At 66.5% G+C, this 111,719-nt stretch carries 109 protein-coding genes, 2 tRNA genes and 1 riboswitch (1 of these 112 running past the window's edge); of the genes, 56 read left to right on the plus strand and 55 right to left on the minus strand.

Annotated features, from left to right (window positions below):
• The first annotated feature begins 639 nt into the window (after positions 1-639).
• Entirely contained in the window at positions 640-1,269 is a 630-nt protein-coding gene (locus C4S70_RS04825) for a LysE family translocator (protein WP_104006996.1), read from the plus strand.
• A gap of 83 nt (positions 1,270-1,352) precedes the next feature.
• Positions 1,353-1,892, plus strand: a complete 540-nt coding sequence (locus C4S70_RS04830) for an adenine phosphoribosyltransferase (protein WP_104006997.1) — start codon at positions 1,353-1,355, stop codon at positions 1,890-1,892.
• A gap of 100 nt (positions 1,893-1,992) precedes the next feature.
• On the opposite strand, the gene C4S70_RS04835 is transcribed toward C4S70_RS04830, so the two are convergent.
• The 5 genes from C4S70_RS04835 to C4S70_RS04855 form a co-directional block, all read right to left on the minus strand.
• Positions 1,993-3,417, minus strand: coding sequence for an FAD-binding oxidoreductase (locus C4S70_RS04835; RefSeq protein ID WP_104006998.1), 1,425 nt, complete (start codon positions 3,415-3,417; stop codon positions 1,993-1,995).
• 62 nt (positions 3,418-3,479) lie between these two features.
• Positions 3,480-5,459 (minus strand): oxidoreductase, encoded by a 1,980-nt coding sequence (locus C4S70_RS04840; RefSeq protein WP_104006999.1) that lies wholly within the window; start codon positions 5,457-5,459, stop codon positions 3,480-3,482.
• A complete protein-coding gene (locus C4S70_RS04845) occupies positions 5,456-6,187 on the minus strand; it encodes an NAD(P)-binding domain-containing protein (protein ID WP_104007000.1) in 732 nt (243 codons plus the stop codon). Before C4S70_RS04845 ends, C4S70_RS04840 begins: the two co-directional genes overlap by 4 nt.
• Before the next feature lie 28 nt (positions 6,188-6,215).
• On the minus strand, positions 6,216-8,261 hold the full coding sequence (locus C4S70_RS04850; protein WP_104007001.1) for an oxidoreductase: 2,046 nt from the start codon (positions 8,259-8,261) through the stop codon (positions 6,216-6,218).
• Positions 8,262-8,474: 213 nt separating this feature from the next.
• A complete protein-coding gene (locus tag C4S70_RS04855) occupies positions 8,475-10,043 on the minus strand; it encodes a trimethylamine methyltransferase family protein (RefSeq protein ID WP_104007002.1) in 1,569 nt (522 codons plus the stop codon).
• A gap of 107 nt (positions 10,044-10,150) precedes the next feature.
• Between C4S70_RS04855 and C4S70_RS04860 the strand changes: the two genes are divergently transcribed.
• Positions 10,151-10,780, plus strand: a complete 630-nt coding sequence (locus C4S70_RS04860; protein WP_104007003.1) for a TetR/AcrR family transcriptional regulator — start codon at positions 10,151-10,153, stop codon at positions 10,778-10,780.
• Between the two features lie 4 nt (positions 10,781-10,784).
• Here the strand turns inward: C4S70_RS04860 and queF are convergent, their stop codons facing one another.
• The 10 genes from queF to miaB all read right to left on the minus strand — a co-directional run bounded on the left by queF (position 10,785) and on the right by miaB (position 19,613).
• Complete coding sequence (queF, locus tag C4S70_RS04865; RefSeq protein ID WP_104007004.1) at positions 10,785-11,249, minus strand: preQ(1) synthase; 465 nt, start codon at positions 11,247-11,249, stop codon at positions 10,785-10,787.
• A 10-nt stretch (positions 11,250-11,259) separates the two neighbouring features.
• On the minus strand, positions 11,260-12,426 hold the full coding sequence (gene metK, locus C4S70_RS04870) for a methionine adenosyltransferase (protein ID WP_104007005.1): 1,167 nt from the start codon (positions 12,424-12,426) through the stop codon (positions 11,260-11,262).
• Positions 12,427-12,432: 6 nt separating this feature from the next.
• A riboswitch (SAM-SAH riboswitch) is annotated at positions 12,433-12,484 on the minus strand.
• A gap of 39 nt (positions 12,485-12,523) precedes the next feature.
• Positions 12,524-14,038, minus strand: a complete 1,515-nt coding sequence (lnt, locus tag C4S70_RS04875; protein ID WP_104007006.1) for an apolipoprotein N-acyltransferase — start codon at positions 14,036-14,038, stop codon at positions 12,524-12,526.
• On the minus strand, positions 14,035-14,937 hold the full coding sequence (locus tag C4S70_RS04880; protein ID WP_104007007.1) for a hemolysin family protein: 903 nt from the start codon (positions 14,935-14,937) through the stop codon (positions 14,035-14,037). Before C4S70_RS04880 ends, lnt begins: the two co-directional genes overlap by 4 nt.
• Before the next feature lie 22 nt (positions 14,938-14,959).
• A complete protein-coding gene (ybeY, locus tag C4S70_RS04885; RefSeq protein WP_104007008.1) occupies positions 14,960-15,472 on the minus strand; it encodes an rRNA maturation RNase YbeY in 513 nt (170 codons plus the stop codon).
• An 84-nt stretch (positions 15,473-15,556) separates the two neighbouring features.
• A complete protein-coding gene (locus C4S70_RS04890; protein WP_146064174.1) occupies positions 15,557-15,769 on the minus strand; it encodes a hypothetical protein in 213 nt (70 codons plus the stop codon).
• 230 nt (positions 15,770-15,999) lie between these two features.
• The gene (locus C4S70_RS04895) at positions 16,000-17,016 is read right to left on the minus strand and encodes a PhoH family protein (RefSeq protein ID WP_104007010.1); all 1,017 of its coding nucleotides are present in this window, start codon (positions 17,014-17,016) and stop codon (positions 16,000-16,002) included.
• Positions 17,017-17,164: 148 nt separating this feature from the next.
• Positions 17,165-17,464, minus strand: a complete 300-nt coding sequence (locus C4S70_RS04900; protein WP_104007011.1) for a hypothetical protein — start codon at positions 17,462-17,464, stop codon at positions 17,165-17,167.
• Positions 17,465-17,477: 13 nt separating this feature from the next.
• Complete coding sequence (locus tag C4S70_RS04905; RefSeq protein WP_407656708.1) at positions 17,478-18,029, minus strand: OmpA family protein; 552 nt, start codon at positions 18,027-18,029, stop codon at positions 17,478-17,480.
• 258 nt (positions 18,030-18,287) lie between these two features.
• Entirely contained in the window at positions 18,288-19,613 is a 1,326-nt protein-coding gene (gene miaB / locus C4S70_RS04910) for a tRNA (N6-isopentenyl adenosine(37)-C2)-methylthiotransferase MiaB (protein ID WP_104007012.1), read from the minus strand.
• Between the two features lie 122 nt (positions 19,614-19,735).
• Here miaB and C4S70_RS04915 point away from each other — a divergent pair, with 122 nt between their 5' ends.
• Positions 19,736-20,611: a glycosyltransferase family protein gene (locus C4S70_RS04915; RefSeq protein ID WP_104007013.1), complete on the plus strand. Its 876-nt coding sequence runs from the start codon at positions 19,736-19,738 to the stop codon at positions 20,609-20,611.
• An 88-nt stretch (positions 20,612-20,699) separates the two neighbouring features.
• Positions 20,700-21,317 (plus strand): thioredoxin family protein, encoded by a 618-nt coding sequence (locus C4S70_RS04920; protein ID WP_104007014.1) that lies wholly within the window; start codon positions 20,700-20,702, stop codon positions 21,315-21,317.
• A 104-nt stretch (positions 21,318-21,421) separates the two neighbouring features.
• Here the strand turns inward: C4S70_RS04920 and C4S70_RS04925 are convergent, their stop codons facing one another.
• Positions 21,422-22,219, minus strand: coding sequence for a phytanoyl-CoA dioxygenase family protein (locus tag C4S70_RS04925; RefSeq protein ID WP_104007015.1), 798 nt, complete (start codon positions 22,217-22,219; stop codon positions 21,422-21,424).
• Between the two features lie 66 nt (positions 22,220-22,285).
• A complete protein-coding gene (gene irrA / locus C4S70_RS04930) occupies positions 22,286-22,705 on the minus strand; it encodes an iron response transcriptional regulator IrrA (protein ID WP_104007016.1) in 420 nt (139 codons plus the stop codon).
• 199 nt (positions 22,706-22,904) lie between these two features.
• On the opposite strand from irrA, the gene fabA reads away from it, so the two are divergent.
• From fabA to C4S70_RS04950, 4 genes are all read left to right on the plus strand, one after another.
• A complete protein-coding gene (gene fabA / locus C4S70_RS04935) occupies positions 22,905-23,414 on the plus strand; it encodes a bifunctional 3-hydroxydecanoyl-ACP dehydratase/trans-2-decenoyl-ACP isomerase (RefSeq protein ID WP_104007017.1) in 510 nt (169 codons plus the stop codon).
• A gap of 43 nt (positions 23,415-23,457) precedes the next feature.
• Positions 23,458-24,687: a beta-ketoacyl-ACP synthase I gene (gene fabB / locus C4S70_RS04940; RefSeq protein ID WP_104007018.1), complete on the plus strand. Its 1,230-nt coding sequence runs from the start codon at positions 23,458-23,460 to the stop codon at positions 24,685-24,687.
• 7 nt (positions 24,688-24,694) lie between these two features.
• On the plus strand, positions 24,695-25,486 hold the full coding sequence (locus C4S70_RS04945; protein ID WP_104007019.1) for an enoyl-ACP reductase FabI: 792 nt from the start codon (positions 24,695-24,697) through the stop codon (positions 25,484-25,486).
• A 72-nt stretch (positions 25,487-25,558) separates the two neighbouring features.
• Positions 25,559-25,957, plus strand: a complete 399-nt coding sequence (locus tag C4S70_RS04950; RefSeq protein ID WP_104007020.1) for a hypothetical protein — start codon at positions 25,559-25,561, stop codon at positions 25,955-25,957.
• A gap of 256 nt (positions 25,958-26,213) precedes the next feature.
• Here C4S70_RS04950 and C4S70_RS04955 read toward each other — a convergent pair whose 3' ends face one another.
• Both C4S70_RS04955 and C4S70_RS04960 read right to left on the minus strand, forming a co-directional pair.
• Entirely contained in the window at positions 26,214-26,642 is a 429-nt protein-coding gene (locus C4S70_RS04955; protein WP_104007021.1) for an FKBP-type peptidyl-prolyl cis-trans isomerase, read from the minus strand.
• A gap of 125 nt (positions 26,643-26,767) precedes the next feature.
• A complete protein-coding gene (locus C4S70_RS04960) occupies positions 26,768-27,352 on the minus strand; it encodes a hypothetical protein (RefSeq protein ID WP_104007215.1) in 585 nt (194 codons plus the stop codon).
• 98 nt (positions 27,353-27,450) lie between these two features.
• Here C4S70_RS04960 and C4S70_RS04965 point away from each other — a divergent pair, with 98 nt between their 5' ends.
• Genes C4S70_RS04965 through C4S70_RS04975 form a run of 3 tightly spaced genes read left to right on the plus strand, consistent with a single transcriptional unit; the run spans position 27,451 to position 29,941 of the window.
• Positions 27,451-28,137: a haloacid dehalogenase type II gene (locus C4S70_RS04965; RefSeq protein WP_104007216.1), complete on the plus strand. Its 687-nt coding sequence runs from the start codon at positions 27,451-27,453 to the stop codon at positions 28,135-28,137.
• Complete coding sequence (locus C4S70_RS04970) at positions 28,137-28,967, plus strand: alpha/beta fold hydrolase (protein WP_104007217.1); 831 nt, start codon at positions 28,137-28,139, stop codon at positions 28,965-28,967. Before C4S70_RS04965 ends, C4S70_RS04970 begins: the two co-directional genes overlap by 1 nt.
• Positions 28,964-29,941: a threonine ammonia-lyase gene (locus tag C4S70_RS04975; protein ID WP_104007022.1), complete on the plus strand. Its 978-nt coding sequence runs from the start codon at positions 28,964-28,966 to the stop codon at positions 29,939-29,941. The genes C4S70_RS04970 and C4S70_RS04975 overlap by 4 nt, the downstream gene beginning before the upstream one ends.
• A 111-nt stretch (positions 29,942-30,052) precedes the next feature.
• Here the strand turns inward: C4S70_RS04975 and C4S70_RS04980 are convergent, their stop codons facing one another.
• Positions 30,053-30,541, minus strand: a complete 489-nt coding sequence (locus C4S70_RS04980; protein ID WP_104007023.1) for a class I SAM-dependent methyltransferase — start codon at positions 30,539-30,541, stop codon at positions 30,053-30,055.
• Positions 30,542-30,749: 208 nt separating this feature from the next.
• On the opposite strand from C4S70_RS04980, the gene C4S70_RS04985 reads away from it, so the two are divergent.
• The 14 genes from C4S70_RS04985 (at position 30,750) to C4S70_RS05045 (ending at position 45,097) form a co-directional block, all read left to right on the plus strand.
• Entirely contained in the window at positions 30,750-32,522 is a 1,773-nt protein-coding gene (locus C4S70_RS04985; RefSeq protein ID WP_104007024.1) for an ABC transporter ATP-binding protein, read from the plus strand.
• On the plus strand, positions 32,515-34,425 hold the full coding sequence (locus C4S70_RS04990) for an ABC transporter substrate-binding protein (protein ID WP_104007025.1): 1,911 nt from the start codon (positions 32,515-32,517) through the stop codon (positions 34,423-34,425). Before C4S70_RS04985 ends, C4S70_RS04990 begins: the two co-directional genes overlap by 8 nt.
• Positions 34,426-34,440: 15 nt before the next feature.
• A complete protein-coding gene (locus C4S70_RS04995) occupies positions 34,441-35,469 on the plus strand; it encodes an ABC transporter permease (protein ID WP_104007026.1) in 1,029 nt (342 codons plus the stop codon).
• A complete protein-coding gene (locus C4S70_RS05000; protein ID WP_104007027.1) occupies positions 35,466-36,620 on the plus strand; it encodes an ABC transporter permease in 1,155 nt (384 codons plus the stop codon). Before C4S70_RS04995 ends, C4S70_RS05000 begins: the two co-directional genes overlap by 4 nt.
• A 14-nt stretch (positions 36,621-36,634) precedes the next feature.
• Entirely contained in the window at positions 36,635-37,543 is a 909-nt protein-coding gene (rarD, locus tag C4S70_RS05005; RefSeq protein WP_104007028.1) for an EamA family transporter RarD, read from the plus strand.
• A 198-nt stretch (positions 37,544-37,741) separates the two neighbouring features.
• The gene (locus C4S70_RS18610; protein ID WP_160114844.1) at positions 37,742-37,891 is read left to right on the plus strand and encodes a hypothetical protein; all 150 of its coding nucleotides are present in this window, start codon (positions 37,742-37,744) and stop codon (positions 37,889-37,891) included.
• Positions 37,892-37,899: 8 nt separating this feature from the next.
• Positions 37,900-39,126 (plus strand): glycosyltransferase family protein, encoded by a 1,227-nt coding sequence (locus tag C4S70_RS05010; RefSeq protein WP_235003713.1) that lies wholly within the window; start codon positions 37,900-37,902, stop codon positions 39,124-39,126.
• Complete coding sequence (locus C4S70_RS05015; protein ID WP_104007029.1) at positions 39,123-40,370, plus strand: glycosyltransferase; 1,248 nt, start codon at positions 39,123-39,125, stop codon at positions 40,368-40,370. Before C4S70_RS05010 ends, C4S70_RS05015 begins: the two co-directional genes overlap by 4 nt.
• Positions 40,367-41,446 carry a glycosyltransferase family 4 protein gene (locus C4S70_RS05020; protein WP_104007030.1) on the plus strand — a complete coding sequence of 360 codons (1,080 nt, stop codon included), beginning with the start codon at positions 40,367-40,369 and terminating at the stop codon, positions 41,444-41,446. Before C4S70_RS05015 ends, C4S70_RS05020 begins: the two co-directional genes overlap by 4 nt.
• The gene (locus C4S70_RS05025) at positions 41,443-42,030 is read left to right on the plus strand and encodes a histidine phosphatase family protein (RefSeq protein ID WP_104007219.1); all 588 of its coding nucleotides are present in this window, start codon (positions 41,443-41,445) and stop codon (positions 42,028-42,030) included. Before C4S70_RS05020 ends, C4S70_RS05025 begins: the two co-directional genes overlap by 4 nt.
• Positions 42,027-43,163 (plus strand): glycosyltransferase family protein, encoded by a 1,137-nt coding sequence (locus C4S70_RS05030; RefSeq protein WP_104007031.1) that lies wholly within the window; start codon positions 42,027-42,029, stop codon positions 43,161-43,163. Before C4S70_RS05025 ends, C4S70_RS05030 begins: the two co-directional genes overlap by 4 nt.
• The gene (locus tag C4S70_RS05035) at positions 43,160-43,933 is read left to right on the plus strand and encodes a polysaccharide deacetylase family protein (RefSeq protein ID WP_104007032.1); all 774 of its coding nucleotides are present in this window, start codon (positions 43,160-43,162) and stop codon (positions 43,931-43,933) included. The genes C4S70_RS05030 and C4S70_RS05035 overlap by 4 nt, the downstream gene beginning before the upstream one ends.
• Positions 43,930-44,406 (plus strand): class I SAM-dependent methyltransferase, encoded by a 477-nt coding sequence (locus C4S70_RS05040; RefSeq protein ID WP_104007033.1) that lies wholly within the window; start codon positions 43,930-43,932, stop codon positions 44,404-44,406. Before C4S70_RS05035 ends, C4S70_RS05040 begins: the two co-directional genes overlap by 4 nt.
• Before the next feature lie 4 nt (positions 44,407-44,410).
• Positions 44,411-45,097: a DUF1045 domain-containing protein gene (locus C4S70_RS05045; RefSeq protein WP_104007034.1), complete on the plus strand. Its 687-nt coding sequence runs from the start codon at positions 44,411-44,413 to the stop codon at positions 45,095-45,097.
• 185 nt (positions 45,098-45,282) lie between these two features.
• Here C4S70_RS05045 and C4S70_RS05050 read toward each other — a convergent pair whose 3' ends face one another.
• The 12 genes from C4S70_RS05050 to C4S70_RS05105 form a co-directional block, all read right to left on the minus strand.
• The gene (locus C4S70_RS05050; RefSeq protein WP_104007035.1) at positions 45,283-46,785 is read right to left on the minus strand and encodes a class I adenylate-forming enzyme family protein; all 1,503 of its coding nucleotides are present in this window, start codon (positions 46,783-46,785) and stop codon (positions 45,283-45,285) included.
• Positions 46,782-47,567: an oxepin-CoA hydrolase, alternative type gene (locus C4S70_RS05055; protein WP_104007036.1), complete on the minus strand. Its 786-nt coding sequence runs from the start codon at positions 47,565-47,567 to the stop codon at positions 46,782-46,784. Before C4S70_RS05055 ends, C4S70_RS05050 begins: the two co-directional genes overlap by 4 nt.
• Positions 47,564-48,001, minus strand: a complete 438-nt coding sequence (locus tag C4S70_RS05060) for a PaaI family thioesterase (RefSeq protein WP_235003714.1) — start codon at positions 47,999-48,001, stop codon at positions 47,564-47,566. The genes C4S70_RS05055 and C4S70_RS05060 overlap by 4 nt, the downstream gene beginning before the upstream one ends.
• Positions 47,982-49,115, minus strand: a complete 1,134-nt coding sequence (locus C4S70_RS05065) for an acyl-CoA dehydrogenase family protein (protein ID WP_104007037.1) — start codon at positions 49,113-49,115, stop codon at positions 47,982-47,984. The genes C4S70_RS05060 and C4S70_RS05065 overlap by 20 nt, the downstream gene beginning before the upstream one ends.
• Entirely contained in the window at positions 49,112-50,308 is a 1,197-nt protein-coding gene (locus C4S70_RS05070; protein WP_104007038.1) for an acyl-CoA dehydrogenase family protein, read from the minus strand. Before C4S70_RS05070 ends, C4S70_RS05065 begins: the two co-directional genes overlap by 4 nt.
• Positions 50,309-50,465: 157 nt before the next feature.
• Positions 50,466-51,641, minus strand: a complete 1,176-nt coding sequence (locus C4S70_RS05075) for an acetyl-CoA C-acyltransferase (RefSeq protein ID WP_104007039.1) — start codon at positions 51,639-51,641, stop codon at positions 50,466-50,468.
• Positions 51,641-53,734: a 3-hydroxyacyl-CoA dehydrogenase NAD-binding domain-containing protein gene (locus C4S70_RS05080; protein WP_104007040.1), complete on the minus strand. Its 2,094-nt coding sequence runs from the start codon at positions 53,732-53,734 to the stop codon at positions 51,641-51,643. Before C4S70_RS05080 ends, C4S70_RS05075 begins: the two co-directional genes overlap by 1 nt.
• A 283-nt stretch (positions 53,735-54,017) precedes the next feature.
• Positions 54,018-55,247, minus strand: coding sequence for a Tm-1-like ATP-binding domain-containing protein (locus C4S70_RS05085; RefSeq protein WP_104007041.1), 1,230 nt, complete (start codon positions 55,245-55,247; stop codon positions 54,018-54,020).
• The gene (locus C4S70_RS05090) at positions 55,244-56,587 is read right to left on the minus strand and encodes an aldehyde dehydrogenase family protein (RefSeq protein ID WP_235003736.1); all 1,344 of its coding nucleotides are present in this window, start codon (positions 56,585-56,587) and stop codon (positions 55,244-55,246) included. The genes C4S70_RS05085 and C4S70_RS05090 overlap by 4 nt, the downstream gene beginning before the upstream one ends.
• Positions 56,588-56,592: 5 nt before the next feature.
• Positions 56,593-58,212 carry a tripartite tricarboxylate transporter permease gene (locus C4S70_RS05095; protein WP_104007042.1) on the minus strand — a complete coding sequence of 540 codons (1,620 nt, stop codon included), beginning with the start codon at positions 58,210-58,212 and terminating at the stop codon, positions 56,593-56,595.
• A gap of 11 nt (positions 58,213-58,223) precedes the next feature.
• Positions 58,224-58,754, minus strand: coding sequence for a tripartite tricarboxylate transporter TctB family protein (locus tag C4S70_RS05100; RefSeq protein ID WP_104007222.1), 531 nt, complete (start codon positions 58,752-58,754; stop codon positions 58,224-58,226).
• A gap of 67 nt (positions 58,755-58,821) precedes the next feature.
• Positions 58,822-59,766 carry a tripartite tricarboxylate transporter substrate binding protein gene (locus C4S70_RS05105; protein WP_104007043.1) on the minus strand — a complete coding sequence of 315 codons (945 nt, stop codon included), beginning with the start codon at positions 59,764-59,766 and terminating at the stop codon, positions 58,822-58,824.
• A 152-nt stretch (positions 59,767-59,918) separates the two neighbouring features.
• Between C4S70_RS05105 and C4S70_RS05110 the strand changes: the two genes are divergently transcribed.
• Genes C4S70_RS05110 through C4S70_RS05120 form a run of 3 tightly spaced genes read left to right on the plus strand, consistent with a single transcriptional unit; the run spans position 59,919 to position 62,709 of the window.
• A complete protein-coding gene (locus C4S70_RS05110; protein ID WP_104007223.1) occupies positions 59,919-60,698 on the plus strand; it encodes an IclR family transcriptional regulator in 780 nt (259 codons plus the stop codon).
• Positions 60,695-61,357: an HAD-IA family hydrolase gene (locus C4S70_RS05115; protein WP_104007044.1), complete on the plus strand. Its 663-nt coding sequence runs from the start codon at positions 60,695-60,697 to the stop codon at positions 61,355-61,357. The genes C4S70_RS05110 and C4S70_RS05115 overlap by 4 nt, the downstream gene beginning before the upstream one ends.
• The gene (locus C4S70_RS05120; protein WP_104007045.1) at positions 61,354-62,709 is read left to right on the plus strand and encodes an aspartate aminotransferase family protein; all 1,356 of its coding nucleotides are present in this window, start codon (positions 61,354-61,356) and stop codon (positions 62,707-62,709) included. Before C4S70_RS05115 ends, C4S70_RS05120 begins: the two co-directional genes overlap by 4 nt.
• A gap of 22 nt (positions 62,710-62,731) precedes the next feature.
• Here the strand turns inward: C4S70_RS05120 and C4S70_RS05125 are convergent, their stop codons facing one another.
• The 4 genes from C4S70_RS05125 to C4S70_RS05140 all read right to left on the minus strand — a co-directional run bounded on the left by C4S70_RS05125 (position 62,732) and on the right by C4S70_RS05140 (position 66,506).
• Complete coding sequence (locus C4S70_RS05125) at positions 62,732-63,427, minus strand: FkbM family methyltransferase (RefSeq protein ID WP_235003715.1); 696 nt, start codon at positions 63,425-63,427, stop codon at positions 62,732-62,734.
• Positions 63,428-63,551: 124 nt separating this feature from the next.
• Positions 63,552-63,866: a 2Fe-2S iron-sulfur cluster-binding protein gene (locus tag C4S70_RS05130; protein ID WP_104007047.1), complete on the minus strand. Its 315-nt coding sequence runs from the start codon at positions 63,864-63,866 to the stop codon at positions 63,552-63,554.
• 9 nt (positions 63,867-63,875) lie between these two features.
• Positions 63,876-65,165, minus strand: a complete 1,290-nt coding sequence (locus C4S70_RS05135) for a type I glutamate--ammonia ligase (RefSeq protein WP_104007048.1) — start codon at positions 65,163-65,165, stop codon at positions 63,876-63,878.
• 81 nt (positions 65,166-65,246) lie between these two features.
• On the minus strand, positions 65,247-66,506 hold the full coding sequence (locus C4S70_RS05140) for a cytochrome P450 (RefSeq protein ID WP_104007049.1): 1,260 nt from the start codon (positions 66,504-66,506) through the stop codon (positions 65,247-65,249).
• A gap of 99 nt (positions 66,507-66,605) precedes the next feature.
• Here C4S70_RS05140 and C4S70_RS05145 point away from each other — a divergent pair, with 99 nt between their 5' ends.
• Complete coding sequence (locus C4S70_RS05145) at positions 66,606-67,304, plus strand: type 1 glutamine amidotransferase (RefSeq protein WP_235003716.1); 699 nt, start codon at positions 66,606-66,608, stop codon at positions 67,302-67,304.
• A gap of 137 nt (positions 67,305-67,441) precedes the next feature.
• Here the strand turns inward: C4S70_RS05145 and C4S70_RS05150 are convergent, their stop codons facing one another.
• A complete protein-coding gene (locus tag C4S70_RS05150) occupies positions 67,442-68,092 on the minus strand; it encodes a GntR family transcriptional regulator (RefSeq protein ID WP_104007051.1) in 651 nt (216 codons plus the stop codon).
• A 186-nt stretch (positions 68,093-68,278) separates the two neighbouring features.
• On the opposite strand from C4S70_RS05150, the gene C4S70_RS05155 reads away from it, so the two are divergent.
• The 3 genes from C4S70_RS05155 (at position 68,279) to C4S70_RS05165 (ending at position 69,851) form a co-directional block, all read left to right on the plus strand.
• A complete protein-coding gene (locus C4S70_RS05155; protein ID WP_104007052.1) occupies positions 68,279-69,097 on the plus strand; it encodes a cyclase family protein in 819 nt (272 codons plus the stop codon).
• 1 nt (position 69,098) lies between these two features.
• Positions 69,099-69,506, plus strand: coding sequence for a carboxymuconolactone decarboxylase family protein (locus C4S70_RS05160; protein ID WP_104007053.1), 408 nt, complete (start codon positions 69,099-69,101; stop codon positions 69,504-69,506).
• Between the two features lie 120 nt (positions 69,507-69,626).
• Positions 69,627-69,851 carry a DUF1127 domain-containing protein gene (locus C4S70_RS05165; protein WP_104007054.1) on the plus strand — a complete coding sequence of 75 codons (225 nt, stop codon included), beginning with the start codon at positions 69,627-69,629 and terminating at the stop codon, positions 69,849-69,851.
• 59 nt (positions 69,852-69,910) lie between these two features.
• On the opposite strand, the gene C4S70_RS05170 is transcribed toward C4S70_RS05165, so the two are convergent.
• The 3 genes from C4S70_RS05170 to C4S70_RS19305 are packed head-to-tail and all read right to left on the minus strand — an operon-like array spanning position 69,911 to position 70,732.
• On the minus strand, positions 69,911-70,222 hold the full coding sequence (locus C4S70_RS05170) for a hypothetical protein (protein ID WP_200822732.1): 312 nt from the start codon (positions 70,220-70,222) through the stop codon (positions 69,911-69,913).
• Positions 70,223-70,238: 16 nt separating this feature from the next.
• Positions 70,239-70,583, minus strand: a complete 345-nt coding sequence (locus C4S70_RS18615) for an IS3 family transposase (RefSeq protein WP_160114845.1) — start codon at positions 70,581-70,583, stop codon at positions 70,239-70,241.
• A gap of 20 nt (positions 70,584-70,603) precedes the next feature.
• Positions 70,604-70,732: a hypothetical protein gene (locus C4S70_RS19305; protein ID WP_268807768.1), complete on the minus strand. Its 129-nt coding sequence runs from the start codon at positions 70,730-70,732 to the stop codon at positions 70,604-70,606.
• Positions 70,733-71,021: 289 nt separating this feature from the next.
• Between C4S70_RS19305 and C4S70_RS05180 the strand changes: the two genes are divergently transcribed.
• The 8 genes from C4S70_RS05180 (at position 71,022) to C4S70_RS05210 (ending at position 78,900) form a co-directional block, all read left to right on the plus strand.
• Positions 71,022-72,179 (plus strand): alpha-hydroxy acid oxidase, encoded by a 1,158-nt coding sequence (locus C4S70_RS05180; protein WP_200822727.1) that lies wholly within the window; start codon positions 71,022-71,024, stop codon positions 72,177-72,179.
• A gap of 188 nt (positions 72,180-72,367) precedes the next feature.
• On the plus strand, positions 72,368-75,814 hold the full coding sequence (locus C4S70_RS05185) for a pyruvate carboxylase (protein WP_104007058.1): 3,447 nt from the start codon (positions 72,368-72,370) through the stop codon (positions 75,812-75,814).
• A 98-nt stretch (positions 75,815-75,912) separates the two neighbouring features.
• Entirely contained in the window at positions 75,913-76,413 is a 501-nt protein-coding gene (locus C4S70_RS19310) for an MFS transporter (protein WP_268807769.1), read from the plus strand.
• Entirely contained in the window at positions 76,350-77,219 is an 870-nt protein-coding gene (locus C4S70_RS05190) for an MFS transporter (protein ID WP_268807770.1), read from the plus strand. Before C4S70_RS19310 ends, C4S70_RS05190 begins: the two co-directional genes overlap by 64 nt.
• Positions 77,220-77,314: 95 nt before the next feature.
• A tRNA-Gly gene (locus C4S70_RS05195) sits at positions 77,315-77,389 on the plus strand.
• A gap of 148 nt (positions 77,390-77,537) precedes the next feature.
• Positions 77,538-77,612 (plus strand) — tRNA-Gly (locus C4S70_RS05200).
• A 103-nt stretch (positions 77,613-77,715) separates the two neighbouring features.
• Positions 77,716-78,312 (plus strand): 2-hydroxychromene-2-carboxylate isomerase, encoded by a 597-nt coding sequence (locus tag C4S70_RS05205; protein WP_104007059.1) that lies wholly within the window; start codon positions 77,716-77,718, stop codon positions 78,310-78,312.
• A 99-nt stretch (positions 78,313-78,411) separates the two neighbouring features.
• A complete protein-coding gene (locus tag C4S70_RS05210; protein ID WP_104007060.1) occupies positions 78,412-78,900 on the plus strand; it encodes a DUF2244 domain-containing protein in 489 nt (162 codons plus the stop codon).
• A gap of 72 nt (positions 78,901-78,972) precedes the next feature.
• Here the strand turns inward: C4S70_RS05210 and C4S70_RS05215 are convergent, their stop codons facing one another.
• Positions 78,973-79,449, minus strand: coding sequence for a GatB/YqeY domain-containing protein (locus tag C4S70_RS05215; protein ID WP_104007061.1), 477 nt, complete (start codon positions 79,447-79,449; stop codon positions 78,973-78,975).
• 226 nt (positions 79,450-79,675) lie between these two features.
• Between C4S70_RS05215 and carA the strand changes: the two genes are divergently transcribed.
• Positions 79,676-80,842, plus strand: coding sequence for a glutamine-hydrolyzing carbamoyl-phosphate synthase small subunit (gene carA / locus C4S70_RS05220; protein ID WP_104007062.1), 1,167 nt, complete (start codon positions 79,676-79,678; stop codon positions 80,840-80,842).
• A gap of 91 nt (positions 80,843-80,933) precedes the next feature.
• Complete coding sequence (locus tag C4S70_RS05225; RefSeq protein WP_104007063.1) at positions 80,934-82,802, plus strand: glycosyltransferase; 1,869 nt, start codon at positions 80,934-80,936, stop codon at positions 82,800-82,802.
• Between the two features lie 9 nt (positions 82,803-82,811).
• On the opposite strand, the gene C4S70_RS05230 is transcribed toward C4S70_RS05225, so the two are convergent.
• Positions 82,812-83,462: a GntR family transcriptional regulator gene (locus C4S70_RS05230; protein WP_104007064.1), complete on the minus strand. Its 651-nt coding sequence runs from the start codon at positions 83,460-83,462 to the stop codon at positions 82,812-82,814.
• Positions 83,463-83,558: 96 nt separating this feature from the next.
• On the opposite strand from C4S70_RS05230, the gene C4S70_RS05235 reads away from it, so the two are divergent.
• The 3 genes from C4S70_RS05235 to C4S70_RS05245 all read left to right on the plus strand — a co-directional run bounded on the left by C4S70_RS05235 (position 83,559) and on the right by C4S70_RS05245 (position 85,785).
• Positions 83,559-84,203 (plus strand): pyrimidine 5'-nucleotidase, encoded by a 645-nt coding sequence (locus tag C4S70_RS05235; RefSeq protein ID WP_104007065.1) that lies wholly within the window; start codon positions 83,559-83,561, stop codon positions 84,201-84,203.
• Between the two features lie 99 nt (positions 84,204-84,302).
• Entirely contained in the window at positions 84,303-84,506 is a 204-nt protein-coding gene (locus tag C4S70_RS05240) for a hypothetical protein (RefSeq protein ID WP_104007066.1), read from the plus strand.
• A gap of 82 nt (positions 84,507-84,588) precedes the next feature.
• Positions 84,589-85,785 (plus strand): UbiH/UbiF family hydroxylase, encoded by a 1,197-nt coding sequence (locus C4S70_RS05245; protein WP_104007224.1) that lies wholly within the window; start codon positions 84,589-84,591, stop codon positions 85,783-85,785.
• 28 nt (positions 85,786-85,813) lie between these two features.
• On the opposite strand, the gene lpdA is transcribed toward C4S70_RS05245, so the two are convergent.
• Positions 85,814-87,208, minus strand: coding sequence for a dihydrolipoyl dehydrogenase (gene lpdA, locus C4S70_RS05250; protein WP_104007067.1), 1,395 nt, complete (start codon positions 87,206-87,208; stop codon positions 85,814-85,816).
• 235 nt (positions 87,209-87,443) lie between these two features.
• Here lpdA and C4S70_RS05255 point away from each other — a divergent pair, with 235 nt between their 5' ends.
• Together C4S70_RS05255 and C4S70_RS05260 are read left to right on the plus strand one after the other, a co-directional pair.
• Positions 87,444-87,905 carry a c-type cytochrome gene (locus tag C4S70_RS05255; protein ID WP_104007068.1) on the plus strand — a complete coding sequence of 154 codons (462 nt, stop codon included), beginning with the start codon at positions 87,444-87,446 and terminating at the stop codon, positions 87,903-87,905.
• A gap of 12 nt (positions 87,906-87,917) precedes the next feature.
• On the plus strand, positions 87,918-88,808 hold the full coding sequence (locus C4S70_RS05260) for a cytochrome c (protein WP_104007069.1): 891 nt from the start codon (positions 87,918-87,920) through the stop codon (positions 88,806-88,808).
• Positions 88,809-88,859: 51 nt separating this feature from the next.
• Here the strand turns inward: C4S70_RS05260 and C4S70_RS05265 are convergent, their stop codons facing one another.
• The 7 genes from C4S70_RS05265 to ftsW are packed head-to-tail and all read right to left on the minus strand — an operon-like array spanning position 88,860 to position 94,472.
• Positions 88,860-89,156, minus strand: coding sequence for a hypothetical protein (locus C4S70_RS05265; protein ID WP_104007070.1), 297 nt, complete (start codon positions 89,154-89,156; stop codon positions 88,860-88,862).
• A gap of 17 nt (positions 89,157-89,173) precedes the next feature.
• Positions 89,174-89,440 carry a DUF2484 family protein gene (locus C4S70_RS05270; RefSeq protein ID WP_104007071.1) on the minus strand — a complete coding sequence of 89 codons (267 nt, stop codon included), beginning with the start codon at positions 89,438-89,440 and terminating at the stop codon, positions 89,174-89,176.
• A complete protein-coding gene (locus C4S70_RS05275) occupies positions 89,437-89,682 on the minus strand; it encodes a DUF2484 family protein (RefSeq protein ID WP_104007072.1) in 246 nt (81 codons plus the stop codon). Before C4S70_RS05275 ends, C4S70_RS05270 begins: the two co-directional genes overlap by 4 nt.
• The gene (locus C4S70_RS05280) at positions 89,679-90,806 is read right to left on the minus strand and encodes an APC family permease (protein WP_104007073.1); all 1,128 of its coding nucleotides are present in this window, start codon (positions 90,804-90,806) and stop codon (positions 89,679-89,681) included. The genes C4S70_RS05275 and C4S70_RS05280 overlap by 4 nt, the downstream gene beginning before the upstream one ends.
• Positions 90,803-92,209: a UDP-N-acetylmuramate--L-alanine ligase gene (gene murC / locus C4S70_RS05285; protein WP_104007074.1), complete on the minus strand. Its 1,407-nt coding sequence runs from the start codon at positions 92,207-92,209 to the stop codon at positions 90,803-90,805. Before murC ends, C4S70_RS05280 begins: the two co-directional genes overlap by 4 nt.
• Positions 92,206-93,309, minus strand: a complete 1,104-nt coding sequence (locus tag C4S70_RS05290) for a UDP-N-acetylglucosamine--N-acetylmuramyl-(pentapeptide) pyrophosphoryl-undecaprenol N-acetylglucosamine transferase (RefSeq protein ID WP_104007075.1) — start codon at positions 93,307-93,309, stop codon at positions 92,206-92,208. Before C4S70_RS05290 ends, murC begins: the two co-directional genes overlap by 4 nt.
• The gene (gene ftsW / locus C4S70_RS05295) at positions 93,306-94,472 is read right to left on the minus strand and encodes a putative lipid II flippase FtsW (RefSeq protein ID WP_104007076.1); all 1,167 of its coding nucleotides are present in this window, start codon (positions 94,470-94,472) and stop codon (positions 93,306-93,308) included. Before ftsW ends, C4S70_RS05290 begins: the two co-directional genes overlap by 4 nt.
• Positions 94,473-94,616: 144 nt before the next feature.
• Between ftsW and C4S70_RS05300 the strand changes: the two genes are divergently transcribed.
• On the plus strand, positions 94,617-95,801 hold the full coding sequence (locus C4S70_RS05300) for a BaiN/RdsA family NAD(P)/FAD-dependent oxidoreductase (RefSeq protein ID WP_104007077.1): 1,185 nt from the start codon (positions 94,617-94,619) through the stop codon (positions 95,799-95,801).
• A gap of 80 nt (positions 95,802-95,881) precedes the next feature.
• Here the strand turns inward: C4S70_RS05300 and C4S70_RS05305 are convergent, their stop codons facing one another.
• Positions 95,882-97,117, minus strand: a complete 1,236-nt coding sequence (locus tag C4S70_RS05305) for a M24 family metallopeptidase (protein WP_104007078.1) — start codon at positions 97,115-97,117, stop codon at positions 95,882-95,884.
• Between the two features lie 348 nt (positions 97,118-97,465).
• On the opposite strand from C4S70_RS05305, the gene C4S70_RS05310 reads away from it, so the two are divergent.
• The 3 genes from C4S70_RS05310 to C4S70_RS05320 all read left to right on the plus strand — a co-directional run bounded on the left by C4S70_RS05310 (position 97,466) and on the right by C4S70_RS05320 (position 101,913).
• The gene (locus tag C4S70_RS05310; RefSeq protein ID WP_104007079.1) at positions 97,466-98,941 is read left to right on the plus strand and encodes an NAD-dependent succinate-semialdehyde dehydrogenase; all 1,476 of its coding nucleotides are present in this window, start codon (positions 97,466-97,468) and stop codon (positions 98,939-98,941) included.
• Between the two features lie 29 nt (positions 98,942-98,970).
• Positions 98,971-100,272: a hydroxymethylglutaryl-CoA reductase, degradative gene (locus C4S70_RS05315; RefSeq protein ID WP_327314906.1), complete on the plus strand. Its 1,302-nt coding sequence runs from the start codon at positions 98,971-98,973 to the stop codon at positions 100,270-100,272.
• 210 nt (positions 100,273-100,482) lie between these two features.
• Complete coding sequence (locus tag C4S70_RS05320) at positions 100,483-101,913, plus strand: amidase family protein (protein WP_104007081.1); 1,431 nt, start codon at positions 100,483-100,485, stop codon at positions 101,911-101,913.
• Positions 101,914-102,142: 229 nt separating this feature from the next.
• Here C4S70_RS05320 and C4S70_RS05325 read toward each other — a convergent pair whose 3' ends face one another.
• Complete coding sequence (locus C4S70_RS05325; protein ID WP_104007082.1) at positions 102,143-105,352, minus strand: 2Fe-2S iron-sulfur cluster-binding protein; 3,210 nt, start codon at positions 105,350-105,352, stop codon at positions 102,143-102,145.
• 79 nt (positions 105,353-105,431) lie between these two features.
• Here C4S70_RS05325 and C4S70_RS05330 point away from each other — a divergent pair, with 79 nt between their 5' ends.
• Complete coding sequence (locus tag C4S70_RS05330; RefSeq protein WP_104007083.1) at positions 105,432-106,337, plus strand: LysR family transcriptional regulator; 906 nt, start codon at positions 105,432-105,434, stop codon at positions 106,335-106,337.
• Here C4S70_RS05330 and gcvA read toward each other — a convergent pair.
• Both gcvA and C4S70_RS05340 read right to left on the minus strand, forming a co-directional pair.
• Positions 106,322-107,200 (minus strand): transcriptional regulator GcvA, encoded by an 879-nt coding sequence (gene gcvA / locus C4S70_RS05335; RefSeq protein WP_104007084.1) that lies wholly within the window; start codon positions 107,198-107,200, stop codon positions 106,322-106,324. The genes C4S70_RS05330 and gcvA overlap by 16 nt on opposite strands.
• A 143-nt stretch (positions 107,201-107,343) precedes the next feature.
• Entirely contained in the window at positions 107,344-109,056 is a 1,713-nt protein-coding gene (locus C4S70_RS05340; protein WP_104007085.1) for an adenylate/guanylate cyclase domain-containing protein, read from the minus strand.
• Between the two features lie 207 nt (positions 109,057-109,263).
• Here C4S70_RS05340 and C4S70_RS05345 point away from each other — a divergent pair, with 207 nt between their 5' ends.
• Positions 109,264-109,971 (plus strand): SDR family oxidoreductase, encoded by a 708-nt coding sequence (locus C4S70_RS05345; protein WP_104007086.1) that lies wholly within the window; start codon positions 109,264-109,266, stop codon positions 109,969-109,971.
• Positions 109,972-110,076: 105 nt separating this feature from the next.
• Here C4S70_RS05345 and C4S70_RS05350 read toward each other — a convergent pair whose 3' ends face one another.
• Positions 110,077-110,529: a nucleoside deaminase gene (locus C4S70_RS05350; protein ID WP_104007087.1), complete on the minus strand. Its 453-nt coding sequence runs from the start codon at positions 110,527-110,529 to the stop codon at positions 110,077-110,079.
• A 61-nt stretch (positions 110,530-110,590) separates the two neighbouring features.
• On the opposite strand from C4S70_RS05350, the gene C4S70_RS05355 reads away from it, so the two are divergent.
• Both C4S70_RS05355 and C4S70_RS05360 read left to right on the plus strand, forming a co-directional pair.
• Complete coding sequence (locus C4S70_RS05355; protein WP_235003717.1) at positions 110,591-111,397, plus strand: pseudouridine synthase; 807 nt, start codon at positions 110,591-110,593, stop codon at positions 111,395-111,397.
• 176 nt (positions 111,398-111,573) lie between these two features.
• Positions 111,574-111,719 carry the start of a 5-bromo-4-chloroindolyl phosphate hydrolysis family protein gene (locus tag C4S70_RS05360; protein ID WP_104007089.1) on the plus strand. Its footprint extends 742 nt past the window's final position, so the window shows 146 of its 888 coding nt (coding positions 1-146); the start codon lies at positions 111,574-111,576; its stop codon lies beyond the right edge, outside the window.

The raw sequence follows: 111,719 nt of genomic DNA on the forward strand, positions 1-111,719 counted from the left end.
GTTGTGGGCGTGCTGATCGAGGTGCCGGTGATGCTGAGCGTGGTGAAGATCGTCAACGCCACCAAGCCGTGGTATGAACGCGGCCCGGCGGTCCGGAAGGTCGGGGCCAAGGGACGCCTTCATACTTGAACCCGCAGCGCTCCAGCCGCCCGCGCTGACCGGCTTTGGTCACTTTACCGCTCTGCTAGGGCTGATCCCCGGCCGGATCACCACCAACCCCAACTGGCCGACCTGGCCGGGGCACAAGCCATTCCCCCGGTCCCTTCTACATTCTTTCGGCCAGCGGCAACGCAGCGGCCACGCCGGGGCTGATCCTGTGGGTCGATCCAGTGCTCACCCGCCTGCGTCTTGCCCCCTGGCTGGCGGTTCCGGGTCGCCAAATTCTGACACTTTGCATGGCCCATACCCTGATCGGCATGGGGATCCCGGACGAAGCAGGACTGCTCGACGGCAGCCTCGGCCCCGAACAGACTTCCTCTACAGCCTCGGCTTTTGCACCTGCGCAGCACTATACGCCCGGCTCTGGGCGCTGTTCGCCGGACGCGGGCCGCTTGAGGCGCTGATGCGCCGCGTTGCCGGTTGACACCGCACCGCGATCGGGGGCTTCTGGCGCGGCTGACCACTGCGGGAGAGTCCCTGATGGATCTGAGTCTCTGGCTGGCCTTCGTCGCCGCGACGGTCGTTGTGCTGATCATTCCCGGCCCGACGATCCTGCTGGTGCTGAGCTATGCGCTATCCAAGGGCCGCAGCGTGGCGGTGGCCTCGGCCGGCGGCGTGGCGCTGGGGGATTTCGTGGCGATGACGACGTCCCTTGCGGGGCTGGGGGCGCTGGTGGCGACTTCGGCGGCGTGGTTCACGGCGCTGAAATGGGTCGGGGCTGCCTATCTGCTCTATCTCGGCGTGAAACTGTTGCGTTCGGCCCCGTCCGCGGGGCTGGAGGCCGTCACCCCCAGCCGCGAAGTGACGGCGCGGGGCGTGTTCGGACACGCTGCTGCGGTGACGGCGCTGAACCCGAAATCCATCGCCTTTTTCATCGCTTTCGTGCCGCAGTTCATTCACCCGAGCGAACCTCTGGGGCCGCAATTCGCGGTTCTGATCGCGACCTTCGTGGCGCTTGGCGCGCTCAACGCACTGGCCTATGCACTGGCCGCCGACCGGCTGCGCCGCTGGATCGGGCGGCCCCGCGTGGTGCGGGGGATGACGCAGGCCGGAGGGTTGACCCTGATCGGAATGGGGCTGGCGACCGCGGTTTTGCGCCGGCCGGTCTGACGCCTGCGGCGCAGACGCCTCTTGATTTGCGGTCGCGGTTGCGCCAAACCGCGCCCCGGTCGGCCCAAACAAGGAAACACCCCATGCCCCGAAACCGCACGGTCAAGGACTACATCCGCACCATCGTCGATTTTCCGCACGAGGGAATCATGTTCCGCGACGTGACGACGCTGTTCGCCGACGCGCGCGGATTCCGCATGGCGATCGACCAGATGCTGCACCCCTACGCCGGGGAGCGGATCGACAAGGTGGTGGGGCTCGAGGCGCGCGGCTTCATTCTGGGCGGGGCGGTTGCGCATCAGCTGTCGGTGGGCTTCGTGCCGATCCGCAAGAAGGGCAAGCTGCCCGGCACGACGATCAGTCAGGAATACCAGCTGGAATATGGCGAGGCGATCGTCGAGATCCACGACGACGCGATACAGGCCGGCGAAAAGATCCTGCTGGTCGATGATCTGCTGGCCACCGGCGGCACGGCCGAGGCCGGGATCAAGCTGATCGAGCGGCTGGGCGGAGAGATCGTGGGCTGCGCCTTTGTCGTGGATCTGCCCGATCTGGGCGGGCGGAAGAAGCTGGAAGAGATGGGCATGGACGTGCATGCCCTGTGCGCTTTCGAGGGCGAATAGGCGCTGGACGGGAACGCCGCCTCGCGGCGGCGTGCCTCCGGCGGGGGTATTTCGGACCAGAAAGAAGCAGGGGCACGACAGCCGGGCGAAGGGCGGCGCGTCAGTCTGCCGGGCCGCGCAACACCGCGCCGGGATTCATGATTCCATGCGGGTCGAGCGCGGCCTTGATCGCCCGCATCGCCGCAAGGCGCGCGGGATCGGCGTAGCGTTCGAGGTCGCCCACCTTGAGCCGCCCCACGCCGTGTTCGGCGCTGAAGGATCCGCCCAGCGCGTACACGAGGTCATGCACCATGCGTTTTATGGCTTCGCGTTGCGCGGCAAAATCGGCTTTGGAGCGGCCGCGCGGCGGGAACACGTTGTAGTGCAGGTTGCCGTCGCCCAGGTGGCCGAAACAGTTCACGCGCAGATCGCCATGCCGCGCGACGGCCGCGCCGGCGCGGGCGATGAAATCGGGGATGGCCGCCAGCGGCAGAGAAATGTCGTGGCTGGAGATCGCGCCGATCAGGCGGTTGGCTTCGGGGATGCGTTCGCGGACGGCCCAGAGCGCGTCGCGCTGCGCCTCGTTCTGCGCGATTACTCCGTCCAGGGCCAGATCGCGCGCGGCGGCAGTTTCGAACAGCCGCACCAACATGTCCTGAGCGTCGAGGCCGGCGAAAAGCCCCAGTTCGATAAGCACGCACCAGTCGGGGCGGGCGTCGAAGGGTTGGCGCACGTCCGGCAGGGTTTCGTCGAGAAAAGCCAGTCCTTCCCCGTGGATCAGTTCGAAGGCGCTGATCCCGTCGCCCGTCAGGTCGCGCGCCAGCGTCAGCAGCTCCAGCGCGGCGGCCGGGTCCGGCACGACCAGCATCGCCGTGCCCGTGGAGGCCGGGATCGGATGGAGCTTGAGCGCGGCGGCGGTGATCACGCCCAGCGTGCCTTCGGCCCCGATCAAGAGGTCGCGCAGGTCATAGCCGGTATTGTCCTTGCGCAGCCGCGTGAGCCCATGCCAGATGCTGCCATCGGGCAGCACCGCCTCAAGCCCCAGGCACAGATCCCGCGCATTGCCATAGCGCAGCACGTTGACGCCTCCGGCATTGGTGGAGAGGTTGCCCCCGATCCGGCATGACCCCTCGGCCGCAAGCGACAGCGGGAAAAGACGTCCTGCATCGCGTGCGGCAGCCTGCACGTCGGCGAGGATCGCGCCGGCTTCCGCCACGATCACGTTTTCCAGCCTGTGCACCGCGCGGATCGCGGACATGCGTTCCAGCGACAGGATCAGGGGCGCCGGCCCGCCTGCGCAGATCTGTCCGCCGACGAGGCCGGTGCCCCCGCCATAGGGCACGACCGGCACACGCGCCCGAGCCGCGGCGCGGATAAGTTCGGACACTTCCTCTACCGTGCGCGGCAACGCCAACAGGCCGGCGGTTCCTTTGAACAGGCCGCGCGGCTCTTCGAGATAGCGCGGTTCGACCGGACGGAACAGATCTTGGGACAAGCGGCCACGCAGGGCCTCGGCACAGGCGGAATCGGCGGGGTTCAGGGTCATGGTCCCATCTGTGCCCAAGGCGGCGCGGATGGGCAAGCTTTCCCGGTTCCGCCGACCCCGCGTCATAGCGCCAGCGCGGCCTTGCGTCCTTCGTAAATCGCGTAGGCCGCGTTGCGTGGGGCGTTGGCGTCGCCGATCAGGGTGCAGGCGATGCCGCGCGCCGCAAGGTCGTCCCGCAGGTCCATGTCGGCGTGGTTGGTCGTGGCCATGACCAGGTCATCCGCTTCGATCAAGGTCACATCCCCCGTCAGAAGCGACAGAACCCGCGCCCCCTGCCCCGTCCATTCGGCGATCGCGCTGTCGGTGACGAAGCGCACGCCCAACCGGGCAAGGGTGCGCCGCAGCGGCCAGTCGGTGGCGCTGCGCTGCAGCTCCTTGCCGACCAAGCCATCGGGAGTGACGATCGTCACCGCGTGGCCCAGCTCGGCCAGCCACCAGGCGGTGCCACAGCCGCGCCAGTTGCCGCCCTCGTCCAGCACGATCACGCGCCGCCCCGGACGCGCGGCGCGGGTCATCACGTCCTCGGGGGACCAGACGCGGCCGTGCTCCAGCCCCGGCAGGGTGGCCAGATGCGGCAAGGCCTTCTGAAAGCCGGTGCCGGGCGGCTGCGACCCCGTGGCAAGAACCACCGCATCGGCACCGAAGGCCGTAATGTCGTTCGCGTCCATATAGCTGTTGTAGCGCAGATCCACGCCCAGCTTTTCCAGCTGCCGCCGATACCATCCGATCAGGTCGCTCACCTGCCCCCGGCGCGGTTGCAGGCCCGCCAGCCGGAACTGGCCGCCGATCTCGGGCCCGGCCTCGGCCAGCGTCACGCTGTGCCCGCGTTCCGCCGCCGCCCGCGCGGCCTCCAGCCCCGCCGGACCGCCGCCGACCACCAGCACGCGTTTCGGCACGGGCGCGGGCGTAAACCGCTCCCCGCCCCAATCGTGTTCGCGCCCTGCGGACGGGTTCACCAGGCAGGAAATCCAGTAATCCCGGCTGCGCCGGCCCCAGCATTGCTGGTTGCAGGAAATACAGCCGCGCACATCCTCGTCCCGCCCCTCGGCCGCCTTGGCCACCAGATGCGGGTCGGCGATCTGGCCGCGCACGATCGACACCAGATCCGCCTCGCCCGCGCCCAGCACGGTGTTGGCGTTCTCGGGCGTGCGGATATGCGCTTCAGCGGTGACCAAAGCATGGCTCACGACGCCCTTGAGCGTCTGGGCCAGGTCCACGCCCAGCTTTTCGCCATAAAGAAAGGTTGGCATCAGCTTGTAGAAGTCGAAATAGCTGCCCACGCCGCAGGTGACGTAATCCATCGCCTCTTCGGCATCGTGCAGGGCGATGATCTCGGACATGCTCTCGCGGCTGAGCGCGGCGGGCATGTCCGGTTCGTCGTTCACCGCCAGCCCGATGATGAAATCATCGCCGCAGGCGCGGCGGATGCGGTGGCAGATCTCGCGGCTGAACCGTGTGCGGTTTTCAAGGCTGCCGCCCCATTTGTCGTCGCGGGTGTTGGAAAAGGGCGTCCAGAACTGGTCGAGCAGACAGTGATAGGCAGCCCAGACCTCGACCCCATCGAACCCGGCCTTGCGGCAGCGGATCGCGGCCTGAACAAAGCCGTCGATGGTTTCCTCTATCTCGGCCTCGGTCATGGCGTGGCTGCCGTCGCTGTCATGCCAGCTGGGGCCGCCCGAGGGCGACCAGTGCGCGTGCCAGGAGTTGTCGGCATCCCCATGCGCGCCGACATGGTAGAGCTGTTGCAGGATCACCGCGCCCTCGTCATGCACCGCCTCGGTGATGCGGCGGAAATGCGGGATCACCGCGTCGGTGCCGGGGCGGAAATTGCCGCGAGTGAGAACGGCGGCGGGGTGCACCGGCATCGGCTCGACCACGATCATCGCCGCGCCGCCCTTGGCGCGTTCCACGTAATAGGCAAGGTGCTGATCGCCCGGCAGGCCGTTCACGCTCATGTTGGTGGTATGTGCGCCGAACACCACCCGGTTGCGAAGGGTCTTGTGGCGCAGCTGCGCGGGCCTGAAGATATGCGGGAATTTCATCCGTTTTCCTCCAGCCGGTCCAGCCCTTCGCGCAAGCGATCGCGCATTCCGCTTTCCTCCATGAAGAGCCGCAGGCGCTGGTTGTAGCCGCCGGGGGTGTTCAGCGCCTCGATCAGCGGCCCGCAGGCGCTGGCCGACAGGCTGGAAGAGACGAGCGCGCGCAGGAACGCCTCGCCCTTGCCCGGATCGGACAGGCGGTCGCCCAGCCAATCGGCGGCGTCGCCCACCATCCGCACCACGGGCGACAGCACCGCCTGGGCGCACAGGCAGGCGGCCATCTCGGCGTCGTCGGCCATCTCCACCACCGTGTTGCGCGCACCGAAAATTTCGCGCACCAGCGCCGCGTCGCCCTGTACCAGTATGGGCGAGTCGCCCCGTGCGATGGCCGGAAAAGGCAGCATCAGGGCGGCGGCGCGCGCCGGGTGGACCATCTGCCCCACGGCATCCAGCGGCATCCCGGGCATGAAGGAAACGACCTTCTGGTCAGCGCGAAACGCCAGCGCACGCAGCACCGCCGACGCGACATCGGCCATGAGCCCGACGAATACGATATCGCTTTGATCGACGACCGACTGGTTGTCCGCGACGGTCACATTCGCGTGGCTCTGCGCCAGCGCACGCGACACGGCGCGGCTGCGTTCGGACACGGTGATCTGGTGCCCGTCGCCCGCGATCCCGCGCACGACCGCACCCGAAATGGTTCCGGTGCCAATGAACCCCAGCCGCATCAGGTTTCCTTTATATCCAAAACATGGATCAAAGATCCTTCACCAGCCGCAGCGCATCATGGATGGCCGCGTGGATATTGCGCGCCGACACCGCGTCGCCGATCCGGTAGAGACGGAACTGCCCGTCGGGGTTGGTTTCCACCTCCTGCGGCCGTCCCGCGATCAGCGCATCGTAATCCACTTCGCCAAGGTTCACCGACAGCGGCCTGAGATCGAAATAGAGGTCCGCCAGCGGCTGAGTGCCATAATTCAGCACCACCTGATCATATGCCGCCTCAAACGTGTGGTCGCTGTAATCCGTGCCGATGGTGGCGACCAGCCGGTTGCCCTCGCGCCGGACGTCCTTCAGCCGTCTTGCCACGGTAAAGGTCGCATCCTTGTCCTGCAGGCTGCGCATGTAGGGCACCAGGTTCATCCCCATCACGTCCGGCGCAAACGTGCGGTCCGGCGTCATAACCTCGACACGGGCACCCGCATTGACCACCACCTCGGCGGCCTGCAACGCGGCGTGATCGCCCACCTCGTCGTAGATCAGCACCGATCCGGCCGGCTTGACGTCGCCCGACAGGATGTCCCAGCTGGTAACCAGCAGGTCGTTTTCCTTGCCGGTCTCGAACAGTTCGGTCGTCGGCAACCCGCCGGTGGCAACGATCACGACATCCGGTTTCAGGGCGGTCACATCCGCCGCCTCGGCCCAGGTATTGAAGCGGAACTCCACGTCCCGCGCCGCGCATTGCGTCATGCGCCAGTCGATGATCCCGATCATCTCGCGCCGGCGCGAGCTCTGTGCGATCAGCCGCACCTGCCCGCCGGGGTCCGGCGCGGCCTCGAATACGGTGACGGCATGGCCTCGCTCGGCGGCGACCCGCGCGGCCTCGAGCCCGCCGGGACCCGCACCCACGACCACCACCTTTTTGCGCGCGGCCGCCGGGGCGATGGTGTGGGGCATCGACAACTCCCGCCCCGTGGCCGGATTGTGGATGCACAACGCCGGCGCCCCCTGATAGATCCGGTCAAGGCAGTAGGTGGCGCCGACGCAGGGCCGGATGTCGTGCTCGCGCCCCTCGACGATCTTTCTGACGATATGCGGATCGGCCATATGCGCCCGCGTCATCCCCACCATGTCCAACAGGCCTGCGGCCACCGCATGCCGCGCGGTCGCCACGTCGGGGATGCGCGCGGCATGGAATGTCGGCAGCCCCGTCTCGGTCCGCACCATGCCGGCAAAGTCGAGATGCGGCGCGCTGCGCATCCCCTGCACCGGGATCACGTCGGTCAGCGCCGGATCGGTGTGAATGCGACCGCGAATCACGTTGATGAAATCCACTTGTCCCGTCGCCTTGAGCCGTTTGGCCATCTCCACGCCCATCTTGGGTGAAATGCCCCCGACCTGCGCCTCGTCCGCGGTGAAGCGCACACCCAGAACGAAGTCGTCGCCCACCCGTTCGCGGATCGCCGCGATCACGTCGAGGCCGAACTTCATCCGGCTCTCCAGCGTCTGCCCGCCATAGGGGCCGTCCAGATCGTTGGTCAACGGCGACCAGAACTGGTCGATCAGGTGGCCATAGGCCTCCAGCTCGATCCCGTCCATGCCGCCGTCCTTCATCCGCTCGGCGGCATCGGCAAAGTCTCGAATGATCCGGGCAATGTCCCAATCCTCGGCCAGCTTGGGAAAGGCGCGGTGCGCAGGCTCCCGATGGCGCGAGGACGACACCGAAGGCAGCCAGTCGCCCTTGTCCCACCCAGTCCGGCGCCCTAGGTGGGTCAGTTGAATCATGACCGCCGCTCCGTGTTCGTGACAGGCATCCGTCAGCCGCCGGACCCAGGGCACGACCTCGTCCTTGTAGGCAAGGATGTTGTTGAACACGGGCGGGCTGTCCTTGCTGACTACGGCCGAGCCTGCGGTCATCGTCAGAGCGATCCCGGCCTTGGCCCGCTCTTCATGATAGGCGCGATACCGATCCTTGGGCATCCCTTCCTCGGGATAGGCCGGTTCGTGACTGGTCGTCATGATCCGGTTGCGAAGCGTGAGATGCTTCAGCTTGTAGGGTTGCAGCAGGGGATCGTTCGACATCGAACTGCTCCGTAAGTTCAGCACGACCAGATTGCGCCGCTTCGCGGCACGCCATTTTTCATTGCGCCGCGCTTGCGCGGCGCGGTGCCTCCGGCAGGGATATTTGAGGCAAGAGAAAGAGAGATCGTCTTTTCCTCTTGCCTCAAATATCCTGGGGGGTGCGGGGGGCAAAGCCCCCTGCGCCGGTCGGATCGCGCAAGCGATCCGAAATCCCTAATACCAGGCATCCGCCATCATCTCCTTGCGCTTCGCAATGAAGCCCTTCAGACCGTCATCGATTCCCTCGTCCAAAGCCGGCGCCTCATATTCGTCCAAGAGCTTTTTCCAACGTTTGTTCGCCCTCGTCGCCATGTCGCTTCCACCCTGCTCGTCCCAGGTCTCCCATGGCTGGTTGTCGTCCAGGGCGCTGTCCCAATACGCCGTCTGATAGTGACGCAGGGTGTGGGCGGTTGAGAACAGGTGCTGTCCCGGCCCAAGCTCCGCCAAGGCATCGAACCCCAGCGTATCCTCGCTCACGTCCAACCCGCGCATGTAGGCGTGCAACGCTCCGCACAAGTCGGTATCGATCACGAATTTCTCGTAGGACATGCTGAGCAACCCGTCCAGAAATCCCGCCGAATGCAGGATGTAGTTTGCCCCGCATTGGACCGCCGACATCATCGACATCAGCGCCTGACTCATCGCCTGCGCATCCGGCAGTTTGGAATTGGTGAAGTTCCCCGCGCAACGCAGCGGCAGGTTCAGCCGCCGCGCCAGTTGCCCCATTACCAGCGACCCCAGCGCCGCCTCGGGCGTGCCGAAGGTGGGCGAGCCGGACCGCAGCGACATGGTGGACTGGAATGAGGCCAAAACCACCGGCGCGCCGGGCCGCACCAGTTGCGTCAGCGCACAGGAGGTCATGCTTTCTGCCAGACATTGCGCCACCGACCCCGCCATGGTCAGCGGCGACACCGCACCGCCCAGCAGGAACGGCAGGTGGATCGAACCCTGCCCGGCCGCGGCATAGGTGCGGATCCCCGCCGTGGTCACGCCATCCAGCACAAGCGGCGATGTGGTGTTGAAATTGCCCATGATGACGCAGTTTTCGTCAACGAAATCCGCGCCGAACAGGATCCGACACATCTCGATCGAATCCGCGGCCCGCTCGGGCGCGGTGATCGATCCCAGAAAGGCCCGGTCGGAATAGCGGATATGCGCATAGACCATGTCGAGATGGCGCTTGTTCACGGGTATATCGGTCGGCTCGCAGATCGTACCGCCGGAATGATGCAGCCAAGGCGAGGACTGGCCGAGCTTCACGAAGTTCCGGAAGTCCTCAATCGTGCCATAGCGCCGCCCCCTGTCCAGGTCCATCACGAAGGGCGAGCCATAGGACGGCGCGAACACCACCGCGTCGCCGCCGATTTCGACCGAATTGGCCGGGTTGCGGGCGTGCTGGGTGAAACGCGAGGGTGCTGTCCTCAGGATTTCGCGGATCATGCCCGGCTCGAACCGGATGTTCCAGACATCCTTCGACAGCTCGCGCACTTCGCCGCCCGCCTCGCGAAACAGGCGAACGGTTTCCGCGTCTTCGCGGAACTCCATGCCGATCTCGGCCAGGATCCGGTCTGCGGTCTGCTCGATACGGACAAGGCTTTCCTCGTCCAGAAGATCATAGGTCGGAATGCGCCGGGTGATCCAGGGCACCCGCAGATGCGCGTTGGGTTCAGCCCCGCCGCCTGCCCCCGCTCCGCCGCGCCGCGCGCGTCGGCGCGCCGTCCGCTTCGCCTCTGCCGCCGTCATTGCCGATCCTCCCTGCGCGAGTCATGTTACTTGACATATCTGTCCGGCAACAAGACGCTTATGTCAAGTTTCTTGCGACCCGTCGGCCCGGCTGATATGGAGCAACCATGAACATCGAGATCTCACAACGTCAGCGCGGATCCGAAGAGACGTGGCTGGACGCCGCCTATGAGTTGCTGACCGAATCGGGCGTCGAAGCGGTGAAGATCATGCCGCTGGCGCGCCGGCTGGGGCTGTCGCGCACCGGTTTCTACTGGCATTTCAAGGATCGCGAGGCGCTTCTGGAAGCGATGGTCCGCCGCTGGGAGGACAAGAACACCGGCAATCTCGTGGCGCGCACCGAAGCCTATGCCGAGAACATCTGCGAGGCGATGTTCAACCTGTTCGACTGCTGGCTGGATGACGATCTGTTCGATGCGCGGCTGGATCTTGCGATCCGCAACTGGGCGCGCAACGACCCGGCCCTGCAAACGCGGCTGGATGCCGCCGACGGCCGGCGCAAGGCCGCGATCATGGCGATGTTCACCCGCTTCGGCTATGGGCGGGAGGAGGCCGAGGTGCGGACCATGACGGTGATCTACACGCAGATCGGCTATATCTCGATGCAAGTGAGCGAAGACCGCGCGGCGCGGATCGCGCGGATGCCGGCCTATGTCGAGGTGTTTACCGGCGTGAAACCGTCAGAGCGCGACGTGCTGCGGTTCATGGCTCGCCACGACGCGGATCACGGGATCTGAGGCGTCAGCCGCGCCCGCGATAGGGCGCAACACCCTGATCGGGGATCCACACGCCTTCCGGCGGCTCGCCCGTCTGCCAGAACACGTCGATCGGGATGCCGCCGCGCGGATACCAGTAGGCACCGATACGCAGCCATTTCGGGTCCAGCAGATCGACCAGCCGCTTGCCAATGTCGATCGAACAGTCCTCGTGAAACGCGCCGTGGTTGCGGAAGGAATGCAGGTAGAGCTTGAGGCTCTTGCTTTCTACCAGCCAGTCGCCGGGGATGTAGTCGATCACGATATGCGCGAAATCAGGCTGGCCGGTCATCGGGCAGATCGAGGTGAATTCGGGCGCGGTAAAGCGCACGACGTAATCGGTGCCCGCATGGGACGCGGGCACCTTTTCCAGAACGGCCTCTTCGGGGCTGGCGGGGGCGTCCACCTTGGCGCCCAGCTGGGTCAGCCCCGATACATCCGTTTTCGGCATGAATTTCCCCTCAGACCGCTTTCTTCAGCGCCTCGACCAGATCGGTCCTTTCCCAGCTGAACCCGCCTTCGGCATCGGGTTCACGGCCGAAATGGCCATAGGCCGCGGTGCGCTGATAGATCGGCCGGTTCAGTTGCAGATGCTCGCGAATCCCGCGCGGGGACAGGTCGATGACCTGGCTCACGGCCTTTTCAATCTCGGCATCGGGGATCTCGCCGGTGCCGTGAGTGTCCACATAGATCGACAGCGGCTTGGAGACGCCGATGGCATAGCTCAGCTGCAGCGTGCAGCGTTCGGCCAGGCCAGCGGCGACGATGTTCTTGGCAACATAGCGCGCGGCATAGGCAGCCGAGCGGTCCACCTTGGTCGGATCCTTGCCCGAGAACGCCCCGCCCCCGTGCGGGGCCGCGCCGCCATAGGTGTCAACGATGATCTTGCGCCCGGTCAGACCGGCGTCGCCGTCAGGCCCGCCGATCACGAACTTGCCGGTGGGGTTGACGTGCCATTCGGTTTCCTCGGTCAGCCAGCCTTCGGGCAGCACCTCGCGGACATAGGGCGCGACGATTTCGCGGATGTCGTCGCTGGTGAGGTTTTCATCCAGATGCTGGGTGGACAGCACCAGAGAACTGACGCCCACGGGCCGACCGTCGCGGTAGATCACCGACAGCTGCGATTTCGCGTCCGGACCCAGGGCCGGGGCGGCGCCGCTTTTGCGGACCTCGGCCAGGCGGCGCAGAATCGCGTGGGCATACTGGATCGGCGCCGGCATCAGCGCAGGCGTTTCGTTGGTGGCATAGCCGAACATGATGCCCTGGTCGCCGGCGCCCTCGTCCTTGTTGTCGGCGGCATCCACGCCCTGGGCGATGTCGGCGCTCTGGGCGTGCAGATAGCTATCCACCTGCATGTTCGCCCAGTGAAAGCCCATCTGTTCATAACCGATGTCGCGCACGCATTCGCGGGCGATCTCCTCAACCCGCTCGATCACGCTGGCCGGGCCGCGCACTTCGCCGCCGATCACGACGCGATCGGTGGTGGCAAGCGTTTCGCAGGCAACGCGCGCATGGGGGTCTTCGCTCAGAAACGCGTCCAGGACGGCGTCGGAGATGCGGTCACAGACCTTGTCGGGGTGGCCTTCAGACACGGATTCCGAAGTGAAGACATAGTTCTTGCGGGTCATGAAAGGTGCTCCATTGAGTTTTGTCCCCCGCCACGCCAGGAAGCCGTTGTGACGGGTCAAACGCCCAGTTAAGGAACCGCCGCCCGGCGGTCAATTGTTATTTTCGCCGCGCATGACGGAACTGTTGCAAAAGCATGACCCCGATCATTGCCGTCAGCATCACCGCCAGCGCCGTCCAATCGCCGGTCCGGGCATAGAGCGTCGGCGGCAGCGGCGCGGGGAGCGCGGCGTCCAGATATCCCGCCCGCCCGAGCGCCAGGCTGGCCGTGATCCGCCCCAGCGGGTCGATCATCGCCGAGATGCCGGTATTGGCCACGCGCACCATTGGCAGGCCCTGTTCGATCGCGCGCATCCGCGCCTGCGCCAGATGCTGCCAGGGGCCGGAGTTGGTCCCGAACCAGCCGTCATTGGTGACCTGCAACAGGAAATCCGGCCGCTCCGGCGCGGCTTGCACGTCCTGGGCAAACACGGCCTCGTAACAGATCAGCGGCAGCGCGGTTCCCAACGCGCCGATCCGCAGCAGGCGCGGGCCGGGACCGGCGCTGTAGCCGTTGCCCAACTGCGCGGCCAGCCCGCGCAACCCGAACCGCGCCGCCAGATCGCCAAAGGGCACATATTCCCCGAACGGCACGAGGTGATGCTTGTCGTAAACGCCTGCCACCGCCCCGGTTTCGTCCAGCACCGCCAGAGAATTGTAGAACCGTGCGCCTTCGGTTCGCTGGATGCCCACTGCGACCGGCACGCCGCGGGCCGCCCGCGCGATCGCCTCGAAGGCGGGGCCCGCCTCCTCCAGCAACACCGGCACCGCGCTTTCGGGCCAGACGATCAGATCGGGGCGTGGCGCGGCGGCGGTATAGTCGAGCTGGCGGCGGAAAAAGACCGGAATCCATTCGGGATCCCACTTGCGATCCTGCCGCGCATTTGGCTGGACCAGACGGACGGTCTTGTCCGTGGTCACAGGCTCGGGCCGCGCCCCGGCCACCGCGAGCGCCCCCAGCGCCAACCCCAGGGCCGGGCACAGGCCGAAAATGACGGCACGGGCCCCGCGTCGCAGCGCGACGGCATGGCCCATGGCCAGACCCACTACCAGCGTCGCGAGCCCCAGCCCGTGCGGGCCGATCCAGGCCAGAAGCTGCGCGACGGGCGTGTCCACCCAGACCTGCGCCAGCCCCGCCCAGGGAAAGCCGGTGAAGAGATAGGCCCGCGCGAGTTCGGCCAGGCCCAGCGCGACCGCCAGCAGCCAGAGCCGCCCGCCGGCTGTGCGCCCGAACCGATGCGCGCCCCAAAAGGCCGCACTCCAGAACAGCGCCAGCCCCCCGGCCATCAGCCCCAGCGCAAAGGGCGCCATCCAGGCGTATCTGTCGGGATCGACGAAAAACGGCTCGACAAGCCAGGTCAGCGCGCGCAGGAAATAGCCCGCGCCAAAGGCCCACCCCAACATCGCGGCTTGCCACGGGGTCGCCGCCGCCGTCAGCAGCGCGGGCAGCACCGCCAGCCCCAGCAGGGTCAGGGGCCACGCCCCCCAGGGCGCAAGCCCCAGCGCGGCCACCGCGCCGATCACCGCCGCCAGCGCCAAGCGAAGCCACAACGGGCGCGCTTCGAATGCAATCATGCAGCCTGCGGCAGACGCACCCGCAGCCGCTTGATGCGGCGGGGATCGGCGTCCATCACTTCGAACTCGGTGCCGTCGGGATGCACGATCACCTCGCCCCGCGCGGGCACCCGCCCCGACAGCATGAAGACCAGCCCGCCCAGCGTGTCGATCTCTTCCTCGTCCACGTCGTCATGCGCGGTCAGCGACCGTCCGATTTCGGCCTCGAACCCGTCCAGCGGCGCGCGGGCGTCGGCGACATAGCAGCCGGGCTTTTCCTGCACCCAGGGCGTGTCTTCCTCGGTGTCGTGTTCGTCCTCGATCTCGCCAACCACCTGTTCGATCAGATCTTCGATCGTCACCAGCCCGTCCACGCCGCCATATTCGTCAATCACCAGCGCCATGTGCCGCCGTTCCGCCTGCATCTTGGCCAGCAACACGCCGATCGGCATCGACGGCGGCACGAAAAGCAGCGGCCGCAGCATCGAACGCAGGTCGAAATCCGCGTTGTCGCAGTTGAACCCGTGGGTCAGCGCCAGGTCCTTGAGGTGAACAAAGCCCAGGGGCGAATCGAGCGTTCCGTCATATACCGGTATCCGCGTAAAGCCGCTTTCGCGGAACACCTGAACCAGATCGTCCAGCCCGATGGTGACGGGCACGGCGACGATTTCCGCAGTGGGCACGGCCACGTCCTCGACCCGCATCCGCCGAAGGTTGATCATCCCCCGCGGCGGCGCGGTAGACGGGCCGGGCTGCCCGTTCAGCTTGTCATTGTCACTGTCCGATGGTGTCAGGGCCTCGAAGAGGCGCCCGAAAAATCCGGGCCTTTCGCCTGTCTGTGGCTCAGCGGCATCCCGCTGGCCGGTTTCGCCGAAGCGCGCGCCTTGCGCCGCGCCAGGACTTCCGTCTGATCCGTCCATTGTTCCTGTCCGAAACGGGCCGTCATGGCCCCTCTGTATCCATATATGGGTCATCGATACCCATTCTGCCAAGTATGCGCGTCTCCAGACCCTCCATCAGGGTGGCATCCGCGTCACGGATGTGGTCATAGCCCAGCAGGTGCAAAAGACCGTGAACGATCAGGTGGGTGACGTGATCCTCGATCGGTTTGCCGGCGGCACGGGCCTCGCGTTCGCAGGTGTCCCATGAGATCGCAATGTCGCCCAGTTCCACCTCGCCGGCAAAGTCCGGCTCCGGCCGGCGCGGGGTGCCTCCCGGCGCATCCGCCGCAAGACCCTGCGCCGGCCAGCTCAGCACGTTGGTGGGGCCCGGCTTCTCGCGAAACTGGGCATTCAGCGCGGCGATGCGCGCGTCGTCACAGCCCAGCAGGCTGATTTCACAACCCTCCGGGTCCAGGCCCAACTCACGCAGCGCCACGTCCGCGGCCCTCTCGGCCAGGGCCGACAGGTCCAGCGCCGCCCAGCGGTCGTCTTCGACTGAGATTTCCAAGCTCATCGCGGCCTTTCAAACGAAATTGCCCGCCCCGTCAAGCCGAACGCGCCTATCGCCGCCCCCGCAGAATCTGCCTCAGCGCCTAGGTCATCTCGGCGGCTCTTCCGGCGTCAGCCGCGCGTGCCCACCTGCCAGGAACGGCCCCACGGCACGCCCCGAATAGCGGCCTTGAAGCACACCATCGCGCTCCATCAGGTTCAGTCTGGCGAAGCCATACGCCCTGTCATGACATGTGCGGCAACGGTCGCGGAAGGTGGCATCCGACCGGATCTGGGCGGCGAACATCTCCAGCAGGCCCAAGATCTCCTCGTGCGGCAGTCCGCCCGCATGGCGGGCCAGAAAGGGGGACGAGATCCCGGCCCGACCGCCCCCTGACACCCTCGGGCCCAACCGCGAGCCTTTCGCGCGCGAAATCGCCCGAATGACCGTGGCAGCTGCTGCAACGGCTTTCGAACAGGGCATGGTAATCCGTCGCCTGCGCCGCCCCCGCCAGTATCATCAGACAGGCAACCCAGGCGGCAAGGGCTCCGTCAGGCTCCCGGCCGGTCGGCATCATAGGCTTCGATGATGGCGGCGACCAGGGGGTGGCGCACAACGTCCCTGGCGGTGAAATAGTTGAATCCGATGCCGGAAATGCCCTTTAGCAGCCGCTCGGCATCGGCCAGCCCCGACGGCATGCCGCGCGGCAAGTCCACCTGGCTGCGATCGCCGGTGATGACCATGCGCGACCCTTCCCCCAGCCGCGTGAGGAACATCTTCATCTGCATCGCGGTCGCGTTCTGCGCCTCGTCCAGCACGACAAAGGCATTCGACAGGGTGCGCCCCCGCATGAAGGCCAGCGGCGCGATCTCGATCCGCTTTTCCTCGATCAGCTTGGCCAGCTGCTTGCCCGGAAGAAAGTCGTTCAGCGCGTCATAAAGCGGCTGCATGTAGGGATCGACCTTTTCCTTCATGTCGCCGGGCAAATAGCCGAGCTTTTCGCCCGCCTCGACCGCCGGTCGGCTGAGGATGATCCGGTCCACATGCCCGCCGATGAACATCGACACCCCCACGGCGACGGCCAGATAGGTCTTGCCGGTTCCCGCCGGGCCGATGCCAAAGGCCAGTTCGTTTTCGTAAAGCGACAGGACATAGGCCTTCTGCGCATCGGTGCGCGGCTCGACCAGCTTGCGGCGGGTCTTGATCTCCACCTTGCCGCCCTTGAACATCTCGAGCTGTTCGCCCGAGGACGGCGCGGGCCCCGGTTCGCCCCCGCCCATGCGGATTTCGCGGTCGATGTCCTCGGATGCGATCTCGCGCCCCGATTCCAGCCGGTCATAGAGCGCCTCCAGCACCTCGACCGCCTGTTTCTGCGCCCCCGGTTCGCCCATCACCGCCAACTGGTTGCCGCGCCGCACGATCTGAACCCCGGTCCGGTTCTCGATGTCGGCAAGGTTTCGGTCGAACTGGCCGCACAAGTCAATCAGCAGCCGGTTGTCGGGAAACTCGATCAGCACCTCGTGATGCGTGGTCGGGTCTTGCGCAGGGGTCAGGGCACCGATGGCCAATCCGCTCTCCTTTTTTGGTGTTTCAGGAAAAAGGTGCCAACTCGGCCGCCCCCGTTCAAGGCGAAGCGGCCGGATTTCACGTGATTGAAACAAAAAATGGCCGCTCCGTGACCGGAACGACCATTGCGTGACAGGATCGGATCAGACATCAGAGCACGTCGTCGATCGTGTCCCCCTTCTTGAAGGGGCCGACCGCATAGCCCGGCGGCGCCACACCCGAGCAGACCGGCTTGCCGCTCCGGTCGAGCCGCTGCGAAAGGTAGCCTTCGACACCGTCGTCGATGATCCAGTGATCGCAGCCGGTGGGATCAACCCAGATCCCCGCCTGCAGATCGCTCAGATCGTGCTTGTCGAAAAAGTTGTAGTCCACGGTCTTGTCGACGCGTTGGTCGCACCCTGCCAATATGCCCGCAGTCAGGAGAAGGGCGACCTTGATCGAAGTTTTCATGTCCCGTCCTCCCTCACTTCACGCAGATGATTTCGACACGGCGGTTCTGCGCCATATGTTCGGGGGTGTCGTTTGGCACACGCGGCTTGCTTTCGCCAAACCCCTTGACCTCGTAGACCGCGGCTCCGACGCTCCTGGCCACGCGGGCCACGGCATTGGCGCGATTCTGCGACAGACGCCGGTTGTAGGCGTCCGAGGCGCGGCTGTCGGTGTGGCCGTGAATCATGTAGCCCTTGGCCCCGGTCGTGCGGAAGAATTCGCGCAGCTTCTTCTGCCCGGCGGCGCTGATCCGATAGCTGTCGGTGGCAAAGAACTGATCCGTCGGCAGCGTGCCGCACATGTTGACCGTTCGGCAGACCGGCTTGCCGTCGCGGGTGACATGCGGCGTCATATAGCCTTCGGCGCCGTCGTCCATCACCCAGTGCTCACAGCCGTCGGGGTCAACCCAGATCGTCGGCATATAGCGTTCGCCCACGACCTTTTTCTGTTGACTGCCCTGCGCGGCGGCACTGGACGCGGCCGCCGCGACAGCGATCGCGCACAGCGCCGCAGTGCCTCTTTTCAAATTGATTTCAAACACCGCTTCTTGCCCCTCACCTTTTAATCGTCACCGGACTGCCCGCCTGCAACGACAAGGGCGCCCCGGACCAAAGCTGGCTCAAGGTTAGGGAAAAGCCTGTGGCTTGTGAAGGAAAATCCACCACATCTTGTGACATTGTGGCCGATTTGGACACAACAGCGGCAACAAACACAGATTGTTGTTGATTTTTGCAAAGCGCCGCAACCGCGGCGGCCGCCCCGAGGCGAAGTTTCGCAAATGCTTCTAGCCGATAATCTCGCCCGCCAAAGAATTCGCCCCCGAGGCCACGATTCTGACCCGCGCCAGATCGCCGGGCCGGATGCCCTCGGCCTCGACATGCACGGCATGCAGATGGTCGGACTTGCCCACCATCTGGCCCGGCTTGCGGCCGGGCCGTTCGAACAGCACGCCGACCTCGCGCCCGACCATCGCTTCCTGCGCCTCGCGCTGCTGGCGCGTGATCAGCGCTTGCAGCCGCTGCAGACGCTCGTCGGCCACATCCGCCGGCACCTGCGCGCGCTCGGCCGCCGGCGTGCCAGGGCGGGGGGAATACTTGAAGGAATAGGCATAGCCGTATTTGACCTCTTCGATCAGATCCAGCGTGGCCTGAAAATCCTCTTCGGTTTCTTCCGGAAAGCCGACGATGAAATCCCCCGACATCAGGATGTCGGGCCGTGCGGCGCGTATCCGCTCGACCAGCCGCAGATAGCTTTCGGCGGTGTGGCTGCGGTTCATCCGCTTGAGAATTCGGTCCGAGCCCGACTGCACCGGCAGATGCAGATAGGGCATCAGCTTCTCGCACTGCCCGTGCGCCTCGATCAGATCGTCGGTCATGTCGTTGGGATGGCTGGTTGTGAACCGGATCCGCTCCAGCCCGTCGACATCGTTCAGGGCCCAGATCAGGCGGGCCAGCGACCAGTCGCCGCCATCCGGCCCCACGCCGTGATAGGCATTCACGTTCTGGCCCAGCAACGTGATCTCGCGCACGCCGCGATCGACAAGATCGCGCGCCTCGGCCAGCACGCGATCGACCGGGCGCGATACCTCTGCCCCGCGGGTATAGGGCACCACGCAGAAGGCGCAGAACTTGTCGCACCCCTCCTGCACCGTCAGAAAGGCGGTCGGCCCGCGCTGCGCCTTGGGCCGGTCCTTGAGAACGTCGAACTTGTCCTCCTCGGGGAAATCGGTGTCCAGCGCCTTTTCCCCGGTCCGGGCGCGTTCCTCCAGTTCGGGCAGGCGATGATAGCTCTGCGGCCCCACCACCAGATCCACCAGAGGCTGACGGCGCATGATCTCCTCGCCCTCGGCCTGCGCCACGCAGCCCGCCACGCCGATTTTCAGATCCGGCCGCTCCGCCTTCAGCCCCTTGAACCGGCCCAGCTCGGAATAGACCTTCTCGGCCGCCTTCTCCCTTATGTGGCAGGTGTTCAGCAGGATCATGTCCGCCTCTTCCGGCCGGTCGGTTGGGACATATCCCTTGCCGCCCAGCGCCTCGGCCATGCGTTCGCTGTCATAGACGTTCATCTGGCAGCCATAGGTCTTGATGAACAGCTTCTTCGGGGTGGTCATTGGGACAGGCCTTCGCAATCGCTGGATCAGCGCGTCACATAGCCCTTTCGGCGCGGCCTTGCAATGCACGCCTGTTTCACCGAATCTCTGGCAAAAGAACGCAGGCGAAGCGGAGCAGAACCTTGTCGAACCCGACGCTGGACCAATTTCTGAAACAAGGCGCCCCGGCTCTGAAAAAGGCCCCGGTCGCCATGATCTTCATCGAGGACGACACCGAAACCGCCTCGACCCTGCGCCACCATCTTGAATGCGGGTTCAAGTCGGTCCTCGCCCTGATGCCCGACGCCTTCGCGCTGCCGCGGGACGTGGCCGAAAACGACAGGCTCACCCGCATCTCCTTCGATTGCGGCCCGCGCGGGGCGGTCTTCGCCGCCATCAACCGGATGATCACCGCCGCCCCGACGGGCACCTGGATGTATTACTGCTACAACGCCGAATACCTGTTCTATCCGTTCTGCGAAACCCGCACCGTGGGCGAGATGCTGGCCTTCCACGCCGAGGAACGGCGCGACGCGATGCTCACTTACGTCATCGACCTCTATGCGGACGACCTGACCGCCTTTCCCGATGCCGTGTCGCTGGACCGCGCCCACCTGGACCGATCCGGCTACTATGCCCAGTCCCGCCCCGATCCCGAAACCGGTCACCCGCGCGAACGCCAGCTCGACTTCTTCGGCGGCGTCCGCTGGCGCTACGAGGAACACATTCCCAAACCAGCCCGCAAGATCGACCGGATCGCCCTGTTCCGCGCCAAGCCGGGGCTGGAGCTGCAACCCGATCACACCTTCAACGACCAGGAATACAACACCTATTCCTGCCCTTGGCACCACAATCTGACCGCGGCGATCTGCTCGTTCCGCACGGCCAAGGCGCTCAAGCGCAATCCCGGCTCCACCTTCGACGTCCAGACCTTCGTCTGGCACAATTCCGCGCCGTTCGAATGGCACTCCCGTCAGCTGCTTGACCTCGGTCTGATGGAGCCGGGGCAGTGGTTCTGACCCCGCCGCCTGGCTCCGAACTGTTCAAACCGGCTTTTTTCATTCATAAATCATGGTGATTGAATGAGAGTATTCAGGGGAGAACGCAATGACCATTGCGCGACGCACGCTTCTGGCCGTCGCGGCGACCGCGCCGATGCTCGCTACCCGAACCCGCGCCAGCGACGACGATCACGAACCGGCCGTGGACGATGACGGCCTTTATACCCAGGACTGGTTTCACACCTCGTTCCTCGACATGTCCGAGGACCTTGCCGAGGCCGCCAGCCAAGGCAAGCACCTGATGATCCTGTGGGAACAGCGCGGCTGCCCCTATTGCCGCGAACTGCACCGGATCAACTTCCGCCGCGACGACATTGTGTCCTATCTCAAGAAACATTATGTCGTGCTTCAACTGAACCTATGGGGCGACCGCGAGGTCACCGATTTCGACGGCGAAGTGCTGTCGGAAAAGCAGATCGCCAAGAAATGGCATGTCAACTTCACCCCGACGGTGATCCTTATCAATGGCCGCGACGCAGGCGCGAAATCCATGCGCGAGGCCGAGGCGTTCCGCATGCCCGGCTATTTCAAGCCGTTCCACTTCCTCGCGGGACTCGAGTTCGCCGCCGGCAACACCTATCGCGATCAGCACTTCCAGCGCTTCGTGCAGGAAAAGGCCGACCACCTGCGCGACCAGGGCCAGCCGGTCACTCTCTGGGACTGACCTGCCGCTTCTTTCTGGCCCCCAATACCCCCGCCGGAGGCCGGCGCGCTGCAGGCGCGCCCAGCAATCGGTGTCGCGCCGCAGGCGCGGCCGCCTGAAAACCGCTACCGGCGAAAGATCACCGGGAACCAGTCCTCGCGCAGCCGCTGGCCGGGCCGCATGCCATGCCCCGGATAGGGCGGCGACGTCCGCCCCGGCCGATCGACATAGCGCGCATCTTCCCCCACCAGCCGCAGCGAAAACGCCCGCCGCCTTGATGCACTCATGTTGCCGCGCGCCCCGTGCAGGGTGCGGAAATCGAAAGCCAGCGCATCCCCCGGCCGCATCGGATGTTCCACGATCCGCATCCCCTCGGCCTCCGGGTCGGGGACCGGCATGTATTGCCCCTCGTCGGGGAAATAGCCCTCTTCCGTGACCCAGCGCGTGGGCAGCACCTCCTTCTCCCAGCGGTGCGACCCCGCCACGCAGCGCAGCGTCGCCTCCTCCACCGGGTCCAGCGGCACCCAGAAACTGACGGTCTGCCGACCCGCAACGAAATAATAGGGCCCGTCCTGATGCCACGGCGTCGCCATCGAGGTGCCGGGCTCTTTGACCAGAACGTGGTCGTGGAACATCTGCACCGTTTCGGACCGCATCAGGCCCGCCGCGACCTCGGCCGCCGGGGAATGGCGCACCACCTCGGCGAATTGCGGGATCCGCTCCCAGTTGCAATAATCGTCGAAGAACCGCCCCGTCTCTCCGGGCTTCTCGTTCTCCGACGCATAAGGCCCGGGCGCGGCCATGTTGGCCTCGACGCCCGCGCGCAGCAGTTCGACGTAATCCGCCAGCAACCCCCGCACCAACACCACGCCGTCGCGCTGGAAGGTGTCGATGTCCGCGTCAGTTATCAGGGGATGCGTCATGCGCCCGCTCCTTGCCGTCCGCAGACACCCTGTCGCAACGCCGCCCCCCGGCGCCAGAGCGCCGGATCAGGATTTCCGCCGCAGCCGGATCACCACATCGACAGAAGCCACCTCGACCCCCTCGGGGGCCTGCGGAAGGCGCGCGATCTCCAACTCATCGGCGGGCGCATCGGACAGCCGGCCTTCATCCTCCCAGTAGAAATGGGGATGGTCGTGGGTGTTGGTGTCGAAATAGCTCTTCGATCCGTCCACGGTGATTTCCTGCAATACGCCGGCCGCGCAAAAGGCGCGCAGCGTGTTGTAGACGGTCGCCAGCGACACCGCCGCGCCGGCCTCGCGCGCGGCCTCGAACAGGCTTTCGGCGGTGACATGGCGGTGCTTGCCGTCGCCCACCAGCAGCTCGGCCAGCGCAATCCGCTGCCGCGTCGGGCGCAGCCCCGCCCCGTTCAGCCAGTCGCTTGCGATCCGCAGGCTTTCGCGCGTCATGCCCAGATCCGTTCCGTTGCGTCGCCCCGCACTATACGATGCGGCCGGTCTGGATTTCAATTGAATTTCATTCGCAGCTGAACGCGCCGAACCGAACGGCACCCCGCCCGTTGCGGCCTTGCGGGCGGTGACGCCACGGTGCTACAGGGGCAACAAAGACCCCTGACGGTCAGGCGGCGGAGCGAGGAGAGCCGACAGCATGTCCCAATACCCGAAGAGCTTCGACAAGGAAGCCCTGTTGAAATGCGCCCGTGGCGAATTGTTCGGCCCCGGCAACGCGCAGCTTCCCGCGCCGCCGATGCTGATGATGGACCGCATCACCGACATCAGCGCGGACGGCGGCGCACATGGCAAGGGCCATGTGGTGGCCGAGTTCGACATCGACCCCGACCTGTGGTTCTTTGAATGCCACTTTCCCGGCAACCCGATCATGCCCGGCTGTCTCGGGCTTGACGGGCTGTGGCAGCTGACCGGCTTCAACCTGGGCTGGCGCGGCTGGAAGGGGCGCGGTTATGCGCTGGGCGTGGGCGAGGTCAAGCTGACCGGCATGGTCCGCCCCGACCGCAAGATGCTGACCTATTACGTCGATTTCACCAAGGCGATCCAGACCCGGCGGCTGACCATGGGTGTGGCCGATGGCCGGGTGGAAGCCGATGGCGAGGTGATCTATCAGGTCAAGGACATGAAGGTGGCGCTGTCGGAGAGCTGACCTCTCTGGCCGTGCCCGAAATTACTGCTACAGGAGTTCGTCCATGCGTCGCGTCGTCGTCACCGGACTGGGGGTCGTTTCCTCGATCGGCAACAATGCAAACGAAGTGCTCGCCGCGCTCAGGACCGGCAAATCCGGCATCGAGTTCAGCCCCGACATGGCCGAGCACGGCTTTCGCAGCCGGGTGGCCGGCACGCTCAAGATCGACGTGGCGGACCATGTGGACAAACGCACCCTGCGCTTCATGGGCCCCGGCGCGGCCTATGCCTATATCGCGATGAAAGAGGCGATCGCCGATTCCGGTCTGGAAGAGGGGGACATCGTCAACCCGCGCACCGGACTGGTCGCCGGGTCCGGCGGCCCCTCGACCAGCGCCCTGCTGACCGCGCATCAGACCGTGCTCAAGACCGGCGCGACCAAGCGGATCGGCCCCTTTGCGGTGCCGAAATGCATGTCCTCGACGGTGTCGGCGAACCTGGCAACGGCGTTCAGGATCAAGGGCATCAACTACTCCATCACCTCGGCCTGCTCGACCAGCCTGCACTGCATCGGCAACGCGGCCGAGCAAATCATGATGGGCAAGCAGGATGTGATGTTCGCCGGCGGCGGCGAGGAACTGGACTGGACCCTGTCCTGCCTGTTCGACGCGATGGGCGCGATGTCCAGCAAATACAACGACACGCCGGAACGCGCCAGCCGCGCCTTCGACGCCGACCGCGACGGGTTCGTCATTTCGGGCGGCGGCGGGATCGTGGTGCTGGAAGAGTTGGAACACGCCAGGGCCCGCGGCGCGAAGATCCATGCCGAGGTCACGGGCTACGGCGCCACCAGCGACGGGCACGACATGGTCGCGCCTTCCGGTGAAGGCGGCGAACGCGCGATGCGGCTGGCGCTGAGCACCCTGCCCGAGGGCCGCAAGGTGGGCTACATCAACGCGCATGGCACCTCGACCCCCGTGGGCGACGTGGGCGAGGTCGAAGCGGTGCGCCGCGTATTCGGCGAAGGCAGCACCCCGCCGATCAGTTCCACCAAGTCGATGACCGGCCATGCCCAGGGTGCGGCCGGCGTACTCGAGGCGGTGTTCAGCCTGCTGATGCTGGACAACGACTTCATCGCGCCTTCGATCAACGTCGAAACGCTGGATCCGGCGATCAGGCCTTCGGAGATCGCACTGGAGATGGTTGAAAACGCGGGGCTCGACAGCGTGATGACCAACAGCTTCGGCTTTGGCGGCACCAATGGCTCCATGATCCTGTCCAAGTATCTCGGGTGACCAAACCATGACCAAAGTCCTGCAGGGAAAACGCGGCCTCATCATGGGCGTGGCCAATGACCGCTCGATCGCCTGGGGCATCGCCAGGGCGATGCACGAAGCCGGGGCCGAGCTGGCCTTTACCTACCAGGGCGAGGCCTTCGGCAAACGGGTCGCGCCGCTGGCCGAAAGCGTCGGGTCGGATTTCATGGTAGATGTGGACGTGACCGACGACGCCTCGCTCGGGACCGCCTTTTCGGCGCTGGCGGATCGCTGGCCGACCATCGATTTCCTGGTGCACGCCATCGCCTATTCCGACAAGTCGGAACTCACCGGGCGCTTCATCAACACCTCGCGCGAGAACTTCAAGACCTCGCTGGACATCAGCGCCTATTCCTTCATCGAGGTCGCGCGCCGCGCCTATCCGCTGATGAAGGACAATGGTGGCACGCTGCTGACTCTGACCTACCAGGGATCGACCCGCGTGGTGCCGAACTACAACGTGATGGGCGTGGCCAAGGCGGCGCTGGAATCGGCCACGCGGTATCTGGCCAACGATCTCGGCCCCGAAGGCATCCGGGTGAACGCGATCTCGCCCGGCCCGATGAAGACGCTCGCGGGCGCGGCGATCGGCGGGGCGCGCAAGACCTACAAGTTCACCGAGGCCAACGCGCCCCTGCGCCAGAACGCGACGCTCGAGGCGGTGGGCGGCACGGCGGTCTATTTGGCTTCCGACGCGGGCAAGTTCACCACGGGCGAGATCATCCGCGTGGATGGCGGCTATCACGTCCTCGGCATGCCGCAGCACGAGAACATGTGAACCCGACAGGGTTTCCGGGAAATTCCATCGCCTTGCCCCAACAAGGTCACACTCGGGCGCTAACCGGGGGACATGGCACATTTCGACCGGATAATCGACGACCCCGAACAGGCGCCTGACCGCCGCCCTGCCGCCCGTCGGCGCCTCCATGTTCTGCTCGTGACGCTGTGCGGGTTTCTCATGATCCTCGTCCTGCTGTCGAACCCGAAAGTCTCGACGGCGATCAAGGGGGCGGGGAGTTCGGTTTCCGAACGCGTGGGCCAGCTCTTGCCGATGCCCGAGACAGAGCCCGAAACCGTCGCCGCGATTCCCGAGCCGGCACCGGTGGTCGTGGTGCCCGATGGCGCCGCGGACAACCCCGAACTGGTCACCCGCAGAGCGGCCACGCCGCAGGCTTCCGTCGAAAAGCCCCCCGTGCGCCGGATGCCGCAAAGCCGGGTTCCCGTGCGCCGGTTGGGGGCGGGCCATTGACCGTTGACCGCCAGCCCGGCCGAATCGACGCCATCGCCCGCGGAGAACCGGCTCAACAGAGGTAACGGCTCAGCGGCCTGACCGCCCGCGTCCATGCCCTTGCCCGCGCTCCAGCCGCGCGCGGACACAGGGCGCCCGGCCTCCTTGCGGTCTATCGGCTCTTCATCTTGCCCGAAATACTCCGGGGAGCGCGAGGGGCAGCGCCCCTCGCACCGATCGGATTGGCCTGGCCAATCCGAAAACCTGCTGGCCGGGATCAGGCGATCTCGACCAGTTCGATCGCAAAGGTCAGGTCCTTGCCCGCCAGCGGATGGTTGGCATCCAACGTGACCTCGGTTTCGGTGACGTCCACCACCGTCACCGGAACGACCTGGCCTTGGGGCGTCTGCATCTGCAGCATGGTACCGATGTCCAGCGGAATCTCGGGCGGAATGCCTTCGCGCGGAACGGCCTGCCGCATCTCGGGGTTCACCGGACCGTAGGCCTCGGACGACGGCACTTCGACGACCTTTTTCTCGCCGACTTCCATACCTGGGATCGCCTTGTCCAGCCCCGGAATGATCTGGCCGGAGCCGACCTGGAATTCCAGCGGTTCGCGCCCCTCGGAGCTGTCGAAGGTGCTCCCGTCGCTGAGGGTGCCTTTGTAGTGGATGCGAACGGTGTCGCCGGTCTTGACCTGGGTCATATGTGCTCCGATACGTCTGGAGTTGCAGAAAGGGCTAACGTAGTGGCTCAGACCGGGATGTAAACCCGATCCGCCGGAAACTTCGGCCCGAAGGACGCGAATTCGGTGAAAATCGCGCCCCGAGGTCACTCCTGCCGCAATCGCGCGCGGCTTTCGGCCCATTTCTCGACAAAGCGATCCTCGTCCCCGTAATCCATGAAATCGGCATAACGCTCATGTGTGCCCCGCAGCCGCCGGGCATGCTTGATCGGGCACCAATAGGCCTCGGTTCGCGAGGCGACCTCGCGCACATAAGCAATCAGCCCGTTGGCATAGCCGCAATAGACGCAGTTCAGCTTCTGCAGCGCGTTCAGATAGGCCAGGTGATGGCGGTCGATGGCGATGAAGTCGCGCCGGGGCACGCGCGGGATGCCATAGACCGGAAAACAGATCAGCTGATAAAGGTTGACCGCGATGTCCAGCAGCACCAACGGCACGATCAGCCCGTAGATCACCGGCGCGGTCAGAACCACCAGCGGCCGGGTCTGCGCCAGGAAATCGCGCCACCGGATCCGCGCGGCGCGATGGCGGCGGCGCACTTCGTCCTCGAACCGAACCCGGCCGCGTTCGACGTGGATCCGCAGTGCCGCGCGCCGGGCTTCCCATTCCTCGTCCATCTGCCGTTGCAGATCGCGGATGCGGTCCCGCAGCGTCTCGATCCTGTCCGGCATGGCCAGCCCCTCTGTCGCGCTTATCGACGCCAACATAGGCGCCCCCTTTCCCAGGGCCAAGCCCTGTGCCAATGTCGCGCCCGAAAGGGAGGAAGACGTTGCCCATAACCACCTGCATCTTCGACGCATACGGAACGCTGTTCGACGTCTCCGCCGCCGCGCGCCAGGCCGCGGCCGAGCCGGACTTTCCCGCGCTGGCGGACCGCTGGCCGGAACTCGCCGCCCATTGGCGCGCCAAGCAGCTGCAATACACTTGGCTGCGCGCAATCACGAACGCGCACACCGATTTCTGGACCGTCACGCAGGAGGGGCTGGACTGGGCGCTTGAGGCGACCGGACTGGCGGACGACGCAAGGCTGCGCGAAAGGCTGCTCGCCCTCTACTGGGAGCTTCAGGCCTACCCGGAGGTGCCCGCCATGCTGGCCGCGCTGAAACGGGCCGGGTTCAACACCGCAATCCTGTCCAACGGCTCGCCCGACATGCTTGAGGGCGCGGTGCGCTCGGCCGGGATCGGGGACGTGCTGGACGACGTGCTCTCGGTGGAAACCGTCGGGATCTTCAAGCCCGACGCACGGGTCTATGGATTGGTGAACGACCGTTTCGGCTGCGCCAGCAAAGAGGTTCTGTTCGTGTCGTCAAACGGCTGGGACGCGGCCTGCGCCGCAGGCTTCGGCTTCGTCTCCGCCTGGGTCAACCGCGCGGGCGAACCCGTGGACCGCCTGCCATGGAAACCCGCCAATGTCCTGCCGGACCTGACCGGCATCCCGGCGCTTGCGGGGACATGATGGCGGAGTTCACCACCTCGGACGGGCTGCGCCTGTATTACGAGGACGACGGCACCGGCCAGCCCGTGCTTTGCCTCTCCGGCCTCACGCGGAATGCGCGCGATTTCGACTTCGTCGCGCCGCACCTGCGGCATGCGCGCCTGATCCGCATGGACTGGCGCGGGCGCGGCCGGTCCGATTTCGCGCCCGACTTCATGACCTACAATGTCGGCCGCGAAGCGATGGGCGCCCTCGAACTTCTGGACCATCTGGGTCTCGAACGCGCCGTGGTTCTGGGCACCTCGCGCGGTGGGCTGGTGGCGATGGCCATGGCGGCAACCGCGCCCCAGCGGCTGGCCGGGGTGGTGCTGAACGATGTCGGCCCGGTGATCGAACCGGGCGCCATCGCCCGCATCGTGGATTACGTCGGGCGCAAGCCGGCCTTCTCCGACATGGAAGGCGCAGCGCAGGGGCTGGCCGCGTTCCACGCCGCGGCCTTTCCCGGCGTACCGATGGACCGCTGGCGCCACATGGCCGCGGCGCAATACCGGGCCACGCCCGAGGGGCTCGCGCTGAATTACGATCCGCGCCTGCGGGATGCCCTGATCGCCCAGGCCGAGGCGGAGCCGCCCCCCGATCTCTGGCCGATGTTCGACGCCCTGGCGCCGATCCCGACCGGCCTGATCCGCGGCGCCAATTCCGATCTTCTTGCCGCCGAAACCGTCGCCGCAATGCAGGCGCGCCGCCCCGATCTGATCACCGCCGAGGTGCCCGACCGCGGCCACGCGCCCTTTCTCGACGAACCGCAATCCCTCGACCTGATCCACCGTTTGCTGGAGCTTGCCCGATGACATCCATCGCCATGATCGAAGCCGCCGCCGACCGGTTACGCGGCCACGCGCGCCGCACCCCGCTGCTGACCTCGCCCTTTCTGGACGAACTCGCAGGCCGGCGGGTGCTGGTGAAGGCCGAATGCCTGCAACATACCGGCAGCTTCAAGTTCCGCGGCGCCTGGTCGGCGATCTCGGCACTGCCCCCCGAAACCCGCCCGCGCGGCGTCATCGCCTTTTCCAGCGGCAACCACGCCCAGGGCGTGGCGATGGCCGCGCACCTGCACGGGGTGCCCGCAGTGATCGTGATGCCCTCGGACGCGCCACGCATCAAGATCGACAACACCCGCGAACTCGGGGCCGAGGTGGTGCTCTACGACCGCGCCACCGAAAGCCGCGAAGAAATAGGCGCGGCCTTGGCCGAAGAGCGCGGCCTGACCCTCATCAAACCCTATGACGACCCGCAGGTAATCGCGGGCCAGGGCACCACGGGGCTGGAAATCGCCGAACAGGCGGCCGAACTGGGTGTTGCGCAGGCGCAGGTTCTCGTCCCCTGCGGCGGCGGGGGGCTGACCTCGGGAATCGCTCTGGCGCTCGAGGCGCGCGCGCCGGGGATGCGAGTACGCCCGGTGGAGCCCGAAGGCTTCGACGACACCGCGCGGTCGCTCGCGTCAGGCCGGATCCAGCACAATGACCGGCTCATCGGCTCGATCTGCGACGCGATCATCACCCCCGCGCCGGGGCAGGTCACCTTTCCGATCCTCAAACGGCTCTGCGGGCCAGGGCTCGTGGTCAGCGAAGACGACGCCCTGCACTCGATCGCCCAGGCCTTCGCCCGGCTCAAGGTCGTCGCCGAACCGGGTGGCGCGGTGGCGCTGGCGGCGGCCCTCTTCCATGCCGACCAGATCGAGGGAGAGGCGGTCATCGCCGTCATCTCCGGCGGCAACGTGGACACCCCTCTCTACCGCAAGGCGCTGGAACGGTTCGCCCCCTGACCCCGCCCCTGCTTCTTTCTGGTGACAAATACCCTGGGGGAGCGCGAGGGGGCAGCGCCCCCTCGCCCCGGTCGGATCGGCGCAGCCGATCCGAAACCCCGCGCCCTCACCTCAGCGCCGATACAGAAAACATCGCCCTGGCACCGCGCCGGGCGGCAGGGGCAGTTCTTCCAGAGTCTCGAAATACATCCGGTCGGAGGACACCATGATCCCGCCCGGCGCCAGCATCGGCTCGATCAGCGGCGACACCTTGCGCGCGAACGCATCGTTCTTCTGCAGATTGTGCCCGCCCAGATCGGCATGGATCAGGCTTGCCACCGGGCCGAACCTCACCAGTATGGCCGGCAGCGTCTCCATCACGTCGCCCAGCACGGTCAGCTCCTCGGGCGGAGTCGAATCGGGATGGGACTCCACCTTGCGCTCGAACACATAGATATGGCGCCCCTCGATCTTTTCCCGCATGTGGTGATAGGTCCGCCCGTTGCCCAGCCCCAGTTCGTAGACCGGGCCGGTCATCTGCGCGGTCTCGGCGATGGCAAAATCAAGACAGGCCCTCTGCGACACCATGCGGTCGATGAACACGTCAAGTCTGGTCGGCACGGCTCTTCCCTTTCGCGGTTTGAGCCTCTCATGCCAGATGGGCGCAAAGATGTGTAGCCCATACCCCCGCAAATCCCGGAAACCCGGCGCTTTTCGCCATTTGGGGTTTGACGACACCGCCCACCACAAGCGAAGGTGAGCCAGGAAGAGGTGGGAGTTTTTCGATCAGGTCATGTCACGCAATGAACGGACAGATGGCGACGGCTGAATGGCGCCCCTTCTGACAGTCGAGAATCTGACCATTGCCTTCGGCAAGGGCGAGCCGGTCGTGCGCGACGTCTCGTTCGAGCTCAACCGCGGCGAGACGCTGGCGCTGGTGGGCGAATCCGGCTCGGGCAAGACCGTGACCTGTCGCGCCGTGCTGCGCATCCTGCCCCGCGCGGCCCGGTTCCTGTCGGGGCGGATCCTGTTCGATGGCGACGAAGGCCCGCTGGCGCTGAACGAAATCAGCGAACGCCGCATGCGCCATGTGCGCGGCAACCTGATCTCGATGATCTTCCAGGAACCGATGCGATCGCTGTCGCCGTTGCACCGGATCGGCAACCAGGTGGCCGAGGTGCTCTGGCTGCACCGCGGCATGTCCGAACGCGAGGCAAAACGCGAGGTGCTGGACACCTTCCACCGAGTCGGCTTTCCCGATCCCGAACGCACCTGGCGCAGCTACCCGTTCGAGCTCTCCGGCGGCATGCGCCAGCGGGCGATGATCGCGATGGCGATGGTGGCCAGACCCGATCTGCTGATCGCTGACGAGCCGACCACGGCGCTGGACGTGACCACCCAGGCGCAGGTGCTCGGCCTCATCAAGGATCTGCAGCGCGACACCGGGATGGCGATGATCCTGGTCACGCATGACCTGGGCGTGGTGGCCAACATGGCCGAAAACGTGGTGGTGATGTATCGCGGCCGCGTGATGGAGGAAGGCCCGGCCGAACCGATCCTGAAAGACCCGGTCCACCCCTATACGCGCCAGCTGTTTCAGGCTGCCCCGGCGATCCCCGCCACCCCGCACCCTGTGGAACCGCCGCCCGAGGACGACCTGATCCTTCAGATGCGCAACGTCTCCAAGACCTATACCCTGCGCACCCGCAACCCGTGGAAGCCCGACATGGAAATCCGCGCCTGCCGCGGAATCGACCTCAACCTGCCGCGCGGCACCACGCTGGCCATCGTCGGCGAAAGCGGCTCGGGCAAGACCACGGCGGCGCGGATCGCGCTGGCCGCCGAACCGCCCGATCCCGGCGGCGAGGTGCTGTTCCGCCCCGAACCGGGCAGCGAACCGATCGCCGTGCACGCGCTCAACCGCGCCGCCCGCGTCGCCTTTCAGCGCGAGGCGCAGATGGTGTTCCAGGATCCCTATTCCTCGCTCAGCCCGCGCATGCGGATCGAGGACGCGCTGACCGAACCGCTTGACATCCACGGCATCGGCACGCGCGCCGAACGCCGCGAACGTGCCGCGCGCATGCTGAAACTGGTGGGGCTCAACGCGGACATGCTGAAACGCTATCCGCATGCCTTTTCCGGCGGCCAGCGGCAGCGGCTGTCGATCGCGCGGGCGCTTATGCTGGACCCCTCGCTTCTGGTCTGCGACGAGCCCACCTCGGCGCTGGACGTCAGCGTGCAGGACCAGATCCTGACACTGCTGGAGGACATCCGCGACCGGATGAACCTCAGCTACCTGTTCATCAGCCACGATCTTGCCGTGGTGGCCCGCATCGCCGACGAAGTGGCGGTGATGCGTCAGGGGCTGGTGGTCGAACAGGCCCCGCCCGAGACGCTGTTCTACAACCCCAAACACCCCTACACCAAGGCGCTGATCGCGGCCCATCCGACGCCCGACATCGAACGCCCGATCAATCTCAAGCTCGTCGCACTGGGGGCCGGCGCGCCCGAGACCTGGGACGAGCCCTTCCGTTTCACCGACACCGTGATACCTTCGCTGGTGGAAGTCGAACCCGGCCACAAGGTGCGTTGCCATGCCTGAACGTCTGAAACCCTTTCTGCTTGTCCTCTGCGCGTTGATGCTGACGGCCCTGCCCCCGCGCGCGCAGGCGCTGGAGCTGCAGGAAAGCGCCTTCTGGCTGGACGAGGTGAAGCAGGGCCACCTGCCCCCGGTCGCCGAACGTGTCCCCGCCGAGCCGCTGGTGGTGGATCTGGAGACCAAGGGCCGCAGCTTCGGCAAACCCGGCGGCACGCTGCGCACCATGGTCACGCGCTCCAAGGACATCCGCCAGATGGTGGTCTATGGCTATGCGCGGCTGGTGGGCTATGACGAGAAATACAACCTGGTCCCGGACATTCTGAAAGCGGTGGACAATGACGGCAACCGCAGGTTCACGCTTCATCTGCGCAAGGGGCACAAGTGGTCGGACGGCGCGCCGTTCACCTCAGAGGATTTCCGCTACTGGTGGGAAGACGTCGCCAACAATCCCGAACTCAGCCCCGCGGGTCCGCCCGATTTTCTGCGGGTCGAGGGCGAGCTGCCCACCGTGACCTTTCCCGACGAAACCACCGTGGTGTTTGCCTGGGACAGGCCCAACCCGCAATTCCTGCAGTCGCTGGCGCAGGCGCGGCCGCCCTTCATCTATCGTCCCGCGCATTACCTCAAGCAGTTCCACGCCAAGTATTCCGACCCCGACAGCTTGGCCGCGGCGATCAAGGATGCCCGGGTAAAAAGCTGGGCGGCGCTGCACAACAAGCGCGACAACATGTACAAGTTCGACAACCCGGACCTGCCGACGCTGCAGCCGTGGATGAACGCCACGCAGGGCAAGAAGGTGCGCAACCTGTTCGTGCGCAACCCCTATTACCACCGGGTGGACGCGCGCGGCGTGCAGCTGCCCTATATCGACGTGGTCGAGATGCAGATCGTCGCGCCGGGGCTGGTGGCGGCCAAGGCCAATGCCGGCGAGGCCGACCTGCAGGGGCGTGGGCTCGATTTCCGCGACATCTCGATCCTGCGCAAGGGGGAATCCGACGGCGGTAATTATCGGACTCTGTTGTGGAAGACCGGGGTCGCCTCGCAGGTGGCGATCTTTCCCAACCTGAACTACGCCGATCCGGTCTGGCGCGAGGTGTTGCGCGACGTGCGGGTGCGGCGGGCACTTTCGCTGGCGATCGACCGCAAGTCGATCAACCGAGCACTCTATTTCAAGCTGGCCAAGCCGGGCGCAATGTCCGTGCTGCCGCAAAGCCCGTTCTACAACCCCAAGCACCACGCCGCCTGGGCAAGCCATGACGTCGATCTGGCCAACAGGTTGCTGGACGAGGCCGGGCTGACCGGGCGCACGCCGGACGGCTACCGGACGCTGCCGGACGGGCGCAAGATGGAGATCGTGATCGAAACCGCCGGCGAACGGCAGGAGGTCGAGAACGCGCTGCAGATCATCACCGACAACTGGCGCGACGTGGGCGTGAAGCTGGTGATGCGGCCGCTGGACCGCGACATCCTGCGCAACCGGGTGTTCGCGGGAACCACCATGGCCTCGGTCTGGTATGGCTGGGACAACGGGCTGCCGCAGGTTTATACATCTCCGGCCTATGTGGCGCCCACCGACCAAGTGTTCCTGGCCTGGCCGAAATGGGGCCAGTACTACCAGACCAACGGCGCCGCGGGCGAGCCGCCCGATATGGAACCGGCGCAGCGCCTGCTGGAGCTTCTGCACCAGTGGGAGCGCGCCACCACGGACGACGAACGCGCCGCCGCGTGGCGCGAGATGCTGCAGATCCATGCCGACAACGTCTTTGCCATCGGCACGCTGAACGAGGCGCCCCAGCCGATCGTCGTCAACAAGCGGCTGCGCAACGTGCCGGAAAAGGGCATGTGGGCCTGGGATCCGGGGGCGCATTTCGGCGTCCACCGCATGGACGAATTCTGGTTCGACTGAGGCAGGGGCACAGGCATGGAGATCCTTCGCTACGCGATCTACCGCTTCGGCACGATGTTGCTGACGCTTCTGGTCGCGTCGGTGCTGATCTTCATCATCATCAACCTGCCCCCGGGCGACTACCTGTCCAACCAGATCGCCGAACTCAAGGCGTCGGGCCAGTCCGCCGGCGTGGCCAAGGCGGAATTTCTGCGGCGCGAATATTCGCTCGATCAGCCGCTGTGGAAGCAATACATGATCTGGATGGGCTTCATGCCGGGGCCGCACGGGTTTTCCGGGCTGATCCAGGGCAATTACGGCTGGTCCTTCGAATTCGACCGCCCCGTGGCGGAAATCGTCGGCGACAGCCTGTGGCTGACCGTGCTGGTCAATTTCGCCGCGGTCATGTTCGTCTATGCCGCCGCCCTGCCTCTGGGGGTGCTGGCGGCGGCGCGGTCACGGACATGGGTGGACTACACCACCGCCTTCATCGGCTATCTGGGACTGGCGACGCCGAACTTTCTGCTTGCGCTCATCATGTTCTATTACGGGCACAAGTATTTCGACCTGCCGATCGGCGGGCTGATGGACCCGGTCTATGAAGGCCAGCCGCTGAGCTGGGACAAGATGAAGTCGATCCTCATCCACCTGATCGTGCCGACCATCGTGATCGGCACCTCGGGCGCCTCGGCCATGCAGCAGCGGCTGCGCGCCAACATGCTGGACGAGCTGGGCAAGCCCTATGTGGAAACCGCCATCGCCAAGGGGCTGTCGCCGGCACGAATGCTGGCGAAATACCCGCTGCGCGTGGCCTTCAACCCCTTCGTCGCCGACATCGGCAACCTGCTGCCCAGCATGGTGTCGGGCTCGGTTCTGGTGTCGGTGGTACTGGGGCTGCAGACCATCGGCCCGACGCTGCTGACCGCGCTCAAGACGCAGGACCAGTTCCTGTCGGCCTTTGTCCTGATGTTCGTGGCTCTGCTCACGCTTGTGGGCACGATGATCTCGGACATTCTTCTGGTGATGCTCGATCCCCGCATCCGGTATGAGGGGCGCGAGGCATGAGGCAGCTTCCCGACGGCCGTTTCGTGGACGAGGCGCCCTATGACCCCCAGGCCAGCATCCAGACGCTGGAGCGGCGGGATCTGGACGCGCCGAACTGGGTGCTGATCTGGCGCAAGTTCAAGACGCACCGGCTGGGGCTGGTATCGGGCATCTTCCTGCTGACGGCCTATCTGCTGCTGCCCTTCGTCGGGTTCTTCGCCCCCTACACCGCGAACGAACGCGACGAGGAACGGCTCTACGCGCCGCCGCAGGCGATCCACTGGTTCCACGAGGGCGAATTCGTCGGCCCCTTCGTCTATCCCACCACTGCCGAGGCGGACCTGGAGACCTTCCAGTGGAAATTCGTGCCGGATACGACCCGGCCCATGCCGCTGGAATTTTTCTGCCGGGCGGGCAGCTACCGGCTGGCCGGGCTGATCGAGACCGACATGCACCTGTTCTGCGCCCCCGAAGGGGCGACGATCTTCATACTCGGCTCGGACCGGCTGGGGCGGGACGTGTTCAGCCGGATCCTTTATGGCGCGCAGCTGTCGCTGACGGTGGGGCTGATCGGGATCGCGGTGTCGTTCTCGCTGGGCATCCTTCTGGGCAGTATCGCGGGCTATTTCGGGGGCACGACGGACTGGATCATCAACCGCGTGATCGAGATCCTGCGCTCGCTGCCCGAGCTGCCGCTGTGGCTGGCGCTCTCGGCGGCGGTGCCGTCGAACTGGGGGCCGGTCGCGGTGTTCTTCATCATCTCGATCATCCTCGGCATCCTCGACTGGCCGGGTCTGGCGCGGTCGGTACGGGCCAAGTTCCTGGCCCTGCGCGAAGAGGAATATGTCCGCGCAGCCGAGATGATGGGCGCGACCTCCGGCCGGGTGATCCGCAAGCACCTGCTGCCGAATTTCATGTCGCATCTCATCGCCAGCGCCACCCTGTCGATCCCGGCGATGATCCTGGGCGAGACGGCGCTGTCGTTCTTGGGCCTCGGCCTGCGCGCGCCGGCGGTCAGCTGGGGGGTGATGCTGAACGACGCGCAGAACCTCGCCTCGATCGAGATCTACCCCTGGACGGCGATCCCGATGATTCCGATCATCATCGTCGTTCTGGCTTTCAACTTTCTTGGCGACGGGCTTAGGGATTCGCTCGACCCCTACGAGCACTGACCGGAACGCCCGACATGCAGTCCCAGAACACCGACACCGCGCGCGGATTTGCCTTTGCGCTGTCCGCCTATCTGATGTGGGGCGTGCTGCCGCTCTACATGAAGGCGCTGGCGCATATCCCGCCGGCCGAGGTGATCGCGCATCGCGTGGTCTGGTCGGTGCCGATCGCCGGCACGGTGCTGCTGCTGATGCGGCGGGTGGGCGACATCCCCCGGGTGCTGCGTTCGCCCCGGTCGCTGGGCATGGGGGTGGTGACGGCGGCGCTGATTTCGGTCAACTGGGGCGTCTACGTCTGGTCCATCGCCAATGACCGGGCGATCGAGGCTGCCCTGGGCTACTACATCAATCCCCTGTTCAGCGTCTTGCTGGGCGCGGTGCTGCTGGGCGAGCGTCTGACGCGGATGCAGATGGTGGCCATCGCGCTGGCGGCGGCCGCAGTGGTGGTGCTGACGCTGGATGCCGGGCGGCTGCCGGCGGTGGCGCTGACGCTGACGTTCAGCTGGGGGTTCTATGCCTATTTCAAGAAGTCCCTTCCGATCGGACCGAACCAGGGGTTCCTGCTGGAAGTGCTGCTGCTGACGCCGGCTGCGCTGAGTTACATGGGCTGGCTCGCGGCATCGGGACAGGCGCATTTCCTGGCCGGCGAGCCTGCCGACACCTGGCTGCTGCTGGGTTGCGGCGTGGTCACGGCGGCGCCGCTTCTGGCCTATGCCAACGGGGCCAAGGGGTTGCGGCTTTCGACCATCGGCATCATGCAATACATTGCTCCGACGATGATCTTTCTGATCGCGGTGTTCGTGTTCGGCGAACCGTTCGGGCGGGCCAAGATGATCGCCTTTCCGATGATCTGGGCGGCATTGGTGATCTATTCGGTCCCGATGCTGCGCAAGCTGCGGCAGGACCGGGCCGGCCGGGCGGGATGAGACGCACCGGCAGCAGCATCGGGCTGGCCGGGTTGACATAGGCCGGGGGGCGTTCCCGGCGAGCGCTTTCCGGGGCTCCGCCCCGGACCCCGGGGTATTTGAGACCAGAAAGAAGCAGCGGGTTCGGCCAGATTGGTGTTTTCAATTCCGACCGGTTTGACTAACAGGAAAAGGGTCGAACGCCGGGGAGTTGGGGCGATGGATGGCATGGCGGCAAGCAGAACGCATCGCCCGATGGCTGCGCCGCTCGGTGACGCCGTGACCGTCCGCCCGATGGGCAAACCGGGCGCGATGGAATATGGTGATGGTGGCATTCCCGGCAAGGCAGGCGCGGGCCTGAAACTTTAGGCAGGACGATGGGCGATCCCGATCCCCAGAACATGGTTCAGACCGGCATGGCACGGCGCCCGCGCGTGATGCTTTACAGCCACGACACGTTCGGGCTGGGGCATCTGCGCCGGTCTCGCGCGCTGGCCGGCGCGATCACGCAGGCGATCCCCGAGGCCACCGCGCTGATCCTGACCGGATCGCCGGTGGCGGGGCGGTTTTCCTTTCCGCCTCGGGTTGACCATGTGCGCCTGCCCGGCGTCGTGAAGCTGCCCGATGGATCGTATGCGTCCAAGACCGACGGGTTGGATATCGGCGCGGTGACCGATCTGCGCACGCGGATCATCCTGGGTTCGGTGCAGAGCTACGACCCGGACATCCTGATCGTGGACAAGGAACCGACCGGTTTCCGGGGCGAATTGCTTCCGACCCTCGAAGAGCGATCGGCCAGCCGCCGCACGCGCGTTGTGCTTGGGCTGCGGGACGTGCTGGACGAGACGAGCGTGCTGGTTGCCGAATGGGACCGCAAGGGCGCGGTCGAGGCGGTCGAGGCGTTCTATGACGAGGTCTGGGTCTATGGTCTGCGCGGCATTCACGACCCGACCGCAGGGCTGCCTTTCAGCCCGTCCACCCGTGGGCGGACCTACTGGACCGGCTATCTGCGCCGCGATCTTGCGCCCGTGTCGGAACCGCCTGAACAGCCGTATATCCTTGTCACCTCCGGCGGGGGCGGCGATGGGTCGGCGCTGGTGAACCTCGTGCTGACGGCCTATGAACGGGATCCCGCCCTGTCGCCGCGCGCCGTGCTGGTCTATGGCCCGTTCCTGTCAGGCGACGTCCGCACCGCGTTCGAGGCCCGCGTGTCCGCTCTGGGCGGGCGCGTGACCACGACCGGGTTCGATTCGCAGATCGAGACGCTTTATGCCGGTGCGGCGGGGGTGGTGTGCATGGGTGGCTACAATACCTTCTGCGAGGTGCTGTCCTTTGACAAACCCGCCGTGATCGTGCCGCGCACCACGCCGCGCCTGGAACAGTGGATCCGCGCCAGCCGCGCCGAGGAACTGGGGCTGGTGCGCATGCTTGACGAAACCCGTGACGGGCTGACGGCGCCGGCGATGATCGCGGCGATCCGCGGCCTGACGGACCAGCCGGTGCCGTCGCAGGCGATGCAAAGCGGCATTCTGGACGGGCTGGAGCATGTCACCCGCCGCGTCCGCGCCTTACTGGACCTGCCGGCGCGGCAGGCGGCCGAATGAGCGGCACGGCCCCGCTCGCGGTGGTGGTGAAGGGCTGGCCGCGGCTGTCGGAGACCTTCATCGCGCAGGAGCTGGTGGCGCTGGAAGAAGCCGGCCACCGGTTCGAGATTTGGTCGTTGCGCCATCCCACCGACACCAAACGCCACCCGCTGCATGACCGGCTGCGGGCGCGGGTGCGGTATCTGCCGGAATACCTGCACGAAGAGCCCGCCCGTGTCTGGCGGGCGCGCGCGGCGGCGCGGGCGTTGCCCGGCTATGCCACGGCCTGGCGTATCTGGCGAGGGGATCTGCGCCGCGATCCAACCACCAACCGGATCCGCCGGTTCGGTCAGGCCTGCGTGCTGGCGACCGAACTGCCGCCGGGCACGCGCGCCTTCTACGCCCATTTCCTGCACACGCCATCATCGGTGGCGCGCTATGCCGCGATCATGCTGGGGTTGCCCTGGGCCTTTTCGGCCCATGCCAAGGACATCTGGACCTCGCCCGACTGGGAGATCGCCGAGAAGCTTCGCGCCGGCACCCACGGCGCGGCCTTCGGGGCGACCTGCACCGCCTATGGCGCGGCGCGGCTGCGGGGGCTGGCGGATACCCCCGAACGGGTCGATCTGATCTATCACGGGCTGGACCTCAACCGTTTTCCCGACCCGCCCGAGCGGGCGCCGCGCGCGACGGACGCCCCGCTGCATCTGCTTTCGGTCGGGCGGCTGGTCGAAAAGAAGGGTTTTGACCGGCTGATTTCGGCCCTGGCGCGGCTGCCGGACAGGCTGGACTGGCGCTGGACCCATATCGGCGGCGGCGAGCTCAAGAGGGAGTTGACCACGCAGGCGCGGGCTTTGGGGATTGCGGATCGCATCGAATGGCGCGGGGCCTGCGACCAGCCCGAGGTGATCGCCGCGATGCGCGCCGCCGACCTGTTCGTTCTGCCCAGCCGGATCGCCAGCGACGGCGACCGGGACGGACTGCCGAACGTGCTGATGGAGGCAGCCTCGCAGCGCCTGCCGATCGTTTCGACCCGCGTCGCGGCGATCCCGGAATTCATCGAAGACGGCCGCCACGGGCTCTTGACCGACGGCACGCCGCAGGCACTGGCGGATGCGATCGTCAGCCTGGCCGCGGACCCGGGCCGCACGGCGCGAATGGCCGAGGCCGCGCTGGCCCGCCTGCGGGCCGAGTTCAGCATGGACGCCGGGATCGCCCGCCTGGCAGATCGGCTTCAGGCGCTGGTCGGTGAGGTAGTGGCATGACCCGCGTGGCCTTCTACGCACCAATGAAGTCACCGCTCAGCCCGGTGCCTTCGGGCGACCGCGAGATGGCGCGCAACCTGATGGCCGCGATCGGCGCGAACCGCGCGCGGGTCGATCTGGTGTCCGAATTCCGCAGCCATGACAAGGCCGGCGACCCGGCGCGGCAGGCCGACCTGATGGCGCAGGCGGGTGCCGAAGCGGCGCGGCTGTCGCAAGCGTTGCGGGGCGATCCGCCCGCGCTCTGGGTGACCTATCACAACTATTACAAGGCGCCCGATCTGCTGGGGCCGCAAGTCGCGGGATCGCTGGGCATTCCCTATGTCCAGATCGAATCCACCCGCGCGCGCAAGCGGCTGACCGGCCCCTGGGCGCGTTTTGCACGGGCCGCCGAAGACGCCTGCGACGCGGCGCGCGTGATCTTCTACCTCACCTCGCACGATCTCATCACGATCAAGCGCGACCGGGTCGAAGGTCAGCAACTGGTCCGCCTGCGCCCGTTTCTGCCGGTGGACCGCCTGCCGCCGCAATCAACCTGCGACGGCCCGGCGCTGGCGGCGGGAATGATGCGGGAGGGCGACAAACTGGCCTCCTACCGGCTGATCGCAGAGGCGCTGGCATATCTTCCAGGCGACTGGCGGCTGGACATTGCCGGCGATGGGCCGGCGCGCGCGCAGGTCGAGGCGATGATGGCCCCTTTTGGCGGGCGCGTGCGCTTTCTGGGTCAGCTTGACCGCGCCGAGCTGCAACGCGCCTATGCGGGGGCGTCGCTCTTCTTCTGGCCCGGCGTTAACGAAGCCTTCGGCATGGTCTATCTCGAAGCCCAGGCCGCCGGCCTGCCGGTGTTGGCGCAGAACCGCCCCGGCGTGCGCGACGTGCTGCTGAAGGGCGACTATCCCAGGCCACGCGAAGGCGCGACGGCGCTGGCCGCGCGGCTGGCAAGGCTGCTGGCCGATGCCCGTCTGCGCCGGGAACGCGGCGCCGCGGCCCGCGCCATGATCGCGCGCAAGCATCTGGCCCCCGTGGCAACGCGCACATTCTGGCGCACGGTCGGCCCCCTGCTGGAGTGCGCGCCATGATCCGCCTTGCCCTGCTGCGCCACGGCCATACCGACTGGAACCGCGGCCAACGCATCCAGGGGCGCACCGACCGGCCGCTGGACGACGCGGCGCGGGTCGAACTGGCCGCGCTGCGCCTGCCGCCGCCTTGGGGCGCGGCGGAACTCTGGTCCTCGCCGCTCTCGCGCGCGGTCGAGACGGCACAACTGATCGCCGGCCGCGCCCCCCGCACCGCGCCCGAACTGACCGAGATGGACTGGGGCGCGTGGGAAGGCCGGCGCGGCGTGGACCTTCTGGCCGAGCCGGGCAGCGGTTTCCGCCATATCGAGGACTGGGGCTGGGACTACCGCGCCCCCGGCGGCGAAAGCCCGGCCGAGCTGTGGCAGCGCCTGCGGCCGTGGCTGGAGCGGCTGGATCGCGACTCGGTCGCGGTTTGCCATATCGGCATCATGCGGGTTCTGCTGGCGCGCGCCCATGGCTGGGATTTCGACGGCCCCGCGCCGTTCAAGGTGAAACGCAACCGCCTGTTCGTGATCGGTTTCGATGGCGATCGGCTGACCGCCGAACCGGAACCGGTGCGCCTGGTGCGGAGGGACGCGCCATGAAGGTGATGATCGTGGTCACCCATCTGCTGGGCACCGGCCACCTGAGCCGGGCGCTGACGCTGGCCCGCGCCTTTGCCGCGGCGGGGGACGAGGTGACGGTCGTCTCGGGCGGGATGCCCGCCCCGCAGCTTGGTGCGCAGGGCGTCCGGCTGGTGCAACTGCCGCCCCTACGCTCGGACGGCACCAATTTCACCCGCCTTCTGAATGACACGGGCGGCGAAACGAATGTGGAGCTGTTCGGACAGCGCCGGCAAGTCCTCCTGAACACCTTGTCGGAGGTCGGCCCCGACGTGCTGATGACCGAGCTCTTCCCCTTTGGCCGGCGGGTGCTGAGCGACGAATTCCTGGCCCTTCTGGACGCGGCCCATGCCCGGCCCCGCCGCCCGGTGGTCCTGTGCTCGATCCGGGACATCCTCGCGCCGCCATCGAAACCGGCCAAGGCCGACCGCGCCGAGGCGATCATTGCGCGCTACTACGACGCGGTTCTGGTGCATTCGGACCCGCGCACGACGCCTCTGTCGGTCAGCTGGCCGGTCAGCGATGCGCTGGAGGCCAGGCTGCGCTATACCGGATATGTCGCCCCGCCCGCAGCCGGGCCGCACCCCGCGCGCGTCGGAGAGGGCGAAATCATGGTCAGCGCCGGCGGCGGCGCGGTGGGGCTGCCCATCTTTCATGCCGCCTGTCAGGCAGCAGCCCTGACACCGGAACGCCGCTGGCGGCTGCTGGTCGGCGGCGGGCCGCAGCGGCTGGCCGAGATACGCGCGCTGGCGGCGCCGGACAATGTCATCATTGACCCGCCACGCCCGGATTTCCGTCAGATGCTGCACCACGCCGCCGCCCTGGTCGGCATGTGCGGCTACAACACCGCGCTGGATCTGTTGCAGGCGGGCACCCCGGCGGTGCTGATCCCGTTCGATGACGGCAACGAGGTCGAACAGACCCTGCGCGCGCGCGCACTCGCCACGCAGCCGGGGATCGAGGTGCTGCGCAACGCCGAGCTTTCTCCAGAGCGCCTGGCGCGGGCGGTTGCGCGTGCCATGGCAGCCCCGCGACGCGACGCGACCGCGCTTGCATTTGACGGCGCCGCGCGATCCGTGGCAATCGCCCACCAGATGGCCGGGGCGCGTGCATGACACCTGACTGGACCGTGCTGACCGAGGAACTGGCGCGCTGGCGCGCGGTGGGCCTTACGCTGCCCCTGTGGTGGCGCGACGACGACGCGGTGGCCATGACCCCCGCGCTGGAACGCCTTGCCGCCCTCTCTGCGCGATTGGGCATGCCCCTGCACCTGGCCGTGATCCCCGCGCATGCGGACGAGACGCTGGCAGAGGCCGTCGCGGCCCACCCGAACCTGGTGCCGCTGGTCCACGGCTGGACCCATGAAAACCATGCGCCCGCCGAGGAGAAGAAGGCCGAATTCGGCGCCCACCGCCCCCGCGCGGCGATGCGGGCCGACACCGAGCTGGCCCTCGCCCGGACGCAGGCGCTTTTCGGCGCACGCCTGCGCCCGGTCTTCGTGCCTCCCTGGAACCGGATCGCGCCCGACCTGCTGCCGGATCTGGCCGCGCAGGGATATGCCGCCGTTTCAACCTTCACTCCGCGCAAGACACCCCTTGCCGCGCCGGGACTGTTGCAGATCAACACCCATCTCGACCCGATCGCGTGGAAAACGACCCGCGGTCTGGCCGACCCCGACACCCTGATCGCACAGATCGCCCGGCAGCTGGCCGACCGGCGCGAGGGGCGCGCCGACAATGCCGAACCCTACGGCGTCCTGACCCATCACCTCGTCCATGACGATGCGATCTGGAGCTTTGCCGAAACCCTGCTGGCCCGCCTGCTCGACGGGCCGACGTGGCGCTGGACCTTTCCCGCGCCCCCAGCCGAAAGGACCGGAACATGAGCCGACTGGATTCCATGCTGCGCCGCCTGACCGCCCAGCGCGACGGGCTGAACTGGGCCGCCGCCCGCATCCGCGACATGGACGGCGACGTGGTCGATCTGGGCCTCGGCAACGGCCGCACATACGACCACCTGCGCGAAATCCTGCCCGACCGCCGCATCTGGGTGATCGACCGGGTGCTGCAATGCCACCCGTCCTGCGTGCCCCCGGAGCAGGACTTTCTGCAGGGCGAGGCCGAACCGATGCTGGAGAAGCTGGCCGCAAGCGGCGCGCGGATCGCGCTGGCGCATTACGATTTCGGTTTCGGCATCAAGGAAAAGGACGTGGAAGAGGCCGCGCGCCTTTCGCCCCTGATCGCGCGGGTGATGGTTCCCGGCGGCTACATCGTCTCGGGCCAGCCTCTGGTCGGATTCGAACCGATCAAGGGCCCCGACACGATCGCGCCGGACCGCTACCTGTTCTACCGCGCCTGAAGCCATGGGTTTTGCCCGATACGCGATATACTACCTTCCGCCGCCGGACGCGGACTGGGCGCGTTTTGCCACGCGCTGGCTGGGCTGGGACTGCACCACCGGCCGGACGACCGTTCCGCCTGCGCTGGACGGCCTGCCCCGCCCGTGGGACGAGATCACCAACACCCCGCGCCACTACGGCCTGCATGCGACGATCAAGCCGCCGTTCCGGCTGGCCGAAGGCGTCACTCTGGCCGACCTCCTGACCGCCTGCGCCGCGTTCTGCGCCACAACCCGCCCCGTGCGGCTCGACGGGCTGAAGCTGACCACACTCGGGCGATTTCTTGCGCTCCGCCCGGTGGGGGACGAAACCGCACTGAACGCGCTGGCCGCCCGCTGCGTGCGAGATCTGGAGCCGTTCCGCGCCCCGCTGACCGCGGAAGAACGCGCCCGCCGCGCCGCTGGCCTGCGCCCCGACCTGATCCGAACCCTCGACCGCTGGGGCTACCCTCATGTCATGGAGGCGTTCCGGTTTCACATCACCCTCACCGGCCCCCTGAAGCCAAAGGAGCGAGAAGCCGCGCGCGAGGTGCTCGCCCGGCATCTGACCCCACTCTTGCCACACCCCTTCATCCTCGGCGAACTGGCACTGGTCGGCGAAGACGCGAATGGGTTCTTCCACAGCCTCCGCCGCTTTCCCCTGTCCGGTTGACTCGACAAGGCGCGAATTCACACCCCCCTCCACCGTCGGCACCGCGCCGCGTATCTGCCCGACCCCACATCTTCATCTTGCTGCAAATACTCCGGGGGGCGCGGGGGGCAGAGCCCCCCGCATCGGTCGGATTGGCGCAGCCAATCCGAGACCCCCCGAATCCGTCCCGCGCCCGCGCGCTCGGGTCATCCCTGCTGCAACCGATCCCTGAACGCCTCCACCAGCTTGTGCTTGAGGATCTTGCCGGTGGGCGCGGCCGGCAGCTCCGTCGCCACGACGATCCTGCTGGGCCTCTTGTAACCGGCCAGCCTCTCGCGCGCGAAGGCCCGCAACTCCTCTTCGCCGGGCATGTTCTCGGGCGACGCCTGGACAAAGGCCAGCACCTTTTCATCCCCGTCCACGACATGGCCGACCACGGCGCACTGCACCACCTTGGGATGCTCGTTCAGCGCCGCCTCGACCTCGGGCGGATAGACGTTGAACCCACCGTGAATGATGAGCTCCTTGCTGCGCCCGAGGATATGCAGGAACCCGCGGTCGTCGAACCGCCCCAGATCTCCGGTGCGCAGCCAGCCTTGGCCGTCCAGCGCTGCGGCCGTCGCCTCCGCGTTGCGGAAATAGCCCTTCATCACATGCGGCCCGCGCGTGAGCACCTCGCCCGCGCCGCCGCCGCCGCCCGGCACCGTCTCGTCGATCCGCACTTCGGCCCCCGGCAGAGGCGGGCCGACCGAGATGTCCGGGTCGCCGATCTCGTTTCGGGTGACGCAGATGGCCGCCGTGGTTTCGGTCATGCCATAGCCGTTCTGCAGCGCCACGCCATAGAACGCCTCGGCCCGCCGCTTCCAGTCCGGGTCCAGCGGCGCCGCACCCGACGACACATAGCGCAGACTGCCGCCCTCGAGCCGGTCAAACCCCTGTTCGCGCGTGTAGGCCATCAGCAGCGCGTGCATCTGCGGCACCGCCGACAGCATGGTCACGCCCTCATGCAGCGCCTGATAGAGCCGCTCCACCCGAAACCGCGGCTCCAGCCGGATCCGGGCGCCCGCGCACATGCCCCCCGTCACCACCGAAGCAAGCCCGAACACATGCGTCACCGGCAACACGCCGTAAATGACGTCCTCCGCCTCAAGCCCCCGGATCATGGCCGAGGACGGGCCAGCGAAACACAGGTTGTCATGGGTCAGCATCACCCCCTTGGGCGTGCCCGTGGTGCCGGTGGTATAGAGCAGCACCGCCACGTCCTCTTCCTCGGCCGGGTTGCTGGGATGGGGCGTGGCCAGGTGCATCGCGCCGAACGGACCGGTGATTTCGCGGGCCCCCATGCGGTCGGCATGGGCCTGCGCGTCGGGGGATACGGCGGTGGTCATCAGCGCCGCCGCCGGTTCGGCATGGGCGAGGATACGGTCAAGCTCTCCGGCAGTCAGCCGCGCGTTCACCGGCAGCGCCCAGGCGCCGATGCGGGAACAGGCGAACAGCGCAGCGATCGAGGCGGCGCTGTTTTCCGACAGCACAAGAACCCGGTCGCCAGCCCGCGTGCCCGCTTGCCTCAATTCATCCGCCAGCGCGTCCACGGCGCGGCCCAGATCGGCAAAGCTCCACCGCGCACCGGTGGTGTCGGTGACGGCCAGCGCATCGGGGCGCGTGGCGATCTGCCGGTCGAGAAAGCCGTGCCAGCGGGTGACGGTCATGGCTTGCCTCCTGCAAAGTTCGCCGCGCGTTTTTCAAGGAAGGCCGCGATCCCTTCCGCCGCCTCATCGCCGCCAGAAGCGCACGCCATGGCGTTGCGTTCGGCGATCAGCTGTTCCTCTTCGGTCACGTCATACGCCCGCGCCACCAGCCTGCGGATCACCCCTTGGGCCTCGCGCGGCCCCTGCGCGATATCGTCCGCCAACGCATGGGCGGCTTCGTCCACTTTTCCATTTTCCGCCAACACGTTGACCACGCCCAAATCGGCCAGACGATTGGCAAAGACCGGCCGCGCCAGCAGGCACATTTCCATCGACAATTGACGCGGCAACGCCCGCGCCAGAGAGGCGGTCAACCCCCCATCGGGCACCAGCCCGGCCTTGACATAGGCGGCCACGAACCGGGCGTCCTCGGCCGCCGCGATCAGGTCGCAGGCCAGCGCGATCGACAGGCCCGCCCCTGCCGCGCCACCTTCGACCGAGGCGATGACCGGCACCGGACAGGCGCGGATCGCGCGGATCACGCTGTTGAGATGCTCGATCCGGTTGCGCCGTTCCTCTTCGGGCAGGCTGCGGCGTTCGATCAGCACGTTCAGGTCGCCGCCGGCGCAGAAATAGCCGCCCTCGGCGGTGATGATGACGGCGCGGATGCGCGGGTCGGCGGCGCGGTCCACCGCCGACAGGATCGCGTCGTAATAGTCTGGCGTGAGCGCCCCGCGCTTGGCCGCGTTCATGTTGACGACGACCAGCCGGTCGCCCAGATCGTCCACCCGGGCCAGTGTCATTTTCCCCGCCTTTCGCTGATCCGTTTGAACACGCCGCTGGCCTTGGCCAGAAGCCGGCCGTCTGCCGCCCGCAGTTCGGCATCGGCGTATCTGATGGTTTTCCCTCCACCGGTTACGTAACCCGTGGCGATCACGCGCCCCTGATGCGCCGAGGCGATATACTGGGTGTTGAGCGCCACCGTGACCAACAGCGCATCACCGTCTTCGGACCAGCTGCGCGAGGCGGCAAAGCCCGAGGCCGCGTCCAGCAACATGGCGACGATACCGCCATGCAAAGAGCCCACCCGGTTCAGGTGCCGCGGCGCGATATCAAGAATGATCCGCGCCCCGCCGTCATGGTGGGAAAGGTCGATGTCATAGCCAACCATGTCTTGGGCGCCGCTGCCGATCAGGTCGAGACCGGCGGCGGCAGGATCATGCGGCCGAGAGCTCAAGGAACCGCTCCAGGTGCCAGTCGGTATCGCCGAATCGGTGGTCGGCCATGGTGATCCGCTTGGCGAAATGCGCAAGTTCGTATTCCTGCGTCATGGCGATGCCGCCATGCATCTGGATCGACTCCTCGGCGATCAACCGGCCCACGCGGCCGATCAGGTTGCGCGCGGAAGAAATCTGCATATCCCTGAAATCAGGAGATTTTTCCAGATTTCCGGCGGCGTTGATAACGGCGGACCGCGCCTGTTCCAGCTCGATCAGCATGTCGGCAAAGCGGTGCTGCAGCGCCTGGAAGGTGCCGATCGGACGGCCGAATTGCTGCCGGGTCAGCAGGTATTCGCGGGTCAGCTCCGTGGCCGTTTCCATCGCCCCCAGCGTTTCGGCGGCCAGCGCCACGTTGGCGCGCGCGATGGCGGTGCGCAGCGGCTCGAACCCTTCCCCGGCCGTGCCAAGGCGCGCCGAGGCCGGCAGGCGCACTTCGTCCAGCGTCACCTCGGCGGCACGCCCGCCCGAAATCATCGGGTATCCGCGCAGAGACAGGCCGTTCGCCCCCGCGGGCACAAGGAAGAGAGAAATGCCGCCCGGGTCGTCCGCCGCGCCGCTTTCGCGGGCCGACACGATCAACTGGCCGGCAGCCTCGGCATTCACCACCACCGCCTTCGCCCCGTTCAGGACGATTTCGCCGCCCTCGGGCGTGGCGGTTGCCCGCACGCGCGACAGGTCATAGCGGCTGCCCGGCTCGTAATGGGCCAGTGCCAGATGCAGACCGCCGCCGATCACCTCCTCGACCAGCGCGCGTTGCGCTTCATCGCCCAGCGCGGCCAGCAGCCCACCGCCAAGGATGGCGGTGTCCAGCATCGGTTCCACCACGCCGGCGCGGCCCAGTTCCTCGAACACCACCGAGATGTCGAACCCGGCGCCGCCAAAGCCGCCCTGATCCTCGGCGAACAGCGCGCCGATCACGCCCAGTTCGGCCAGACCTTCCCAGATCTCGGGACTGAACCCTTCGTCGGACTCGAGGATCCGGTTGCGGGTCGCGGTGTCGTAGCGGTCGGACAGGAAGCGGCGCAGGGTGTCCTGCAGCATCCGCCGCTCTTCGGTCAGTTCGAAGTTCATCGGCCCCCTCCCAGTTTCACCTTGGCGATGATGTTACGCTGGATCTCGTTCGATCCGCCAAAGATCGAAAGCTTGCGGTTGTTGAAATAATGCGCGGCGGTCGGGCCGGCATAATCGGGGCCGATCGGCGGTTCGTTGGCACCCTCGACCGCCTCGGACGGAAACGGCAGCGCGTAGGGGCCGGCAGCGCGGCGGGCGAGATCGTTGATCTCCTGCCGGATGATCGTGCCCTTGACCTTCAGCATCGAGCTTTCCACCCCCGGCGCCTGGCCGGCGGCGGCCTGGCTGATGATCCGCAGGTTGGTGGTGGCCATCGCCATCAGGTCGATCTCCACCTGCGCCAGCCGGGCGGCAAAATGCGGGTTCTCGATCAGGGGCCGCCCCTTGTGCATCTCGGCACGCGCCATGCGTTTCACCGCGTCCAGCCCCGCGCGCGAAAAGCCCACGCCGGCGATGTTGGCGCGCTCATGCGTCAGCAGATACTTGGCGTAGGTCCAGCCCTTGTTTTCCTCGCCCACGAGGTTTTCCACCGGCACCTTGACATCTGTGAACCAGACCTCGTTCACCTCGTGCGTGCCGTCGAGCAGGATGATCGGGCGCACCTCGATGCCGGGCGTGTCCATGTCGATCAACAGGAAGGAAATGCCCTCCTGCTGCTTGGCATTCGGGTCGGTGCGCACGAGGCAGAAGATCTTGTTGGCGTATTGTCCCAGCGTGGTCCAGGTCTTCTGCCCGTTGACGATGTAATGGTCGCCCTCGCGCACGGCGCGGGTCTTCAGGCTGGCAAGATCGGATCCCGCGCCGGGTTCGGAATAGCCCTGGCACCACCAGTCCTCGCCCGACAGGATCCGGGGCAGGTAGTAATCCTGCTGCTCCTTGCTGCCGAACTTCATCAGCACCGGCGCCAGCATCGACAGGCCAAAAGGCACGATGCGCGGGGCGTCGGCCATGGCGGCCTCTTCCTCGAAGATGTGGCGCTGGACGGCATTCCAGGCGGCGCCGCCGAACTCTTTTGGCCAGTTCTGCGCCAGCCAGCCGCGCGCGTTCAGCGCGGCGTGCCAGTTTTCCATGTCCTGCTTGGTCAGGCGGCCGTTGCGCACCTTGTCGCGCAACTCCGGCGTCACCGTTTCATCGAGAAAGGCGCGCACTTCATCGCGAAAGGCCAGTTCCTCTTCGTTATAGTTCAAGTCCATGCAGTTCCTCCCGGACGACCTGTTTGATGCGAGGCTCCGCCTCGCGCTCCGGGATATTTGGGGCAAGAGGAAGAGACGGACGCCCCTTTTCCTCTTGCGAGAAATATCCCGGGGGTGAGGCCCCAAGGGGGCCGAGGGGGCAGCGCCCCCTGCCCGTTCAGTAGATTTCGAACAGGCCGGCTGCGCCCATGCCGCCGCCGATGCACATGGTCACCACGCCCAGCTTGGCGCCGCGCCGCTTGCCTTCCAGTAGCAGATGCCCGACCATCCGCGCCCCGGTCATGCCGAACGGGTGGCCGATTGCGATCGAGCCGCCGTTGACGTTGAACTTTTCGGGATCGATGCCCAGCCGGTCGCGGCTGTAAAGGCACTGGCTGGCGAAGGCTTCGTTCAGCTCCCACAGGTCGATGTCGTCGATCTTCAGTCCGTGGCGCTCCAGCAGGCGCGGCACGGCAAAGACCGGACCGATGCCCATCTCATCGGGTTCGCAGCCGGCGACGGCAAAACCCTTGAAAGCACCCAGCGGTTCGATCCCGCGCTTTTCGGCCTCGTCGCTTGCCATCAGCGTCACGGCCGCCGCGCCGTCCGACAGCTGGCTGGCATTGCCGGCGGTGATGTAGTTATCGGGGCCGCGCACCGGCTCCAGCGCCGCCAGCCCTTCCAGCGTGGTGTTCGGGCGGTTGCATTCGTCGCGGGTAACGGTGACCTCCTTGAAGGAAATCTCGCCGGTTTCCTTGTCCTTGACCGCCATGGTCGTGTCCATCGGCACGATCTCGTGGTCGAACTTGCCCTCGGCCTGCGCCTTGGCGATCAGCTGCTGGCTGCGCAGCGCATATTCGTCCTGGTATTCGCGGCTGACGCCATAGCGTTCGGCCACGATGTCGGCGGTTTCGATCATGGTCATGTAGATCGCGGGCTTGTGCTCTTCGATCCACTTGTTGGGGGCGTGGCGCACCTTGGGCTGCACCATCGAGATGCTTTCCACCCCGCCGGCGATCATCGGGCCGGCGCCTTCGGTCATGATCTGGTTTGCGGCCAGCGCGATCGACTGCAGACCCGAGGAACAGAACCGGTTCACGGTAAAGCCCGAGGTGGTCACCGGCAGCCCGGCGCGAATCGCGATCTGGCGGGCGATGTTCTGGCCGGTTTCGCCCTCGGGAAAGCCGCAGCCAATCACGCAATCCTCGAACTCGGCCGGGTCGAGCCCGGAGCGTTCGACCGCGTGCCTGACCGCGTGGCCGCCCATGTCGGCGCCGTGGGTTATGTTGAACGAGCCCCGAAAGGACTTGGCAAGCCCGGTGCGGGCGGTGGAGACGATGACGGCTTCTCTCATCACGATTTTTCCTTGTTGAGGTCGTCGAAGGTTTTGCCTTCGGCGACGAGTTGTTCCAGAAGCGGCGCGGGCTGCCAGAAGTAGTCGTCTTCCTTGGCCCATTCCTGAATGTCGGCCAGCAGGCCGGGCAGGCCCTGCATGTCGGCCCATTTCATCGGCCCGCCGCGATAGCGCGGGAAGCCGTATCCGTAGAGCAGCGTCACATCCACATCCAGCGGACGGCGCGCAATTCCCTCGCCAACCACCTTGGCGGCCTCGTTCACCATCGCGGCCATGTAGCGGCGCACGATTTCCTCGTCGGTGAATTCGCGTGGCGTGATGCCCTGGGCGGCGCGGTCGGCCTCGATCAGCGGCATGACCTCGGGGTTGGGTTTGCGGTTTCGGGGCCCGTCGGAATAGTCGTAGAAACCCTTGCCGGTCTTCTGCCCGAAATGGCCCGCCTCGCAGAGCTTGTCGGCATAGGTGGAATCGCGAGCGCGCGGATCCATGCCTTCGGCCCGCTTGCGCTTGCGCACGGCCCAGCCGATATCCAGCCCCGCCAGGTCGCTGACCGCGAAGGGGCCCATGGCAAAGCCGAACGCCTCCAGCGCCTCGTCGATCTGATAGGGGGTCGCCCCGTCCAGGATCATGTGATCGGCCGCTGTGCGATAGGTGGCCAGGATCCGGTTGCCGATGAACCCGTCGCAGACGCCGGCGCGTACGCTGACCTTGCCCAGCCGCTTGCCCAGCGCAAAGCCCGTCGCCACCACGTCTGGCGCGGTCTTGTCGCCCACCACGATCTCCAAGAGCTTCATCACATGGGCGGGCGAGAAGAAATGCAGCCCGATCACGTCCTGCGGGCGCGAGGTGGTGGCGGCGATCTCGTCGATGTTCAGATAGGAGGTGTTCGACGCCAGCACCGCGCCGGGCTTGCACACGGCGTCAAGCTGGGCAAAGACCTTCTTCTTGACGTCCATGTCCTCGAACACGGCCTCGATCACCAGATCCACGTCGGCAAGGTCATCGTAGGAGGTCGTGAGCGTCAGCGCCTTTTCCGTGAGTTGCTCGAACTGCTCCTGGCTGATCTTGCCGCGCTTCAGCGCCCCCTGCAGGTTGCCCGCGATCCGTGCCTTGGCGGCTTGGGCGGCCTCGTCCGACATCTCCAGCAGCACAACCGGCAGCCCCGACAGCAGGGCCGCCGTGGCGATGCCCGCGCCCATCGTGCCGCCGCCGATCACGCCCAGCTTGTTCACCGGGCGGGGGCTTACGCCTTCCAGTTCGGGCAGTTTGCCCACGGCCCGCTCGGCAAAGAAGGCGTGGATCAGGCCCTCGCGCTGGTCCGAGTTCATCAGTTCCATGAACAGCTCGCGCTCGCGCCTGAGCCCCTCGTCAAAGGGCAGTTCGCTGGCGGCCTGCACCGCGCGAACAGCCACGGCGGGGGAGAGCTGGCCGCGGCCCTTTTTCAGCGTGGCATTGTAGATCGCGTCGAAATCGGCCGGCGCGGGGGCGGGCATTTCCGAAACGGGTCGGCGAGGCGCACCCTGTTCCAGCAGTTCGTTGGCATAGGCCAGCCCGATCTCGCGCGGGTCACCGTCCTCGATCCGGTCTATGATCCCGGCCTCGAGCGCCTCTTTCGCGCCGACATGGCGGCCGGTGGTGATCATCTCGATCGCCTTTTCGGTGCCAGCCACGCGCGGCAGGCGCTGGGTGCCGCCGGCGCCGGGAAGGATGCCCAGATGCACCTCGGGCAGGCCGACCTTGGCCGACGGCACGGCGATCCGGTAATGCGTGGACAGCGCCACCTCGAGCCCGCCGCCCAGCGCAGTGCCGTGGATGGACGACACCACCAGCAGCGGCGAGGATTCGATCCGGTTGCACAGCTCCGGCAGGTGCGGCGGCTGCGGCGGCTTGCCGAATTCGCGGATATCCGCCCCGGCCGGGAAGGTGCGGCCTTCGCCGTAGATCAGAACCGCCCTGGCGCCCTCCTTCTCGGCGCGCTCGATGCCCTCTTGCAGGCCGGCGCGCACGGCATGGCCCAGCGCGTTCACCGGCGGGTTGTTCACGGCCAGAACCGCGACGTCCCCGACGCGTTCATATCTGACGGCTTCGCTCATTTGGTCTCCCCTCTCGTCTGCGGGCCCGCGGTGGCGGACCGAAAACCCTGAAGCAATAAACCGACCGATCGGTCGATCATATTGCATGCCTAGCGCAGAACCCCCGCCGAGGCAATTTCTTCGGCCCGTGTCGCGGACCCCTCCCGTTTCGTCGCCCCGGCCGGGCGGTCCGCAAGGCGGAACGCAGTTTCGCGGCGAACCTAGCCAGCGCGCGACCATTGGAGCAAGACAAAAACGGCGCCCGCAAGGCAGGCGCCGCCGCGACGTTCCGTCATTTTCGGGCTCAGCCGGTTCGCACGATGCCGTCGCGCACCCAGCCGTCGAAGATCTCAAGCACCTTGTCGGCAAAGGCCGCGTCGTTGATATGGGCGTCCAACTCCACCAGCGTCACGTTGTCCGGGCAACGGGCATGAATCTCGTCGCAGAAGGCGGCGAGCCCCTCGGCGTCGTGCAGCGGCGCGCCCGCACGGTCCCATTCGTTGCAGCCCTGGAGCGGCAGCACCAGGGTGACGGGTGCCGCGGCGCCGGCCAGCTTGTCGCAGATGGCGCGCGCCACCTCGCGGCGTTCGCCCGCGTCCAGCACCGCCGAGGTCAGCAGGCGGTTGTGGGCATGGGTTTCCTTGCCCGCGAGCTTGGGCGGCACGTCCTGCCAGCCGACGAAATCGACCAGATCATAGCAGCCCGGTGCGACCAGTTGCGGGATTCCGGCCCGGCCGGCATTGGTCATCCGGTCGGCCCCGGCCGAGAGCCCCCCGAAAAGGTGGTTGGACACCTCTTGCGGGGCGAAATCCATCACCGCCGCGAACGCGCCCTGCGCGGCCAGCGATTCGAAGGCCCGCCCGCCCATGCCGGTGGCGTGGAACACGGCAACCTCGAAGCCGCGCGCCTCAAGCGCAGGCTTCAGCGCCACCATGTAGCGCAGCACGGTCTTGCCAAACGAGGTCATGCCAATGAGCGGCCGGTCGCGTTTGGGAGGCTCGACCGCGCGGGCCGCCCCCAGCACAGCGCCCGCGGCCTGTGACAGGGACGCCTTGCAGATCGAGTTCAGCCCGTAAAGCCCCCCGGCCCAGAGGATCATCTGCACATCCGCCGGCAGCCGGTCGGGCGGCAGAAGCGGCGAAAAGGACACCGTCGAGACGATGTATTTCGGCACCCCCAGCGGCAGCGCGGAACACAGATCCAGCGCCAGGTCGGTGCCCATCGTGCCGCCCAGCACGATCACGGCGTCGATCTTTCCGTCGCGATAAAGTTCCAACGCCTTGGCCGCGGACCCGCGCGCCATGATCTGCATGGCGGTGTTCTCGTCGCCCGAGTCGATCGCCTGTTGAATCGAGCTGCCCCCCGCCTCCGCCACGTCGTGCTTGGAGATGTCGGTGGGCCGGGATGGGTCGCCCAGAACGGACACGTCCATCATCAGCACGCGCCCGCCCTGCCCCGCGATCACGCCGCAGAGGTAGTTCAGTTCGTCGTCCTTGGTGTCATAGGTGCCCGCGACGAGGATGGTCTTGGTCATAGCTGAATCCACGCTGTTTTCAGGTCCACATATTTGTCGAGCGCATGCAGCGACTTGTCATGCCCATTGCCGGACTGGCCCACCCCGCCCAGCGGCACGGTGATGTCCGCCCCGCCATAGGTGTTCACATGCACCACGCCCGCGCGGATCCCCGCCACGCAGCGATGCGCACGCGACAGGTCGGACGTCCACACCGCCGCCGCCAGCCCGTAATCGGTGGCATTGGCCAGCCGCAGCGCCTCGTCCTCGGTATCGAAGGGCGTGACCGCCAGCACCGGACCGAACACCTCGCGCTGGAACAGCGTGGCGTCGGGCGTCACGCCGGTGACGATGGTCGGCGCCATGTAGGTGCCCCCCGTTTCCTGCAATATCCGGGTTCCGCCGGTGACGACGGTGCCGCCCTCGGCCTGCGCGACCTCCATGAACCGCAGATTCTGCGCCATCTGCGCCTCGGAATTCACCGCGCCGATGTCCTTGGACAGATCCAGCGGATCGCCGACTCGCAGCGCCTCGGCCTCGGCCTTCAGCATCCCGACGAATTCGTCGTGGATCGACCGTTCCACCAACAGCCGCGAACCCGCCACGCAGACCTGGCCCGAATTGCGAAAGATGCCTGCCGCCGACACCTTTGCCGCGCGGGCCAGATCCGGCGCATCGGCAAAGACGATGTTGGGCGACTTGCCGCCAAGTTCCAGATAGACTCGCTTCAGGTTGGACGCGGCGGACGCCTCCAGCAGTTTTCGCCCCGTGGGACCGGAGCCGGTGAAGGTCAGCACGTCCACGCCCATGGAACGGGCCAGCGCCGCGCCGGTTTCCGCGCCGGGGCCGGTCACGACGTTCAGCACCCCCGGCGGCAGGCCGGCGTCCAAACAGATCTGCGCCAGCCGCAGAAGCGACAGCGAGGCGGTTTCGGCCGGTTTCAGCACCACCGAATTGCCCATCGCCAGCGCCGGCGCCAGTTTCCACGCGCCGATCATCAGCGGAAAGTTCCACGGCACGATGGCGCCCACGACCCCCACCGGCACCCGATGCACCAGCCCCAGAACATCCGGCGCTGTGGGCGCGAGCTCGCCCGCCACCTTGTCGATCGCCTCGGCGTAATAGCGGAAGGTGCCCGCCGCGCTGCCCGGCTCGGCCTTCATGGCCATGCCGAATTCGGTCCCGTTGTCGCGGATGCCGAGAACCGCCAGTTCCAGCGCCTCGGCCTCGATCCGGTCGGCGATGGCGTGCATGACCTTCTTGCGCGCCGCCGGCGCCAGCCGCGACCAGCGGCCATCGTCAAACGCGGCCCTGGCCGAGGCCACGGCGCGGTCCACATCCGCGGCGGTGGCGGTCTCGATCGTCGTCAGTAGAGTTCCGTCGATTGGCGAGACAACATCTTGCGGCGCCCCCGAACCACCTTGCCACGTTCCTTCAACAAGAATTTTCTGCGGCGCAACAGGCGCGCGCCGAAGCTCGTCGATCTGTGCCTGGATTTCCATTCGGCCTCCTTGAGCGCCTTGCGGTCCTGCCAGACGTGGCGGGCATGGACAGCAAGGACGATGATGATGACGAAAAACAGGATGAAGGCGATGGGCCGGTCGATGAAATCCCAGGGCGTTTTCACGCGGGCCATGCCGGCGCGTAGCTTCACCTCCATGATCCCGCCCAGCACCATGCCGAGGATGATCGGCACGATCGGCCAGGACAGGCGTTTCAGGATATAGCCCAGCACCCCGAACCCGGCCGCCATCACGCAGTCGCTGACCGAGTTGCGCAAGCTGTAGACGCCGACAAAGCTGAGCGTCAGCACGCAGACCCCGAGAAAGCGGTTGGGGATCTTGACCACCTTGACCAGCAGCCCGGTGGCCGACAGCAGAAAGATCATCACCAGCACGTTCAGGATCAGGAGCGCCAAGTAGAGCGCAACGACGAAATCCATCCTTGACTGGAACAACTGCGGCCCCGGCACGACATTGTGGACGTAGAACACGCTCAGCATCATCGCGGTCAGCGCCTCACCGGGGATGCCCAGCGCCAAAAGCGGCACCATCGCGGCGGCGGGCACCGCGTTGTTCGAGGTTTCGGCGGCGATCAGCCCCTCGGACGCGCCGTTGCCGAAATCCTGCGGGCGTTTCGATGTGCGCTGCGCATAGGTGTAGGACATGAACTGCGCGGTGAATTCGCCGACGCCGGGGATCATGCCCATCATCACGCCGAAACTGGCCGAAACGGTGGCCACGCGCGGGTGGCGGGCCAGCTCGCGCAGGCCCTGGAACAGCGGCCCGCGCAGGCGGGTCATGCGGATCTTCTCGTCATCGCTGGTCAGCAGGACAAAGGCCTGGCTCAGCGCGAACAGCCCCAGAACCACCACGATCAGGTTGACCCCGCCCTGCAGGAACGGCTGGTCGAACGTGTAACGCTGGGTGTATTTCACCGGCTCCATGCCGATGGATTGCAGCCAGATTCCGAACCCCGCCAACGCTCCGGCGATCAGCGACTGGCCGCGATGGGCCACGACCACCAGGATGATGCCCAGAAGTGCAGCAAGAAAGATTTCGCGGCTACCGAACATCGGCGCGACCCTGGCCAGCACGGGGGCGAACAGGATCAGGCAGATCACCGAGAAAATGCCGCCGAAGAATGAGGATGAGTAGGCCAGCGAAAGCGCCCGGCGCGGCTCGCCCCGCGCGGTCATGGGATAGCCGTCATAGGTGGTCAGCGCGTTGACCGCCGTGCCGGGGGTGTTGATCAGCACCGCCGGGATCGAGCCGCCATACATGGAGCTTCCGTAGATGCCGAGCAGCACCGTGAGCCCCACGATCGGGTCCATGGAAAAAGTCGCCGGCAGCAGGATGGCAATGGCGACCGCCGGGCCCACGCCGGGGATCGCGCCGATGACCACGCCGCCGACCGAACCGACCAGCAGCGCCAGCGCCACGTCCCAACGGGCAAGGATGTCGAGCGAAGAAAGAAGAAGCTCCATCGGCGCCCCCGTCAGAAATACAGGATGAACAGGCTGCGCAGGCCGTCGGGCAGGTATTCATAGGCCGCGCCGCCGGGGATCTTCACGGCGAGGAAGCTCTTGAACACCACGACCACCGCCAGCGCGAACAGCGCAGCCAGCCCCAACATCCGACCGCCCCGATAGCCCATGCGCCAGCTCAGCAGCGGCACGAAGACCAGCGTCACCGGCAGATAGCCGATCACCGGCACCAGCAGGACATAGCCCATGAACCAGCCGGCGAATTCCAGCACCGACAGCCACTTGCGCGCCTCGCGCCAGTCATAGCGGGTGATCCGGCGCCAGGGCAGGCGACAGAGGTGGATTGCTGACAGGACCGTCATCAGCCCCAGCCCCACCGCCGGCCAGAACCGCGGCTGCGCCACGAGTTTCGTCTTTTTCACCCACTGGGTTTCACTGCCGATCAGCGCCAGCAACAGGGCCGAAACTGCGAAAAAGAAAATCGCAAAGATCAGCTGCCCGCGGCGGGGACCGACAAAGCGGCGTTCGCGTTCGGTTGCCATGATCTGCTCGTCTGCCCGGTCGGGGAAAGGGCGGCGGCCGAACCGGCGCACCGCCCCGTCGGGGAGATTACTTCAGGATCTCGCCGATCCGCGCCACGGTCTCGATGTCCTTCTCGATCCGCTTGGCGCTTTCTTCCGGCCCCTGCCAGTAGACCAGCGCGCCGGTCTGCCTGGCGACCTCTTGCGCGCGGTCGCTCATCACCGTCTTCTTTGCCACGGCGATGATCTTGTCGCGCACGTCCTGCGGGGTTTCCTTGCGCACGAACAGCCCGTTCCACAGCGCGATGTCCAGCGACGGGTCAAGCTCGCCGATGGTGGGGGTGTCCGGCACCAGCGGAATGCGCTGATCGGTGATCGACACCAGCACCTTGACCTGATCGAGACAGGGCAGGATCAGTTGCAGGGTGGTGTTGATCACATCCGCGTCCCCGCTGGCCAGCGTGTTGCAGTCCAGCGCGTCGAAAGCCGCGTCCGAGCCCCATTCGAAACCGGCATTCTTGGCAAAAGCCTTGGTCACTTGGGTCGGCGTCAGCACGTCGCCGAAATGGCCCAGCGCGACGTCGTGATCCTTGGCATAGGCCGCCAGTTCCTCCATCGACGAATAGGGCGCGTCGCCCGACGTGGCGATGACGAAGGGATAGGTCAGGAAGATCCCCAGCGGGTCGAACTTGGCCGGGGTCAGCGGCGGGATGTCGATCTGGTGGCCCAGCACCGGCACTCCGATCACGAAGGAGCCGATCGTGTACCCGTCGGCAGGCGCATTGGCGACCTCGATCGCGCCGGGGAAGGGACCGCCCCCGCCGCCGGGCTTGTTCACCACCGCCGCCGCGACGCCGTATTCCTTCTGGAAATCCTCGGCGATCATCCGGGTCAGCACGTCCTCCAGATCGCCCGGCGGCCAGGGCACGATGAAGTTCACGGGCTTTTCGGGATACTCCGCCAGCGCCGCCCCGGCGCCCAGCACGACGGCGGCCGAGGCGACCGCGCTCTTGATCAAGGTGGTGAGTTTCATTGTGTCCTCCCAGTCGTTGGTTCATTATTTGAACCGTTGGTTTGAAATAGATTGACAGCCGCCTCGGCAATCTGTCAAGAAAAATGCGTGACCCGGGGTCACATTTTCATCGCGCCGCCGGCCGCGCCCGGGGCAAGCAACAGGAAACCCGGATGGGAACCGTCACCAAGGCTCTGAATCTGCTGTCTTTTTTTACCCAGAACCGGCACGAGATCGGGCTGAGCGACCTCACGCGCCTGTCGGGTCTGAACAAGGCGACGGTCTATCGGCTGATGGGCGAGTTGCAGGAGGCTGGATTCGTGGAACAGGTCGGACCGGACCGCGCCTATCGGCTGGGGCCGGAGGTGCTGCGCCTGGCTGCCCTGCGCGAGGCCGCGGTGCCGATCCTGTCGGTGTCGCGCGGCATCCTCGACCGGCTGTGCGACGCCACCGGCGAGACCGCGCACCTGTCGCTCTTGCGGGGGACGCAACTGGTCACGCTGGGCCATGCCTACAGCCCGCGCCACGCCACGCGGGTGATGATGGACGATGCCGAGATCCTGTCGTTTCACGGCACCGCATCGGGGCTGGCGGTGCTGGCCTGGGCGGACGATGCGTTCGTGGACGCCGCGCTGGCCGGGCCGCTCGCGGCGCACACGACCGACACCGTTACCGACCCGGGCGCCATCCGCGCCATGCTGGATCAGGTGCGCGCCGACGGCATCGCCGAATCGGTCGGCCGGTTCGAGGCCGACGTGCATTCCCACGCCGCCCCGGTCTTTGGAGCCGATCAGCGCCCGATCGGCGCGCTGGCGGTGGCCGCGCCGGTGTCGCGCATGACCCCGGCACAACGAGCCACGATCCGGGCCGAACTGCGCGCCGCCGCCCGCGACCTGACCCAGCGCACCGGCGGGTTCTTCCCGCCCGAATACCCGCAGGAGGCCGCCGCATGAGCCGCGCCCTGATCCTCGATTTCGGCGGGGTCGTCACCCGCACCCTGTTCGAGACCCACGACCTGACCGAAGCCGCGCTGGGGCTGCCCCCCGGCACCCTGACCTGGCGCGGCCCCTTCGCGCCCGAGACCGACCCGCTGTGGCAGCGGATGCAGGCGGGCGAGATCAGCGAACGCGACTACTGGCGGACCCGCGCGAGCGAGGTCGGACAACTGGTCGGGCAGGACTGGGCCGAGATGAGCCAGTTCGTCCGCGCCGCCCGCGGCGCCGACCCTGACGCCGTGATCCGGCCCGAATTCCGCGCCGCGATCGCCGTTGCCTGGGCCTCGGGAGTGAAGCTCGCGATCCTGTCGAACGAGCTGGACCTGTTCTATGGCGCCGACTTCCGCAACAAGCTGCCCTTTCTGCGCGATTTCGACGTGATTTCCGACGCCACCTATACCGGCATCCTGAAACCGGACCGCCGCGCCTATGCCGCCTGTCTCGACGCGCTGGGGCTGCCGCCTTCGGCCTGCGTCTTCGTCGATGACCAGCGGCGCAACGTGGAGGGCGCTCTTGCGCTGGGCCTGCCGACCGTTCATTTCGACGTCGCCGATCCGGCGGCGAGTTACACCCGCGCCCTGACGATGCTGGGCCTGACCGAGGAGGAACCCCGATGAAAGATTCCAACTTCCTGAAAGAGAACAACGCCCGTTCGCTGTGGCACCCGATGGCCCACCCGGCCGACAGCCAAGCCAATCCGCCCACCATCGTCACCGGCGCGCGCGGCGTGCGCATTACCGACGTGGACGGGCACGAGGTGGTCGATGGCGTGGGCGGTCTGTGGAACGTCAACCTCGGCTTTTCCTGCGAGCCGATCAAGCGCGCGATCGCCCAGCAGCTGGAGGAACTGCCCTATTACTCGATCTTCCGGGGCGTCACCAACGACAAGGTGATCCAACTGGCCGAAGAGCTGCGCGATTTCTTCGCCCCCGACGGGCTGAGCCGCGCCTTCTACACTTCGGGCGGGTCGGACAGCGTGGAAACCGCGCTGCGGCTCGCGCGGCAGTATCACAAGATCCGGGGCGAAGCCGGCCGGGTGAAGTTCCTGAGCCTCAAGAAGGGCTATCACGGCACCCATTTCGGCGGCGCCAGCGTGAACGGCAACGCCAATTTCCGCACCGCCTATGAACCGCTTCTGGCAGGCTGCCACCATATCCCGGCGCCCTATGCCTATCGCAACCCGTTCAACGAATCCGACCCCGAGCGGCTTGCGCAGCTGTGCCTGTCGGCGCTGGAGGACGAGATCGCGTTTCAGGGCGCGGGCACCATCGCCGCGCTGATCATGGAACCGATCCTGGGTGCGGGCGGGGTGATCGTGCCGCATGAATCCTTCATGCCCGGCGTGCGCGAGATCTGCGACCGCCACGGCATCCTGCTGATCGCCGACGAGGTGATCACCGCCTTCGGCCGCACCGGCGACTGGACCGGGTCGCGCCACTGGGGGGTCAAGCCCGACATGATGACCACCGCCAAGGCGATCACCAACGGCTATTTCCCCTTCGGCGCGGTGATGATCTCGGACGCAGTCGCAGAAGTGTTCGAAGGTGACGAAACCGGCGCGGCGGCGATCGGCCACGGATACACCTATTCCGGCCATCCGGTGGGCGCGGCGGCGGCGCTGGCCTGTCTCGAGGAGACCCGGCGCCTGAACGTTCCCGAAAACGCTGCCGCGCGGGGCCGGCAGATCTACGAAGGCCTGCTTGCGCTCAAGGAAAAATACGACATCATCGGCGACGTGCGCGGCGGGCACGGGCTGATGAGCGCGCTGGAACTGGTCAGCGATCCGGTCGCCAAGACGCCGATCGACAAGCAGACCATCGCCACCGTCCACGAAACCACCTATCGCGCCGGGGCGATGGTGCGCATGTCGGGCCACAATATCATGATGTCGCCGCCGCTGGTGCTGACCGAAGAGGACGTGAACGTGATCCTGACCGCGCTGGACGCAGGCTTTGCCGCGGTGAGCTGACCACGGCGACGATGGAAGGGGGCTAGTCCCCCTTCACGCAGGTCCAGACCGTGCGGGTGGATGTCTCGTCCACCCGCACGAACCCGGCCTGACGCAGAATGGTCTTGCATTCGCGCATGCCCTCGACACCATAGGCTTCGGGGTGGAATTCGATCACGATGGCGCGGAACGGGCTCAGATCGGCGTGGCGCAACAGGTCGAGCTCTCCGCCCTCGATATCCATTACCAGAACCGTGGGCGAAAGCGCCGCGCAGGTTTCGGCGAAATCCGCGGTCGGCACCTGCACCACCTCGCGCGCGCGGCCGTCGCGGTCGATCAGGGACGAGCCCAGATAGCTGCTGCGGACATGAAACGGCACGGTGTCGGGACGGTCGGGAGCGCTCATCAGCACCACGTTGCGCACGCCGATCCGGTCGGTCAGACCGTTTGCACGGTAAAGCCGTTCGATGGTCGGGATCAAGGCGGGGTTGGCCTCGAAGGCATGCACGGCGCGCGGCCGCGCGTTGAGCGCGATCACCCCGCCCACCACGCCGATCCCCGCGCCGATTTCCAGCACCACGTCGTCGGCGCCCACCACATCCAGGGCGCCGGCGATTTCCTGCCCCTCATAGCGGGCCGCATTGATCCGCCTGATGCGGGTTTCGTTCAGGAACGGCGAGGCCGGCACCTTGAGCCCCAGGCATTCCGCCGCGATCTCCGTCTGCGTTTCTGCTGTCACTGCCCTGCCCTTTCGCGCCGTTTTGTCCCGCATCCTGCGCAGGTCCAGGCGCGAAGGCAAGACCGGTCGCGCGCCGCCCCGGCCCAAACGCCGGGGGCGAGGCCGGACGGCATCGCGTCGCGGATCAGGTTTCGGGCACGATCAGCACCAGCCCGTCGAGTTCGGGCGATGCCTCGATCTGGCAGCTCAACCGACTTTCGGGGCGGCGTGCGCCCTCGGCGATGTCGAGCATCGCGTCTTCCATGTCCTCGGGGGTGCCGGTTGCCTCGCGCCAGGCCGGATCGACATAGACATGGCAGGTGGCGCAGCTGAGGCACCCGCCGCATTCGCCAATGATGCCGGGGACGTTGTTGGCCACCGCCGCCTGCATCATGTTCATGCCCTCTTCCACCTCGGCGGTGATCTCGCCCCCGTCGGGCAGCTTCCAGGTAACCTTCATCGCTCTTCCTCAGATGAAATAGACATAGAAATCGCGCAGCGCGTCGCCTTCCAGATCGCGGGTCTTCTGGACTTCCTTCTTCTTCATGAAGACATGGTTGGCGACGAGCTCCTCGCCCACCGCCTGTGCCAGTTCGGTGTCGCGTTCGAGATCGGCGACCGCGCCCTTGAGATCCACCGCGGCACCTTCGCGCGCGTCGGTGCGTTCGAATCCATCGCCGGTTTCCATGGGCGGCAGGGGATGGCCGTTTTCCACCCCCAGCCGCGCGGCATGCAACACCGCCGCGACCGCCGTGTAGGGGTTGGCCGAGGCATCCGCCATCCGGTGCTCCAGCCGCGCCTTGGCGCCGCCCTCGCCGCTGATGCGTGTGGTGACGTTGCGGTGATCGCCGCCCCAGTTGCGCCAGTAGCCCGAAAGCGACCCCGGCTGCAGCCGCATGTAGGAATTGGCCGTCGGCGCGATCAGCCCGGCAAGCCCCTTGTGGTGATGGATCAGCCCGGCCAGGCAGCCGCGGGCCAGATCGTTCATGTGCTCGGGCCCTCCCTTGGGGCCGGAGCTCAGCGCATTGCCGCCCGACGCGTCGGTGAAGGAAAAGTTGATGTGCATGCCCGACCCGCCGGCCTCGGGGATCGGCTTGGGCATGAAGGTCAGCACGATCCCGTATTCCAGCGCGATCTCGCGCGCCATCAGGCGGAACAGCACGATATCGTCCACCGCCTTGACCGCGTCGTCAAAGGTCAGGGTGTATTCGAACTGCGGGCTGTCATATTCCGCCGTGATCATGTCCAGCGAAAAGCCCAGCCGGTCGGCCATCTGCCAGATCCGGTCATTGAACCGCAGCGGGTCGGAAAACGGCCCCGTGCCATAGACCACGCCGCCCGGCGCGTCATAGGGCACCAGCTCGCCGTTCTCGTTGGCCTGCAGGGCAAAGGCCTCCAGCTCGATCCCGACCTTCGGCGTCAGGCCCTTCTCCTCCCACGCCGCGACGGCGCGTTTCAGCGCGCCACGCGGGCACAAGGGAAGCGGCGCGCCGTCATCGTCGTAGAGATCGCCCAGCACGATCCGGGTCGAGGCGTCCCAGCTTTCGCGGATGTCGTCATGGATCCAGACCAGTTCCATGTCGGGCAGGCCCTGATAGGTCATGGCGCCCGGCGCGTTCAGCAGGTCCTTGTCGTAATGCACGCCAAAGGTCGAGCGGCAAAACCGCGTGCTGCCATCCCCGATCTTGGAATGCGGCAGATACTTGCCGCGCATGATCGACAGATGATCGCAGAACAGCACGCGAAGGCGGTCTTTCATTCCGTGCATCCTCCCTGTTGCCGCGGGCCTCCTCTGCCGGCGCGGCATTATTAACTTGTTTACATATCAGCCAAGCGCGGATCAGGCCAGCCGCACCGTAACCGGAAGCTCCTTGATTCCGCCAACGAAGTTCGACCGCAGGAACCTGTGCGGGCCGGCCGGTTCGATGGACCTGATCCGCTTGACCAGTTCCTGAAACAGCACCCGCACCTCGAGCCGCGCCAGCCACATGCCCAGGCAGACATGCGGCCCGCCCTGGCCGAAACTCAGATGCCGGTTCGGGCTGCGCCGCAGGTTCACGCGGAATGGGTCGTCGAACACGGTTTCGTCGCGGTTGGCCGAGGCGAACCAGTAGAGTACCTTGTCGCCCGCGCGGATGGTCTTGCCGTGCATCTCGAAATCCCGCGTCGCGGTGCGCCGGAAATAAAGCGCGGGCGTGGCCCAGCGGATGATCTCGTCGGGCGCGGTTTCCCAGATGTCGCCACCTTCCTGCATCTGGCCCAGCAGTTCCGGCTGGTGGCACAGCGCCTGAATGCCCGCGGCGATGGAATAGCGCGTGGTGTCGTTCCCCGCCGCCACCAGAAGGCAGAAGAAATTGCGGAACTCGGTGTCCGAAATGACGGAACCATCCTTGGCCGGTTCGCGGATCAGGTGCAGCACGCCGGACGTGTCGCCTTCGCGCTCCTTCCGCGCCATCAGTTCCTTGGCATAGGCATAAAGCTCGGCGCCAGCGGGCGAATTGAACGGCATCATGCGGAATTCGTCGGTGTCCATCTTGTCAAGGACATGGCTGGTGAAATCCGGGTCAGTGTTGGCAATCAGCGCGTCTCCCTTCTCCACCAACCACGGCAGATCCTCGTCGGGCAACCCCACCACCCGCCCCAGCATCCGCATGGGCAGTTGCCGAGCAATTTCCTTGGTGGCGTCGAAGGTTTCCTTCTCCAGCGCCTGATCCAGGATCGTGTCGCACAGCGCGCGAATGTCCTCTTCGTATTGGGCCATGACGGTCTTGGAAAAGGCCCGGACTAGTTTCATCCGGGTCCGTGTGTGCTCGGGCGGGTCGGTCTCCTGAAAGGTGCGGCGGGCGAGGTATTCCTCGTAGGACTGGTCCTCCATCCGGATGCCACGCGCCGACGAGAATACCTCGGTATTGCGGTTCATTTCCAGGATGTCGGCATGCCGGGTGACCGACCAGAAATCCTGGCCCTGCGGGTATTCGGTCCAGTGCAGGGGATCCTCGCGCCTCAGCCGGGCAAAGGTATTGTGCGGCGGGCCGTTCAGAAAGGTGTCGTGGCTGGTCAGATCGGCATGGCCGTCATCGGTGGGTGTCCAGACCGTCATGTTTCCTCTTCCCCCGTCTGTTAACATGTGTATATTATCTGGTATCATAAATATGTAAACAAAAAATATCGGTATAAACTCATGCATCTCGCGATCCTGATGACGAACACGGACGAAAGCGCCTTTGCCCAGCGCCACCCCAGGGATGGCGAGAAGTTCACCGATCTGGTGCAACGCGTCCGCCCCGGTTGGACCACGGAGGTTTTCCCGGTCAAGGACGGCGTGTTCCCCGAAACGCTGGAGCCTTTCGACGGCGCGATGATCACCGGCAGCCCGGCCTCGGTGAACAGCGGCGCGGAATGGACCGCACGGCTGTTCGACCTGATTCGCGAGTTGCATTCCGGGGCCTTTCCCATCTTCGGGGCGTGCTTCGGTCATCAAGCGATCGCTGTGGCGCTCGGCGGGCGCGTGAGCCCCAGCCCGGGCGGCTGGGTGCACGGGCTGACGCGAAACGAAATCCTTGTCCGGCGCGACTGGATGCGGGATCTGCCGGAGGAGGTTAACCTCTACGCCAGCCACGCCGAACAAGTGCTGGAGCCCCCGGCCGAAGCGGACATCCTGGCCCGGTCCGAAGGCTGTCCGATCTCGGGGATGGCGTTCGGCCGTCACATCTACACCACGCAGCACCACCCAGAGATGACGCATGACTTCATCCTCGCGCTGACGGAAGAAATGGCCGGGATACTCGGACCGGATCTGACCAGGCAAGCTCTGACGACGCTTCAAGAGCGCTCGGACATGGACGCCTTTGCGGAAAGCGTGGCGAAGTTCTTCGAGCAGGCAAGAGAAGAGAGCTGAAATCGCGACGGCTCGCGCCGCCGCGATGCCTCCGGCGGGGGTATTTGGAACCAGAAAGAAGACCAGTGAGTCCCTGCTTCTTTCTGGTCAAAAATACCCAAATCCCGCGGTTTTCGCGGGCACTGGCGCGGGCGGGATCAGCCCAGCGCGGCCAGAAGATCCATCACCGTTACCTGATCGAACTGGACATGGGCGATCATCGCGGCTTCCGCTTCTTCGCGGCGATGATCGGAGATCAGCGTGGCAATCTCGCGGTGTTCGTGGGCCGAGGCGGCGATCGCGCCGGGATAGCGGTAGCGGACGCGGTAATAGGCCATCAGCTTGCGCACGTTGGTCTTGATCATGTCGAGCAGAAACGGATTGCCCGCGCCGAGCGCCACGACCTCGTGAAAGCGCAGGTTGAGCTGATAATAGGCTTCGGGATCGGCGTCGCCCTTGTCGCGGGCGTGCAGTTCGCAGGCCTGAACGGCGGCTTCGAGCTCTTCGGCAAGCGGCGGAGACAGACGGCGCGCAGCCAGCCCGGCGGCCTGGCCTTCCAGCCGGGCGTGAACCTCGAGGATGGCCAGGAATTCCTCGAGCGTGGGCTTGAACAGCACCGCCCCTTTGCGCGGAAGGCGGCGGATCAGGCCGGCGGTTTCAAGCTGGATGAACGCCTCGCGTACCGGCGTGCGCGAGACACCGTGGGTTTCCATCAGCGGAGCCTCTTCGATCACGTCGCCGGGGTTCAGCCGCCCGCCGTCGATATCCGCAAGGATCGCGTTCAGAACCTGTTCCGTCTGTCCGGCCATGCCGTTCCTTTCTGCCTCTGACGGTGCCGAAGGTAGGCGGTCGGTTCGGGCGGTGCAATCAGCGCGCAGGAAAACCTGTCCGTCGCCGCGCGGTTCCGTGCTATCGTGCCGGCATTGGCGGGCAGGCACGCCTGTCGGGCATTGCGAGCAACGATGATTGTCGAATGACGTTTCAGGGAGGAAATCATGTGTGACATCTGCGTGATGAACGCGGTGAAGGAACGGATGCTGTCCCGCCGCGACTTTTTCAAGGCCGGCGCGGCGGCGGTCGGGGCGGCGACGCTGGCCACGGCGGCAACGCCGCCGGCGATGGCCGCCGGGCATGGCGGAGTCGTGGACATGACCCACACCTACGACCCCGAATTCCCCACCTATTTCGGCGCGCCGGGCATCGCCGCCGAGCAGAAGTTCAACTTCAAGGAACACGGGTTCAACCTGTTCCAGCTGTCGCTGAACGAACATACCGGCACGCATATCGACGCGCCGCTGCATTTTTCCGCTGATGGCGCCAGCGTGGACGAGATCCCCGTGTCGGACCTCGTCGTGCCGCTGTGCGTGATCCACATCCACGAACGGGCCGCGTCGAACCCCGATTCCGAGGTCACGCCGGAAGACATCATGGCATGGATTTCGCGCAACGGCCCCATCCCCGACAAGGCCTGCGTGGCGATGCATTCTGGCTGGGACGCAAAGACCGCGACGCCGCAGTTCCGCAATGCCGACGACCAGGGCGTGATGCACTTCCCCGGCTTCCATATCGAGGCGACGCAGATGCTGCTGGAGGAAACCACCGCAGCCGCAATCGGCGTGGACACGCTGTCGCTGGACTACGGCGCCAGCAAGGACTTCAAGACCCATTACGCCTGGCTGCCTGCCGGACGCTATGGAATCGAGAACCTCAACAACCTCGCCAAGGTGCCCGAGGCCGGCGCGACTCTGGTGGTGGGCGCGCCGACGCATCGGGGCGGATCGGGCGGGCCGGCCCGCATCTTCGCCATGGTGTGACATGGGAACCGTTCGCCTGTTGAGCGACGAAGAGGCCAGCGCCGAGGCGCTGGCCGTCTTCGACGAGATCCGCGCCGCGCGCGGCACCGATTACGTCAACAATTTCTGGCGCGCGCTGGCGCATGACCCTGGTCTGCTGCGCGCGACATGGGATCGGCTCAGGGCCGTGATGGCCCCCGGCGCGCTGGATCCCCTGGTCAAGGAGTTGATCTATATCGCCGTCTCCACCGCCAATGGCTGCGAATACTGCGTGCATTCCCATACCGCCGCCGCCAGGGCGAAGGGCATGACCGCCGAGATGCATGCCGAGCTTCTGGCGGTGATCGGCATGGCGGCGCAGACCAATGCGCTGGTGACCGGCCTTCAGACGCCGGTGGACGACATGTTCAAGGCCGATCAGGCGCCCTGACGCTCGAGCCGTGCAGCGCGCGCAAATCCGGTATGTCGCGGAACCGCTGGAAAATTCTGCGCTGCGGCATATATCCACGCACCGAGGGAGGAACGGACCACAACGAAGGACACCGATCCCATGGCTGACATTACCTATTCCGCTCCGGCCTCTGCCGGCATCCGCGAGAAAATCGCCACCTTCTTCGACGGCGTGATCGAAGGGCTGGCCCGCATGGCCGAGATGAATTCCCGCGTTCGCCAGATGAACGCCCTGATGAATCTGAGCGACGAGCAGCTGGCCGCGCGCGGCCTGCGGCGCGAAGACATCGCACGCCACGTCTTTTCCGACAGCCTCTATCTCTGAGGCGAACTGTAGTTCCTCGACATGGGCCGGGCGGCGGATGTCTCCCGGCCCGTCGTTCTTCAGGCCGACGCCACCGCCGCCGCAGCCTTGGCATCGGCGGCGCGGGCCAGCTCGAAATCTTCCTCCGTCAGCGTCAGCGTCAGCGACGGGCAGGTCTTGCCTGGCGACTTGAACAGTCCCTCCTGAATCAGCACCCGATTGAACAGCGCGGCCCGCGCGGTATCCGACCGGAACACGTTGCGGCAGTCGCGCACGGGGTCCGCAGTGAATACGACCTCGAACAGCGTCGGGTCGCCGACGATCCGCAGCTTCTCGGCCGCAGGCCAGCGCCGGCGGCGGCCGCCATCAGTGATGATTTCAATTTCAGACATAAGCATATGCTCAAGGTTATCCTAAAGCCTCCTTGGGCAAGCCAAGGTGTCCGGTCAAAACAGGGGCCAGTTCATGCGATTGGCTGGTTCTTGGCCGCCTGCAGATTTCCCCCGGCTCCATCCTGGCCATCAAACGGCGCACCCGGTGACGTCCCGCAATCGTGCCTTCCCGGCGGAGACTGGCAGTGATCCGGCGGCGACCGAAGAACGGGTATCCGGAGAATACCCGGTCGATCGCCTTCTTCAGCGTCAGCGTCGCCTCATCAATCCCGACCGGCGCGCAGTAGAACGCCGACCGGCTCAGCTTCACCAGCTTGCATTGCAGGCTGGTGCTCAGCTTGGGATGGTCGCGACGGATCATGGCTTTCTTCCTGGCCGAGCTCATCGCTTGAGCCCTCGACCCGAAAAATGATTCTCCACCGCCAGCCTCCCGATCTTGGCATCCGGCTCCTTTACCTCCGCTTCGGTCGGCCCGCCCGCCTTGCCGCCGCGGGCAAACACATCGGCCATGCCCTAGACCCCCTGACGCTTTCACATGCCGACCTGGTTCGGATGCACCTGATGCCTTGCTGCAATCTCCTGGATCGTCCTGTCCCCGCAGCGCCTCAAGCGCGACCTTCGCCTTGAACTGGTTCGTGGACTTCCGGCGTTTCGCCATCTCGTATCCCTGCAAAAGGTTCGGGATACACCTTGGCTCGCTGTCCGAATCTCTGAGACCACTTCAGAGCCCCCATGCCCCGCCCGCCGCCGCCCCCCTTTCCTCTGGACATTCTCCCCTGCTTGCCAGCAAATCGCCGGCATGGATCTGCACGACCGATACCCGGGGATCATGGACCTGAAATGGCGCGCCCGCCGCCGCCTGCCGAAATTCGTCTGGGAATATCTCGACAGCGGCACCGGCACCGAGGCCACCAAAGCCCGCAACCGCGCCGCGCTGGACCGGGTCGGGTTCATGCCCTCGGTGCTGCACGGCCCGCTCGAATTCGATCTCTCCACCGACTTTCTGGGTCAACGCCTGCCCCTGCCCTTCGGCGTAGCACCCGTCGGAATGTCCGGGCTGATCTGGCCGGATGCCGAGGCGCACCTCGCCCGCGCGGCGGCACGGGCGGGCATCCCCTATACGCTCTCCACCGTCGCAAGCCAAAGCCCCGAAGATCTAGCCCCGCATCTGGGCGACCACGCCTGGTTCCAGCTCTACCCGCCGAAAAGGGAGGAAATCCGCCGCGACCTGCTGGCGCGGGCGCGCGATGCCGGGTTCGGAACGCTGGTGCTGACGGTGGACGTCCCCGTGGCCTCGCGCCGGGAACGACAGACCCGGTCCGGCCTGACCCAGCCGCCGAAACTGACACCGCGGCTGCTGGCGCAGGTGGCGATGCGGCCGGCCTGGGCATGGGGCATGGCGCGGCGCGGCATGCCGCACATGCGGACGCTGGACAAATACACCGAACAGCAGCGTAACCTGCCCCCCACCGCCCATATCGGCTATGTCCTGCGCACCTCGCCCGACTGGGATTATGTCAAATGGCTGCGCGACGCGTGGGACGGGCCGTTCATCGTCAAGGGCGTGCTGCGGGCCGAGGATGCCGCACCGCTCGAATCCGCCGGCGTCGATGCGCTGTGGATCTCGAACCATGCCGGGCGCCAGTTCGACGGCGCGCCCGCCACAATCGAGGTTCTGCCCGCGATCCGCGCCGCCACGCGCCTGCCGATCGTGTTCGACAGCGGCATCGAGGGCGGGCTCGACATCCTGCGGGCAATCGCGGTGGGGGCGGATCTGGTGATGCTGGGGCGTGCCTTCCATTTCGCGCTGGCGGCCCTGGGACCGAAGGGCCCCGCGCACCTGATCGACATCCTGAAACGGGACATGGAATCGAACATGGGCCAGCTCGGCGCTGCGAACCTGCAAAGCCTGCCGCCCGCCATTCAACTGTCTGACTCCCAAGGAATTACCGACTGACCGGTCGGACAAGACAGAAAATTCCCGCATCGCGCTCTGCGGCTTTGCAAAAATTTCCGCACCGCAGCATAGCGTGACGATTGTTGGCGCTAAAGGGCCGCGCGCAGCCCCTGTGCAGCTTTACGCAGCCGCTATTACTCCCTAAAACTCCGCGCAACCGAAACCGCGAACACGAGGCCGACCGACACATGACCGACTTCAAGAAGATCCTGATCGCGAACCGGGGAGAGATCGCGATCCGCGTGATGCGGGCCGCCAACGAGATGGGCAAGCGCACTGTCGCGGTCTATGCCGAAGAGGACAAGCTGAGCCTGCATCGGTTCAAGGCCGACGAAGCCTATCGCATCGGCGAGGATCTGGGACCGGTCGCGGCCTATCTGTCAATCGACGAGATGATCCGCGTGGCCCGCGAAAGCGGCGCGGACGCGATCCATCCCGGCTATGGACTTCTGTCCGAGAACCCCGATTTCGTGGATGCCTGCACCGCCGCCGGGATCACCTTCATCGGGCCGAAATCGGAAACCATGCGCGCCCTTGGCGACAAGGCCAGCGCCCGGCGCGTCGCGATCGAGGCCGGCGTTCCCGTGATCCCGGCCACCGAGGTTCTGGGCGACGACATGGAGGAAATCCGCCGGCAGGCGGACGAGATCGGCTATCCGCTGATGCTCAAGGCGTCCTGGGGCGGCGGCGGTCGCGGGATGCGGCCGATCACAGGGCCCGAGGAACTGGCCGAAAAGGTGATGGAGGGCCGGCGCGAGGCCGAGGCCGCGTTCGGCAATGGCGAAGGCTATCTGGAGAAGATGATCACCCGCGCCCGCCATGTCGAGGTGCAGATCCTCGGCGACCAGCACGGGCAGATCTATCATCTCTACGAACGCGACTGCTCGGTCCAGCGGCGCAACCAGAAGGTCGTGGAACGCGCCCCTGCCCCCTATCTGACCGACGCGCAACGGGCAGAGATCTGCGAGCTGGGCCTGAAGATCGCCCGGCAGGTCGGATACCAGAACGCCGGCACCGTAGAATTTCTCATGGATATGGATACGGATCAGTTCTACTTCATCGAAGTGAACCCCCGCATCCAGGTCGAACATACCGTCACCGAAGAGGTGACCGGCATCGACATCGTGCAGGCCCAGATCATGATCGCCGAGGGCAAGACCATCGCCGAGGCGACCGGCATGGCCCGGCAGGAGGACATCCACCTCAACGGCCACGCGTTGCAGACCCGGATCACCACCGAGGATCCGCAGAACAACTTCATCCCCGACTATGGGCGCATCACCGCCTATCGCTCGGCCACGGGGATGGGGATCCGGCTGGACGGCGGCACTGCCTATTCGGGTGGCGTGATCACGCGCTACTATGACAGCCTGCTGACCAAGGTCACCGCCTGGGCGCCGACGCCGGAAAAGGCGATCGCCCGCATGGACCGCGCCCTGCGCGAGTTCCGCATCCGTGGCGTGGCCACCAACATCGCCTTTGTCGAGAACCTGCTGAAGCACCCCAAGTTTCTCAACAACGAATACACCACCAAGTTCATCGACGAGACGCCCGAACTCTTTCAGTTCGAAAAGCGCAAGGATCGCGGCACCAAGGTTCTGACCTACATCGCCGATGTCACCGTGAACGGACACCCCGAAACCAAGGACCGCCCGCGCCCGCCCGCCGGCATGAAGCCGCCGCGCCCGCCGAAGAAAAGGGCCGAGCCGCTGATGGGCACGCGCAATCTGCTCGAACAGAAGGGGCCCAAGGCGGTGGCCGACTGGATGCGGGCGCAAAAACAACTGCTGATAACCGACACGACCATGCGCGACGGGCATCAGTCGCTGCTGGCGACCCGGATGCGGTCGATCGACATGATCCGCGTGGCGCCCGCTTATGCCGCCAACCTGCCACAGCTTTTCAGCGTCGAGTGCTGGGGCGGCGCGACCTTCGACGTGGCCTATCGGTTCCTCAAGGAATGCCCGTGGCAGCGGTTGCGCGACCTGCGCGAGGCAATGCCCAACCTGATGACCCAGATGCTGCTGCGCGGATCGAACGGGGTGGGCTATACTAACTATCCCGACAACGTGGTGCGGGAATTCGTGCGCCAGGCGGCGACCAGCGGCGTGGACGTGTTCCGCGTGTTCGACAGCCTCAACTGGGTCGAGAACATGCGCGTTGCGATGGACGCGGTGATCGACCAGAACAAGGTCTGCGAAGGCACGATCTGCTACACCGGCGACATTCTGGACCCGAACCGGGCCAAGTATGACCTGAAATACTATGTTGGCATGGCAAAGGAATTGGAGGCCGCCGGCGCCCATGTTCTGGGGCTCAAGGACATGGCGGGCCTCTTGAAGCCCGCGTCGGCGCGGGTGCTGATCCGGGCGCTGAAGGAAGAGATCGGCCTGCCGATCCATTTCCACACCCACGACACCAGCGGAATTGCCGGCGCCACCATCCTGGCCGCCGCCGATGCCGGGGTGGACGCGGTGGACGCGGCAATGGATTCCATGTCGGGCGGCACCAGCCAGGCCTGTCTCGGCTCGATCGTCGAGGCGCTGCGCAACACCGACCGCGACACCGGGCTGGACATACGGGCGATCCGCGAGATCAGCGACTATTTCGAGGCCGTGCGCAACCAGTATGTCGCCTTCGAGGCCGGCCTGAGGGCACCTGCGTCCGAGGTCTGGCTGCACGAGATGCCGGGCGGGCAGTTCACCAACCTCAAGGCCCAGGCGCGCAGTCTGGGGCTCGAGGACCGCTGGCACGAGGTCGCGCACATGTATGCCGAAGTGAACCAGATGTTCGGCGACATCGTGAAGGTCACGCCGAGCTCCAAGGTGGTGGGCGACATGGCGCTGATGATGGTGGCGCAGGGGCTGACCCGCGAACAGGTCGAGGATCCGGATGTCGAAGTCGCCTTTCCCGATTCCGTGATCGACATGATGCGCGGCAATCTGGGCCAGCCGCCCGGCGGCTTCCCCGAGAAGATCCTGAACAAGGTGCTGAAGGGCGAGAAACCCAATACCGACCGCCCAGGCAAGCACCTGCCGCCGGTGGATCTGGAAAAGGTCCGCGCCGAACTCAGCGAAAAGATCGGCGGCAAGCCGGTCGATGACGAGGATCTGAACGGGTATCTGATGTATCCCAAGGTCTATCTCGATTACGTCGAGCATCACGACCAATACGGCCCGGTGCGCACCCTGCCGACCACGGCCTTCTTCTACGGCATGGAGCCGGGCGAGGAGATCAGCGCCGAGATCGCCCCCGGCAAGACGCTGGAGATCCGGCTGCAGGCGGTGGGCGAGACCAACGAGGAAGGCGACGTCAAGGTCTTTTTCGAACTCAACGGCCAGCCCCGGGTTATCCGCGTCCCCGACCGGATGGTCAAGTCGCAGACAGCCAAGCGCCTCAAGGCCGATCCCGGCAACCCCGCCCATGTGGGCGCGCCGATGCCGGGCGTGGTGGCCACCGTAGCCGTCACCGCCGGCCAGGCCGTGAAGGAGGGCGATCTGCTGCTGACCATCGAGGCGATGAAGATGGAAACCGGCATCCATGCCGAGCATGACGGCGTGGTGAAAGCGGTCCATGTCCAGCCCGGCGGCCAGATTGACGCCAAGGATCTGCTGATCGAGTTCGAGGCCGAGTGAAGGCGCTCTTCCCCGCGCGAAGGGCGCCCCCGGCGGACCCGCGGATTCGTTGACAATGGAGTCGCGGGTCGGGCATCCCTGTCGGGAACGCGACAAGGTTGGCAATCGAAATGCGCAAGGCAGGCGGACCGAAACCGCCGGGGCTGCGCCACCGGATCATGGCCGGGTTCATCGGCAATGTGGTCGAATGGTATGACTTCGCGCTTTACGGCTATCTCGCCGGCGTCATCGCGCCGGTATTCTTTCCCTCGGACAATCCCACTGCCGGGCTGATCGCCACCTACGGCATCTTTGCCGCGGGGTTCGTCATGCGCCCGCTCGGCGTGGCAGTCTTTGGCTGGTTCGGAGACCGCTATGGCCGGGCACGCACCATGCAGATCTCGGTGACGATGATGGCCCTGCCCACGCTGCTGCTGGGCCTTCTGCCGTCATACGCATCCGCAGGCATGCTGGCCCCGGTTCTTCTGGTGCTGGTGCGCATGATCCAGGGGCTTTCGGTGGGGGGAGCGAGTTTTCGTCATCTGTCACCTACCTCGTGGAAACAGCGCCCGACGGCAGGCGCGGCGTCACCGGCAGCTGGGCCAATGTCGGGTCGATGACCGGATCGCTTCTGGGCGTGGGCGCGGCGGCGCTGGTGGCGAATTTTCTGGATGCGCAGGCGCTGCATGACTGGGGATGGCGCCTGCCGTTTCTCGGCGGTAGCCTGTTGGGCGTAACGGCGATCTGGATTCGGCGGAACCTGCATGATTCGCGCCGCTTCGCCGAACATCACGCTCAGCGCGAGGAAACCTCGCCGCTGCTCGAAGCCTTCACCACCAACCGGCGCGAGACGATCCTGGCCCTGATCTTTGCCGCCGGATACGGCACCTGCTATTACATCGCCTTCGTGTTTCTGCCCGAATGGCTGACGGACCGGCACCTGATGGCGCGCGGCACGGCACTGGCCATCAATACCGCGGCGACGCTGGCGATCATTCCGCTGATGCCGCTATTTGCGATCGTCGGGGACCGCTGGCTTCCCCGTCGCACATGGATCGCCCTGGCAATTCTAGTGCTCGCGGTGCTGGCGGTGCCGCTCTATCTGTGGATGCTGGATTCGGGTGGATCGCTTGCCTCGGTGGTGGTCGCGCATGCCGCATTCTTCGGACTGCTCGCGGTGCCGCTGGGCTCGGCCCCCGCCCTGTTCGTGGAAATGTTCCCGGAACCCGACCGCCTGTCGGGATATTCCGTGGCCTTCAATGTCGGGGTGGGCGTGTTCGGCGGGATGACACCGATGATCTCCACCTCGCTCATGGCATGGAGCGGATCGGACATCGCACCCGCGATTCACTTCACCGTTGCCGCAGCTATTGCGATCCTTGCCCTGGCGCTGACCCCGGACCGAAGCCGCGACCCGCTGCGGTAAGCGTTGCAATGCCCCCCGAGATTTTCCACCCATCTGCGATTTTTCCTCTTGCAGCGTCCGGCGGATCTTTATATCTGACGGCTCACCCAATGGATGCGGGCGTAGCTCAGGGGTAGAGCATTACCTTGCCAAGGTAAGGGTCGTGAGTTCGAATCTCATCGCCCGCTCCAGAAACTCTCCGAAATCTTCGACCATCGTGTGGCGCGCCGCCGCGCTGCCCTGACGCGCGCAACGACATGTCAACATCGTGGAATTGGGCGCGAGTTTCCTCTTGCAGCCGCCGACGATTCTGGGTATCTCCCGCCTCACCCAACGGATGCGGGCGTAGCTCAGGGGTAGAGCATTACCTTGCCAAGGTAAGGGTCGTGAGTTCGAATCTCATCGCCCGCTCCAGAAACTCTTCAGACAGATGGATACAGCGCACCGATGCGCTCTTGGTGATCTGCGCCGCCTGTTCTAACGTGACCGCAGATCCGGTTCGCGAAGGAGCGTCCCCATGCCTCAGATCGACTTCTGGTATTCGATTGGCAGCACTTACACGTTTCTGACGGTGATGCGCCTGCGCGACTACGCCGAATCGCATGGGGTGCGGGTGAACTGGCGGCCCTTCGACGTGCGCCGCATCATGATCGAACAGAACAACATTCCCTTTCGGGACAAGCCGGCCAAGCGCGCCTACATGTGGCGCGACATCGAACGCCGGTCCGAGAAATACGGCCTGCATGCGCGCCTGCCCGCGCCCTATCCCATCCGTGACATGGCGCTGGCCAACCAGGTGGCGATTCTGGCCATGCGCGAAGGCTGGGGGGAACATTACACGATGGAAACCTATCGGCTGTGGTTTCGGGACGGTCTGCCGGCGGGCGAGGATCCCAACCTGTCAGAGGCGATCTTTCGCTGCGACCGCGATCCCATGGCCGTGATAGAACGGGCCAAGACCGAGGAAATCGTTCAGGCGCTGGAGACCGAAACCGATCACGCCCGCGATCTGGGCATATTCGGTGCGCCCAGCTTTACCGTGGATGGCGAACTGTTCTGGGGCGACGACCGGCTTGAGGACGCGGTCAGCTGGGCCAGGTTCGGCCACGTCTGACCCCGATTGAGACAAACGCGCGCACTCCGCGCGGGGCTCTCTCGACAAAACATGGAGCAATGCTGCATCTTTGCTCGGCCCAAGCATTGCGAGCAGCCCATGCCCTATTCATGGATCGAAAACGCCGCCGACGCCGATACGCGCGAATTGCATCTCTGGCCGCATCAATCCATGTCGCCGGGGGGCTTCGTGTTCTTCGTTGCGGCGACCTTTGCGCTGATTTCGCTTCCGCTGCTGATGGTGCTGGGATCGGTGGTACTCTGGGGGCTGCTGCCCTTCGTTCTGGTCGCGCTGGGCGGCATGTGGCTGGCCCTGAAGCGGAATCAGCGCGATGCGCAGGTGATCGAGGTGCTGACGCTGACCCCGCACCGCGCGCGGCTGGTACGGCACAATCCGTCCGGAGAGGCGGAGGAATGGGACTGCAACCGATACTGGGCCGCCCCGGAACTGCACGCATCCGGCGGGCCAGTTCCCAATTATGTCACGCTGCGCGGATGCGGGCGCACCGTCGAAATCGGCGCGTTTCTGTCCGAGGACGAACGAATTTCGCTCTATGAGGAACTTGTCAGTGCCTTGCGGCGCGAGTGACATACGGCACCGCGCATCATTGATTGTCTGCGACGCGCCCCGCCCGGATCACCCCCCGGTCCGGCGCCCAGATCAGCACTGGCCGCTGGCGGCGCAAAGCTGTTCCTTGACCAGCGGGCCGACCTTGCCGAAATCCATCCGGCCGGCATACTTGCCCTTCAGCTCGGCCATCACCTTGCCCATGTCGCGAATCGACCCCGCGCCGGTCGCCTCGACCGCGGCGCGCACGGCGGCCTTGATCTGCTCTTCGTCGAGCGGTCTGGGCAGGAACTCCTGGATGATCGCCACCTCGGTGCGCTCGCGCTCGGCCAGATCGAGCCGCCCGCCCTCTTCGTAGGCGCGCGCGCTTTCCTGCCGCTGCTTTACCATTTTTCCAAGAATCGCAAGTATTTCGGCATCGCTCACGCCGCCTTCGCGCCCTTCGCCACGGGCCGCGATGTCCTTGTCCTTGATCGCTGCGTTGATCAGGCGCAGCGTGGACAGCCGCGCGGCGTCCTTGTCCTTCATCGCCTGTTTCAAGGCTTCGGCTACTCGGGTTCGCAAGTCCATCTTTCGTCCATCCCCATGGCACCTGAACACGGGACATTACCGAATTGGCGTCGCTCGCACAACCGGGCCGGGACGCAGCGCGGGCCTCTCCAACCCGACACGGAAAGCCCGCGATCGTGCCGGCAGACCCCATCGAAAGGGTGCGGGCGGTGCGGTCTTGACCGCCCACCGCGTTGACCGTAGGTATCCGGCGATTTGCCGCCCAGCCCAGCCCCGGAGAGTCGCCATGGCCCAGACCGCCCCGACCAAGCCCACCGCATGCCTGGCCCTTGCCGATGGAACTGTCTTCTATGGCAAGGGATTCGGCGCCACGGGACAGACGGTGGCAGAGCTGTGCTTCAACACCGCGATGACCGGGTATCAGGAGATCATGACCGATCCCTCCTATGCCGGGCAGATCGTCACCTTCACCTTTCCCCATGTCGGCAATGTGGGCGTGAACCCCGAGGATGACGAAACCGCCGACCCGGTTGCCGAAGGCATGGTGGTCAAGTGGGACCCGACCGAACCGTCGAACTGGCGCGCGACCGAGGATCTCAAGACCTGGCTGGCGCGGCGTGGCCGGATCGCCATCGGCGGCGTGGACACCCGCCGTCTGACCCGCGCGATCCGCCAGCAGGGCGCGCCGCATGTGGCGCTGGCCCACGACCCCGACGGAAATTTCGACCTCGAGGCGCTGGTCGCCGCGGCGCGCGGTTTCGCGGGGCTCGAAGGCATGGACCTCGCGAAAAAGGTGACCTGCGCGCAAGGCTATCGCTGGGACGAGATGCGCTGGGCCTGGCCGGACGGTTACAGGCGGCAGGAAAACCCGGTGCACAAGGTGGTGGCGCTGGACTATGGGGCCAAGCGCAACATCCTGCGCTGCCTGGCCAGCGTGGGCTGCGACGTGACCGTTCTGCCGGCCACCTCGACCGCGGCCGAGGTGCTGGCACATGACCCCGACGGCGTGTTCCTGTCCAACGGCCCCGGCGACCCGGCGGCCACCGGCGAATATGCCGTGCCGATGATCCGCGAAATCCTCGACAGCACCGATCTGCCGGTCTTCGGCATCTGCCTGGGCCACCAGATGCTGGCGCTGGCGCTGGGGGCGAGGACGGTCAAGATGAACCACGGCCACCACGGCGCCAACCACCCGGTCAAGGATCTGGAAACCGGCAAGGTCGAGATCACCTCAATGAACCACGGTTTCGCCGTGGATGCCCAGACGCTGCCCGCGGGCGTGGTGGAAACCCATCGGTCGCTGTTCGACGGCTCCAACTGCGGCATTCGCATGGTGGACCGTCCGGTCTGGTCCGTCCAGTACCACCCCGAAGCAAGCCCCGGCCCGCAGGACAGCTTTTATCTGTTCGAACGCTTCGCGGATGCCATGGCCCGGCGCAAAGCCGTCGCCTGACCCACCCGATTTTGCTTTTCACGGCAGTGTTTTAACCGACCGTTAACCTGTTTTACCAAAACCTGCGGTAGTCGCACAACGGACCCGCAGGATGCGTTCCCCACATCTTCAGGTTGTCTCTCAGAACCACTCAGCCGCGCCGAGGCTCTCGCAGCCGGCGCGGCTGGGACAAATCCTGGTCGAGGCGGGAGAGATCACCCAAGGGCAGCTGGTCCGTGCATTGGGGATACAGCTACGGCTGAATGCGCGGCTGGGCGAGATCCTGGTGTCAGAAGGCTGGCTGCGGGAAGAGGTGATCCTGGACGCCCTGGCACGGCAATTCGACACGATCCAGGTTGATCTGTCCGCGGAACCGCCCGACCCCGACCTGTGCCGCCTGATGCCCGCCGATTTCTGGCTCCGGCATCGCGCGCTGGCCTGGGCGCGGCACAATGGCGTCCTTCTGATCGCCACCGCCGACCCGGCCCGATTTGCCGCGGTCAAAGACGGTCTGTCGCGTCTGGGCGAAAAGGTTCGGCCCGTCATCGCAAGTGAAACGGGGATCCAGAAGGCCACGGCGGATGCTTTCAACGATCAGTTGATCGCGCGCGCCAGCGCCCGGGTCGAGCCGCGCCTGAGTTGCCGCACTTGGAGCGGCATGTCGCGGGCGGCGATGTTCGCGACCCTTGCCGCGGCTGCCGCCGTGCTTCTGTCTGCGCCGGCGGCGGTGTTCGGCGGGCTGTTGCTGCTGGCTTTCGGAACGCTGGCGCTGTTCTGCTCGTTGCGCATAATGGGCGGCCTTGCCCGGATGGCGGCCGGCCTCACCGCGCCCGGTGCCGATGCCTGCGTTCGCCTGCCGCGGGTTTCGGTTATGGTGCCGCTCTTCCACGAACAGGAAATCGCCGGAGCCTTGCTGAAACGGTTGCAGAGACTCACCTATCCCAAGGCGCTGCTGGACGTGGTCCTGGTGCTGGAAGAAAAGGACGACATCACCCGCGAGGCGCTGGCGCGGACCAAGCTGCCCCATTGGATACGGGTGATCGAGGTGCCCGAGGACGGCCCCCTGACCACCAAGCCCCGGGCAATGAATTACGCGCTGGACTTCTGCAAGGGCGAGATCATCGGCATCTGGGATGCCGAGGACGCCCCCGAACCGTCGCAGATCGAAAAGGTGGTTGACCGTTTCGCCAATGCCCCGCCCGAGGTCGTTTGCCTGCAGGGTATTCTCGATTTCTACAATCCGCGCAGCAACTGGCGGGCGCGCTGCTTTACCATCGAATACGCCAGTTGGTTCCGCGTGCTGCTGTCCGGCATCGCGCGGCTGCGGCTGGTGGTGCCGCTGGGCGGGACGACGCTGTATTTTCGCCGCGACATTCTGGAACAGCTCGGCGGCTGGGACGCGCATAACGTGACCGAAGACGCCGATTTGGGCGTGCGGCTGTGCCGCGCGGGCTATCGCACCGAGATCATCGACACCACCACCTTCGAAGAGGCCAACCACCGCGCCTGGCCGTGGGTGCGGCAGCGGTCGCGCTGGCTCAAGGGGTTCATGGTGACCTATCTGGTGCACATGCGGAACCCGCTTGGCCTGTTTCGGGATCTGGGCGCATGGCGTTTCTTCGGATTTCAGGCCTTCTTCCTTGGCACGCTGGGGCAGTTCCTTCTGGCGCCAATCCTGTGGTCGTTCTGGCCCGTGGCCTTCGGTCTGCCGCATCCAGCCGCGGACATCCTCCCCGGCGGGCTGCTGGAGCCGATGTTCACGCTGATGATCGCGGCCGAGGTGGTGAACCTGTGCGTCGGGATCTCTGCCGTCTGGGCAAGGGAACGCCGCTTCCTGCTGCCGTGGGTGCCGGCGATGGTGCTCTACTATCCGCTGGGGGCCCTGGCAGCTTACAAGGCGCTGTTCGAACTTTGCTGGATCCCCTTTTACTGGGACAAGACCCAGCACGGCCAGGCCGAGGCCGACCTGCCGGGCCATTGACCCGCCAACTCAGCTCCGTTCCCGTTTGTTCGCGTCCTGCTTCAGCCGGGTGACAAAGGCCGCCGAGATATGATCGTGCAATGCCTTGGCCGCCGCCTCTTCGTCGCGCCGGGCGATGGCGTCCACGATCGCGCGGTGTTCCTGCTGCGCCAGTTCCCCCCGCCCCTCGACCGCCAGCGATGTCGTCGCCATCAGCGCCATGGTCCGATGCACCAGTTTCAACTGCTGCACCAGATAGCGGTTGTGCGATGCCAGATGGATCTGCTCATGGAACCGCCGGTTGGCACGGCTCAACGCCTGCGGATCGTTCACCAGCGCGTCGTCTTCCTGCACCATTTCCTGCAGGACGCGGATCTCTTCCTCGGTCGCGTGACGCGCCGCCAGCCGGGCGGCCAGCGCCTCGAGCTCGCGACGGACGACATAGAGTTCGGCCATCTGGTTGTGGTCGAGCGCGGCAACGAACAGCGACCGCCCGTCGCGTTCCAGCAGGGATTGCGTCTCGAGCCGCTGCAACGCCTCGCGCACCGGGGTGCGGGACATTCCGAACTGCTCGGCCAGATCGCTTTCCACCAGCCGGTCGCCGGGGCGAAACTCGCCCCTGTCGATGGCCTCGAGGATGAGGCTGTAGGCGTCGTTCTGCGGGGGTTTGTTCACGTTCATGGGCTGTGCTCTTTCTGCCCGCCTGTGTATCCGCCGCGCGGGCCGGCGATCAACCCCGCCGTTGCAAGATGCGCGGAACTGTCCTAGACCGGCGGCATGGTGAAGGCGGACTTTTCCCATGTCGAACACTGGGTGTTCGATCTCGACAACACGCTCTATCCGCCGCAGGCGCGCCTGTTCGACCAGATCGAGCTGCGGATGACGCGGTTCGTGATGGAGGCGCTGGGAGTTGCGCGCGACGAGGCCGACCGCCTGCGCCGCCGCTACTGGCAGCTCTACGGCACCACCCTGGCGGGGCTGATGCATGAACACGGCGTGGACCCCGCGCCCTATCTGACCGAGGTGCACGACATCTCGCTGGACCATCTGGACCCCGACCCCGACCTGGCCGAGCGGATCGCGCAACTGCCGGGCCGGCGGATCGTCTATACCAACGGATCCGCCCCCTATGCCCGCCGCGTGCTCGAGGCGCGGGGCCTGTCGGAGGTCTTCGACGCCGTCTATGGGGTCGAGCATGCGGCGTTTCGCCCCAAACCCGAACGCGCCGCCTTCGAGGCGGTCTTCGCGCTGGACGGCATTCAACCTCGCAAGGCCGCTATGTTCGAAGACGACCCCCGCAACCTGGCCGCCCCGCACGCGATGGGGATGCGCACCGTTCACGTCGCGCCGCAGCCGCACGAGGCCGACCACATCCATCACCATACCGACGACCTGGCGTCCTTTCTGAACCGCCTGACCTGACGGGAAGGCGGCTTGCCGCGCCTGCGACATTCCGCGCGTTTCAAACCTGCAGGAAGGCCCTTAAATCGCCGGCTCCTCCTCTCAATCAAGGATACCGACATGACCGACATTGCCTCCGCCAACCTGTCCGGCGATCACGCCGAGCCGACCGATGGAACCGGCTTTTTCTGGGCGTTCGTCATTCTGCTTCTGGCCGCCTGGGCCGGTTCGATCGCCGTGCTCGGCGTGCCGGGCATCGTGCTGCCGGCGCTGGTGCTGGTGCCCGTGACGTGGGTGATCATCGTGCTTCTGACCTGGGGCTGACCGGCCCGCATGTCGCAGGCGCCGCTTGGCGCTTGGATCGGATCGCGCCGCGGCTTATGGTCCGCCGCGAAAGGAAAAGGCGATGATGCGTGACTGCGACATTCTGATCTCGGGCGGCGGCATCGCGGGGCTGACCGCGGCCGCCGCATTCGGCGCTGCGGGGTTCGACGTGATCTGCGTGGATCCCGACCCGCCCATCACCGAACGCGACGTGGACGGGTCCGACCTGCGCACCACCGCGTTCCTGCAACCGGCGCAAGAGCTTCTGGACCGCTGCGGCCTGTGGGCGCGGCTGGCCGACCACGCGGCGCCCCTGCAGATCATGCGCATCGTCGATGCGGGAGGCGAAACGCCGGAGCCCCGCGTGGTGCGCGATTTCAACGCCGCCGACATCTCGGACCGGCCGTTTGGCTGGAACCTGCCCAACTGGCTCTTGCGGCGCGAGATGGTGGCGCATCTGGCCACCCTGCCCAATGTCGATTTCCGCCCCGGCACCGGCACCAATTCGCTGTTCACCCGCGAGATCGAGGCGCGTGTCGGGCTGACCGACGGCTCGCGCATTCGCGCCCGTATGGTGGTCGCGGCGGATGGCCGCAACTCGCCCATGCGCGAAGCCGCCGGGATCGGCGTGCACACGCTGCGATACGGGCAGAAGGCGCTGGCCTTTGCCGTCACCCACCCGATCCCGCATGACAACGTCTCGACCGAGATCCATCGAAGCGGCGGGCCGTTCACGCTGGTGCCGCTGCCGGACCACGACGGCCAGCCCTCCTCCGCCATCGTCTGGATGGAGCGGGGGCCGCGGGCGCTGGAGCTGCTGAACATGGAGCCCGACGCCTTCGAGCAGGCCATGACCGAACGCTCCTGCGGGCTGTTCGGACCGCTCAGGCTGGCCTCGCGCCGGACCATCTGGTCGATCATCAGCCAGCGGGCCGAACGGCTGGCGGGCCAGCGGCTGGCGCTGATCGCCGAGGCCGCGCATGTGGTGCCCCCCATCGGCGCACAGGGGCTGAACATGTCGCTGCGCGATCTGGCGACGCTGCTGGATCTGGCACAGGCACGGCCCGAGGGCCTGGGCGACGCGGCGATGCTGGAGGCCTATCACAAGGCTCGGATCCGCGACGTGGAACTGCGGGTCTGGGGTATCGACCTGCTCAACCGGACCTCGATGGCCTCGGCCCGGCCGCTGCGCGACATCCGCGCGATGGGGCTGAACGCGTTCTATTCCCTGCCCGTGGTGCGGCGGACGCTGATGGAAATGGGGCTGGGCGTTCACTGACGCCCGCCCCCTTTTTCTTCGCGCAATCTCAGATGTGAATCACACGACCGAAGGCGTCCAGCACGCTTTCGTGCATCATCTCCGACAGGGTGGGATGCGGGAACACTGCGTGCATCAGGTCTTCCTCGGTCGTCTCCAGCTGCCGGCCGATCACATAGCCCTGGATCATCTCGGTGACCTCGGCGCCGATCATGTGCGCGCCCAGAAGCTCGCCGGTTTTGGCGTCGAACACGGTCTTGACCAGGCCTTCGGGTTCGCCCAGCGCAATCGCCTTGCCGTTGCCGATGAAGGGGAAACGCCCGACCCTGACCTCGTATCCCAGTTCCTTCGCCTTCGCCTCGGTCAGGCCGACGCTGGCCACCTGCGGGTGGCAATAGGTGCAGCCGGGAATCGATTCGGGCTTGATCGGGTGGACCGTCTTGCCCGCGATCAGTTCGGCCACCATCACGCCTTCGTGGCTGGCCTTGTGCGCAAGCCACGGCGCGCCGGCGATGTCGCCGATGGCATAGAGCCCCTCGACCCCGGTGCGGCAGAATTCGTCGGTCACGACATGGGAGCGGTCGATCCGGACGCCCAGCGCCTCGAGCCCCAGCCCCTCGACATTGCCGACGATGCCGACGGCGGAAATCACGGTGTCGAATTCGTGCTTTTCCACCTTGCCGCCGGTTTCGATATGGGCGGTCACCTTGCCGCCTGCCCGATCCAGCTGCTTGACCATGGATTTTTCCATGATCTTCATGCCCTGCTTCTGGAAAGCCTTCTTGGCAAACGCGCTTATCTCGGCATCTTCCACCGGCAGCACGCGATCCAGCACCTCGACCACGGTGGTATTAGCGCCCAGCGTGTTGAAGAAGCTGGCGAATTCGATCCCGATCGCCCCCGAACCGATCACCAGCAGCTTTTTCGGCATCCGCGGCGGGGTCAGCGCGTGGCGATAGGTCCAGACCAGATCGCCGTCGGCCTCGAGCCCCGGCAGCTCGCGCGCTCTCGCGCCGGTGGCAAGGATGATGTTCCCGGCCGCGATCTCTTCGGTTCCCTTTTCGGTCTTGACGCTGACCTTGCCACGGGCCGGCAGGGTCGCTTCGCCCATGATCACGGCCACCTTGTTCTTTTTCAGCAGGTGCCCGACGCCCGCGTTCAGCTGTTTCGCCACCCCGCGCGACCGTTTCACCACCGCGTCGAGATCATAGCCGATCTTTTCGGCGGACAGGCCGAATTCCCCGGCCCGGTGCATCAGGTGGAACACCTCGGCCGAGCGCAAGAGCGCCTTGGTCGGGATGCAGCCCCAGTTCAGGCAGATGCCGCCCAGGTGTTCGCGCTCGACCACGCAGGTCTTGAGCCCCAGTTGCGCGGCGCGGATGGCGGCGACATAGCCGCCGGGGCCCGCGCCGATAACGATCAGATCAAAGGTTCGTGCTGCCATATGTCCCTCTCGGCCCAGGCGGTTCTGAAACTAGTTTAGCGTTAAACTATCTCTGCCGCCGCATCAATCGATTTCCCCTGCGTCATGCGCGCCGCGCAAGGCCGTCATTCGCTGTGCACGGGCGCAGGGACAGAGTGCATCAAATCAGACCTGTTCACAAAACCGCGATTTGACATGCCCGGCACGGCAACGGTCAACTGATCGGGCGAGTTATCGAATTTTCCGGGAGGATACCATGAAACCGTTGACCCTTTTCGCCGCCGTTGCAATCGCATTCTCGGCCCCAATGGCCTTGGCCCAGGACGGCCCCAGCGCACAGGAAAAGGCGCGGCAGGGGATGATGCGGATCATGGCTCTGAACATGGGCGTTCTGGGCGGCATGGCCAAGGGCGAAGTCACCTATGACGCCGCGCGGGCCCAGAAGGCCGCGGATACTCTGGTGGCGGTGTCGATGATAGACCAGAGCAACCTCTGGCCCGAGGGCACCGACAACGACAGTTCGATGCATACCGGCGCGCTGGCGGCGATCTGGGAGAAGCCGGACGACTTTGCCAAGGCATGGATGGCGTTCGGCGAGGCGGCCAAGGGCCTGCAGGCCGCGGCCGGCAACGGGCGCGAGGCATTGGGTCCGGCCATGGGCGGCGCAGGCAAATCCTGCAAGGGCTGCCACGAGATGTTCCGCGCCAAGCCGAAGTGATCCTCCGAAGACATGCGCCTGATTCGCTGGCTGATCGCCGCCGCCCTGCTGACCGGGGCGGCGTTCTGGTGGCTGACGGGGCCACGTCCGCTGCCTGATGACGCCACCGCGGACCTCGTGGGTGACGCCGGGAGGGGCGAAACCGTATTCTGGGCGGCGGGTTGCGCCAGTTGCCACGCCGCGCCGGGCGCCAAGGGCGCGGCCCGGCTGGTTCTTGCAGGCGGCTATCGCATCGAGAGCCCGTTCGGCACGTTCGTCGCGCCCAACATCTCTCCGTCGCCGCAGGGCATCGGCGGCTGGAGCACGCAGGATCTGGCGAACGCGCTGATCGCCGGGGTGTCGCCGGACGGTCGGCATTACTATCCCGCCCTGCCCTATACCACCTACACGCGGATGACGCTGCAGGACGTTGCGAACCTGAAGGCCTATCTGGACACCCTGCCCCCGTCCGATTCGCCCAGCGCGGCGCATGAGCTGGGCTTTCCCTTCAACGTCCGGCGCGGGCTGGGGCTGTGGAAAAGGCTGAACCTGTCGCCTGACTGGGTGCTTGAGGCCGGGGACGATCCGCAGTTGCGGCGCGGCCGCTACCTGGTCGAGGCACTGGGCCATTGCGCCGAATGCCACACGCCACGCGACGCGTTGGGCGGGCTGGACGTGGCGCGCTGGATGCAGGGGGCACCGAACCCCTCGGGCAAGGGCAGGATCCCGCCGCTGACGCCTGACAAGCTGACATGGAGCGCGGCGGACATCGCCTATTACCTGGAAACCGGATTCACGCCCGATTACGACAGCGCCGGCGGCGAGATGGCGCAGGTCGTCGAAAACCTCGCGCATCTGTCGGCCGAGGATCGCCTTGCCATCGCCGCCTATCTGAAGGCGTTGCCCGGTCCGGCGGCCGACTGAACGGCCCCGTCCAAGCCATGCGCGGTCCGGCGGCCCAGGACCTGTGACAGGTTAGCGGCGGCCGGCCCGCCCTCCCAGCGCCCGCCCCGCGACGCCGCCCATGATCGCCCCGAAAATCGCGGGAAAGACCAGCCCGGTCAGCGCGGCAAAGGGCACGAAGGCGGCTTGCTCTTCGCCGGGGCCGATCGTGGTGAGGTAGATCACCAGCAACAGAGCAACGGCGCCGATCGCGCCGAGAAGCCACAGCAGAAGCCGTACGCCGAAAAAGCGACCGAAGACCAACCCGGCGATGGCGCCCCCGATCAGCGCCACGAGCGGCAGATAGAGATAGATGGCCGCGATATTCATGGTCCTGCTCCTTGCAGTTATCCGTCGGCGGCATCCGGCTTGCGAAGAACCCGCCTGACCCAGCGCACGAGATAGATCACCGGCCAGCGCAGAACCGACATTGCGGCCACCAGCACGATCAACCCCACCCACGGTCCGTTTTCATAGGTGACAAACCCCAGGATAGGGATGCCCACGGCGATCAGCACATACGCATTGCGCCAGTGATTGTCACGCGAGGGAAACATTGCCAGCACGTTGGCGATCAGTGCCCAGACGGCGGCAAGAACCAGTGAGGTGTTCATTCGCGCGACCCTCCCGTCATGCGGCGGGCGATAAAGGCCAGCGGGCGGCGGAACATGGACACGAAGCCCAGCGCCGCGGCAAATGACCAGCCCCAGCCGTGTTGGGCGCCGAGCCAGAGAATCAGCCCCGGCGCGGCAATCAGCAGCGCCAGCCCCGGCACGAACTGCCGGCGCATCGGCAGCAGCGCGACAAAGGTCGCGGCCACGGCCCAGAGCGCGGCCGATATGACCGGGACGCTCATGACCCGGCCCCCAGCGTGAAGAGAAGCCCGCCCGCCGACAGGATCGCCCCCGCGACCGGAACCCAGAACGGCGTGCGGAAAGGCGCGTCGGGCTCGCGGCGCTTTTCCAAAATCAGCGCCAGGTTCACCAGCGTGAACACCCCCAGAAGGATCGCAGACGTCATTTCGGCCAGCGTGGTCAGGCGAACGAACAGCGCAGCGAGGATGACCAGCGTGCCGATCAAGAGCGTCGCGGCGACCGGCGTGCCGAACCGGGGATGGGCGTGGTGGAAAATGGCAAGCGCCGGCGTCCGGCGGCCCAGCCCGAACAGAACGCGCGCGGCCATGACGATCTGCGCCAGCACCCCGTTCAATGCGGCAAAGACGGCGATCGCCGACAGAAACGCCGCATTGTCGCCCCGCGAGGTCTGCCAGACCAGCGCCAACGGACTGTCCGAGGCTGCCAATTGGCCCAGCGGCACGGCACGCACCGCGGCCCAGGCGACCAGCGCATAGATCGTGGCCGTGATCGCCAGAGAAATGAGAATCGCGCGCGGCAGGGTGCGCGTCGGATCGTGGGTTTCCTCGGCCATGTTGACGATGTCCTCAAATCCGATGAAGGCAAAGAAGGCCAGCACCGCCGCGACACCGATCCCCGACCAGACCGGCGCGGCCGGGGCGGTCCAGTCGGCCGAAGGGGTGGCCGTGAACCCGGCCCAGATCACCAGCACCAGCCCCAGCAGTTCCACGGCGGTAAAGATCGCGGCAAAGGCGAGGCTTTCAAGCACGCCGAAGCCGTCCGCCAGATAACCCGCACCGCCGCGCAGCACGGCGCCCGCCGAAATCGTGCCCGAGGCGACGATGCCCAACCCCACCAGCAGCGCGAGCGCCGGGCTGCGCAGCCCTTGGGCGACATAGGCCGCCTCGCCCGCCGCTTCGGGCAGACGGGTCGAGAACTCGGCATAGGACAGCGCCGCGGGGGCGGCGATCAGCCCCGCGATCAGGAACGACACCGGCGCCCAGACGCCCGCCTGTCCGGCGATCGCGCCCACCAATACATAGATGCCCGACCCCACCATCACGCCGACGCCATAGGCCGTCAGAAGCCCAAGCCCGATCCGGCGTTTCAGATGGCCTTCGGTCATGTACTCCAGTCCTTGAGCCGTTCGGGCAGGGCGTTGGCCCAGGCGCTGATCGTGCCGGCGCCGAGGCAGACGACGATATCGCCGGGGCGGGCCTGTTCCCGCACGAGCCGCTCCAGGTCGGCGTCGTCCAGAATGGCCCGCGCGTGGCGGTGCCCGTGGCGGATCAGCCCGGCCACGAGATCGTCGCGCGTCGCGCCGGGAATGGGGTCTTCGCCGGCGGCATAGACCTCGGAGATGCCGACCACGTCGGCCTCGTTGAAACAGGCACAGAAATCGTCGAACAGGCTCGACAGCCGCGTATAGCGATGCGGCTGATGCACGGCGATCACCCGGCCTTCGGTCGCTTGCCGGGCAGCCCTGAGCACGGCGGCAATTTCCACCGGGTGGTGGCCGTAATCGTCGATGATCGGCACGCCGTTCACCTCGCCGACCTTGGTAAAGCGGCGGTTCACCCCTCCGAAGGCAGCCAGCGCGGCACGGATTTCTTCGCCCTTCATGCCCAGATGCCGGGCCACCGCCACGGCGGCCAGCGCGTTCGACACGTTGTGATCGCCGGGCATCGGCAGGGTGCAGCCCTCGATCACGATCTCCTCGGCCTGAAGCGCGACGTCGAAATGCGCCACGCCCCTTTCATAGCGCAGGTTCAGCGCGCGCACGTCGGCCTGCGCGTTGAAACCATAGGTAACCACGCGCCGGTCGGTGATCCGGCCCACCAGCGCCTGCACCTCGGCGTGATCGGTGCAGCAGATCGCCAGCCCGTAGAAGGGGATGTTCGATACGAAGTCATAGAAACCCTGACGCAGGTTCTCGATGCTGCCCCAGTGCTCCATGTGTTCGGCGTCGATATTGGTGACGATCGCCACCGTCGCCGGCAGGCGGTTGAAGCTGCCGTCGCTTTCGTCGGCCTCGACCACCATCCATTCGCCCTGCCCCATCCGCGCGTTGGACCCATAGGCGTGGATAATGCCGCCATTCACCACGGTCGGGTCGAACCCGCCCGCGTCCAGCAGCGTTGCCACCATGGTCGTGGTGGTGGTCTTGCCGTGGGTGCCGGCGACCGCGACGTTGGATTTCAACCGCATCAGTTCCGCCAGCATGTCGGCCCGGCGCACCACCGGCAGGCCGCGCGCGCGCGCTTCGTCCAGTTCGGGGTTGCCCGGCTTGATCGCCGACGAGATCACGACCACGGCGGCACCTTCGAGGTTCTCGGGCCGCTGGCCGATGAAGACCCGCGCGCCCATCCCCAAGAGGCGCTCGGTGATCTTCGACGGCTTCAGGTCCGACCCCTGCACGTCATAGCCCAGGTTCAACAGCACCTCGGCGATGCCGGACATACCGATGCCGCCGATCCCGACGAAATGGATCGGGCCGACATCGCCGGGAAGCTTGGTGACGGGAGTCATGGCTGTTCCTTGTCTGTCTCTGCCAGTTCCTCGACCAGCGCCACGAGCCGCTCGGTCGCATCCGGCATGCCGGCGGCGAGGGCGGCATGGGCCATGTGGATCGCCGCCTGCGGGTTGGTCAGGATCGCCGCCATTTGCGCGGTCAGCGTAGCGGCGTCAAGCGCATTCTCGGGGATCATGATCGCGGCCTCGACCTGCACGAGACCTCGGGCATTCGCGGTCTGGTGGTCGGCGGCGGCCGCGGCATAGGGGATCAGGATCGACGGCCGTCCGATCACGGTCAGGTCCGCGATCGACGAGGCGCCGGCGCGGCTGATCACCAGTTGCGCTTCGGCCATGCGGGCGGGCACGTCGTGAAAAAAGGGCTGCACGTCCGCGTCGATCCCGGCCCGCGCATAGGCCGCGGTGACGCGATCCACGTCCTCTGGCCGGGCCTGATGGCTGACGCGCAGGTGGCGGCGGATCTCTTCGGGCAGGTCAGCAATGGCGGCGGGGGCCACGTCCGACAGGATCCGCGCGCCTTGGCTGCCGCCCATCACCAGAATCGACATCGGGTAGTCGCCCGGCGGGATATAGGGGGCGCCGGCGCGTTCCAGCACCGCGCGCCGCACCGGGTTGCCGACATGGATGCCGTTCGTGCCTTCGGGCAGATCGGTTGGCCAGGTGCCACAGGCCACGCAGGCGACGCGGGTCGCGAACAGCCGGTTGACCCGGCCCAGCACGCCGTTCTGTTCGTGGATCATGCGCGGGATACCCAGCATCACCGCCGCGCCCAGCGCCGGGATCGTCGGATAGCCGCCAAAGCCCACCACCACGTCGGGCCGGTCACGCCACATCTCCCAGGCGGCCGACAGCACCCCGGCGGCGATCTTCGGCCCCGCCACCGCCTTGGCCGCGATCCCGCCGCGCGCGAAGGTGGCCGAAGAGACCTTCACGATCTCGGTCGTGTGGGGAAAGCCCCCCGTATAGCGCGCGCCGCGATCATCAGTGGACAGTCGCACCCGCCAGCCGCGGTTCAGCATCGCCTCGGCCAGCGCCTGGGCGGGGAACATGTGCCCACCAGTGCCGCCCGCCGCGATGACAAGGTAGCGCCCGCTCATAAACCCCGACCCTTGAGAATGTCCTCGATCTGCCCCTGCGGACGCGCGCGGGTAAAGGCCAGCAGCATGCCCACCGCGATGCCGCCGGCGATCAGCGAGGATCCGCCATAGCTGACGAAGGGCAAGGTCATGCCCTTGGCCGGCAACAGGCGCACCGCGACGCCCATGTTGATCATCGCCTGCACGCCGAACACGCAGGCCAGCCCGGTCCCCGCAAGCCGGATAAACGGGTCGCGTTCACGCATCAGCCGCACCAGCGACCGCAGCACGACGATCGCGAACAGCGCGATGATGCACAGCACCAACACCAGCCCGTACTCCTCGGCCGCGACCGCGATGATGAAATCGGTGTGCGCATCCGGCAGCGACCACTTCACCTGCCCCTCGCCCACGCCGACGCCAAAGAGGCCGCCCTCCTGGATCGCATTGGTGGCATAGCCCAGCTGGGTGCGCGGATCGACCTCGGGGTTGAGGAACCCGTCGATCCGGCGCGCGAAATGTTCCGAATTGGAATAGGCCACCGTCCCGCCCAGGATCGCCAGCCCCGCCATGGCCAGCAACAGCACCATCGGCGCGCCGGCCACGAAATACATCACCGCCCACCCGAACAGGACCAGGCAGGCCTGCCCGAAATCGGGCTGCATCACCAGCATCGCCACGATCGCCAGGCACAGCGCCAGCGACCACGCGCGCCCCGGCGGGCCGTTGATCTCCTTGGACGCGGCCATCAGCCAGGCCGCCGTCACCACGAAGGCGGGCTTGAGAAACTCCGACGGCTGCACCGACCCGAACCCCAGCGAATACCAGCGCATCGCGCCCTTGCCGAAATCGGTCCCGAACAGGGGCAGCAGCGCCACCGCCACGAAGGCGCCCAGGAACCCCAGCACCGCCAGCCGCCGCACCAGTTTCGGCGACATCATCGAGGTGACCAGCATCACCACCATCGCCAGCCCGCCGAACAGCGCCTGCCGATGGACATAGTAGAACGGGTTGAGACCGTTGCGTTCGGCCAGCGGCACCGAGGCGGCAAAGCCCAGCAGCAGACCGATCGCGAACAGGATCATGACGCTCGACAGCGACCACTTGTCCACCGTTCTCCACCATTTGGGAAGAATCGGTTCGCCGGCCCGTTCCGGGACCGCGCCATACACCATCTCAGTCATGGGTAACCGCTATGCCTGCCTTTGCCACTGTCTGCCTGCCCGCCCCTGTTTTTCGGGGTCTTGCGCGCAAGTGTAACGCGAAAACCACGTTCAGGCCAGTGTCTTCCTCTTGCGCTCGGCGGCAATCCGCGTCAGGCGGCTGGCATGAAGTTCGAAACCGTGATCATCGGCGCCGGCGCGGCCGGGATGATGTGCGCGGCCCAGTCCGGGCCCGGCACGCTGGTCATCGACCACGCCCGCGCCCCCGGCGAAAAGATCCGCATCTCGGGCGGCGGGCGGTGCAACTTCACCAACCTGCACGCGGGGCCGGAAAACTTCCTTTCGGCCAACCCGCATTTCTGCAAATCGGCCTTGGCCCGCTATACCCAGTGGGATTTCATCGACCTCGTGAACCGCCACCGCATCTCCTGGCACGAAAAGACGTTCGGCCAGCTCTTCTGCGACGGAAAGGCGACGCAGATCGTCGACATGCTGCGCGCCGAGATGACCCGCACCGGCGCAACTCTCTGGCTGCAAACGCGACTGGCCGACCTGCGCCACGGACCCGACGGCTTCACGCTGGATCTCGACCGCGAAGGCGCGCGCCAAACCGTCACCTGCCGCAATCTCGTGCTGGCCAGCGGCGGCAAGTCGATCCCGAAAATGGGGGCCACGGGACTCGCCTACGACATCGCCCGCCGGTTCGGCCTCACCGTTACCGAAACGCGCCCCGCGCTGGTGCCCTTCACCTTCCCCCGGGGCCGCTTCGCCCCCCTCGCGGGCGTCTCCCTGCCCGTCCGGCTGTCGAACCCGCGCGCCAGCTTCGACGAAGCGCTGCTCTTCACCCATCGCGGCCTCAGCGGCCCGGCGGTGCTGCAACTGTCGTCCTTCTGGCGCGAGGGCGAAGAGATCCATGTCAACCTCATCCCCGGCCTCGACCTGTTCGAAACCCTCCGCGCCGCACGCGCGACCGCCGGACGACGCGCGTTGAAGACCGAACTGGCCCGCCACCTGCCCGCGCGGCTGGTGGACTTCCTCGCCCCTGATCTGAAGATCGCCGGCCGCCTTGCCGATCAGTCCGACGCCCGCCTGCGCGCCCTCGCCGGCGCTCTGTCCGACTGGCGGCTCAGACCATCCGGCACCGAAGGCTGGCGCACCGCCGAAGTGACGCTGGGCGGGGTGGACACGAACGGCCTCTCCTCCCGAACGATGGAAGCAAAGACCGTCCCCGGCCTCTTCGTCATCGGCGAGGCGGTGGACGTCACCGGCTGGCTCGGCGGCTACAACTTCCAATGGGCCTGGTCCTCGGGTCATGCCGCCGGCGCAGCGATCGCCGCCCGCCGGACCTGACGCGCCCGCCCCTTCCTCTTGCTCCAAATATCCCCGCCGGAGGCACGGCCCCGCAAGGGGCCGTTCCCCGCAACGCATCCTCACCCGACGACGTTGAATTCCGGCCCATAGGGATAGCCGGTGATGTTCTCGTTGCCGTCTTCGGTGATGATCAGAATGTCATGCTCGCGATAGCCGCCCGCGCCGGGCCGGCCCTCGGGGATAGTCAGCATCGGCTCCATGCTGATCACCATGCCCGGCTCCAGCACCGTGTCGATGTCCTCGCGCAGCTCCAGCCCCGCTTCGCGGCCGTAGTAATGGGACAGTACCCCGAAGGAATGGCCATAGCCGAAGGTGCGATATTGCAGCAGGTCGCGCTCGGCGAAGAATTCGTTGATCTTCTGCGTGACCTCGGCGCAGCTCACCCCCGGCTTCAGCAGCGACATCCCGTATTCATGGGCCGCGACATTGGCCTCCCAGATCTTCAGGCTGGCCTCGTCCACCTCGCCCACGAACATGGTGCGTTCCAGCGCGGTATAATAGCCCGAGATCATCGGAAAGGTGTTCAGCGACAGGATATCGCCCCGTCGCAGCACCCGGCCCGTGACCGGGTTGTGCGCCCCGTCGGTGTTGATCCCCGACTGGAACCAGACCCAGGTGTCACGGTATTCCGCATCCGGGAAACGCCTGGCAATCTCCAGCTCCATCGCATCGCGGCCGGCCATAGCCACGTCGATCTCGCGCACGCCCTCGCGCACCGCCTCGCGGATCGCATAGCCGCCCACATCGGCCACCTGCGCGCCCTGGCGGATCAGCGCGATCTCCGCGGGCGACTTGTGCATCCGCTGCCGCATCGTCGTGGGTGCGATGTCCACCATGGTCAGCGGCTCCAAGAAATCCTCCAGCTTGTCGCGCTGCTGCAACGTCAGGTGGTCGCCCTCATAGCCCACGATCCGGCCCGCCCCGGTTACCGACTTCACCGCGCGCCAGAAATTGTCGCGCTGCCAGTCGGTATAGGTGATGTTGTCGCAGAAACTGCGCCGCCAGGGCTGGCCCGCGTCGATGCCGGCGCTGATGGTCACCGCATCCGTCGGGGTGACGACCATCGCGTAGGGCCGCCCGAAGGAACAGTAGAGAAAGCCCGAATAATAGGCGACATTGTGCATCGACGTCAGCACGGCGGCATTGACGCCCGCCTCTTCCATCCGCGCGCGCAACCCCTTGAGTCGCGCCTGATATTCGGCATCGGCAAAGGGCAGTTTCGCCTTTTCGCCATTGTGGAACCGATACATCTCGGGACGGGAAAGCTGGGATGCGGATTGAACCCGTGCGGTCATGTGACCCTCCTTCGCAGAAAGGTCCCGGCGTTCAGGACTGAGAAACGGGGCGGCATGCCGACCCTTGTGCGGCATGGTGGCGACGCCATCGCCTGTGCCCCGCACCTGTCCTGCCCTGCCGGCGCGAGTCGCGCAAGCCTTTTCCCGCGCACCCTTCATGCCCACAGGCCCGTCATGCCCACCCGGGGTCGTCCACGCCCGTCCCTTCCTCTTGCTCCAAATATCCCCGCCGGAGGCACGGCCCCGCAAGGGGCCGTTCCTGCCGCACCGCCGCCCCGCGCGCAGGTTCTGGACAATTCTCGCGCTTGGGCGTTTGTTGTGCCCGAACCGATACGGAGGAGACCCCCGATGCTGGACCGCACGACCGATCTCAAATCCCTGCTGGACGATCCCACCCTGCTGGAAACCCGCGCCTATGTGGGCGGGACCTGGGTCGAGGGCGAGGGCGGCACCTTCGACGTCACCAACCCCGCCCGCGGCGACGTGATCGCGCAGGTCGCAGACCTGAGCCGCGCGCAGGTAGCCGAGGCCATCGCCGCGGCCGAGGCGGCGCAGAAAGACTGGGCCGCCCGTACGGGCAAGGAACGCGCGGCAGTGATGCGCAAATGGTTCGACCTGATGATGCAGAACGCGCAGGATCTGGGCCGGATCCTCACCGCCGAACAGGGCAAACCGCTGGCCGAAGCCGTGGGCGAGATCGCCTATGGCGCCTCTTTCGTCGAATTCTTCGGCGAAGAAGCCAAGCGCGTCTATGGCGAGATGATCCCCGGCCACCAGCGGGACAAGCGGATCATGGTGCTGAAACAGCCGATCGGCGTGGCCGCGTCGATCACGCCGTGGAACTTTCCCAACGCCATGATCACCCGCAAGGCTGCGCCGGCGCTGGCCGCCGGCTGCACCTTCGTCGCGCGCCCCGCGGCGGAAACGCCGCTCTCGGCGATCGCACTGGCGGTGCTGGCCGAACGCGCCGGCATCCCCGCGGGCGTGTTCAACGTGGTGCCCAGCTCGCGCGCCTCGGAGATCGGCAAGGAATTCTGCGAAAACCCCGCCGTGCGCAAGCTCAGCTTCACCGGCTCGACCGAAGTGGGCCGCATCCTGCTGCGCCAGGCCGCCGACCAGATCAAGAAATGCAGCATGGAGCTGGGCGGCAACGCACCCTTCATCGTGTTTGACGACGCGGATCTGGACGCGGCGGTCGAAGGCGCGATGATGTGCAAGTTCCGCAATGCCGGCCAGACCTGCGTCTGCGCCAACCGCATCTACGTTCAGGCCGGGGTCTATGACGCCTTTGCCGAAAAGCTGGCGGCAGCGGTGAACAAGCTGAGGGTCGGCGACGGTCTGGAAGAGGGCGTGACGACGGGGCCGCTCATCAACCGCGAAGCGGTCGAAAAGGTGCTGGAGCATCTGGGCGACGTGACCGCCAAGGGCGGCCAGGTGCTGACCGGCGGCAAGCCGCATGCGCTGGGCGGCACCTTCTTCGAGCCCACCATCGTCACCGGCGTCACCCAGGACATGAAGGTGGCGCGCGAGGAAACCTTCGGCCCGCTCGCGCCGCTCTTCCGGTTCGAGGACGTGGACGAAGTGATCGAGATGGCCAATGACACGATCTTCGGCCTTGCCGCCTATTTCTATGCCCGCGACCTGTCGCGCGTCTACAAGGTGGCCGAGGCTCTGGAATACGGCATCGTCGGCGTGAACACCGGCATCATCTCGACCGAGCTCGGCCCCTTCGGCGGGGTCAAGCAGTCCGGCCTGGGCCGCGAGGGCAGCCATTACGGCATCGACGAGTATCTGGAGCTGAAATACGTCTGCCTGTCGGTCTGACCGGCGCTCTCCGGGCACTCTCCCGGCGCTTGACAGGAACGCGGGCGCGGTCTTGTCTGGGCGCCGGGAGGAGACAGATGACCAATTCCAGACTTCCGGGCCTGCACAACCTGCCCCGGGCGGAACGGCTGACGCGGGTGGCGCAGGCGGCAGGGCTGGACGCGGCCGCCCGCGCGCATCTCGAGGCTGCCGCCGCCCATGACGGCGAGATCGCCGATCACCTCAGCGAAAACGTCATTTCCGTGATGGCGGTGCCGCTGGGCGTGGCGACCAACCTGCGGGTGGACGGGCAGGACGTGCTGGTGCCGATGGCGACCGAGGAAAGCTCGGTCGTCGCGGCGGTCTGCAACGGGGCGCGGGCCTGCCGCGACGCGGGCGGCGTGGTGACCGAGGCCGACCCGCCGCGCATGATCGCGCAGGTGCAGGTGACCGGGCTGGAGGATCTGTCCGCCGCCCGCGACGCGGTGCTGGCCCGGCGCGACGAGATCGCCGCGCGCTGCAATGCCTGCGATCCCGTTCTGGTGCGACTCGGCGGCGGGTTTCGCGATGTCGAGGCGCGGATCGTGCCGCCCTTTCTGGTCCTGCACCTGATCGTGGACGTGCGCGACGCGATGGGGGCCAACACGGTCAACACGATGGCAGAACGCATCGCGCCTTTCGTCGAGGAGATCACCGGCGGCCGTGTCGGTCTGCGCATCCTGTCGAACCTCGCCGACCGGCGGCTGGTGCGGGCGCGCGCGGTCTGGCCGGCCGAGGTGATTGGTGCGGATGTGGTGGACGGGATCTTGTCGGCCTGGGCCTTTGCCGCGGCCGACCCCTATCGCGCGGCCACCCACAACAAGGGGATCATGAACGGTATTGATGCCGTTGGGCTGGCCACCGGCAACGATACCCGCGCGCTCGAGGCAGGCGCCCATGCCTTTGCCGCGCAAGGCGGATACGGGCCGCTATCGTCTTATGAAAAAACGCCCCAAGGCGACCTGCTCGGCCGGATCGAGCTGCCGATGCCGGTCGGGATCGTGGGCGGCGCCACGCGGGCGCATCCCACGGCGCAGGCCGCGCTGAAGATCATGGGGGCCACCACCGCCGACCGGCTGGCGCGGGTGATGGCGGCGGTGGGTCTGGTGCAGAACTTCTCGGCGCTCAGGGCGCTGGCGACCGAAGGGATCCAGCGCGGGCACATGGGGTTGCATGCCCGCAACGTGGCGATCGCGGCCGGGGCGACGGGGGCGCAGATCGACCGGATCGCGCGGGCGATGGTGGAACGAGGCGAGATCCGCGAGAACGTGGCACGGACATTGCTGGACGAGATGCCGCGCAAGGGCCGCTGAAAGCGCCCCGTAACGGCCACCTTTCCGGCTATGCCTGCCGGCACCACGGCGCCGGGACCAGTTCGCCCCTCTTCATCTTGCGGCAAATACTCCGGGGGAGTCGCCCATACGGGCGACGGGGGCAGCGCCCCCCTACCACGCGCAAGGCGAGGCGGTTTTTCTTGCGCTTTCACGACACTGGCCTAGGCTGCGGGGCGGGAGAGGACGACGATGACGAAGATGGACCTGTGGAAATTGACCGCCCGCGAGACGGCGGACCGGACGCTGGCCGGGGACGTGTCGGTCGAGGCCGTCACGCAGGCCGCCATCGACCGGATGGATGCGGTGAACCCGGCGCTCAACGCGGTGGTGGAAAGCCTGGCCGACGAGGCGCTGGAACGCGCCCGCGCCCTTGACCGGCAGCGGGCGGCCGGCGGTCGGCTGGGCCCGCTGTTCGGCGTTCCGGTGACGATCAAGGTCAACGTGGACCAGAAGGGCCACGCCACCACGAACGGGGTCGAGGCGCTGAGGAACCTGATCGCACCCGCCAACGCGCCGGTGGTGGACAACCTGCTGAACGCAGGCGCGGTGGTGATCGGGCGCACCAATACACCGGAGTTTTCCTTCCGCGCCGATACCGACAACCCGCTTTACGGCCGCACCCACAACCCGTGGGGCGACCACATTTCGGCCGGGGGATCCTCGGGCGGCGCGGCGGCGGCGGTGATGGCGGGGATCGGCGCGTTGGGGCACGGCAACGACATCGGCGGCTCCGTGCGTTTTCCGGCCGCGGCGAACGGGGCGGTGTCGATCAAGCCGGGCCTGGGCCGCGTGCCCGCCTGGAACCCAAGCCAGAGCGCCGAACGGGGCATGCTGGCGCAGTCGATGTCGGTGCAGGGGCTGATCGCACGCGCGGCGGAGGATCTGAATTTCGCGATGCCGTCCATGGCAGCGCCCGACCCGCGCGATCCGTTCCACGTGCCCCTGCCCTGGCGCGGCGCGCCGCTGGACGCGCCGATCAAGGTCGGCTTCACCAAGGAAACCTTCGAGTTCGACCTGCACCCCGAGGTATCGCGGGCGCTGGATATCGCGCGGGATGCTCTGGTGGATGCGGGTTACGAGGTGGTCGAGGTGGACCCACCCCTGCTGCGCGAGGCCGCGCTGACCGGGTATCGCGCGCTGATGGGCGAAATGCAGGCCTTGATGGGCGAGGATCTGCGCAAATACGGTTCGCCCACGCTGAACGCGATTTTTGACGAATATTACGCGCAGTTCCCCCCCTATGAAGGCGCCGACCTGCTGCGCGCTCTCGCCGAACGCAGCCGGTTCGCGCGGGAATGGTCCCTGTTTCTCGAGGGCTACCCGCTGGTGCTGACACCGTTCCTGCCGCAGCCCTTCTTCCGCCCCGACCGGGATGCGGAAGGCGCCGAGGGCGTGCGCGAGGCATTGGGTTCGGCGCTGTGGTCCTATTCGATGAACTTCCTCGGCCTGCCGGCGGTCTGCGTGCCGGCGCGGCTGGCCGAACTGAGCGACGGGCCGGTGCCGATCAACGTGCAGATCGTAGCGCGGCGCTGGCGCGAGGATCTGGCGATCGACGCGGCCGCGGCGATAGAGGCGCGGGTGGGACGGTTGTGCGACTCGCTCTGGGCGCGAATGGGGTGAGCGGGATGCCCAGGTGGCGCTGCCCCCTCGGCCCTGGCGATCCGCCCCTCCGTGATGACCACCCCGAAACCGCCAGCCGCCGGTTGATCTCGCCCGGAACCGCCGCGAGCCGGCCCTTGCGCACGGATCCCACATCACGCCGCTTTCAACACAGCCGAAATCCGGGCCTTTCGTTGAAACCTCCCAAGGGTGTCCACCCGACGGGCGGACGGGGCGGCACTCCTCCCCGTCACAAATCGATCTCGATCGCGCCGCCGGGCTCGGCCGCCCGGCTCTGGCACAGGATGATCGCAGTCTCGCGCTGCCGCTTCGACAGCACGAAATCGCGATGCTCCACCTTGCCCGACACCAGCCCGCACTTGCACACGCCGCAGATCCCGTCGGAACATTTCACATCCACATGGATCCCCGCTTCGTTCAACACTTCCGCCGCGGTCCTGTCCGCGGGCACCACCAGCTCCCGCCCCGACCGCGCCAGCCGCAAAACGAAAGCGTGGTTCTCGTAATCGGGTTGCTCGGGCGCGCTGAAATACTCGAAATGCCGCGCCTCTTCGGGGAACCCGACCTGTTCGGCCGCCGCCAGCACCGCGCTCATGTAACGGTCCGGCCCGCAGGTATAGACGTGCCAGCCGGGGCGATACCCCGACAGGATCGCCTCCAGATCCGCGCGCGTTCCTTCGTCCGAAAAATGATACACGACCCGATCCGCCCAAGGCGCGGCGGCCAGATCCTTCAGATAGGCGGCTGCGGCACGGCTGGAGCAGGAATAATGCAACTCGAACGCCCGACCCAGCGCGTGCAGACGGTGGGCAAAGGCGATCATCGGCGTGATCCCGATGCCCCCGCCCATGAGGAATGTCCGCTCGGCGGTCTCGTCGAGCTCAAACAGGTTCACCGGACGCGAGATGAACACCTTGCGCCCCTCGTGAAAGATCCGGTGCAACAGCTTCGACCCGCCGCGCCCCTCGTCCTCGCGCAACACGCCGATCTGGTATCGCGTCCGGTCCGCCGGATCGCCCGACAGCGAATATTCCCGCAGGAATTCCGGCGCCACCAGCACGTCGATATGGGCGCCGGCCGTCCATTCCGGCAGATCGCCGCCGTCCAGCGCACGGAACTCGTACTTGGTGATGTCCGGCGTCATCGGCTCGACCTTCGACACCTCGACCCGGATCACCGGCGATTCGCCGTCCGCCGTATAGCGGTGGATCACCGACATGTCCCCCCGCGCCAGCCGCTCGCGGTATTCGTAGGCCGGCACCATGGCCCGATAGGCCTCGATCCCCGCCTCGCGATCCATCGGAAAGGGATAGGGCCAGGGGTGCGGCGCCAGCGGCGCGGGATAGACCGCCAGCGTCTGGTCCTCGTATTTCAGATCCAGATCCTTCTGCAGCCCGCGCCGGTTCAACGGATGCTGCGAGGGGCGATAGGCCCCGTCGGGCTGCAACTCGATGTCCCACCACCATTTCTTGACGTCGTTCAGCCCGCCATTGCCCACCGCGTCGTCCAGCCTAGCCAGGGCCGGCGCGGCGGCGGGAATGTGCATCGCGGCCCAGCGGAACGGGGCTTCGGCGAATATGCCTTCGAGGTTCCACGGGCAGGTCTTCATGCAGCGCCCGCACATCGCGCCGCCGGGCGTGGTGATCCGGTAGGTGGCGCAACGCTGCGAGTCGGATTTCCAGATCTCGTAGCCGTTGAACATCAGCTTCGGCCCGGCTGTGATTGCGCCGGAGGGACATTCGCGGGCGCATTTGTTGCAGGCCTCGCAGAACGCCTGAAGCCCGAAGTCGATCGGCTTGTCATGGGTGATGGGCATGTCCGTCGTCACCACGCCCGATTTCAGCCGCGGCCCCAGATATGGGTTCAGGATCACCTCGCCGATGCGGCTGACCTCGCCCAGCCCCGACAGCAGCAGCAAGGGCGGTTGCAGCACCTCGCCGTCCATCACCGTATGCGCCTTGGCCTTGTAGCCCAGGTTGCGGATCTGCTGGGCGATGATCCCGCCCAGCAGCGAAAACCGCAGATAAGCGCGCATCGACTGCGCGACGCTGATCCAGTCGTCGCCGCTGGCGCCTTCCATCGTCTCGTAACCCTGATCGACGATCATGCTGACCGCCTGGTCGTGCGGCGGGTCGATCGGTTCGCCCACGGCGTCGTGCGAATACCAGGCCCAGTCGGGACAGCGCGACAGCCCCACCGCGTCGATGCCGAGGAAATAGCTCGCCGCCTTGAGGTTCGCGGCATTGCGTTCGGCATCGGTCGGACGCGGGCCGGGCGCGCTTTCGCCATCCTGCAACAGGACAAAGGCCCCCAGCGCCCGGCGCTGGGCAAGGGATGGCGCCGACTTGCGCACATAGTGGCCGCCCTTGGCGCCCTCCTGCACCTTGGGGCCGAGGTCACCGAACTGGGCGCGGGCGAACATGTCCGTGCGCTTGGGCACACGGGCGACATTGGCCTCGTCGATATAGGTGGTGGGCCGGTCCACGCGCTTGAGCCGCTCGAACGGGTGGGCGCCGTCCACATAGCGGCGGCGGGCATAGGGGTCGCGGTTCAGCGCCGACTTGGCGTGGCCCAGCCCCAGCTTCCACCCCAGCCCGTTCAACGACCGGCCCTGCCGGGACAGGGGCGCCAGCGGCCTGTCATGGGCGATCTCCATCGTCGTCGTCACCGCCGCCACGCCGAACCGCGGCCCCAGCCAAGGCGCGCGCAACTCGCCTCCCTCAAGGCTCGCCAGCCCCGCCGCCACGGCGAGCCGGTTCAGATCCACCTCCGAGGTGGTGGGCGTATGCGCCCGCGCGTCAAAGCCCAGCGCCCTGATGTAGTTGGCGATCACCACCGCCGTTTCCGTGGCGCGGATGCAAGCGCGGTGGTCCTGCGCGTCGAGGATCCAGTCGCTGCCGGGTTCGCCCGGCTCGGGGTCGCGCCAGTGTTCGTAAAGGAACAGGATGACATGGGCATGCCCCTCCATCGGGCGCGGCGGCGCCTCCATGCTCTCCTTCAGATCGGCCATGATCAGGTCTATGCCACTGGCCAGCGTCTTGGTCTGTCGCGTGCGCAGGGCATGGGCCAGCCGGTCGATATCGGGGTTGCGGCGAGGGGGTTGCAGGATCGCCGCCGCAGGCAGCGGCCCACACCCCACCATCGAGGCGTCATTGAAATAGCCGAATGCTTTCAGATGGTTGGCGCGTTCCACCGGATCGGAGGGGATCTCGGCCCGCGCCGGATTGACGAAACCGTCGCGGATCGCGTCCATCATCGCCTGAAACTCGCCCATCGCGTTGACGATGCTCTCCGGCCGCTCCGGGCGGTGGAAATCCAGCGCCGGCATCGGCGGAACCGCCGACAGGTCGGGCATCTCGTCCACCCGCTGCAGCCGCTCCAGCGGATAGGGGCCCAGATGCACCGGCCGGTTCCGGTCCGAAAAGAATCGAATACCCATGCGCACGCCTTTCGATGGTCTCAGCCTTCATCTAGCGCCCGCGTGACACGAAATCCATTCATGTCTAATAATAGAACATATGAAAGATTTCGATTATTCCAGTCTCGACGGCGCGCTGCTGCGCACCTTTCTGACGATCCTCGAGGAAAGCTCGGTCTCGCGCGCGGCGGATCGGCTGGGGGTGACGCAGTCGGCGGTGAGCCACGCGCTGGCCCGGCTGCGGCGGGTTCTGGGCGATCCGCTCTTCGTGCGCTCGGGCCAGGGGCTGACGCCGACCGAACGGGCGCTATCGCTGCGCGAGCCGGTACAGCAGGTGCTGGACGGGATGCGGGCGTTGACACACGGGCGGCCCTTCGACCCGCTGTCGGAACCGCTGCATTTCCGCATCGCCGCCAACGACATGCAGCGCGAGCTGATCTTTCCCCCTCTGTTCCGCGAAACCCGCGCCGAGGGGATTCGGATGACGCTGGATTTCGTGCCCTCGGGCGTGCCCGACGCGGCGATCCTGCGCCATGACGGCTGCGACCTTCTGCTGACCCCGGTGCCGCCGGATGCGCCGGATCTGTTCCAGAAGCGGCTTCTGAGCAGCCCGCTGATGATCTACTACGACGCCAGCCGGCGCGCCCCGCCGCGCGACTGGGCGGAATACTGCGCCTGCGAACATGTCGAGGTGCGCTTTGCCGGCGGGCGCAGCGCGCAGGTGGTGCTGCGCGGCGTGGGTCAGTCCCGGATCCGCCCGCCGACCGTGACCCTGCCCAGCTTCAACGCGATTCCCGCCTTCGTGAAGGGCAGCGACCTGATCTCGACCGACAGCGCGCTGATGAAACGCGGGCCGCTGCGCGATCTCGACTGCGCACCCCTGCCCTTCGACTGCCCGCCGGTGTCGATCTTCATGGTCTGGCACGAACGCTCCAACAACGACCCCGCGCATCGCTGGCTTCGGCGGCGGATCGAGGCCGTCGCGGCACGCTATTCGGATGCCTGAGCCAGCAGCCAGTCGCGCATCCGTTGCACCGCCTTCGCCCGGCGCGGCGCGCGCGGCGCGACGATGTAGAAGCCCGTGCCATCCTCGATAGTCCGGGACAGCGGACGGACCAGCCGACCCTGCGCGATCTCGTCCGCCACCAGTGGCGCGCAGGCCAGCGCCACCCCCTGTCCCCCGATCACGGCGTCGATCGACAGGCTGGTCTGATTGAATTTGACGATCCTCTGGCCGGGGGACGGCGGCGCGCCCAAGTGGCGTTCGAAATAGAGTGGCCACAGCCCGTGCGCATCCTGCAACAATACATGGGATCGCAGGTCATGCGGCGTGTGCAACGGCGGGTTTCCATCCGCCAGCGCCGGTGCGCAGACCGGGGCATAGACGGCGGGGAACAGCAGATCCGCGCGCAGCCCCGGACCGAACGGCGCCTTGCCCTGCCGCACCGCGATGTCGATCCCGTCGTTTTGAAAGTTCGCCAGGCGCTCGGACCCGGCCACGCGCACGTCCCGATCGGGATTCGCCCGGGTGAAGGCGCCCAGCCGCGGCACCAGCCATTTCTGGGCAAAGGATGGCGGAACCGAGATCGTGAGCACCGTGCGCCCCTGTCCCAGCTCGGCCGTGGCTTCCTCGAGCAGCGCAAAGGCGCGACGCACCCGCGCATGATAGCGGCGCCCGGCATCCGTGAGCGCAAGCCCGCGTGGCAGCCGGTCGAACAGGCGCATACCAAGCCGCGACTCGAGCGCGCGGACCTGCTGCGCCTCCGCACCCTGGGTGACGCCGAGCTCCTCGGCTGCGGCGCGAAAGGTCAGGTGACGACCGGCGGCTTCAAAGGCGCGCAGGGCATTGAGCGGGGGAAGGCGGGACATGCGGCGCGCTCCATTCAGTAGAGTGCCTACAGGATTAGGGAGGCCGGCCGCGCGGGTCAAACCGTCGGGACGATGGCGGCCCGGTCTTTTCGAAAGCCCGCGGTGCCACAAAAGCGCGTTGCGAGAACCGAAGAGCTGGCGGATTACTCCGGCAGTCCCAGTTGCCGCAGGCTCTCGCAGTCCCTGTCAAGCAGGGACTTGTCGGCGAACAACTGCGTTTCGGCCCATTTGGAAATGCGGAAACCGGGACGGTGGCGCATCAGCTCGACCGCGGCGCGCCGCGCGTCCGCTTCGCGGCCCGTGGCCACGTAGATCAACGCAAGGTCCATCAGCCCGAATCCAGCGGCACGTTCGCTGTATTCGCGAAACCGCGCCTCGGCCTCGTCGAACCGACCGGCCATGCGCAGGGCAAAGCCAAGGTTTCCCGCATACCAGCCGGGATATTGGGGATTGAGCCGGATCGCCTGTTCGGCGGCGCTGATTGCCTCCTGCGTCTGGCCACGAAAGGTCAGCGTGATCGACAGCCGCGCCCAGACGTCGGCATGGTTGTGGTTCTGCTCAAGCGCCTGTCGGAATTGCGCGATGGCGGTGTCCAGTTTCCCTTCGATCGCGTCCGCAAAACCCAGAACCGCCCAGGCGTCCGGGTTGTAAGGTTCCAACTCCAGCGAGCGCCTGGCGTTGGCGCGGGCCTCGGCCAGTGTGTCCGGGCGCGAGTCGGTGTAGCCATGCCGCGCCTCGACAGATTGGGCAAAGGCCATTGTGCCATACGCGGCAGCATAGCCGGGATCCAGCTGCACCGCGCGCGTCGCATGGCGGCGGGCGGCGGCGCAGTCCTCGCGGGTCATGCTGCGGGTGCAGGCCACGGCGCGCATCTGTTCGGACCATGCCTCCAGATCGCGGGTGCCGGCGCCGTGGAACCGCGCCATTTCACCTTCGAGCAGTTCCACCTGCAATTCGGTCGCCACGCGCAAGGCAATCTCGTCCTGCACCTCGAACACGTTGTCCAGGCTCCGGTCATAGCGGTCGGCCCACAGATGAGTGGCGGTCGTGGCGTCGATCAGCTGTGCGGTGATCCGGGCACGATTGCCCCCCGTGCGCACGCTGCCCTCGAGCACGAGGTTGGCGCCCAGCTCCGCGCCCACCTGCTTCACATCGACCGACCGGCCCTTGTAGACAAATGTCGAGTTCCGCGCCACCACCTGAAGGCCGGGCAGCTTGCTGAGCGTGGTTATGACTTCTTCGGTGATACCGTCGGCAAAAAAGTCCTGCTCGCGGTCCGTGCTGAGGTTGGCAAACGGCAGAACGGCGATCATCCGGGCCCCGGCCGGGCCGTTCACCCTGACCGTCGCCGTTCCCTGTCCGCCCCATTTGAAAACCGGCACCGGTTCGGGCATGTTCTTGAACGCGCGCGTGCCTGCACTGTGAAACAGCGCGCGCATCTTTTCGTCAACGCTGCGATGCACGATGTCCGAAACCAGAACGGCGCCCGGTTCGGCCGCCTGTTGCAGGCGCGCGGCGACGTTCACGCCGTCACCGTAGATGTCCTCTTCATCCGTGACCACGTCACCCAGGTGCACGCCGACACGCAACCGAAGCTGGCCGGCAACACCGGCCAGCGCCTGCTGCAGATCTACCGCGCAGCGAACGGCCTGGACAACGGCCGGAAATACGACCAGCCAGCCGTCCCCCATGCGTTTGATGACTTCGCCGCCGTGACCGCTGACCGTCGGCTCGAACAGCTCGGCTCGGAACCCGCGCAAGGCAGAAAGCGTGCCGGATTCGTCCTGTTGCATCATGCGCGAATAGCCGACCACATCGGCGGCAAGCACGGCGGAAAGGCGGCGGGTCGTGGTCATGGGTGCTTCGTGACTCCCTTGTCACGTCACAGCCTAAGCCGGTCGGCCCCTTCCTGGATAGCCCCTCGCCTTCAAAGGTCGGGCTGCCCTTGGATCGAAGCCCACCGGCAGGGTTGTAGATTTTCTACAGAATGACGAAAGCAATTCTGATTGGTCAAATCCTGTCCGGATCGGCAGAATCCGCAAAACGGTTCTCAGGAGGCTAACATGACATACCAAAAGACAGCCATCATTACCGCGGGCGGCAGCGGCATGGGCGCGGATGCGGCGCGGCGACTGGCGGCGGACGGGTTCAACGTGGCGATCCTGTCATCCTCGGGCAAGGGCGAGGCGCTGGCGCAGGAGCTGGGCGGCGTGGGCGTTACGGGTTCGAACCAGTCCAATGACGACCTCCGCCGGCTGGTGGATCTGACGATGGAGCGGTTCGGGCGGGTGGACGTTCTGGTCAACAGCGCCGGCCACGGACCCCGCGCCCCGGTGCTGGAGCTGACCGACGAGGACTGGCACACGGGGATGGAGGTCTATTTCCTGAGCGCCGTGCGCCCGACGCGGCTGGTCACGCCGATCATGCAGAAACAGGGCGGAGGGGCGATCATCAACATCTCGACCTTTGCCGCGTTCGAACCGGATCCGGTGTTTCCGACCTCGGGCGTGTTCCGGGCGGGACTGGCGGCATTCACGAAACTGTTCGCCGACCGCTATGCCGCCGACAACATCCGCATGAACAACGTGCTGCCGGGCTTCATCGACAGCCTGCCCGAAAAGGAGGAGTTCCGCGCACGGATCCCGATGGGCCGCTATGGCAGATCCTATGACGAGATCGCGGCCACGGTGGCGTTTCTGGCCTCGGACGGCGCGGGATATATCACAGGACAGAACATCCGGGTAGACGGCGGGATCACGCGGTCAGTCTGAGCCGGCCCGCACGGTGGACCTGGACAGGGCGGTGCCGGGGGGCGCTGCCCCCCCGCCCTGACGGGCTCCCCCCGGAGTATTTCGAGGCAAGATGAAGAGGCGGGTTCAGTCCCGTCGGTTGCGAAAAAAGTCCCGCAGGAGCCGTTCGGCCTCGGCCGCGCCGATGCCGTCATAGATTTCGGGCCTGTGATGCGCCTGGGGGTGGGTGAAGACCCGCGCGCCGTGGGCGACTCCGCCCGATTTCGGATCGGATGCGCCGTAGTAAAGCCGCGCGATCCGGGTGGCCGCGATGGCGGCGGCACACATCGCGCAGGGCTCCAGCGTGACGTAGAGCGCATGGTCGGGCAGTCGTTCGGATCCGGCGGCGGCGCAGGCGGCGCGGATGGCCAGAATCTCGGCATGGGCGGTTGGGTCGTGCCACTCGCGGGTGCGGTTCCCGGCCGCCGCGACGACGTGACCGTCGGGTGAAACGATCACCGCGCCCACCGGAACCTCGCCCCGTTCGGCGGCGGCGCGGGCCTCGTCAAGCGCCTGATTCATATGGGATCTGAACACCATGCCGCAAACTGCCCCGAGGTGGCGCCTTTCGCAAGGGGCGGGAATCGTCTATGGGCGGGGCATGAACATCACACCCACCCCCGGCGAGCGGATCGCCAAGGTCATCGCGCGGGCCGGCGTCGCCTCGCGCCGCGAAGCCGAGCGGATGATCGAGGCCGGCCGCGTCACGGTCAATGGCCGCCGCATCGACAGCCCCGCGCTGAACGTCACCGAAAAGGACCGGATCGCGGTGGACGGCAAACCGCTTGCCCAGCCCGAACCGCCCCGGCTTTGGCTGTATCACAAGCCCGTGGGGCTGGTGACCACGACTCGGGACGAAAAGGGGAGACCGACGATCTTTGACAACCTGCCCGAGGGCATGCCGCGCGTGATGAGCGTGGGCCGGCTGGATCTGAACTCGGAGGGGTTGCTGCTGCTGACCAATGACGGCGAGATCAAGCGGCGGCTGGAGCTGCCCGCGACCGGCTGGCTGCGCAAGTATCGGGTGCGGATCAAGGGCAAGCCGCAGGAGGCTGACTTCGACCCGCTGCGCGAGGGGCTGGAGATCGACGGCGAGCGGTTCCAGCCGATGCAGGTGACGCTGGACCGCCAGCAGGGGGCCAATGCCTGGGTGACCGTCGGCCTGCGCGAAGGGAAGAACCGCGAGATCCGGCGCGCGATGGAGGCGCTGGGTTTCGTGGTCAACCGGCTGATCCGGGTATCCTATGGGCCGTTCCAGCTGGGCAATCTCAAACCCGGCGAGGTCGAGGAAGTGCGCCCGCGGGTTCTGCGGGACCAGTTGGGGCTGGATGACGAGGGCAAACCGCGGCCGCCCCGCCGGCAGCCGCGCAAACCGCCGGGTGCCAAGCCCGCGCCGCGCCGACGGTGAGGCGGGTCCCAGCCTGTTCCCCCTAGCAAGCCTGCCCCGGTTCCCCTAGGTTTCTTCCAAAGGCGGCAAAGAGAGGGGCGAAAATGCTTCCAAACGCGATACAGGCCATTGCCTATGCGGCGCTGCTGGCGCTGATGTTCGGGCTGGCGACAGGGGTGGTCGGAGGGCTCTAGGCGATGGCGCAGCGATACGGCGGCAAGTTCAGCCCGAAGCCACAGGATGATGTGGCGCCCGATGCCGGCGCCTTCGACGGCGCGCGGCCCGATCCCGTCGGCGCGCGGGCCAATGCGCTGTTCCTGCCGCCAGTGGTTTTTTTGGTGAT

The organism is Jhaorihella thermophila (assembly GCF_900108275.1).
Classification (GTDB): Bacteria; Pseudomonadota; Alphaproteobacteria; order Rhodobacterales; family Rhodobacteraceae; genus Jhaorihella; species Jhaorihella thermophila.

Excerpts from the sequence above, each read along its gene's own strand:
- C4S70_RS04825 (WP_104006996.1), top strand. The coding sequence starts at position 640 with ATGGATCTGAGTCTCTGGCTGGCCTTCGTCGCCGCGACGGTCGTTGTG.
- C4S70_RS04830 (WP_104006997.1), top strand. The coding sequence starts at position 1,353 with ATGCCCCGAAACCGCACGGTCAAGGACTACATCCGCACCATCGTCGAT.
- C4S70_RS04835 (WP_104006998.1), bottom strand. The coding sequence starts at position 3,417 with ATGACCCTGAACCCCGCCGATTCCGCCTGTGCCGAGGCCCTGCGTGGC.
- C4S70_RS04840 (WP_104006999.1), bottom strand. The coding sequence starts at position 5,459 with ATGAAATTCCCGCATATCTTCAGGCCCGCGCAGCTGCGCCACAAGACC.
- C4S70_RS04845 (WP_104007000.1), bottom strand. The coding sequence starts at position 6,187 with ATGCGGCTGGGGTTCATTGGCACCGGAACCATTTCGGGTGCGGTCGTG.
- C4S70_RS04850 (WP_104007001.1), bottom strand. The coding sequence starts at position 8,261 with ATGTCGAACGATCCCCTGCTGCAACCCTACAAGCTGAAGCATCTCACG.
- C4S70_RS04855 (WP_104007002.1), bottom strand. The coding sequence starts at position 10,043 with ATGACGGCGGCAGAGGCGAAGCGGACGGCGCGCCGACGCGCGCGGCGC.
- C4S70_RS04860 (WP_104007003.1), top strand. The coding sequence starts at position 10,151 with ATGAACATCGAGATCTCACAACGTCAGCGCGGATCCGAAGAGACGTGG.
- queF (WP_104007004.1), bottom strand. The coding sequence starts at position 11,249 with ATGCCGAAAACGGATGTATCGGGGCTGACCCAGCTGGGCGCCAAGGTG.
- metK (WP_104007005.1), bottom strand. The coding sequence starts at position 12,426 with ATGACCCGCAAGAACTATGTCTTCACTTCGGAATCCGTGTCTGAAGGC.
- lnt (WP_104007006.1), bottom strand. The coding sequence starts at position 14,038 with ATGATTGCATTCGAAGCGCGCCCGTTGTGGCTTCGCTTGGCGCTGGCG.
- C4S70_RS04880 (WP_104007007.1), bottom strand. The coding sequence starts at position 14,937 with ATGGACGGATCAGACGGAAGTCCTGGCGCGGCGCAAGGCGCGCGCTTC.
- ybeY (WP_104007008.1), bottom strand. The coding sequence starts at position 15,472 with ATGAGCTTGGAAATCTCAGTCGAAGACGACCGCTGGGCGGCGCTGGAC.
- C4S70_RS04900 (WP_104007011.1), bottom strand. The coding sequence starts at position 17,464 with ATGAAAACTTCGATCAAGGTCGCCCTTCTCCTGACTGCGGGCATATTG.
- miaB (WP_104007012.1), bottom strand. The coding sequence starts at position 19,613 with ATGACCACCCCGAAGAAGCTGTTCATCAAGACCTATGGCTGCCAGATG.
- C4S70_RS04920 (WP_104007014.1), top strand. The coding sequence starts at position 20,700 with ATGACCATTGCGCGACGCACGCTTCTGGCCGTCGCGGCGACCGCGCCG.
- C4S70_RS04925 (WP_104007015.1), bottom strand. The coding sequence starts at position 22,219 with ATGACGCATCCCCTGATAACTGACGCGGACATCGACACCTTCCAGCGC.
- irrA (WP_104007016.1), bottom strand. The coding sequence starts at position 22,705 with ATGACGCGCGAAAGCCTGCGGATCGCAAGCGACTGGCTGAACGGGGCG.
- fabA (WP_104007017.1), top strand. The coding sequence starts at position 22,905 with ATGTCCCAATACCCGAAGAGCTTCGACAAGGAAGCCCTGTTGAAATGC.
- fabB (WP_104007018.1), top strand. The coding sequence starts at position 23,458 with ATGCGTCGCGTCGTCGTCACCGGACTGGGGGTCGTTTCCTCGATCGGC.
- C4S70_RS04945 (WP_104007019.1), top strand. The coding sequence starts at position 24,695 with ATGACCAAAGTCCTGCAGGGAAAACGCGGCCTCATCATGGGCGTGGCC.
- C4S70_RS04950 (WP_104007020.1), top strand. The coding sequence starts at position 25,559 with ATGGCACATTTCGACCGGATAATCGACGACCCCGAACAGGCGCCTGAC.
- C4S70_RS04955 (WP_104007021.1), bottom strand. The coding sequence starts at position 26,642 with ATGACCCAGGTCAAGACCGGCGACACCGTTCGCATCCACTACAAAGGC.
- C4S70_RS04960 (WP_104007215.1), bottom strand. The coding sequence starts at position 27,352 with ATGCCGGACAGGATCGAGACGCTGCGGGACCGCATCCGCGATCTGCAA.
- C4S70_RS04970 (WP_104007217.1), top strand. The coding sequence starts at position 28,137 with ATGGCGGAGTTCACCACCTCGGACGGGCTGCGCCTGTATTACGAGGAC.
- C4S70_RS04975 (WP_104007022.1), top strand. The coding sequence starts at position 28,964 with ATGACATCCATCGCCATGATCGAAGCCGCCGCCGACCGGTTACGCGGC.
- C4S70_RS04985 (WP_104007024.1), top strand. The coding sequence starts at position 30,750 with ATGGCGCCCCTTCTGACAGTCGAGAATCTGACCATTGCCTTCGGCAAG.
- C4S70_RS04990 (WP_104007025.1), top strand. The coding sequence starts at position 32,515 with ATGCCTGAACGTCTGAAACCCTTTCTGCTTGTCCTCTGCGCGTTGATG.
- C4S70_RS04995 (WP_104007026.1), top strand. The coding sequence starts at position 34,441 with ATGGAGATCCTTCGCTACGCGATCTACCGCTTCGGCACGATGTTGCTG.
- C4S70_RS05000 (WP_104007027.1), top strand. The coding sequence starts at position 35,466 with ATGAGGCAGCTTCCCGACGGCCGTTTCGTGGACGAGGCGCCCTATGAC.
- rarD (WP_104007028.1), top strand. The coding sequence starts at position 36,635 with ATGCAGTCCCAGAACACCGACACCGCGCGCGGATTTGCCTTTGCGCTG.
- C4S70_RS18610 (WP_160114844.1), top strand. The coding sequence starts at position 37,742 with ATGGATGGCATGGCGGCAAGCAGAACGCATCGCCCGATGGCTGCGCCG.
- C4S70_RS05010 (WP_235003713.1), top strand. The coding sequence starts at position 37,900 with ATGGGCGATCCCGATCCCCAGAACATGGTTCAGACCGGCATGGCACGG.
- C4S70_RS05015 (WP_104007029.1), top strand. The coding sequence starts at position 39,123 with ATGAGCGGCACGGCCCCGCTCGCGGTGGTGGTGAAGGGCTGGCCGCGG.
- C4S70_RS05020 (WP_104007030.1), top strand. The coding sequence starts at position 40,367 with ATGACCCGCGTGGCCTTCTACGCACCAATGAAGTCACCGCTCAGCCCG.
- C4S70_RS05025 (WP_104007219.1), top strand. The coding sequence starts at position 41,443 with ATGATCCGCCTTGCCCTGCTGCGCCACGGCCATACCGACTGGAACCGC.
- C4S70_RS05030 (WP_104007031.1), top strand. The coding sequence starts at position 42,027 with ATGAAGGTGATGATCGTGGTCACCCATCTGCTGGGCACCGGCCACCTG.
- C4S70_RS05035 (WP_104007032.1), top strand. The coding sequence starts at position 43,160 with ATGACACCTGACTGGACCGTGCTGACCGAGGAACTGGCGCGCTGGCGC.
- C4S70_RS05040 (WP_104007033.1), top strand. The coding sequence starts at position 43,930 with ATGAGCCGACTGGATTCCATGCTGCGCCGCCTGACCGCCCAGCGCGAC.
- C4S70_RS05045 (WP_104007034.1), top strand. The coding sequence starts at position 44,411 with ATGGGTTTTGCCCGATACGCGATATACTACCTTCCGCCGCCGGACGCG.
- C4S70_RS05050 (WP_104007035.1), bottom strand. The coding sequence starts at position 46,785 with ATGACCGTCACCCGCTGGCACGGCTTTCTCGACCGGCAGATCGCCACG.
- C4S70_RS05055 (WP_104007036.1), bottom strand. The coding sequence starts at position 47,567 with ATGACACTGGCCCGGGTGGACGATCTGGGCGACCGGCTGGTCGTCGTC.
- C4S70_RS05065 (WP_104007037.1), bottom strand. The coding sequence starts at position 49,115 with ATGAACTTCGAACTGACCGAAGAGCGGCGGATGCTGCAGGACACCCTG.
- C4S70_RS05070 (WP_104007038.1), bottom strand. The coding sequence starts at position 50,308 with ATGGACTTGAACTATAACGAAGAGGAACTGGCCTTTCGCGATGAAGTG.
- C4S70_RS05075 (WP_104007039.1), bottom strand. The coding sequence starts at position 51,641 with ATGAGAGAAGCCGTCATCGTCTCCACCGCCCGCACCGGGCTTGCCAAG.
- C4S70_RS05080 (WP_104007040.1), bottom strand. The coding sequence starts at position 53,734 with ATGAGCGAAGCCGTCAGATATGAACGCGTCGGGGACGTCGCGGTTCTG.
- C4S70_RS05085 (WP_104007041.1), bottom strand. The coding sequence starts at position 55,247 with ATGACCAAGACCATCCTCGTCGCGGGCACCTATGACACCAAGGACGAC.
- C4S70_RS05095 (WP_104007042.1), bottom strand. The coding sequence starts at position 58,212 with ATGGAGCTTCTTCTTTCTTCGCTCGACATCCTTGCCCGTTGGGACGTG.
- C4S70_RS05100 (WP_104007222.1), bottom strand. The coding sequence starts at position 58,754 with ATGGCAACCGAACGCGAACGCCGCTTTGTCGGTCCCCGCCGCGGGCAG.
- C4S70_RS05105 (WP_104007043.1), bottom strand. The coding sequence starts at position 59,766 with ATGAAACTCACCACCTTGATCAAGAGCGCGGTCGCCTCGGCCGCCGTC.
- C4S70_RS05110 (WP_104007223.1), top strand. The coding sequence starts at position 59,919 with ATGGGAACCGTCACCAAGGCTCTGAATCTGCTGTCTTTTTTTACCCAG.
- C4S70_RS05115 (WP_104007044.1), top strand. The coding sequence starts at position 60,695 with ATGAGCCGCGCCCTGATCCTCGATTTCGGCGGGGTCGTCACCCGCACC.
- C4S70_RS05120 (WP_104007045.1), top strand. The coding sequence starts at position 61,354 with ATGAAAGATTCCAACTTCCTGAAAGAGAACAACGCCCGTTCGCTGTGG.
- C4S70_RS05130 (WP_104007047.1), bottom strand. The coding sequence starts at position 63,866 with ATGAAGGTTACCTGGAAGCTGCCCGACGGGGGCGAGATCACCGCCGAG.
- C4S70_RS05135 (WP_104007048.1), bottom strand. The coding sequence starts at position 65,165 with ATGAAAGACCGCCTTCGCGTGCTGTTCTGCGATCATCTGTCGATCATG.
- C4S70_RS05140 (WP_104007049.1), bottom strand. The coding sequence starts at position 66,506 with ATGACGGTCTGGACACCCACCGATGACGGCCATGCCGATCTGACCAGC.
- C4S70_RS05145 (WP_235003716.1), top strand. The coding sequence starts at position 66,606 with ATGACGAACACGGACGAAAGCGCCTTTGCCCAGCGCCACCCCAGGGAT.
- C4S70_RS05150 (WP_104007051.1), bottom strand. The coding sequence starts at position 68,092 with ATGGCCGGACAGACGGAACAGGTTCTGAACGCGATCCTTGCGGATATC.
- C4S70_RS05155 (WP_104007052.1), top strand. The coding sequence starts at position 68,279 with ATGTGTGACATCTGCGTGATGAACGCGGTGAAGGAACGGATGCTGTCC.
- C4S70_RS05160 (WP_104007053.1), top strand. The coding sequence starts at position 69,099 with ATGGGAACCGTTCGCCTGTTGAGCGACGAAGAGGCCAGCGCCGAGGCG.
- C4S70_RS05165 (WP_104007054.1), top strand. The coding sequence starts at position 69,627 with ATGGCTGACATTACCTATTCCGCTCCGGCCTCTGCCGGCATCCGCGAG.
- C4S70_RS05170 (WP_200822732.1), bottom strand. The coding sequence starts at position 70,222 with ATGTCTGAAATTGAAATCATCACTGATGGCGGCCGCCGCCGGCGCTGG.
- C4S70_RS18615 (WP_160114845.1), bottom strand. The coding sequence starts at position 70,583 with ATGATCCGTCGCGACCATCCCAAGCTGAGCACCAGCCTGCAATGCAAG.
- C4S70_RS19305 (WP_268807768.1), bottom strand. The coding sequence starts at position 70,732 with ATGGCCGATGTGTTTGCCCGCGGCGGCAAGGCGGGCGGGCCGACCGAA.
- C4S70_RS05180 (WP_200822727.1), top strand. The coding sequence starts at position 71,022 with ATGGATCTGCACGACCGATACCCGGGGATCATGGACCTGAAATGGCGC.
- C4S70_RS05185 (WP_104007058.1), top strand. The coding sequence starts at position 72,368 with ATGACCGACTTCAAGAAGATCCTGATCGCGAACCGGGGAGAGATCGCG.
- C4S70_RS05205 (WP_104007059.1), top strand. The coding sequence starts at position 77,716 with ATGCCTCAGATCGACTTCTGGTATTCGATTGGCAGCACTTACACGTTT.
- C4S70_RS05210 (WP_104007060.1), top strand. The coding sequence starts at position 78,412 with ATGCCCTATTCATGGATCGAAAACGCCGCCGACGCCGATACGCGCGAA.
- C4S70_RS05215 (WP_104007061.1), bottom strand. The coding sequence starts at position 79,449 with ATGGACTTGCGAACCCGAGTAGCCGAAGCCTTGAAACAGGCGATGAAG.
- carA (WP_104007062.1), top strand. The coding sequence starts at position 79,676 with ATGGCCCAGACCGCCCCGACCAAGCCCACCGCATGCCTGGCCCTTGCC.
- C4S70_RS05225 (WP_104007063.1), top strand. The coding sequence starts at position 80,934 with ATGCGTTCCCCACATCTTCAGGTTGTCTCTCAGAACCACTCAGCCGCG.
- C4S70_RS05230 (WP_104007064.1), bottom strand. The coding sequence starts at position 83,462 with ATGAACGTGAACAAACCCCCGCAGAACGACGCCTACAGCCTCATCCTC.
- C4S70_RS05235 (WP_104007065.1), top strand. The coding sequence starts at position 83,559 with ATGGTGAAGGCGGACTTTTCCCATGTCGAACACTGGGTGTTCGATCTC.
- C4S70_RS05240 (WP_104007066.1), top strand. The coding sequence starts at position 84,303 with ATGACCGACATTGCCTCCGCCAACCTGTCCGGCGATCACGCCGAGCCG.
- C4S70_RS05245 (WP_104007224.1), top strand. The coding sequence starts at position 84,589 with ATGATGCGTGACTGCGACATTCTGATCTCGGGCGGCGGCATCGCGGGG.
- lpdA (WP_104007067.1), bottom strand. The coding sequence starts at position 87,208 with ATGGCAGCACGAACCTTTGATCTGATCGTTATCGGCGCGGGCCCCGGC.
- C4S70_RS05255 (WP_104007068.1), top strand. The coding sequence starts at position 87,444 with ATGAAACCGTTGACCCTTTTCGCCGCCGTTGCAATCGCATTCTCGGCC.
- C4S70_RS05260 (WP_104007069.1), top strand. The coding sequence starts at position 87,918 with ATGCGCCTGATTCGCTGGCTGATCGCCGCCGCCCTGCTGACCGGGGCG.
- C4S70_RS05265 (WP_104007070.1), bottom strand. The coding sequence starts at position 89,156 with ATGAATATCGCGGCCATCTATCTCTATCTGCCGCTCGTGGCGCTGATC.
- C4S70_RS05270 (WP_104007071.1), bottom strand. The coding sequence starts at position 89,440 with ATGAACACCTCACTGGTTCTTGCCGCCGTCTGGGCACTGATCGCCAAC.
- C4S70_RS05275 (WP_104007072.1), bottom strand. The coding sequence starts at position 89,682 with ATGAGCGTCCCGGTCATATCGGCCGCGCTCTGGGCCGTGGCCGCGACC.
- C4S70_RS05280 (WP_104007073.1), bottom strand. The coding sequence starts at position 90,806 with ATGACCGAAGGCCATCTGAAACGCCGGATCGGGCTTGGGCTTCTGACG.
- murC (WP_104007074.1), bottom strand. The coding sequence starts at position 92,209 with ATGACTCCCGTCACCAAGCTTCCCGGCGATGTCGGCCCGATCCATTTC.
- C4S70_RS05290 (WP_104007075.1), bottom strand. The coding sequence starts at position 93,309 with ATGAGCGGGCGCTACCTTGTCATCGCGGCGGGCGGCACTGGTGGGCAC.
- ftsW (WP_104007076.1), bottom strand. The coding sequence starts at position 94,472 with ATGACTGAGATGGTGTATGGCGCGGTCCCGGAACGGGCCGGCGAACCG.
- C4S70_RS05300 (WP_104007077.1), top strand. The coding sequence starts at position 94,617 with ATGAAGTTCGAAACCGTGATCATCGGCGCCGGCGCGGCCGGGATGATG.
- C4S70_RS05305 (WP_104007078.1), bottom strand. The coding sequence starts at position 97,117 with ATGACCGCACGGGTTCAATCCGCATCCCAGCTTTCCCGTCCCGAGATG.
- C4S70_RS05310 (WP_104007079.1), top strand. The coding sequence starts at position 97,466 with ATGCTGGACCGCACGACCGATCTCAAATCCCTGCTGGACGATCCCACC.
- C4S70_RS05320 (WP_104007081.1), top strand. The coding sequence starts at position 100,483 with ATGACGAAGATGGACCTGTGGAAATTGACCGCCCGCGAGACGGCGGAC.
- C4S70_RS05325 (WP_104007082.1), bottom strand. The coding sequence starts at position 105,352 with ATGGGTATTCGATTCTTTTCGGACCGGAACCGGCCGGTGCATCTGGGC.
- C4S70_RS05330 (WP_104007083.1), top strand. The coding sequence starts at position 105,432 with ATGAAAGATTTCGATTATTCCAGTCTCGACGGCGCGCTGCTGCGCACC.
- gcvA (WP_104007084.1), bottom strand. The coding sequence starts at position 107,200 with ATGTCCCGCCTTCCCCCGCTCAATGCCCTGCGCGCCTTTGAAGCCGCC.
- C4S70_RS05340 (WP_104007085.1), bottom strand. The coding sequence starts at position 109,056 with ATGACCACGACCCGCCGCCTTTCCGCCGTGCTTGCCGCCGATGTGGTC.
- C4S70_RS05345 (WP_104007086.1), top strand. The coding sequence starts at position 109,264 with ATGACATACCAAAAGACAGCCATCATTACCGCGGGCGGCAGCGGCATG.
- C4S70_RS05350 (WP_104007087.1), bottom strand. The coding sequence starts at position 110,529 with ATGGTGTTCAGATCCCATATGAATCAGGCGCTTGACGAGGCCCGCGCC.
- C4S70_RS05355 (WP_235003717.1), top strand. The coding sequence starts at position 110,591 with ATGAACATCACACCCACCCCCGGCGAGCGGATCGCCAAGGTCATCGCG.